This window comes from Brevibacillus brevis NBRC 100599 (genome assembly GCF_000010165.1).
In the GTDB taxonomy this organism is placed as follows: domain Bacteria; phylum Bacillota; class Bacilli; order Brevibacillales; family Brevibacillaceae; genus Brevibacillus; species Brevibacillus brevis_D.
In genome coordinates, this window is record NC_012491.1 from 2,869,108 (window position 1) to 2,984,450 (window position 115,343).

Sequence of the window (115,343 nt, forward strand, 5' to 3'; positions counted from 1 at the left end):
TTGCCCAATTGCTAGCCTTGGTCGAATAGCTTCATTGACAATATTTAGAAGACCATTATTTTTCATATAGTGATTTCTAGTACGAGAGCAAGATGCTTCTGTTTATTGGACAGGAGCATCTTTTTTTGTTGTCAAAAAAGGGTTGATACAGATGAACAAAGAGTAAATGACGAGAAACGTAAAAACGAAATGGGGAATCCACATGGTTGAACTGCACAATATCACGATTACCACCAAAAAAGACGACAGGACTCTCATTCAAAACTTGCATTTGACCCTGCAAACCGGTGACAAGATTGCCATCATCGGGGAAGAGGGAAATGGAAAAAGCAGCTTATTAAAATTGATATACGCGGAACAAATGATCGCATGACGTTTGGAATAAGGTAGAGCATCAACATCGGAACGTTTCCCGGTCAGATCCGCGTCTGCAAAAGAAAATCAAGTCTCTGAAAAATCAAAGAGAGCGCATGGAGAAAGCATCGGAAACGTTTGTAGAGGCTCCAAGTGTGGAAGAAGCAAGCGAATTCCGATTTGATTCTGCGGTACATGTGCCAGGCAGTAAACAAATCATCGACTTTTCATTGGGAGGATTGCAAATAGCGAACAAACAGCTATCAAAACAGATTCATTTATCGATCAAGGGGCGAGAAAAAGTTGCGATTATTGGAGAAAATGGGGTCGGAAAAACCACGTTGTTGAAAAAAATCATGGATGAGCTCGTCCAGCACTCGTCATTCAAGATCGGTTATATTGAATTCTTGGATAGAACGGGGAATAAAGCTGCGATTACAAAAGCGTATACACATTTAGGGAATATGAAATTTACAAAAGATGAGATGCATCAACCTATTCAGAACTTGTCTGGGGGACAGAAAGCGAAATTGCTCTTGTTAAAAATGATTTTGGATCAGTGCGGGTCTCACGAAAATAAAATAAGGGATCGTAGCGGAATCCTTGCTACATGGTTGACATTGCTATTTGAATTCAATATACTGACTTTAATTTCATATGAAACATACATTGAAAGAGCCCAGTAGCAGCTTATTCCCTGTCCTAGAAAGCCGGGGGTTGATGGAACCCGGTACACAATAAGCGAGCGAAATACACTCTGGAGTATCTCGGGTAATGCCGAGCGGAATCGCGAACGATAACTCGCTACGAGTGGCATGAATGGCCTGCGCAAGCGCTTGGGTCCATTGGTGCAAGATGGGTGGTAACACGGTTATTCAATCGTCCCTATGTCTACAATAGACAAGGGGCGATTTTTTGTTTTTTACCATAGGAGATTGAAGGAGTGTATGGCAGTGAATATTATCGACGAACTCGAATGGCGCGAAGCCGTCAATCAGCAAACAGATGCAGAAGGGCTGCGAGAATTAACGAATGAAAAAGCAGTCTCGTTATATTGTGGTGTCGATCCAACAGGTGACAGCATGCATATCGGTCACTTGATTCCGTTCATGGTACTGAAACGCTTCCAGCTTGCTGGTCATCGCCCGGTTATTTTGATCGGTGGTGCAACAGGTACGATTGGCGATCCGAGCGGCCGTCAATCCGAGCGTTCTTTGCAAACACTGGAACAAATTCAGGAGAACGTCGACAAACTTACCGCACAGATGAAAAAGCTGTTCATTACAGAAGGCGACAACCAAATTCGTTTGGTGAACAACTACGACTGGACGCACAAAATCAATGTTATTGAATTTTTGCGGGATTACGGGAAAAACTTCAGCATCAATACGATGCTTGCCAAGGATGTTGTGTCGAGCAGACTGGAAAGCGGTATTTCGTTTACGGAGTTTTCCTATCAAATTCTGCAATCGCTGGATTACCTGCATCTGTACAAACATGAAGATGTTCAGCTGCAAATCGGCGGTTCCGACCAATGGGGCAACATCACGAGCGGTCTCGATCTGATCCGCAAAAAAGAAGGATCAGAAGCAAAAGCATTCGGTCTCACAATTCCTCTGATGCTGAAGGCAGATGGTACGAAATTCGGGAAGACAGCAGGAGGAGCCATCTGGCTCGATCCAAACAAAACAACACCATTCGAATTCTACCAATTCTGGGCGAATACCGATGACCGCGATGTTGTGAAATACTTGAAATACTTTACGTTCCTCTCCAAAGAGCAAATTGAAGAGCTGGCGGAAAAAGTACAGTCTGAGCCACATAAACGCGAGGCGCAAAAAGCGCTGGCTGAGGAAATGACGAGATTTGTCCACGGCGAGGAATTGCTGGAGCAGGCGAAGCGCATTACAGCAGCTTTGTTTACTGGAGATATTAAATCGCTGTCGGCAGATGAAATCGAGCAAGGCTTCAAAGAAATGCCGACATTCGAATCTACCCTCGAAACGAAGAACATTGTCGACTGGCTCGTTGAGATCGGCATTGAGCCATCCAAACGTCAAGCACGTGAGGATATTACAAAAGGCGCTATCTCCATGAATGGCGAGCGCGTAACCGATTTGGAACTGGAAGTAACACCAAGTCTTGCTATCGGCGGCCGCTTCATCATTATCCGCAAAGGCAAGAAAAACTACAGCTTGGTAAAATTGTCTCAATAGATAAAGGAATAAGAAGCTTCCCTGGAAAAATGAAGGGAAGCTTCTTTTTGTATTTGTTTTCCTTTTATTTCGGGAATGCAATGCTATCCAATTTGTTTGCAGCAATGATAGCAACTGCATTCGGCTCCAGATCGAACCAAAAGATAAGATCGCCATCCGCTTTCTTTTGTGACGGCTTCATCCCGTTCACATAGACTTCCGAAGCTTTTGTCGCCATGGAAAGACTAGAAATCTTGTGCTCGCCACGATTGTGCAGAATGATAGAGCCGTTTGGTGCATATTCCATTCTGACTTGAGAGAGGGCGAGCCAATAATCCATGATTTCACGTACGGTTGTCAAATGCAATTGGCCCTGATCGCGCAGCGTTTCCATTCGCTTCAGCAAGCGGTCAAAATCGGGATGGATGATCCAGTTTCCTTGGGCATCTCGAATGATAAATTTCCCGCCTTGCTTTTTGGATGGAAATCTCGCCAAGTAGGTATGGTTGATAAAAACCCCACGATTTTGAATGAGCTGCTGGAGATTTTGCTCCCGATACAGGTTTACTGAATACTCTGGAATAATGGCTGCCGACCATGAATAAAACGGGCCAGTCACTGTCGGATGCGACCAATAGAGAGGAGTGCGCAGGGAGTCGCCTTTTTGGGATTGGTACAGATCAAGACCATTATTGGGATTGGCGATATCTTCTGAGCTGTAGTGCCAAAAATAGGATGTGCCGTATTTTTTCCACTGATGCGCCAAGTAATTCGCAGTTTGGATGTCAAGTGCGTTAAAGGCAAAGCTAGACTTCAAATACCCATGGTCAATCCATGTGCGGCTTTGGAAGTGATCTTTCATTACTTGCAAAGCATCTTCCGTAGTCTTTTGATAGTGCCTGATTTCGTAAGGATAGAGGGTATGTAGACCAATATCATCGCCGTTCCGATTCAGATCATCCAGAAACTGCAAAAATTCTGGACTTTGCGCAATGGCGACATTGATAGGCGATTTCGCTTGAAAATAAGGATTCGAGTAAAACACGCTTTTCGTAACCGGAATTCGGTGTTTGACAAAACCGCCTGTCGCTTGTGCCGACGATGAAATCTTCTCGGAACCGAAATAAACAGCCCGATTTGTTTGCAGCGTCTGCTCATCAGCATGCTCTGTCCATACATGTGTCGCCAAAAAACCTGAAGGCTGACTCATAAATCGTGGCATGAGCTTCGGTTGATACCCAACTACTAGCGAGAAGGAATTCGTCCGTACATCGTTTGCGCGATATTCGGAAGCGTGGCGGACTTTTCCGACCTGATTCGTGGAGGTTTGCTGTACGTATCTGTGATCGTTCATGTGATCCAGATTCACGATAAGCTGTTTTTGCGTTGTATTCAATTCAAGTGAAGACACGTTGGGGGCATGGTACAAAAAAGCTGCTTGCTTCCCTTGACCAAATTTCGCACCTTGGTGATCCAGCCAGTAAGAAGCTTGGAATTTTTTTGTGTCCACTTTCCGATTCTTGCGATATACCTCTGTTACATTTTGCTTGAATTGCAGGGCGAACGTTTCACGAAAAACCTTTGCCGCTCGCTTGTAGGTGGTTTTTACAGTGATATCGATGGCTGGGCTATTTTTTTGCAATGCATATTGGGTTGAAACCACTGCAATCGGGGTATGACCAGTGACGATGACTGTGTTACCAGTGGCAGTCTCCCGGTGTTCCACCTTTACATCATCCCACTTACGAACCCAGTGGCTGCCCCGTTTGATAAAAATGTTCCGGTCGATTACTTTCGTCGTTGGTGGAGAGAAATACAAATCATTTCCACGGACGGAAGTCACTTTCGCCTGATGAACAAGCGGAGCATTCATTCTGCCGCCAAATGATTCGGATCGAATTTCGATGGCTGCGCCTGGTTGAAATGGTGGGCTTTGATCCAACGTTATTTGTTTGGATCCTTTCGGAAGAGAAGGAGTCATCGAATTATAAATGGTACCATATTCGGCTTGGTATTGAATGGAAGAAAGGATTTCGTTTTTTGCCAAATCGGTAATGCGGACATTGCCATTCTCATCCCAGCTAAAAACGTAATATGGATTTTGAATGGTGGATTCCTTCGCGAGCGTAGGTATTGGAAAAGAAAGTACGAAGAAAAGCAATAATAGAAAGTGAATGACGAAAAACCTTTTTTCCAGCATGATTTTCTCCTTTTGTATGATGATATAGGTTAGACGAATGTTCGTGGAAAAAGCCACACGGAAACCAATTTTGAATTTTGACCTTCTCAAACAGCAAGGAAAGAGATATATCGGTCACACAATGGGCGTTGATCCGTTATCTCAAAGATAACGGTCCTGCTACCTTTAGCGATGTCGCCGATTATTGGCAAGTAGAGAAGCCGGCTATTACACCCATTGCGCAAAAATTAGCTGCGCGTGAAATGATTTCGATTTTATCAGGTGCAGACAAACGGCAAAAAATTATGTGCCTGTCAGAGAAAGGGGAAGCGCTCCATAAAACGATTATGGAAGCGACTGATCCATTCTTGGAAGAATTAATGGAAGGTATCTCACAAGAAGAAAGAGACGTAGCAGCCACAGTACTGGAAAAACTAATCATGAATCTAAAGAGAAGAGGGTAAGCAGTGAATCAGGATAGGCTTTGGACAAAAGAGTTCGTCATTGTTTCTTTCATCAATTTTCTTTTGACACTGATGTATTTCTTACTAATGGTTACGATTGCTTCGTACGCCAAAACAGAATTTCTCGCTTCAACCAGTTTAGCTGGATTGGTTTCCAGTATCTTTATCATTGGTGCTTTGATTGGCCGATTACTTACGGGAAGAGCCATTAGTTATATTGGTACGAAAAAAACGCTATGGATTGGGTTGGGATTTTTTGCTGTCACCTCGTTGCTTTACTTTTTTGCTGTCCATATCAGCTTTTTACTGGTAAATCGTTTGCTGCAAGGGATTGCCGTTGGTATTGCCAGTACTGCAACAGGTACCATTATTGCTCAAATCTTGCCAGCGTCTCGCAAGGGTGAGGGGATAGGCTATTATAGTTTAAGTGCGATTTTAGCCACTGCCATTGGTCCTTTTCTCGGCATGATCTTGTTGCGGCTTGAAAATGGTTTCACCTGGATCTTTACGATGAATGTCGTGTTTTCCCTGATTTGCTTGCTGTTTTATGCCATGGCAAAAATCAATGTTCCGCTTTCTTCCGCGAATGTGAAAGAAGAAGAAACAGGTTCACTGCTTTCGAAATTCATCGAGCCGAAAGCCTTGCCGATTTCATTTATTGCCTTATTAATCGGCTTCAGCTATTCGGGTGTCTTGTCATTTCTATCGTTTTATGCGGAAGAAATTAATCTATCCTCAACTGCGAGTTATTTCTTTTTGGTGTATGCCATTGTCATTATCCTCTCGCGACCATTTTCAGGAAAGCTCATGGACGCAAGAGGGGCGAACATTGTGACATACCCCAGCCTGGTGATCTTTGCTGTCGGGATGCTTCTATTCAGTCAAGCCTCGACTTCTTTGATGCTGCTACTATCTGCTGCGTTGATTGGAGTAGGCTTCGGAAACTTTAACTCCATTGCCCAAACGGTAGCTGTGAAGGTGACAGCTCCGCATCGCTTTGGACTAGCAACCTCTACTTACTACATTATGTATGATCTAGGATTAGGAATCGGGCCCTATTTACTCGGATTTATCGTACCGCATACAGGATATCGTACGATTTTCGGTGGGATGGTTGCCTTTATTCTTTTCAGTATCCCGCTTTATTACTGGTTACACGGGAAACGAGATCGGGAATTGATGCGTGCTACCTAACTCTAAAGGCTCACACTTTCGAATGAAACCAGAAAGTGTGAGCTTTTTTTGGAGGAAATGAAGATTGGGTTAGGTAAAAAGTTGCTAATTTTACAAAAAATGCCTATTTTTTAACTGATTTCTAAAACGCTCTCTGTTATAATGAATAACAGTTTCTCAAACAGGTGCATATGAATGCGCTATTCTGCTGGATTCTAAGGAGGTGTGAAGGCCAGAACATTTGTTTTTGGATAAAAATTGGAAAGTGACTTTTGTCCTGAAAACTGCTTTGAGGAAACAGGGAATTTTTCCCATTGTGAACCGATGTAAAATGGTGGAAAATTTGTAGATGAAAATTGGTTCATGACGATAGTAATATGAATGTGGGTAATATTTACAAAATAGACACAAAAACCCAGACACTTTATTACATTCGGCCATTATATTAAATGGTGTTGATGATGGAGTTTCCAGTGTGAGCCATTGGTCACTGAGACTTCATCTTCAGATTTCGCAGACCATTTCCTTTCAGTTGCGTTCACTTGTTTGGCCATCGCATTGTATTGGCACACGATGGACTAAAGTTTGCCAATTATCGGAGGGGACATATGTTAGCAAATCAGGCCAATCTCATTGACTTGGAGTGGGAAAAAGAACAGGTAGCCGTGTTTAATGATACAAAGGCCGAGTATCCACTGGATAAGTCAATCCATCAGTTGTTTGAGGAACAGGTAGAAGCTGTGCCACACCGAGTTGCCATCGTTTATGAAAATGAGCGCTTAACTTACCAGGAGCTTAACAGGAAGGCCAACCAATTAGCGAGAGCACTGATCGAAAAAGGGATTACAACAGACAGCATTGTCGGTGTGATGATGGAGAAATCCATTGAAAATGTGACAGCTATTCTGGCCATTCTCAAGGCAGGCGGAGCGTACGTTCCCATCGATATCGAATATCCCCAAGATCGGATTCAATATATCCTGCAAGACAGTCAAACCAAGATCGTCATCACCCAGAAAAACGTCAGGCAACTTGTTTATGACGTCGGATACCGTGGTTCTGTAGTCGTGCTCGAGGAAGAACAACTGGATACTCACTCAGATTCCAATCTTCACTTGCCAAGCAAACCTACTGACATAGCGTATGTCATCTATACGTCAGGCACAACCGGCAATCCAAAAGGAACCATGCTGGAGCATAAAGGGATCGCGAATTTGCAATCATTTTTTCAAAATACGTTTGGTGTAACACCTGCAGACAGGGTTGGACAGTTTGCCAGCATGTCATTTGACGCATCGGTATGGGAAATGTTCATGGCTTTATTAACCGGTGCCAGCCTCTATATCCTTTCTAAACAGACGATTCATGATTTCATCCGTTTTGAAAACTATGTGAATGAAAATGAATTGACCATCATCACGTTGCCACCCACTTATTTGACTCACCTCAACCCAGATCATATTACTCCCCTTCGCATCATGATTACGGCAGGTTCAGCTGCCAACTTCCCTTTAGTGAATAAATGGAAAAACAAAGTCAGGTACGTGAATGCTTACGGACCTACGGAAACAAGCATTTGCGCGACGATTTGGGAGGCACCTTCCAATGTGCTCGTCAACCAAACGATCCCAATCGGCAAACCGATTCAAAATACATCCGCTTATATTGTCAATGAAGAGCTACAATTGCAGCCAATTGGCAGTGAAGGCGAATTATGCATAGGTGGAGTAGGCTTAGCCAGAGGATACTGGAATCGCCCAGACTTGACCGCCGAAAAATTTGTGGATAATCCGTTCGTACCAGGAGAGAAGATGTACAGGACAGGAGACCTGGCCAAATGGCTGCCGAATGGAGAAATTGAGTTTCTCGGCAGAATCGATCATCAGGTGAAAATCAGAGGTCATCGGATCGAGTTGGGTGAAATCGAGTCCGTTTTGCTGAAACATGAACAAATAAAAGAGGCAGTGGTAATCGCAAGAGAAGACCAACACGCTCAACCTTATTTGTGCGCTTATTTTATTTCGCAACTGGAAGTAACTCCTTCGCAGATGAGAGAATATGCCGCTCAAAAGCTTCCTGCATACATGCTTCCTTCTTATTTCGTGAAGCTGGATAAAATGCCGCTCACGCCGAATGACAAAATTGATCGAAAAGTATTGCCAGAACCTGATGTTGCTGCTGAGACAAATCTTGTGTACGAACCTCCTAGAAATCAGACAGAATCGATTCTCGCAACCGTATGGCAAGAGGTATTGGGAATCGAGAAAATTGGAATTCGCGATAATTTTTACTCACTCGGTGGGGATTCCATTCAAGCGATCCAGGTCGCTGCTCGTTTGCATGCCTATCAACGAAAACTAGACACGAAAGATTTGCTGAATTACCCGACAATTTCGCAGGTTGCTCTCTATGTCAAAAGTACGACGAGGAGAAGCGAGCAGGGAATTATCGAAGGCCCTGTTACCTTAACACCCATTCAACAGTGGTTCTTTGAAAAAAACTTTACGAATATGTTCCATTGGAACCAATCGTATGTGTTATATCGTGAGCAGGGATTTGATCCTGAAGCGATCCGAAAGGCCTTGGATAAAATCCTTTCGCATCATGACGCGCTACGCATGGTCTATCGGAACGAGAATGGGAGAATCGTTCAACAGAATCGTGGATTGGGTGGCGAATTGTACCAGTTCCTTCCATATGATTTGACCTTGCATTCGGATGTCCAGCAAGCAATCGAAGAAGAGACGAAACGCTTGCATGGCAACATGAATTTACAAGAGGGACAGTTGGTAAAGGCAGCCTTGTTCCATACGCTCCAAGGCGATCATTTGTTTTTGGCTATCCATCATTTAGTCATGGATGGAATTTCCTGGCGCATTCTTTTTGAGGATCTAGCAACTGCATACAGTCAGGTACTAGCAGGCAAAGATATCGTTCTCCCAGAAAAAACGGATTCTTTTAAAAATTGGGCAGTATGGCTTAACGAATATGCAAATAGTGATGCATTAACGAGAGAAATCCCGTATTGGGAGAATGTTGAATCTACAGCTAAGAATGCTTCCCTTCCTAAAGACTATGAAACGGTGGGCAGCAAACAGAAGAGTATCCGCAACATACAGGTCGGATTGCTTGCAGAGGAAACCGAACAATTGTTGAAGCAGGCAAATTCTGCTTATCAAACAGAGATCAATGATTTGTTACTGGCAGCGTTGGGGCTGGCCGTTGCAGAGTGGAGCAGGCTTGATCAAATCGTAATTAATCTCGAAGGGCACGGACGCGAGGATGTGATCGAACACGCTAACGTGACAAGAACGATCGGATGGTTTACGTCCCAATATCCAGTTTTACTAGATTTGAGTCAAATCAATCACTTACCTGACCATATCAAATGCACGAAAGAAAACCTAAGGAAGATCCCCAATAAAGGCATTGGCTATGAAATTTTAAAATATATGACAGAACCGGAAAAACGACGTGCCTTGTCCTTTTCCTTGCAACCCGAAGTAACGTTTAACTACTTGGGTCAGTTTGACTCAGGCCTTACCAGTGAAATGTTCATCCGTTCTCCTTATAGTGCTGGCAACTCACTCGGTGCGGATGGGAAGAACAATCTGAGTCCGGATTCGGAGATTTACACTGCCTTGAATATTACAGGAAGAATGGAAGGTGGGGAGCTTCTCATCACGTTTACTTACAGCGAGGAGCAGTTTAGAGAAGAGTCCATCCATCAATTGAGTAAGAGCTATCAAAAACATCTCCGGTCGATCATTACGCATTGCTCGCAGAAAAAAGAAGTCGAACGGACTCCCAGTGACTTTAGTCTAAAAGGACTTCAAATGGAAGAAATGGACGACATCTTCGAAGTACTTGCCAATACGCTTAACTAGAGAAGCACTTGCTAAAATTTCATGGGGTAAAATACGCCTTTTATTTACATTTTATTACAAATATGACAAATAATGTCGATATCGAGGTGCCGGAATGAGTGTTTTTAGCAAAGAACAAGTACAAGATATGTATTTATTGACGCCCATGCAAGAGGGAATGTTATTTCACGCCTTGCTAGACGAAGAACATAACTCTCATCTTGTGCAAATGTCCGTTTCGATCGAGGGCAATCTTGATGTTGGTTTGTATACCAATAGCTTGCATGTGCTGGTAGAGAGATTTGATGTGTTTCGCACGCTGTTTCTCTATGAAAAATTAAAGCAGCCTTTGCAGGTTGTCATGAAGGAACGGCCCATTCCCATCTTATTTTGCGATCTAACTGCATACGACGAGCAAGAAAAACAGCAGCGCTACACGCAGTACAAAAGGAATGACCAAGAGAAAACCTTTCATCTGGCGAAAGATTCGTTGATGAGAGTAGCTATTTTCCAAATGACGGAGAGCAAATATGAAATCATCTGGAGTTTTCATCACATACTCATGGACGGTTGGTGCTTTAGCATTATTTTTGATGACTTACTTTCCGTCTATTTATCCTTAAAGAACGGGGCTCCGATTTCCCTTGATCCAGTTCAGCCTTACAGCCAATTTATTCGCTGGCTGGGAAAGCAAGATAAAGAGGCTGCTCTCGCATATTGGAGAGACTATCTGGAACAGTTTGAACAGCAAACCTCTTTGCCGAGATTTGGGAAGTCTTCTAGCAATGCCTTTCTACCAGCGCAATATCGTTTTGTGCTGGACCGCATGGTGACGCAGCAGCTTTCAGCGATCGCAAGTCAAAATCAAGTGACTTTGCCAACCGTGATTCAAACCTTATGGGGGATTCTGCTCCAATCCTATAACACTACGAATGATGTGCTCTTCGGATCTGTTGTATCCGGGCGACCAACTGAAATCGTTGGAATCGACAAAATGGTTGGGTTGTTTATCAATACCATTCCATTCCGCGTTCAAGCGAAGAACGATCAAACCTTTGTCGACTTGATACAGGATGTGCACCAAAGAACACGGCAATCCCAGCCATATGAGCATGTGCCTTTGTACGATATTCAAAACGATTCCGTATTAAAGCAAGACTTGATCGACCACCTGATGGTCATCGAAAACTATCCATTAGTTGAGGCCTTGCAGAAAAAGGCGGAGACACGACAAGTCTGCTTTGCCATTGTCAATGTCGAGATGTTTGAGCCTACCAATTATGACATGACCGTTATGGTAATGCCCAAAGAAGAGATTGCGATGCGGTTTGATTATAATGCTGCTGTTTTTGACGATGCCTTTATCCAAAAAATGGCTGGGCACCTCAAGCAGATTGCTACTTGGGTGGCAAACAATCCGAGGGTCAACCTTCAACAGGTTACCTTGCTGACAGAAACTGAAAAACAACAGCTAATGGCTAGAAACCTTGATACTTCCGCAGCTTATCCAACGAAAACCATGCACGAGCTCTTTATGGAACAGGTGGAAAGGACACCTGATCACGTAGCTGTCGTATTCGGAGAACAGCATCTGACGTATCGGGAGCTAGATGAAAAGTCCAATCAGCTCGCCAGGTTTTTGAGAGGAAAAGGGATTGCAGCAGACAGTCTGGTTGGTACGATGATGGACCGATCCATCGAGATGATTGTCGGAATTCTTGGGGTTTTGAAAGCCGGTGGTGCATTTGTACCAATTGATCCAGAGCTGCCAGAAGAACGAATTGCCTACATGCTCGAGCATAGTGGGATTCAATGGGTAGTGACCCAGCAGCATCTACTAGAGAAGCTCTCGGCCTCTACTGAAACAATAGATATCAGCGCTCCAGCCATCTGGGAAGAGAGCAGTGCGTCTGTCGAAATGATCAATCAACCAGAGGACTTATTTTATATCATCTATACTTCAGGAACAACAGGGAAACCAAAAGGCGTCATGCTAGAGCATCAAAACATGGCAAATCTGATGCACTTTACGTTTGCGAAGACCAACATCGATTTTCATGAAAAAGTATTGCAGTATACCACATGCAGCTTTGATGTTTGCTACCAGGAGATTTTCTCCACGCTGCTTTCCGGGGGACAGCTCTATCTCATCACGAATGAGATGAGACGTAATGTAGAAAAACTGTTTGCGTTTATCCAGGAAAACCAGATCAGCATTTTGTCCCTCCCAGTATCCTTCTTGAAATTTATCTTTAACGAAAAAGATTATGCACAAAGCTTCCCGCGTTGCGTCAAGCACATTATCACAGCTGGAGAACAGCTCGTCGTCACTCATGAGCTACAAAAATATCTGCGGAACCATCACGTATTTTTACACAATCATTACGGGCCGTCGGAGACACATGTGGTAACCACCTACACGATGGATCCAAGCATGGATATACCAGAGCTGCCTCCAATCGGAAAACCGATCAGCAACACAGGCATTTACATCCTGGATGAAAAGCTGCAGTTGAAACCAGAGGGCATTGTAGGGGAGTTGTATATCTCTGGTGCGAACGTGGGAAGAGGGTATTTGCATAATCCGGAGCTGACTGCGGAGAAGTTTCTCGAGAATCCGTATCAATCCGGAGAAAGAATGTATCGGACGGGAGACCTCGCTCGTTGGATGCCTGATGGCAATATCGAGTTTTTAGGGCGAATCGATCATCAGGTAAAAATCAGGGGTCATCGCATCGAGCTGGGAGAGATCGAATCGCACCTACTCAACCACGCCTTGATTAAGGAAGCCGTAGTCATCGATAGAACGGATGAGACAGGCGGAAAGTATTTGTGCGCCTATGTCGTTTTGGCAGAGGAAGTCAGCAACGAGGAGCTGCGTGCGTACTTATCACGAACGCTTCCGGAGTATATGATCCCTTCCTTCTTTATGAAGCTGGAGCGGATTCCGGTTACACCTAACGGAAAAACAGACAGAAGAGCCTTGCCCATCCCTGAGGGGAATGCATTTACAGGAGCGGATTACCTCGCTCCGACAACCGAGCTGGAACAGAAAATGGCGGCGATTTGGGAAAGCGTACTCGGCGTTTCCCCGATTGGTATTCAGGATAATTTTTTCACGCTGGGCGGACATTCGCTCAAGGCGATTCATCTCATTTCCCGGATGCAAAAAGACTGCCAGACAGATGTTCCGCTTCGCGTCTTGTTTGATAGACCAACTATTCAAGAAATAGCCAAGTATGTAGAAGGTGAAGAGGCAGGAACGTATCTTGCTATTCCACAGGTCACCATGCAAGAGCATTATCCCGTATCCTCTGCGCAAAAACGCATGCTGATTTTAAACCAGCTTGATCCGGCTAGTACGGTGTACAATCTGCCCGTTGTGACGGTACTCGATGGGGAATTGAATGTGCCGCAGATGGAGAATGCCATTTCCGGTCTTGTGAGTCGTCATGAATCGCTCCGAACCTCCTTTCATACCATCAATGGCGAGCTGGTTCAACGTATCCATCCGGAATGCAAACTGCCAATCGCCTACATGGAAGCGACAGAGAATCGTTTGAATCAAGTCATCACGGATTTCATGCGTCCGTTTGATTTGGAAAAGGCGCCATTAAGTCGGGTTGGCCTGGTCAAACTGGGAGAGCGGCGCCATGTCATGATCATCGATATGCACCATATCATCTCGGACGGCGTGTCATCGCAAATCATCCTGAATGATCTTGCACAGCTCTATCAAGACAAATCCTTGCCAGAGCAGCGCATTCAATATAAAGACTTCGCAGTTTGGGAAAAAGGTTTGGCACAGACAGACGAGTACAGAAAGCAGGAAGCGTATTGGACCCAGCGATTCGCTGATGAAATTCCTGTCTTGAACCTGCCTTTGGACTACTCTCGACCGTCTGTTCAAAGCTCTGAGGGCGAACGTTATCTATTCCGTTCAGAAAAACAACTGTCGGATGGTTTGCAACGAGTGGCGGCGGAAACTGGAACTACGCTCTACATGGTGCTCATGGCAGCTTACCATGTTTTGCTCGCGAAATATTCCGGGCAGGAAGACATGGTAGTCGGAACCGTGACAGCTGGAAGAACGCACCCTGACACGGAAAGCATCACGGGTATGTTCGTCAACACGCTGGCAATGAGAAATCAGCCGGTTGCGACCAAAAGCTTTAAACAATTTTTGCAAGAAGTGAAGGACAATACACTGGCTGCTTTTGAGCATGGGGAGTACCCGTTTGAGGAACTCGTCGAAAAGCTGGCCGTTAATCGAAATCGAAGCCGCAATCCATTGTTTGACACCTTGTTCATTTTGCAAAATATGGATGCCGATCCGATCAACATCGAGGGCATGACAGTGACGCCTTACGTGCCAGAGGGCAAGATGGCGAAATTCGATTTGTCGCTCGAAGCAACGCAAAACCATGCAGGTCTCCTGTTCTGCTTCGAATTTTGCACCAAGCTGTTCAAGCAGGAGACCATCGAACGCATGTCCCGTCATTACATCCAAATCTTGCAAGAGATCACTCAGAACACGAACTTGGCTTTGTATGAGATAGAGATGCTCACCGAGCAAGAAAAGCAGGAACTACTTGTCCATTTCAATGACACATCTAAGCCTGTTCAGCTGGAAAGCACACTTACCCAGCTATTTGAAGAACAAGTAGGGAAAACCCCTGATCAAATCGCACTGGTTTGCGGAGACAAAAAGTTGACCTATCAGGAGCTCAATAAGAAAGCCAATCAGCTTGCTCGTACATTACGGAAAAAGGGAGTGAAGGCTGACCAACGAGTAGGGATTATGGCCAATCGTTCCTTGGAAATGGTCATTGGTATCCTTGCCATTCTCAAGTCTGGCGGAGCATACGTGCCGATCGATCCGGAATATCCAAATGATCGCATTGCTTATATGCTGGAAGATTGCGAGGCTCGTCTGGTGCTTACCCAAGAGCATCTCGGTGCAAAGGTTGCTGCTGGAGTGGAATGCCTGTATCTAGAGGATAAGAGTAACTATTCTCGTATCACCACAAACCTTGACCCGATTCATACGGCTACCCATCTGGCTTATATCATTTACACATCGGGTACGACAGGCAAGCCTAAAGGGGTCATGGGGGAGCATCGAGGTATTGTCAATAGTGTGACGTGGAACAAACAAGAGTTGGCCTTATCCGTTCATGACAGAGGTTTGTTGCCCCTATCCTTTGCCTTCGATGCTTTTGCCCTTACCTTCTTTGCGTTAATTATATCCGGTTCAACGGTTGTCTTAACGAAGGATGAAGAAGCCAAAGATCCAATCGCGCTCAAAAACCTGATCTCATCATGGAGTTGCAGCTACACGGTGTGCGTGCCAAGTATGTTCCAAGCGATTTTGGAATGCAGCACCACCGAAGAGATCAGCCCACTGAAAATGGTCATGCTCGGGGGAGAAAAGCTATCGCCAAAGCTGGTTGAGATGTGCAAAGAGATGAATCCGCAGATGATTACGGTCAATGCGTATGGCCCGACAGAAAGTAGCGTTATCGCCACCTATCTGTGCGATGCGCTCCCGGATGCTCCGATCACCATTGGAAGGCCAATTGCAAATACAAGCATATACATCGTGGATCATTCGCACCAGCTGCTACCAATCGGTGTAGTGGGAGAAATATGCATTGGCGGACTCGGTTTGGCACGCGGATATTGGAACAAACCAGAGCTTACCGAGGAGAAGTTTGTTTCCAATCCATTTGTGCCAGGTGAACGCATGTACAAGACGGGTGACCTTGGCAGATGGCTCCCGGACGGTACGATTGAATTCGCTGGACGTCTGGATGAACAAGTAAAAGTGAGAGGATACCGGATTGAGATCGGGGAGATAGAATCGGTTCTTTTCAGCTATGAAATGACAAATGAAGCGATTGTCGTTGCTTATCAGGATGGAAGCGGGGACGCGTATCTGGCCGCCTATTTCACTGGTAAAGAAAACATCTCGGAAGTTGCGCTGCGAACACATCTATCTCAAGAACTGCCAGCGTATATGGTTCCAACCTATCTGGTTCAACTGGACACTTTCCCGCTCACGCCAAATGGCAAGATCGATCGCAAAGCGCTGCCGAAGCCAGAAGGAAAGCCTACAACAGGTGTGGAATATGCCGCGCCTGCCAATGAAGTAGAGGCAACACTGGCAAAGATTTGGGAAAACGTCCTTGGCATCTCCGGCATCGGTGTGATGGATAACTTTTTTGAGTTGGGTGGACATTCTTTGAAAGCAATGACGGTAGTGGCGCATGTGCATCGGGAGTTTCAAATCGATCTCACTTTGAAGCATTTCTTTGAGCAGCCTACCGTTCGGGCCTTGTCCAGGCTGATAGCAAACAGTGAGAATACGTCAGATGCATTGATTCAACCAGCAGAACGACAAGAATACTACCCGGTATCCTCTGCCCAGCAGCGGATGTACGTACTTCATCAGTTGGAAGGAGCGGGCATCAGCTACAATACGCCTGGGATGATCATGCTAGAGGGTCAACTGGATCGCGATCAAATGGTGCATGCGCTGCAAGCATTGGTAGATCGTCACGAAATCTGGAGAACCTCCTTTGAAATGCTGGGAGATCAGCTGGTCCAAAAAATTCATGACCGCGTGGAAGTGGAAATGGCGTATAGGAGTGCAGAGGAACATCAAATCGATGAGATTTTCCAAGCGTTTGTCCATCCATTTGATCTGGCTGTTCCGCCACTGTTGCGCATGGGTCTCGTGCAAATCTCGGATGAACGTCATGTTCTCTTGTATGACATGCATCATATTGCTTCGGATGCCTCGTCCGTCCCGCTTATTTTCAATGAACTGGCGGAATTGTACCAAGGCAGACAATTACCGGAGCTTCGTATCCAATACAAAGATTTTTCTGTCTGGCAAAAACGCTTTACCGAGTCAGATGACTTCAAGAAGCAGGAAGAGTATTGGCGCCATGCGTTTGAGGGGCATAACAGCGTCTTGGAGATCCCAACAGATTTTCCGCGACCACCTGTGAAAAGCTTTGAGGGTGATCAAATCGTACTTGCTACCGATAGACCTCTGCTGGAAGCTTTACACGCGTTGGCTGCAGAAACGAAAACGACGTTGTTTATGGTGTTGCTAGCCGCCTACAATGTGCTGCTTTCGAAGTATACAGGGCAGGATGATATTGTTGTCGGAACGCCAATCTCCGGCAAGACGCGTGCTGAGCTCGAACCGATTGTCGGCATGTTCGTCAATACGCTAGCAATCAGAAACAAGCCGACAGCGGAGAAGACCTTCAAGGAGTTTCTGATGGAAGTCAAGCAGAATGCTCTGGATGCCTATGATCATCAGGATTATCCATTGGAAAGTCTGGTTGAAAAGCTTGGGATTCAGCGTGATCCGGGACGCAATCCACTTTTTGATACCATGTTCATTCTGCAAACTGACGAACTGTACCAAAAAACACTGGGTCAACTAACCTATCATCCTTATGAACCGACGAGCGCGCTTGCCATTTCAAAGTTCGACCTGTCTTTTCACCTGACTGAACGGGAAACAGACCTGTTGCTGCGACTGGAGTACAGCACCAAGCTGTTCAGAAGAGACACCGTAGATAGAATGTCGCGTCATTTCATGCAAATTCTACGCAATGTTGCAGCAGAACCTGATAGGCAGCTTCAAGCGATTGAGATGCTGACGGCAGAAGAAAAGCAGTTGTTGCTGGTGGAGTTCAATCATACAGACAGAGAGTATACGGAAGACCAGACCATACAACAGCTCTTTGAGGAACTGGTAGCAAATACGCCTGATCAAACGGCCATTGTATTTGAAGAGAAGCAGATGACGTATGAAGAGCTCAATGAAAGAGCGAACCAGTTAGCCACGGTTTTGCGGGAAAAAGGGCTAGGCCCTTCCCAAATCGTTGTCATGATGGTGGAGCGTTCCTTGGAAATGGTCATTGCCACGCTCGCCATTTTAAAAGCTGGCGGAGCCTTTTTGCCGGTCGATCCCGACTATCCCGAAGAAAGAATTCGCTACATGATTGAGGACAGTCAGGCGAAGCTCGTACTTACGCATTCTCACTTGATTCACAAGGTGTCCAGTCAGGCAGAGATTATCGATTTGGGCGATGCGGAAAGCTATTCGGCACAAACAGACAATCTACTTTGCATCAACAAGCCGTCTGATCTTGCCTATATCATTTACACGTCCGGTACCACTGGCAATCCAAAGGGCGTCATGCTGGAGCACAAAGGGGCAGCGAATCTGCAAGCCATGTTCAAGAATCATTTCGGCGTAACCCCACAAGATCGGCCAGGACATTTTGCGAGTATTTCTTTTGATGCATCGGTGTGGGATATGTTTATGGCTCTATTGACAGGAGCGACCTTGTATATCATCTCGCGTGATACGATCAACGATTTCCGCAAATTTGAGGAATACGTCCACAAAAACGGAATTACCATTCTCACGTTGCCGCCGACGTATGCCATTTATCTGGAGCCTGATCGTATGCCGTCATTGCGTATCCTGATTACTGCTGGATCGGCAGCATCTACCGCGTTGGTAGAGCAATGGAAAGAGAAAGTGACCTATATCAATGCCTACGGCCCCACAGAGAGTACGATTTGCGCGACGACTTGGAAGGCTTTGCCACATGAACCAGTTGGTCAGACCATTACGATTGGCAAACCGATTCAGAATACGAAGCTGTTCATCGTGGATGAACAAATGCAATTGAAGACAGTCGGTCAAATAGGTGAATTGTGCATCAGCGGGGTGGCGCTAGCCAGAGGATATTGGAATCGACCAGAACTGACGGCAGAAAAATTCGTCGACAATCCGTTTGTGCCAGGAGAGAAGATGTATCGCACCGGAGATCTGGCTAAATGGCTTCCGGACGGAAATATCGAGTATCTCGGCAGAATTGACCATCAAGTGAAGGTCCGCGGTCATCGGGTAGAGCTGGGCGAAGTCGAGAGTGTTCTGTTGCGGTATGAGACGATTGTGGAGGCAGTAGCCATTACACATTTGGATGACCTAGGGCAACCTTACCTGTGCGCATACTATGTAGCTGATGGGGCTGCAAGTCCGGCTCAATTGCGAGAATTTATGGGAAAAGAATTGCCAAATTATATGGTTCCCTCTTTCTTTGTTCAGATGGATAAGATGCCGTTGACACCGAATGACAAAATTGACCGCAAAGCATTGCCGAAGCCAAGCCACGAAGAAAAACCGGGCAGAGAATATGAAGCACCACAAAACGAGCTGGAACACTTACTTGCAACGACTTGGGCTGAGGTATTGGGAATTGGGCAAGTGGGAATGAAAGACAACTTCTTTGAATTGGGCGGAGATTCCATCAAAGCCATTCAGGTATCTACGCGTTTGCACGCAGCAGGCTGGACGCTGGCGATGAAGGAACTGTTCCAATATCCGACCATCGAACAAGTTGCTGCCCATGTCATACCGAACAACAGAGAGAGCGATCAGGGAGTAGTAGAAGGCGAGATTGACTTGACGCCCATCCAGAAGTGGTTCTTCGAGCGCAATTTCACTGACCGCCACCACTGGAATCAGGCTGTCATGCTGTTCCGAGAGGATGGCTTTGACCCGGGACTTGTTCAACAGGCGTTTTATAAAATCGTCGAGCACCACGATGCGTTGCGCATGATCTACAAACAGGAGAATGAAACAATCACGCAAATCAATCGAGCGTTGACAGGTGAGCGATTCCGCTTCCATTCATATGACTTGAAAGACCATGCAAATAGTGCAGCTCATATTTGGGAGTTGTCTAATCACATCCAAAGCAGTATCGATTTGGAACAGGGACCACTCGTCCACTTGGCACTCTTCTCCACAACAGAAGGGGACCATTTATTGATTGCCATTCATCATCTGGTCGTGGATGGCGTCTCATGGCGCATCTTGTTTGAAGATTTTTCCTCTGCCTATTCGCAGGCTCTCCACAATCAGGAGATCGTCTTGCCGAAAAAGACAGATTCATTCAAGGATTGGTCGGCTCAACTGCAAAACTATGCGGAGAGTGACGAGCTTTTACGAGAAGCGGCGTACTGGCACAACCTCGAGAGCACGGCCACAGCAGAAAAGTTACCAACCGATTTTGTTACAGCAGATCGTAAACAAAAGTACACCCGTACAGCGAAGGTCGAGCTGACAGCTCAAGAGACAGAAAACCTGTTACGTCACGTCCATCATGCTTATCACACCGAAATGAATGACCTATTGCTGACTGCGTTGGGATTAACCGTGAAAGAGTGGGCGAATACCAACTATGCTGTCATCAATCTGGAAGGTCACGGTCGTGAAGATATTCAGAATGAAATGAACGTGACCAGAACGATTGGGTGGTTCACATCCCAGTTCCCTGTCGTGCTAGATATGGAAAAATCAAAGGACTTGTCCTACCAAATCAAGCAAATCAAAGAGAGCTTGCGTCGCATTCCCAAAAAAGGAATTGGCTACGAGATTTTACGCACGTTGACGGCGGATAAACGGCGTCCATCCCTGCAATTTAGCCTGCAACCGGAAATCAGCTTTAACTACCTCGGGCAATTTGATTCGGATGTGAAATCTGGTGGATTTGCTTTCTCGCCACTCGGGACGGGTCAGCTTTTCAGTCCAGAATCGGAGAGGGTATTCTTGTTGGATATTTCCAGCATGATCGAGGATGGAAAGCTCCAGATCAGTTTTGGTTACAGCAGTCTCCAGTATCAGGAAGAAACCATTGCGAAATTGGCTGAAAGCTATCGGAATCACTTGCTCAGCATTATTGAGCATTGCCTATCAAAAGAAAAAGGAGAATTGACCCCGAGTGATCTGGGTGATGATGACCTTTCCATGGAAGAACTGGAGAACATCCTGGAATTAATCTAATCGGGCGACATGAGAAATGCGATTTCCTCCAATAAAAGCTGGGACATCTCGCTTTTATTGGAGGAACCCTCTTTAAATCGATAAATTACTGAGCTGAGGTGCAGAATGAATAAACAGGAAAATATTGCCAAAATTTACCCGTTAACCCCATTGCAAGAGGGTATGTTGTTTCATGCTGTCAAAGATACAGGCAGCAGCGCCTACTGCCTCCAGATGTCCGCAAAGCTCCAAGGTGATTTTCAGCTGTCCATTTTTGAAAAGAGCATGAACAAGCTCATAGAGAACTATGAAGTTTTGCGCACTGTATTTGTTTATCAAAACCTGCAACGGCCTCGACAGGTTGTTTTTAAAGAGAGAAAAGTTACCGTTCATTTCGAAAACATTGCTCATTTGCCAATAGATGATCAGAACGATTACATAAAAGCGTATACCAACCAGCAGCATACGTTTGAGCTGACGAAAGACGTCTTGATGAAAGCAGCCATTTTCCAAACGGAGGCGAACCAGTATCAGTTCGTTTGGGCGTTCCACCATATCATCGTCGACGGTTGGTCTTTGGGTGTATTGCTTCATAAGCTGCTTGGGTATTATGCCGCCATACGTAAGGGTGAGGCTGTTCCGCGGGAAGCAACCAAACCATACAGCGAATATATCAAATGGCTGGATAAGCAAAATAAAGAAGAAGCACTTACTTACTGGCAGAAATACCTGGAAGGCTATGACCATCAGGCTGATTTCCCTAAAAAGAAGAATGTAGCGGAAGATGGCAATTATGTACATGTGGAGAATCTTTTCACCATCGCACCTGAAAAGACTCAGCAGCTGATGCAGATTGCCAATCGGAATCAAGCTACGATGAGCAGCGTGTTTCAATCTCTTTGGGGTATTTTGGCGAGTAAGTACAAAAATTCGGACGATGTGGTATTCGGTTCTGTTGTATCAGGTCGTCCGCCAGGGATTCAGGGCATTGAGAGCATGGTTGGATTGTTCATTAACACGATCCCAACCCGCGTGCAAACAAACAGAAAACAAACCTTCAGTGGGTTGGTAAAAACAGTTCAGAAGCAAGCCTTGGCTTCTGCTGCTTATGATTTCGCTCCATTGTACGAAATTCAGAGCAAGACGGTACTGAAACAAGAGTTAATTGATCATCTGGTGACGTATGAAAACTACCCGGATGATGCTTCGAATGATCGAGAGGATTCCTTAGGCTTTCAGTTCAACGTGGAAAATGGGGAAGAACAGACTTCCTATGATTTTAACGTTGTAGTAGCGGTCGCACCTTCGAATGAGATGTATGTGAAACTGAGCTATAATGCAGCAGTTTATGAAGAGTCATTCATGAACCGAGTAGAAGGTCACTTGAAAACGATCATCGAGCAGGTTATTCACAATCCGAATGTACTGCTTAATGACATCGGAATCATCACGGATGAGGAAAAACAGCAATTGCTGGTAGCTTATAACGACACAACCGCTGATTATCCACGCGATAAAACGATTTTCGAGCTGATCGCGGAGCAGGCAAGACAGACGCCATCGAAAGCTGCGGTTATTTGCGGGGAGGATCGCCTTACTTACCAGGAGCTTCAGGAGCGTTCCAACCAGTTGGCCAGAGCTCTGCGTGGGAAAGGAATTACCCAAGGCAGTATCGTCTCCATTATGGCGGAGCATTCACTCGAGCTGATCGTGGCTATTATGGCCGTTCTAAAATCAGGCGGCGCCTATTTGCCGATTGATCCCGAGTATCCGATAGAGAGAATTCAGTATTTATTAGATGACAGTCAAACGAAGATTCTTTTGACACAGTCTCATCTTCAAGAAAAAGTCGAGTTTGAGGGCGATATCCTCTACCTAGACAATCCTTCCTTGTTTGAAGGCGACAGTACGGATCTTGACAATTCATGCAAACCGGACGATTTGGCATATATGATCTATACTTCCGGGTCCACGGGGAATCCAAAAGGAGCGATGATTACCCACCAAGGTCTAGTCAATTACATCTGGTGGGCCAACAAGGAGTACGTCCAGGGTGAAGCTGTAGACTTTCCGCTATACTCTTCCATTTCGTTTGATTTGACTATCACCTCGATCTTCACGCCGCTTCTGTCGGGCAATACGATCTATGTCTACAGAGGAGCAGATAAGGTACAGGTCATTTTAGACATCATCCAAGATAATCAAGTGGGAATCATCAAGCTGACGCCAACACATTTGAAGCTGATAGAAGAAATAGATGGAACAAACAGCAGCATCCGACGGTTTATTGTTGGTGGTGAGAACTTGCCAACCAAGTTGGCGAAGAGAATCTATGAGAACTTTGGACAGAATGTCAAGATTTTCAATGAGTATGGACCTACCGAAACGGTTGTCGGCTGCATGATTTATTTGTACGACCCGAAGAAACCGATCCAAGAATCGGTACCAATAGGCGTACCGGCAGACAATGTTCAGCTCTATCTGCTTGATTCCTCCATGCAGCCGATACCCGTTGGTTCCGCCGGTGAAATGTACATCGCCGGAGATGGCGTCGCTAAAGGGTATTTCAACAGACCGGAGCTGACTGAGGAAAAGTTCATCGATAATCCGTTCCGCCCGGGGACCAAAATGTATCGAACTGGCGATCTGGCGAAATGGCTGCCCGACGGCAATATGGAATACGTGGGAAGAATCGACCATCAAGTCAAAATTCGTGGGCATCGGATTGAGATGGGCGAAATTGAGACGCGTTTGGCGCAGCATGAGTGGATCAAGGAAGCTGTCGTCATCGCTGAAAAGGATGACAGTGGTCAAAATGTGCTCTATGCCTACATGGTTTCCGAGCAGGAGTTGACCGTATCTGAACTACGAGAGCATCTGGGAAGTACGCTTCCTTCCTACATGATCCCGTCCTTCTTTGTCCGTTTGGAGGAAATTCCGCTGACGGCCAATGGAAAGGTAGAGCGGAAGAAATTGCCGAAGCCTGATGGTGCAGTTGTTACGGGAACAGCGTACGTCGCTCCTCAGAATGAAACGGAAACAAAATTGGCTGAGATTTGGCAGCAGGTCCTCGGGGTTAGCCGTGTAGGCGTTCATGATCATTTCTTTGATTTGGGCGGACATTCACTGAAGGCTATGACTGTTATCTTTCAAGTCTCCAAAGCGTTGGAAGTGGATTTGCCTGTAAAGGCACTGTTCGAAAATCCAACCGTATCCGAGCTCGCTGCTTTTCTCTCGAAATCGGGGAAAAGTAAGTACACAGCCATTCAACCGGTTGAGGTCAAAGAATTTTATCCCGTATCTTCCGCTCAAAAAAGAATGTACATCCTTCAGCAATTTGAAGGAAGTGGCATCAGCTATAACATTTCAGGTGCAATGCTTCTGGAAGGAAAGCTGGATTACGATCGTTTTGCGAACACGGTCAAACGACTGGCGGAGCGCCACGAAGCCTTGCGCACTTCCTTCCACCGTATCGATGGTGAACCTGTACAGAAAGTGCATGAGGAGGTAGAAGTACCAATCCTGATGCTGACGTCTACGGAAGATAAGGCGGAGCAGATCATGCGCGATTTCGTCCGTCCTTTTGACCTCGGAATCGCTCCGTTGATTCGAACAGGCTTGGTCCAGTTGGGCGAAGACCGTCATTTGTTTATGCTCGACATGCACCATATCATCTCGGACGGTGTTTCATCCCAAATTTTGCTGAGTGAATTTGCTAAGTTGTACCAAGGGGAAGCCTTGCAGCCTCTTTCTCTCCAATACAAGGATTTCGCAGCCTGGCAAAATGAGCTGTTTCAGACGGATGTGTACAAGAAGCAGGAGCTCCATTGGTTGAATACGTTTGCTGATGAAATTCCTTTACTCAATTTGCCAACGGATTATCCGCGCCCAACCATTCAAAGCTTTGCAGGGGATCTAGTCCTTTTTGACACAGGAAAAGAATTGACCGAGCGTTTGCGCAAGGTAGCAGGAGATACGAGTACCACCCTGTATATGGTTTTGCTCGCCGCTTACCATGTTCTCCTGTCCAAGTATTCCGGTCAAGAGGACATCATTGTAGGTACGCCTGTCGCTGGTCGTTCCCATGCCGACGTGGAAAGCATCATGGGGATCTTTGTGAATACGTTGGCGATGAGAAATCAGCCTGTGAGCGACAAAACCTTTACCCAATTCTTGCAAGAAGTGAAACAAAATGCGCTAGCGGCCTATGACAATCAGGATTATCCATTTGAAGAGCTGGTGGAAAAGCTGGCGATTCAACGTGACATTAGCCGAAACCCTTTGTTTGACACCATGTTCTCTCTGGAAAATGCGAATCAGCAGTCTCTGAAAATCGAGCAGCTTACAGCAGCTCCATATGAGTTATTTAACAAAATTTCAAAATTCGATCTTGCTTTGAATGCGAGTGAATCGCAATCCGACATTCACTTCCAATTCGCATTTGGAACGAAGCTGTTTGCAAAAGAAACCATCCAAAAAATGGCCCATCATTATCTGGAAATCTTGCGTACTATTTGTGCACAGCCGAATGCCAAGCTAGCAGAAATAGACATGATGACAGAAGCAGAAAAACGTGCTCTCCTCCTGAATGTTAACGATACTTTTGTCGAGCGTTCCGCCGATCAGGTTTTGCACCAATTGTTTGAAGAGCAAGTAGTGCTTACGCCAGATCAAGTAGCCGTAGCCTATGACGGATACACCTTGACCTATCGCCAGTTGAACGCCCGGGCCAATCAAGTCGCTCGTATGCTACGGAGCAAAGGAACGCAACCAGATACGTTGATCGGCATTATGGTAGACCGTTCCATCGAGATGGTTGTGAGCATGTTGGCCGTGTTAAAAGCGGGTGGTGCGTATACGCCAATGGATCCTACTTACCCGCCAGAAAGAATCCAATACATGCTCAGCGACAGCAAAGCTCCCATTCTACTGACACAGCGCCATTTGAAAGAGACCGTGGAGTATACAGGAGAAATCATCGATGTAGACGATGAAGCCATTTATGCAGGGGACGACACCAATCTGGACAATGTGGCTGGCAGGGATGACTTGGCCTATGTCATCTATACATCTGGATCGACCGGAAATCCCAAAGGGGTAATGATCTCGCACCAGGCGATTTGCAATCACATGCTTTGGATGAAGAATGCCTTTCCACTTCTTACAGAGGATGCTGTCTTGCAAAAAACGCCGTTTTCCTTCGATGCTTCCGTATGGGAATTTTATTTGCCACTGATCACGGGCGCGCGCCTGGTATTGGCAAAGCCAGACGGACATCGCGACATCGCATACATGACTCGAATGATCAGAGAAGAGAAGATCACAACGTTACAGATGGTACCTTCCTTGCTGGATCTGATCATGACCGAACCGGGATGGAGCTCTTGCACGAGTTTGCAACGCGTGTTCTGCGGTGGAGAAGCATTGACAGCTGCCCTTGTTTCGCGCTTTTACCAGACGCAAACGGCACAGTTGATTAATCTCTATGGCCCTACTGAATCTACGATTGATGCGACATACTGGATTTGCCCTCGTTTGCCGGAGCATAGCGTGATTCCCATTGGCAAACCGATTGATAACGTCCGCTTGTATGTCGTAAATGCGAGCAACCAGCTCCAGCCTGTGGGGGTTGCAGGAGAACTGTGCATTGCTGGCGATGGTTTGGCCCGCGGCTACTGGAATCGTGAAGAACTGACAGAAGCCAGCTTCATTGACAATCCGTTTGAACCGGGGAGCAGGATGTACCGTACGGGAGACATGGTAAGGTACCTAGCCTGCGGCAACGTGGAATATCTCGGACGCATCGACCATCAGGTAAAAATCCGAGGCCACCGGATTGAGCTGGGTGAGATCGAAGCAAGGCTTTTGCAGCATGAATGGATCAAAACGGCCATCGTCCTTGCCCGTCCAGATGAAAAAGGGCAAAACAACTTGTACGCCTATATCGTTTCTGATCAGGAAATGAAGACAGCTGATCTGAGAGCTTACTTGGCTTCCCATTTGCCATCTTATATGGTTCCTTCTTATTTTGTTTATTTGGAGAAGCTGCCTCTCACGGCAAATGGCAAGGTAGATCGCAAAGCATTGCCTCAACCTGAGGGAGCATCCACATCTGAAATTGTGTATGTAGCGCCGCGCAATGAAGTGGAAGCCACGCTTGTAGACATTTGGCAAAGTGTCCTTGGCCAAAATCCAATCTGGGTACACGATCATTTCTTTGAGTTGGGCGGACACTCCCTGAAAGCGATGAACGTCATCTCTTTGATCCATCGTACCCTTCAGGTAGATGTGCCGTTGAAAACACTGTTTGAATCACCAACGATCGCTGACCTGTCGGCATACATCGCTACTGCTGGCAAAGGCAAGTATACGACGATTGAGCCCGTCCAAAAGCAGGAGTATTACTCCGTGTCTTCTGCACAAAAGAGAATGTTTATTCTCCGACAAATGGAAGGCGCAGGCATCAGCTACAACATGCCGGGAATCCTGTACATCGATGGCAAATTGGATACAGAGCGTTTGCAGCAAGCGCTCAAGAGTGTGGTGAGACGCCATGAATCTCTGCGTACCTCATTCCACTCCATGAAAGGAGAGACAGTTCAGCGCGTACATGAAGATGTCGAGCTGGATATCTCGTTGATGGAGTCAACAGAGGGAGAGCTCAAACAAATCGTTGAACAATTTATTCAACCGTTTGATTTGGAAAAAGCTCCACTGATGCGCGCTGGACTGGTCAAACTGGCTCCGGAACGCCATCTTTTCATGCTGGATTTGCACCATATTGTGGTGGATGGTGTATCGATTGGCATTCTTGTTCAAGAGCTTGCGCAGCTTTATCACGGCGAAGAGCTGCCAGAACTGAGCATTCAGTACAAGGACTTTGCCCATTGGCAGAATCAATGGTACGAGACGGATGAGTTTACTGCTCAGGAAGCCTATTGGATCGATACCTTTACGGGAGAAATTCCTGTATTAAATCTTGCAACGGATTATCCGAGACCTTCTGTAAAAAGCTTTGAGGGTGAGCGATTGGTTTTCGGCTCCGGTGCCCTTTTGAAAAAGGAATTGAATCGACTTGCCCATAGTACAGGAGCTACGCTCTACATGGTTCTGCTGGCAGCCTACCATGTACTTCTCTCCAAATACTCTGGACAAGAGGACATTGTTGTTGGCGCGCCTACTGCCGGCAGGTCCCATGCTGAAACGGATTCGATCATCGGTATGTTTGTCAACACACTAGCATTGCGAAACGAGCCTGTGGGGACGAAAACCTTCCTTAGCTTTTTGGCAGAAGTGAAAAACAATACGCTGAAAGCCTTTGAGAATCAGGATTATCCATTAGATGAGCTGATCGATAAGTTGAACATTCAACGGGATCTGAGTCGGAATCCTTTGTTTGACACCGTTTTTATCTTGCAAAATATGGATCAGAAGCCGTTCGAAATGGAGCAACTGACGTTTACACCGTATATGGCAGAAGTGAATCAGGCCAAGTTTGATCTGTCATTAGAGGCGTACGAAGAAGACGAGGAGATCGTCTTTAGCCTTGATTATTGCACCAAATTGTTTACACGAAAAACGATTGAAAACATCGCGGCACATTTTATCCGAATCCTTCATGCCGTTATTGAGCAACAAGCCATTCCGTTGTCCGAAATCACGATGCTTTCGGCTGAAGAAAAGCATCGCTTGTTAGTAGAATTCAACCAAATGCATAAGGAATATCCGCAAAACAAGACACTACATGAGCTGTTTGAGGAGCAAGTGGAGAAAACTCCACTGGTTGCTGCCATTGAAATTGGCGGTAAGCAGATGTCCTATCGCGAATTAAATGAGCGCGCAAACCAGCTTGCCGTTACCTTGCGTGAACGGGGAGTAAAGGCTAACCAATTCGTAGGAATCATGGCAAACCGTTCTATGGAAATGGTTGTGGGAATCATGGCCATTTTGAAAGCAGGTGGAGCCTATGTGCCGATTGATCCCGAATATCCAGAAGATCGTGTGGCCTACATGCTTGAGGATTGCGAAGCCCGTCTGGTGCTTACCCATAAACATCTTGGAGCTAAGCTCGCTTCTAGTGTGAGAGTGGAATGCTTGTATCTGGAGGAAGAGCACAACTATTCTCCTAACCGTTCGAATCTCGAGCCGATTCAAACCGCTTCTGATTTGGCTTATCTCATTTATACGTCGGGGACAACAGGCAAGCCAAAAGGAGTAATGATCGAGCATCGGGGCATTGTCAACAGCGTGTTGTGGAAAAAAGAGGAGTATCAGTTTAGCGTCCAGGATAGAAATCTGGTGCCTTTATCCTTTGCGTTTGATGGTTTTGTTCTTTCCTTTTTTACACCGATCCTTTCCGGTTCAACCGCCGTCTTGGTGAAGGATGAAGAAGCCAAAGACCCTTTATCTCTCAGAAGACTCATTGCAGCTGCGCGATGCACGCAAATGACATGCGTGCCAAGTTTATTCCAAGCGATATTGGAATGCGGTTCTGCTGCGGATATCAGCTCCCTGCAAACCGTCACACTAGGGGGCGAAAAAGTATCGGCTCAGCTCGTTGAGAAGAGCAACAAACAGAATCCGCAACTGGTCATCGCCAATGAATACGGTCCGACAGAAAGCAGTGTCGTCGCCACGTGGCAGCGAATTTCGCAACTGGATTCTACGATAACGATCGGACGTCCCATTGCCAACACCAGCATCTATATCGTGGACAAATTTCATCAGCTACAGCCAATCGGCGTCGTCGGGGAAATTTGCATCGGTGGCCATGGTTTGGCACGTGGATATTGGAACAAGCCGGAACTCACAGCAGAGAAGTTTGTTTCCCATCCTTATTTGGAAGGCGAGCGCATGTACAAGACGGGTGATCTAGGAAAGTGGCTCCCCGACGGTACGATTGAATTTATCGGTCGCTTGGATGAACAGGTAAAAGTAAGGGGATATCGGATTGAAATAGGCGAGATAGAGTCGGTGATGCTCTCCTATGAAAAGCTGATTTCGGCTGTGGTGATTGTCCACGAGGATCAGCAGGGCCAATCGTCCCTTGCTGCTTATTACACGGCGGAAGAAAAGCTTGAAGTCTCGAAACTGTGGTCGTATCTGTCGAAAAGCTTGCCGTCTTACATGATTCCTGCGCACTTGGTCCAGCTCGATTTTCTCCCACTTACGCCGAATGGAAAGCTCGATAGGAAAGCTTTGCCGAAACCAGAAGGCAGACCTGTAACGGGAGCAGAATATGTGGCGCCAGCAAGTCCTCTGGAAAGCAGGCTGGTAGAGATTTGGGAACATGTGCTTGGGGTAACCGACATCGGCGTTCTCGACAACTTCTTCCAGCTAGGTGGGCATTCCTTGAAAGCCATGTCGCTCGCCGCACAGATTCATCGAGAGTATCAAGTCGAGCTTCCACTCAGTGTGCTCTTTGCGACACCTACCATTCAGGCATTGGCATCGTATATCGAAACAAGTGGAAAAGACACGCATGTACCGATTCATCCTGCACCGTGGCAAGAATATTATCCCGTTTCTTCTGCACAAAAAAGGATGTTTGTCCTGCGCCAGTTTGAAGGCACAAGTACAGTCTATAACATGCCGAGTGTGATGTTTATTGAAGGCGACTTGGATCACGCACGCTTTGAAACCGCGATACAGGAGCTGATCAAGCGACACGAATCGTTGCGGACATCCTTCCACACAGTGAACGGTGAGCCTGTTCAGCGTGTACATGAGGCAGTCGAACTGAATGTGCGCTATGAGGATTTGACCGAAGACCAAGTCGAGCAAACCATCGAAACATTTGTGCAAGCATTTGATCTGGAGAAGGCTCCGTTATTGAGGGTCGGACTCTTCAGATTAGCAGAGAATCGACATCTTTTCCTGATGGATATGCATCACATCATTTCGGATGGCGTCTCTGTTGGAATCATCATGGAGGAATTCTCGAAGTTTTATCGAAACCAATTATTACCAGAGTTGTCTATTCAATACAAAGATTTTGCTGTCTGGCAGACTGATCTGTTCCAAACCGACATCTATACAAAGCATGAGAACTATTGGTTGAAGTCCTTTGCGGGTGACATTCCGGTACTGAATCTGCCCGCCGACTATTCTCGCCCGCTGGTTCAAAGCTTTGAGGGAGATTGCATTTCGTTCCACACAGATAAAACGTTGATGGACGATTTATACAAGCTCGCCCATGAGAACCAAACCACGCTGTTTATGGTCTTGCTGGCGGCTTACAATGTACTCCTTTCTAAATACAGCGGTCAAGAAGACATCGTAGTGGGTACGCCGATTGCTGGTAGATCTCATGCGGATGTAGAAAAAGTCTTGGGGATGTTTGTCAACACGTTGGCCTTGCGAAACTACCCTGACGGAACGAAATCGTTCCAGGCATTTTTGGAAGATGTCAAACAGAATACGCTGCAAGCATACGCTCACCAGGACTATCCATTTGAAGCGCTGGTCGAAAAATTGGAAATCCAGCGGGATCTCAGCAGAAACCCACTGTTTGACACCATGTTTATTTTGCAAAATCTGGACAAAAAAGCTTATGAGCTGGATGGGCTGAAATTTGAGGCCTACTCCGGAGATGGGCAGCAAGGCAACGCCAAATTCGATCTCACACTGGAAGCGCATGAAGATGAGACAGGAATTCATTTTAGTCTCGTGTACTCCACAAAATTGTTCCATAGAGACACGATGGAAAGAATGGCAGGTCATTTTCTTCAGGTGCTACGAGGAGTCATTGCAGACCAAACTGCGGCGTTGCATGAAATCGACTTGCTCGGTGAGGAAGAAAAACATCTCGTAACGGTTGCATTCAACAACACGTTTGCCGCGTATCCACGCGAAAGCACGATACAGGAGCTGTTCGAGGAGCAAGTGAAAAGAACGCCTGAACATGCTGCAGTTGTGATGAACGAGCAGATGCTGACGTATTGGGAGCTGAACCAAAAAGCGAACCAGATCGCAAGTGTTCTTCGCCGATTGGAAGTAGGAAGAGACAGCGTTGTAGGGATGCTGGCAGATCGCTCTCTCGAGATGATCACAGGCATTATGGGGATCATCAAAGCGGGAGGCGCCTACCTAGGGATTGATCCAGAGCATCCAGCTGAGCGCATTTCTTACATGCTCGAAGATGGCGGCGTGAAGGTTGTTCTTGTTCAACGACATCTGTTGCATCTCGTTGAAGAAGGTCTCATTCCAATCATTTTGGAAGACGAGAGCCTGGAGCAAGCAGATGCCAGCAATCTGACCAACCTCAATGACGCCAAGGACTTGGCCTATGTGATGTACACGTCGGGTTCAACGGGTAAACCAAAAGGAGTCATGGTCGAGCATCGCAATGTCACCCGATTGGTGAAACATACCAATTACGTTCAGGTACGCGAAGAAGATCGCATGATTCAAACGGGCGCTATTGGCTTCGACGCCATGACGTTTGAGATTTTCGGAGCTCTGCTGCATGGTGCTAGCTTGTTCCTGGTTAGCAAGGATGTTCTATTGGATGCGGAGAAGCTGGGTAGCTTCCTGCGAGAGAATCGGATTACCACAATGTGGTTAACCTCACCACTGTTTAACCAACTCTCGCAAAATAACCCGGCGATGTTTGAAGGCTTGCGTGCGTTAATTGTCGGTGGAGAAGCGTTGTCTCCGAGACACATCAACAAAGTGAACAGCGCCCATCCAGCTCTGGAAATTTGGAACGGGTACGGCCCGACCGAAAACACAACCTTCTCGACATGCTATTTGATTGAGAAGGAATTCGAAGACAATATTCCGATTGGGAAGCCGATCACGAACTCCACAGCTTATATCGTGGATCGCTACAATCAGCCGCAGCCAATTGGGGTGCCGGGTGAATTGTGCGTAGGTGGAGACGGGGTAGCCAGAGGCTATTTAAACAAGCCGGAATTGACTGCCGAGAAGTTTGTCCCGAATCCGTTCGTTTTAGGTGAAAACATGTACCGCACAGGGGATTTGGCGAGATGGAAGGCGGACGGAACGATCGAGTATTTGGGTCGTATCGACCAACAGGTAAAGATCAGAGGCTATCGGATCGAGCTTGGGGAAATCGAGACCGTTCTGACCAATCTCGAAAAAGTAAAAGAAGCTGTCGTTACGGTACTGGATGATACAAACGGCCAAAAAGCTCTCTGCGCTTATTTTGTTTCAGAAGAGGAACTCGACGTAGTAGAGCTGAGAGAGGCTATATCCAAAGAATTGCCTAGCTACATGGTGCCAGCCTTCTATGTCCAAATGGAAAAACTGCCTTTGACTGCAAACGGGAAGGTCAATCGTAGAGCTTTGCCTGAACCATCTGGAGATCGGGTACAAGGCTCCACATATGTCGCCCCACAAAATGCAACCGAACAGAAGCTGGCTGAGATTTGGCAAGAGGTTCTGGGTATTCATCCGATAGGCATTCACGATAACTTCTTTGAACTGGGTGGACATTCTCTCAAGGCAATGAATGTAATCACGCAGGTGCACAAAGCATTTCAGGTAGAACTTCCGTTAAAAGCCCTGTTTGAAACTCCTACGATCCATGAGCTAGCTGCTTATATCACTGCGAGTGAAATGGAACAGTTCGAGACCATTCAACCGGTAGAGCACGCTGACTTTTATCCAGTCTCGTTCGCACAAAAAAGAATGTATATCCTGCATGAGTTTGAAGGAAGCGGGATCAGCTACAACGTGCCAAATGTAATGATAATAGATGGCCATCTGGACTACGAACGCTTTGAATATGCGATCCGAACACTGGTAAAACGACATGAATCCTTGCGAACATCCTTCCATTCGAAAAATGGGGAACCCGTGCAACGAGTCCATGAGGATGTCACGCTGCTCATCGGTATTTCTGAGGCGACAGATGACCAAGTAGAGCAACGGATTCAGGAGTTGGTCCAGCCGTTTGATCTGGAAGTGGCTCCGCTGTTCCGGGTTGACTTGATCAAACTGGGAGCAGAACGACACTTGTTCTTCATGGATATGCACCACATTATCTCCGATGGTGTATCGCTTGCAGTCATCGCCAAGGAGTTCGCGAGCTTGTACGAGAAAAATCAGCTCCCAGACATGCGCATCCAGTACAAAGATTTTGCTGCTTGGCAGACGAAGCTGGCCCAGTCTGAGCGTTTCCAAAAACAGGAGGATTATTGGACGAATGTCTTTGCAGGGGAGCTCCCATTACTCAACCTGCCAAATGATTTCCCAAGACCTACTGTTCAAAGCTTCGAAGGCGACACGGTAGCGATCGGTACAGGAAATCACTTGCTTGCGGAGTTGCGACAACTCGCTGCAAATACGGGCTCCACACTGTTTATGGTGCTTTTGGCTGCCTACAATGTGCTGCTGTCCAAATACACAGGACAGGAAGAAATCGTTGTCGGTACACCGATTGCAGGTCGATCCCACGCAGATGTAGAACGAATCGTCGGCATGTTCGTCAACACGCTTGCCCTGAAAAATGTGGCAGGAGGCGACCTGACCTTCCGCGAGTTTTTGGGTGATGTGAAACAAAATGCGCTGCATGCGTTTGAACATCAGGATTATCCGTTTGAACATCTCGTAGATAAGCTGCAAGTACGGCGCGATTTAAGCCGAAATCCGCTGTTCGATACGATGTTCAGCCTGGGGCTTGCGGACTCGTCTGCATTAGAAATTGCAGGACTCAACATGTCCGCTTACCCGGTAGATGGCAAGATCGCAAAATTCGATATCGCGCTGGATGCGATGGAACAACAAGATGAGCTTCTCGTGCAGTTCAGCTATTGCACGAAGCTGTTTGCAAAAGAATCGATTGATCGCATGGCGACTCATTACATCCATCTTTTACAGACGATCATTGCCAATCCAGATCGCAAGCTGGCAGAGATCAGTGTCTTGTCAAAAGATGAGATGGAGCAAATGCTGCATGATTTCAATGCAACAAATGTAGCTTATCCAACGAACAAAACGTTCCAGGAGCTATTCGAAGAGCAGGTCGAAAAAACACCGAATCAGGTAGCTGTCATCTGCGAGGATGAACAGCTAACGTATCGGGAATTGAATGAAAAAGCGAACCAGCTCGCGCGTGTCTTGCGCCAAATGGGAGTCAAGCCAGAGAGCACGGTCGGCATCATGGTAGATCGCTCCTTGCACATGGTAGTAGGGACACTCGGTATTTTGAAAGCCGGTGGCGCCTACGTCCCGATTGATCCAGATTATCCATTGGAGCGTCAAGCATTCATTTTGGAAGATAGCGATGCGAAGCTATTCCTTACCTTGCAAAAGATGAATACACAGCTTGTATTCCCTTACGAAACTCTCTATCTGGATGCAGAGGGCCTGTATCAGGGAGAAGCGAGCAATCTGGAGCCTGTAGCACTGCCGGAACACGCGGCTTACATCATTTATACTTCCGGTACGACTGGCAAGCCAAAAGGAGTCGTGATCGAGCACCGGAGCTATGCGAATGTCGCGTTTGCATGGCAGGATGAGTATCACCTGGATACCTTCCCGGTTCGCTTGCTGCAAATGGCGAGCTTCGCCTTCGACGTCTCGACTGGCGACTTTGCCAGAGCATTGCTCACAGGAGGGCAGCTGGTCATTTGCCCGAATGAGGTCAAAATGGACCCGGCTTCCTTGTACGAAATTATCAAGCGGTATGAAATCACGATTTTCGAAGCGACACCAGCTCTGATCATGCCATTGATGCATTACATTTACGAAAACAAGCTCGACATCAGTCAGATGAAGCTCTTGATCCTCGGAGCAGACAGTTGTTCAGCGGAAGACTTCAAGACCTTGCTGACCCGATTCAGTCATACGTTGCGCATTGTTAACAGTTATGGGGTAACAGAGGCGTGCATCGATTCCAGCTATTACGAAGAAACAGATGTCTCATCCATTCGCTCGGGAACGGTACCGATCGGCAAACCACTTCCGAATATGCAAATGTATGTGATGGATCAACAATTGAATCTTCAACCTGTTGGAGTCGTGGGTGAGTTGTGCATAGGTGGAGCAGGGGTCGCTCGCGGTTATTTGAACAGACCTGAACTGACAGTGGAGAAGTTCGTACCGAATCCTTTCGCACCAGGTGAGCTGTTGTATCGTACGGGTGATCTGGCGAAGTGGCGTGCGGACGGAAATATGGAGTTCCTGGGTCGCAACGATCATCAAGTGAAAATCAGGGGTGTCCGTATCGAGCTGGGCGAAATCGAGACACAGCTACGCAAGCTAGACGGAATCCTGGAAGCAGTCGTGGTCGCAAGAGAGGATCACAGACAAGAAAAGTATTTATGCGCGTACATGGTGGCAGACCATGAGATCGACACAGCACAAGTACGTAAGCAATTGCTAAAAGAATTACCTCAAGCGATGATTCCATCGTATTTCGTCACGCTTGAAGCGCTGCCGCTTACCGCAAATGGGAAGATCGATAGACGTTCCTTGCCGGTACCAGATGTATCTTTACTCAGAACGACAGAGTACGTAGCACCTCGTACGGAGTTGGAAGCGCAATTGGCCCGCGTCTGGGAACAAGTACTGAATGTGGAGCAAGTAGGGGTTCTGGATGATTTCTTTGCAATTGGCGGTCACTCCTTGCGTGCAATGAGTGTGATTTCGAGCATGCATAACGAATATCAAGTAGATATTCCGCTCCGTGTTTTGTTCGAAAAACCGACGATTCAGCAATTGGCTGCATACATCGAAGAGACAGCAAAAGAATATGTCATTTCGATCAAACCAGCACCTGCGCAAGGGTATTACCCTGTTTCATCGGCTCAAAAGCGCATGTATATCCTCCATCAGTTCGAGGGAGTCGGCATCAGCTACAATATGCCTTCGACCATGCTGATCGAAGGGAAGCTGGAACCGGAAAGATTAGAGACAGCGTTTAAGCAGCTGATTGCGCGACATGAAAGTCTTCGTACGTCTTTTGCCGTTGTAAATGGAGAACCTGTTCAGAAGATTCACGAGGAAGTTTCTTTTGAACTTTCGTATACAACGATCACAGAAGACCAGGCACAAGAGGTCCTTTCCTCTCTCGTTCAGCCATTCGATCTGGGTGTAGCGCCGTTGCTTCGCGTACGTCTTTTGCAAATCGGAGAAGATCGTCATGTGCTCTTTACCGACACGCATCACAGCATTTCCGACGGTGTATCCTCCGGCATTCTCCTGTCTGACTTAGTGCAGCTATACCAAGGAGATGTTTTGCCAGAGCTCCGAATTCAGTACAGGGACTTCTCCGTATGGCAACAGGAGCTTTTCCGATCCGATGCCTTCAACAAGCAAGAACATTACTGGGCTCAAGTGTTTGCAGACGAAATTCCAGTGCTAAACCTGCAAACGGATTTCACCCGACCAAGCATTCAAAATTTCGCAGGCGATCAGTATTCCATCGGAACCGGTAAACAGCTCATGGAAGGCTTGAACCAGCTGGCTCGAGAAACGGGAACGACACTGTACATGGTGCTCCTCGCGACGTACAATGTACTGCTTTCCAAGTATTCCGGGCAAGAGGACATCATTGTCGGCACACCGATTACAGGCAGATCCCATGCTGATCTGGAACCAATCGTCGGTATGTTTGTCAATACATTGGCGATGAGAAACAAGCCGCATGCTGGGAAAACCTTCACTGAGCTGTTGCTGGAAGTCAAGCAAAATGCACTAGATGCGTACGCTCATCAGGATTATCCGTTCGAAGAGCTGGTGGAAAAACTCGACATTCCGCGGGACTTAAGCAGAAACCCGCTCTTTGACACCATGTTTACTGTGCAAAACAACTCGGATAATGCTATCGACCTGCACGGCTTGACACTTGCGCCTTTCATGACTGATCAGGCTGGCAACCATTCCAAATTTGATTTGACGTTAATTGCCACAGAAGAGCGTGAAGAGATTCGCATTGGCGTGGAATACAGCACAAGCTTGTTTACGAGAGAAACGATTGAACGGTTAAGCAACCATTTCATGGCTATTGCCCAAATCGTTGTGCAAAATCCGCATATCCGCTTGAGCGAAATTGACATGCTCAAGGCAGAGGAGAAAAAGCAAATTTTCGAGAGTTTCAATGATACAGCTGTCAACTATGTACAAGACAAAACGCTACATCAATTATTCGAAGAGCAAGTAGCGAAGACGCCAAATCAGGAAGCGATTCTCTTTAACGGTCAGTCACTTACGTACAGCAAGCTCAATGAGCAAGCCAACAGACTGGCAAGAGTTCTGCGCACCAAGGGAGTCGGACCTGATCGTCTTGTAGCAGTCATGGCGGAGCGTTCACCGGAGATGATCATTGGCATCCTCGGTATTTTAAAGGCAGGCGGTGCTTATGTTCCAATCGATCCGGCGTATCCGCAAGAACGCATTCAGTACCTGCTTGCGGACAGCAACGCAGCATTGCTTCTCTGCCAGTCCCATTTGTCGGAACTATTGTCTCGCGTGTCGAGCGGTCTGGACTGGCTTGAACTGAGCGCAAAGCATGACGTCGAGATAGATGGCTCCAATCTCTCATCACTCAATCAACCGACAGATCTCGCCTATGTCATCTATACATCGGGAACGACCGGTAAGCCGAAGGGCGTCATGATTCCACATCGGGGAATCGTCAATTGCTTGCAGTGGAGAAGAGATGAATATGGTTTCGGGCCGGGAGACAAGGCGTTGCAGGTATTCTCCTTTGCCTTCGATGGTTTTGTAGCCAGCTTGTTCGCTCCACTTCTCGGAGGTGCTACTTGCGTCTTGCCGAGAGAGGAAGAAGCCAAAGATCCGGTAGCGCTGAAAAAGCTGATTGCCTCAGCGGGAGTCACACATTATTACGGTGTACCGAGTCTGTTCCAGGCGATTCTGGATTGCTCGACTGCTGCCGACTTCTCTCCTCTTCGCTGCGTAACATTGGGAGGCGAGAAATTACCTGCGCAGCTTGTACAAAAAACGAAAGAAAAGCATCCAGCAATCGAGATCAACAATGAATACGGTCCGACCGAAAACAGCGTCGTCACCACCATCTCTCGTTCGATTGAAGCAGGGCAAGATATCACGATTGGACGTCCGCTAGCCAATGTCCAAGTGTACATCGTTGATACACAACATCACTTGCAACCGATTGGCGTAGTGGGAGAGCTATGCATCGGAGGACCCGGACTTGCAAAAGGTTATTTGAATAAACCAGAGCTCACACAAGAAAAGTTCGTCCCGAATCCGTTTGTGCCAGGAGAGCTCATGTATAAAACGGGTGACTTGGTGAAATGGCGGGCAGATGGCACGATCGATTACATCGGTCGAGCAGACGAACAGGTGAAGGTGAGAGGGTACCGCATCGAGATCGGGGAAATTGAGAGCACCATACTTGCTTACGATGGCATCGATCAAGCAGTGGTCGTTGTGCAAGAGGATGAGTTAACTGCTGGACAGTATCTTTGCGCTTATCTCGTCCCAGCAGCAGAGGTATCCGTTTCTGAGCTGAGAAGGCATCTAACGAAGGAACTGCCTGCATACATGGTTCCCAGCTATTTTGTCCAGTTAGATCAACTGCCGCTTTCAGCCAATGGAAAAGTGGATCGCAAAGCGTTACCGAAGCCAAAGCCTTCGGATGCGACCACACGTGAGTTCGTGGCCCCAAGAACTGCGATCGAGTATCAATTGGCTGCCATTTGGCAGGAAGTTTTGGGGATAGACCCAATCGGCATCACTGACCATTTCTTTGAACTGGGTGGACATTCATTGAAAGCAACGTTGCTGGTTGCAAAGGTGTATGAGTACATGCAGATTGAACTACCGTTGAACCTCATTTTCCAGCATCCAACGATTGAGAAGGTAGCGGATTTCATTACGCACAAGAACTTCGAGGGCAACTCCGGTGGTGCCATTCTCTTAAATGAAGAGACGGCGAGAAAAGTTTTCTGCTTTACGCCGATTGGCGCTCAAAGTGTTTATTATCAGAAGCTTGCTGATGAAATCAAGGGCGTTTCCTTGTATAGCTTTGATTTCATCCAAGAAGACAATCGACTGGAGCAGTACATCGAAGCCATCGTGGCGATTGATCCAAAAGGACCCTTTACGCTCATGGGATATTCCTCGGGAGGTAATTTGGCTTTTGAAGTCGCAAAAGAACTGGAGAATCAAGGATATGTCGTGACCGACCTCATCTTGTTCGATTCGTACTGGAAAGACAAGGTGATGGAGCGGAGTCTGGCGGAAACAGAGAGTGATATTGCGCAGTTATTTGCCGAAATTGGAGAGAACACCGAGATGTTCAACATGACACAAGAAGACTTCCATTTGTACGCTGCCAATGAATTCGTCAAGCAAAGCTTCATTCGAAAAACGGTCAGCTACGTGATGTACCACAATCAACTGATCAATACGGGTGCAACGAACGCAACGATCCATCTCATACAATCAGAGCTGGAATCGGGTGAGGATGATCTGGTCGCAGTCAAATGGAATGAAGCCGCTTGGACACAGGCTACGAAACGACTGATGACGTACGAAGGGTACGGAATCCACTCCAGAATGTTGGGAGGAACCTACGTGTCGATGAATGCCTCCATCCTCAGAGACATTCTACAGGAGCTGTTCATTCTGAAATAAGATCACGGCTTTGTGATGATTCCCCTTGGGAACATGGTTTTCAAGGGGAGTTCATCCATTACATCATTGGAGAGGAGCCGCACATGATTTTTACCAAGCAAGCTCAGCACAGAAAGAAAGAGCCCATGTTTGGCTGGGTACTCTCATATGTAAAGCCTTATCGAGGTTGGGTCATGATCTGTATCATTGCCGCGCTTCTTGTGGCGGTCGCAGACATTTGGATGGGAATCCTGATCAAAACCATGGTCGAACATACGAACAACTTCGACAAGCTAGTCAGTATTGCTCTCATCATTTTTTGTCTGACCATCGTCGGTTTTCTCTCAAAATATTTCATCACATATTCGGCAGCTAGATTCAGTTCAAGAGCCATGAGAGATTTGAAAAACAGCATGGCTGCTCATCTTGAAAAAGTCCCCATGTCCACCATGGATAAATATCATTCCGGCGATCTCGTTTCACGCTTAACAACAGATGCCCAAATCTTGCAAAGCTTTTTGCAAAAGCATTTTTTTCAGCTTTTTTATTTGCCAGTTGTTTTTGTCGGAGCTCTTGGACTGTTGTTGACAATCAATTGGAAGTTAATCATCTTCAGCATCGCAATCTTACCTGTCGCCATCGCGATCACAGGGTGGATGAGCAAACCGCTTCAAAAATACTCGGAGCAAATGCAAGATCATCTGGGTCAAACGAACGCAATCGCTCAGGATACGCTTTCCGGCATTCACATGGTCAAAGCTTTTCAATTGGAAGACGTTTTGTATCGTAAATACCATGCGGGTATGAAGCAGGTTTTGACAAATGCGTTCCAGGCAGAGAAGAAACGTGCGTGGATGACAGCACCAGGGATTTTATTGTTTTCTTCCCCCATTCTGTTTTTTGTTGCTTATGGTGGGTACTTGATACAGGCAGGAGAATTGGATCTGGGCAGCTTGGTCATTTTCAGTTATTTGCTTCACTTTATTATCGAACCACTTTCACTCGCGCCCGTGTTGTTTGCCCAAGTACAAGAGACATCAGGTGCGGCAAAGCGGCTGCAAGAAATTTTTTCACAGCCAGTCGAACAAAACGATCAACCTGCGATTCCCGTTGATCCAAAGGCGATTCCTGTACAGTTTGAGAATGTTACGTTTGCCTACGAGCAGGCAAAGATTCTTGATCATGTCAGTTTTACATTACATCCGAACAAGACCATTGCGTTAGTAGGGGCCAGCGGAAGTGGGAAGAGCACCATCATGAAGTTGCTGTGCGGGTTTTATCAAATGGAACCGGGCAACGGAAGATTGAATGTTTTCGGACATTCCATGGCGGATTGGAATATGACGGACATGCGGAGCTACCTTTCCATGGTTTCTCAGGATACGACGCTATTCCCCGTGTCTATTGCGGAAAATATCTCGTATGGACGCATTCACGCGACACAAGACGAGATCATCGCAGCGGCAAAAGCGGCAAATGCCCATGACTTCATCATGGAGCTACCGGAGGGTTATCAAACAAAAGTGGGAGAACGAGGCTCTCGTTTATCCGGAGGACAGAAACAGCGCATCGCGATTGCCCGAGCGATTTTGAAGGACGCCCCGATTCTACTGCTGGATGAACCAACGTCTGCCCTAGATACAGAATCGGAAGCTTTGGTACAGGAAGCGCTGGAAAATGTGATGAAAAATCGGACTGTTCTCGTCATTGCCCATCGACTGTCTACGATAAAAGACGCGGATGAAGTGCTTGTTTTGGAGCAAGGACAAATTGTTGAACGTGGTACACACTATGATTTGCTTGCCCAAGGCGGCGTTTACACCAGATTGTATCAAAAACAGTTTGCCACAGAGATGCATAGCTCGCTGGCTGCAGGAGGGGTATAGGCATGTTCATCCAGAATTTGATGCGGGAACTACGTCAACTCCTGACGTTTATGAAATCGAAAAAGCGAGCGTATATGTTGGGCCTTGTGGGTGACGGAATCGGTCAAGCTGCTGTATTGGTATCCTTGCCTTTCGTGTTCAAGGATCTGACGGATTTTGCGAACACAAAAGACCCTGCGTTATTAACCAGAGCGATTGTCACCATGGCTGTGATGTTCCTTTTGCTGAGTATCCTGTCTCCATTTTTTAGCTACATATATCGTCGATGCGTTCGCGAGCTCATTGCCAACATTCGGCTTCAAGTCTATCAACGTTTGAGCAAGCTGCCGTTCGATTATTATGAGCAGCACCATTCGGGAGATACGATGTCGAGACTGGGCAACGATGTTGTCCTCATGGAAAATGCGTACGCAGAGCAATTGAAAACATTAAGCATCATCCTGCTGTCGCTGATCGGCTCGATCCTAGGAATGTTTGTGATGGATTGGAAAATTGCCGTCGTCCTCTTGCTCGTAAGCGCAGTGACTCTTTATGTAAATACGCTGTTTGCCAAGTCAGTACGGCGCATTGGAGATCGAATGCAGCAGCAGATGGGGATGGGGACAGAAAGATTAAACGATTTTTTGTCTGGGTTGCCCATCATCAAAATGTTTCATTTACATAACGTTGTGACCGCCCGTTACACGGAAGCAAACGAAGAAGTAGCTATGTCTGCCATCAAGCAAGGGCATAAACACGGATTACTGGAAGGGACCAATTTTTTTATCCAATTTGTAAGCTTCGGGGGAATGCTTGTTTTTGGAATCATGATGGTTTCCAAACAAATAATCGGGTTGGGTGTGCTGGTCGCCCTCGTTCAACAACAGATGCTTGTAACACTGGCCTTTCTCCAGCTTGGCCAAGTCATCACAGCGTTGCAGAGCTCGTTAGCAGGCGCTTCTCGGGTCGTCGATTTTCTGAATGAACCTCCCGAACCAGAGGAGTATCACAATAGCACCGACAAACACAAGCATTGTGAAAGCATGCTGAAGCTGGATCAGGTCGTTTTCGGATACAACGATGCTACAAACGTGCTGGATGGTGTTACGTTGCGAGTCGACAAAGGCCAAATGGCTGGGCTAGTCGGAACGAGCGGAAGTGGAAAAAGCACCGTCATGAAGCTTCTGTTAGGGTATTACCCACCTGCTAGCGGAACTCTTTATTTACTGGGCAAGCCCATGGGAGCTTATTCTCTTGCAGAAATTAGAAGCTTGATCTCATACGTGCCTCAGGATGCCTTTTTGTTCGAAGGAACCATCGAAGACAATATCCGCTACGGATGCCTGGATGCTTCGGATGAGGATGTCATCAAAGCAAGTAAAGCAGCGTATGCGCATGATTTTATTATGGAACTGTCAGACGGCTACCAGACCAAAACAGGAGAACGTGGTGCCAAGCTATCAGGCGGACAGCGTCAACGAATTGCCATTGCCAGAGCCATCCTGAAAAATGCACCGATTCTTCTACTGGATGAAGCGACTTCCGCTTTGGATGCAGAATCGGAATATTGGGTGCAGCAAGCATTAACCGCACTTATGAAGGATAAAACAGTCCTCGTTATCGCTCATCGCCTGTCGACTGTAGAGGATGCCGATGTGATTTACGTAATGGATCATGGAAAAGTCATCGAGCAAGGGAGCCATGTTGAGTTAATGCAGCACAACGGCACGTATGCCAACTTGTACGAAGTGCAGCAGCGAAAGGATCGAGCAGAACAAATCAGTAGTCTTGATCTGACAGAAAGGAGAGTGAGTGCTACATGATTGCCATTTATGCTTTGAAATGTCCTGCAGTCATGGAGAAAGACTCGTTCAACCGATTTTTGCAAGCACTACCCGAAGAAAAACGGGAACGGGTCAACCGTTTCAGAAATCCGGCTGATTCCTATCGGGCGTTGCTCGCGGACGTGCTCGTACGCTCTCTGATTTGTGAAGCCTACGAGATTTCCAATGACGAAATCGAGTATGACTACAATGCATACGGAAAACCTTTTTTGAAATCATTTCCCAATTTCTGCTTTAACGTCTCTCATTCTGGGGAATGGGTCGTTTGCGCCACACATGACTCGCAGGTGGGGATTGATGTGGAGCAAATATGCCCAATTGAATTGGATATTGCCACTCATTATTTTGCACCAGCCGAAGTAGAAGATCTTTTGGCAAAACATCCGAATGAACGGGTTTCGTATTTCTATGACCTTTGGACGTTAAAGGAGAGTTATATAAAAGCGAGAGGCATGGGGCTGTCCATCCCGTTGCAATCATTCGCCATAAGAAAAAACCTAGACCAATCGATTACGATATCGCAAAGTGATTCGCGTGAGGCTTGGGCATTTCAGCAGTATGAGATCGATCCAGGCTATAAATTGTCAGTATGCGCGACTACCAATCAGTTTGCTGTTCAAGTAGTCATGAAGGATTTACAAGATTTGCATCAAGCGATTTTTCATTGAAAGATGTCGAGGTAATTTCGTAATGAGGAGAGGGAGGGAAAAGAGATGAAATTGTTTTGCTTTCCATATGCAGGTGGACTTCCTAGCATTTATTACGGGTGGAAACGGGCAGTGTCGCCAGCGTTATTGGAAATGGTTCCATTCGAGGTACGGCCTTCACTTCATAGCGATAGCGTGGTTCTTGCCACCTCGTTTTATGAGGTCTTGGAGGATGTATACAGACGGATTATACCAGAGCTGGGGGAAGAACCTTTTGCTTTTTATGGCCACAGCATGGGTGGATTAATCGCGTATGAACTGACGAGAAAGCTGTTGCAGAATGGAAAGCCACTGCCCCAGCACTTGTTCTTGTCTGCATCCCGTGTGCCACATGCGTACCACAAACTGGTAAAAACATACAACCTGCCGCATGACGAGTTCATCGAATCGCTACGTACACTCGGGGGCACACCCGATGAGGTTTTGGATAATCACGAGATCTTGGAGGTATTTTTGCCTATGATTCGCGCTGATTTCCAGGCCGTGCAAACGTATGAAATGAATCACGAGCTTCCTCAGCAAATCCCGGTCAACATGACGGTTTTGTTCGGGAAAGAAGATTCGATAGAAATCCAAGATATTGTGGCATGGCGAGACTATTGCGGGCGGGAATGCAAATTTTACCCTATGTCTGGTGGGCATTTCTTTATTCATCAGCAAATGAATACGATCCTCGTGATCATTCAAGACACATTGAAGGTAGAACAGGCGGTTGCAATCCGTGCACAATTCTAAACGATTGTGCACGGCAACAATAAATCCTAAGATGAAGGTTGGTGTTTTTTTCATGAATCAGAAAGTACTATCTCGTTTGCTAGCGGCCGTTACATTATCAACGGCGCTGGTCTACCCCCAAGCAGCAAGCGCGGCGGCTCCAGCTCCGGTTTTGCATGATGACAATCCAAGTGGTCATTTTGGTGACTGGTACACAGGTGCGGTTCCTCCCAATGCATCCAAAGACAAGCCCGTGATCCTGTTTGTCCAGGGTCTGCACTCCACCTACAATACTTGGTATACAACAGACGGGTATTATGATGCAGCCTATAACGCCGGGTATCGTACCGCATTTGTGCAACTGAAGGACGCGGATGGTACTGGTGGCAACATGTGGACAAACGGAGCCAAGCTCGCTGAAGTCATTAAAAAGGTTGCAGATTATTATGGTGTTTCCAAAATCAATATCATTGCACATTCCAAAGGTGGCATCGATACACAGGCAGCACTCGTCCACTATGGCGCGCACCCGTATGTCAACGTTGTTCACCAGCTTTCCACGCCAAACAAAGGTTCAGAATTGGCTGATATGGCGTACAGCAATTGGGCAGGATGGCTCGCCGACATTCTTGGCAAAAAAGACGATGCGGTGTATTCCCTGCAAACGTCATATATGGCCAACTTCCGTGCACAGACTGATAGCCGTAGCGAAGTTGGTTCAACTAAGACATACATGGCAGCGGGAACAGGGGATGATGGCTGGTTTAGTGCGACCTGGTTTGGTCATGCGGTTCTTCCTGGTGAAGACGATGGAGCCGTTTCCGTTGAGTCTGCCTTCGGTTTGCCATATGGAATCAAGAGCTTTACAAAGGACGTTTCCCACGGTCAAATAGCGAAAGCCTCACAAACATGGGATCTGGTCAAGCCGAAATTACAAAATGCATCTATGAAAGTACGTGCAAATAAAGTAAGCGAAGACAAATCAAAAGAAGCCACTGTGGAAGAGAGCTCCGTCATTCTCCGCGGCGGCGAAGTGGAAGACACCGCCTCTGAAACATTTTTCCTGGAGAGCGGAATCGATAAGCTGAATCTTGATACGATGACCTCGTCAGAAGATACCATTGTGACCTTGATCAGTCCGTCGGGCAAAAAGTACGAGGCGGATCTTAGTAAAAAAAGCGAGTCGGAGGATGAACCAGGAATATTCCAAGATGCTGTTCATCACTTCATTGAAGTAGAGGAGCCTGAAGCAGGCGAATGGACACTGGAAGTGGAGGGTTCTGACGACGCCTTTTTCATGGTTGGTTCCGTGGATGGTGGAGAAGAAGCGAAAGTAAAAGCGAGCAAAAAAGTATTCAAGAAAGGCGACAAAGCGAAGATTTCGGTCGACCTGGGCAAAAACGAAATTGATCAATCATCATTGGAAAAAGCAAACCTGACTCGTTCCATGAACGGCGAAAAAGCAAGCGTCTTGGATGAAGTGAAGTTTGCCGTAAAAGAAGATGAGCTTACGGGCAATTTTACTGTGCCGACGAAGCCAGGCGTATATAATCTCTCCTTTGACATAACCGGCGTCAATGAGGATGGCGAACCATTTACACGCTCTATTAATTACAATTTTGCGGTAACAAATAGCGATGGAGAATTAGAAAAATAAGAGCAAACCATTTCACGGCCCTGAAAAAGGGTCGTTTTTTTCTGCATACAAAAGCATCTCAAAGACAAAGATCACCATACACCTGGCCAGACTGGCCTAGGTTGTGTGGAGATCTTTATTTATTCTTCACCAGACTAGTTTTCCATCGTTTCATGTAACTTTCTAACTATTTCACAAATACAATCAAACCGTTTGCAGCCTGCCGTCGTTTCCTTTGATAGAACCGTTAAAAAACAAGTGTGAAATGGAGGAAGAATCATGAGGAAGACTGTGTTCCTAGCAACTCTACTGCTCTTTTTCTTTACGACTACCGGAATGTCAGCCTATGCAAAAATGGACGGTAAGCCGGCGTCCCAGGCGAATTCTAGCAAAAGTGACCAAGTCATCCGGGTGTACGGACCAGGTGGACCACTTGGACCGATCAAGGAAGCTGCTGAACATTTTTCAGCTGAGACGGGTATGAAGGTGGAAGTAACAGCCGGACCAGAGAGCAAGTGGATCGGTCAAGCAAAGCAAGATGCAGATATTATTTTCGGTGGCTCCGAGTATATGCTGCAGGACTTTATCTTTCACTACCCCGAAATGATCGACACGAAATCACGTACGGAGCTTTACACGCGCGCTGCAGGAATATTGGTGAGGAAAGGAAATCCTAAGAAGATTGAAAAGCTGGAGGATTTAACGAAAAAGGGAGTAAAAATAATCGATGTGAATGGGGCTGGCCAGCTTGGCCTGTGGGAAGACCTGGCGGGCAGAAAAGGGCTGATCGGAGGCATTACTCAAAATATTAACGTTTCTGTAAAGTCGAGTGCCGAAGCCATTGAACGATGGAAATCGAATTCCAGCCTGGACGCATGGATTACCTATGAATCGTGGCATTACCGGCTACAGGATGTGACAGACCTGGTCGAACTGCCCGAAGAAGAAAAGCTCTATCGTGGAACGCCGATCGCCCTGACAAAAATCACTGATCAGAAAAAAGAGGCACAGCAATTTATTGATTATTTAAAAACGGAAAAATCTCACCAAATCTTTCAAAAATGGGGCTGGAAGTAAGGAGGAACATACATGAAAAAAGTAGTTTTTACACTTGCGATGATTTTGATTATTTTTGCTTTGGCTGCTTGCGGAAAAAGCACGGAGGTAAAAACAGAGGCGGTTCAACCCGATCAAGCCCTCCAGCTTTTGAAGAATGAAAAAGCAGGAGAGTACCTGGCCGATCCTCAGGGAAGGGCACTGTATTACTTTAAAAAAGACCAAGCAGGAAAAAGCAATTGCAGCGGGGACTGCCTGGCAAACTGGCCGGCATTTACCCAGGAGGATTTCGCCGTCCCAGAAGGTTTTGACAAAAAGGATTTCGATACGATCACAAGAGAAGACAATGGGAAGAAGCAGGTTACGTACAAAGGCTTTCCTCTCTATTATTTTGCAAAAGACCAGCAAGTAGGGGATGTAAACGGACAAGGAGTAAAAGAAGTATGGTTTGTCATAAACAGCGAAACAGCATTTGAATAAGCTTGCCCAGGGAACGATCAGTCGCGGTCGTTCCCATCTTTCCTTTTATAAAAGTGTTATGGCAGTATATTTTTATCCAAAAGCAGGGAGTGCCACATGAAAGAAAATTACGATGCGGAATTAATGCGATTGGTTAACGAAAAAAATGGTCACGCATTAGAGGAGCTCTATGATCGATATATCAAGCTTGTTTACGGCTTTGTTATGAAGTTTTGCAATGGGAATGAGGATAAGACGAAAGAAATTATTCAGCTGGTTTTTTTGAGGCTATGGACAACAAACAGCCATTACGATTCTGCTCAAGGCAGCTTTGTAAATTGGCTCCTCACGATTACCCGCAATATATGCATTGACTACCTTCGCAAAGAGAAGAGGCATACGCAACACCATCAAGAGGAACATGAAGAGATCGCCGACCCTGCAAATGCGGTCGAGCAACGAGTAAATACGAATGATATTGCGATGGCGAAAAACAAATTGCCGACGGCCCAAAGAAAATTAATCGATCTGCTTTATTGGAAAGGGTATTCTCTTTCAGAGATCGCCAAGCTGGAACAAGAGCCGCTCGGCACGATTAAAAGCAGGCTTCACCAGGCTCTTAAAGGATTGAGGAAGCATCTGGAACTGGAGGATATAAAATGACAAGGGTTTGTGATCATTTAATATCATATATAGCAAATGAGCTCAAGGAGAGCGACCACATGGCCTTTGCTGAACATGTAAAGAATTGTAAGGAGTGTAAGAAAGAATATCAGGAATTATCCCAGGCCTGGCATGCTTTGCCGTTCGATTATACCGAAATCGAGGTGCCTGAATCGCTAAAAGGCGAGGTGCTGGGGTTTGTTTTTGAGCACAAGAAGAAAAGCGGTACAGAAACATTCATGGCTAAGATGAGCAAGCTCCCCATGATGCTCAAAAGCCAGTTCACTCCAGTTTCAACCAGTATTGTGACCGTCTTGTTGCTCGCGTTTATTGGTCTTGGAATAACGAATGTACAGGTAAAAAATCACCATGCGGAAAATGTTCCCATTGAAATTGTAACGGCGATTCCCTTAAAAACAGCCAATCAAAGCCACCCGGGAACAAACGGCATCGCCTATATTGTCCAGCAGGGATCAGAGAAAAATTTGGTGGTGCAGGTTCACGAATTGCCCGGCGTCGAAGGTTCACAGGTTTACCAGGTTTGGCTGCTGAAAAACAGCACGAGGGAAAATGGTGGCATATTCAAGCCGGACGAAAATGGATCCGGAATACTGACCTACCAGCTCGCCGAAGGGCAGACTTTTGATCAAATCGGCATTACTGTCGAACCAGACGCCAACAGCAGACAACCAAGAGGAAAAAAAATAGCCGGTTCATAGATCGTAACAGAAAAGGACAGATACATTTTAAAGATCTGGTTAACCGTATAGTACGAACGAGTGCTTTCACATGGAACCCGCATATGTCCATACGGCTCGGCCAGTTCCGCCTTATGGATTTGATCGTGGAACAAACACAAGTAAGTAGAGGCTGCTGATGTTAAAACCGGCAGCCTTTGCTCAACTAACTGGCAGGAAAAACTTAGGTGAAGTACGATTGATACTACTTGACGCTTGCAAAGCAAAAGTAGAGAAAACCCGTGATGATTGGCGAGGCTCCACAGTCCTGCTAACTGGACCAAATCGGTACAGCAACGCTCATTACTAAAACAACGAATGATCGAATTTGACCAGCGACATTTTAGGGCCTGGCGTCAACAAGACGAGGGGTTATTTGATTACTTTTGTTGTGAAAATTAGTTATTTTCAGAATTATATATTGTCGTTTTTTCATCTGCGGCTTATAATTCTACTAGTGCATGAACTTCATATCCTTACTTTTTTGAAGTGTATACTTCAGATTAAGCCTGAAATTGCTTTCCTGTTTGTAAGAAATGAACCTAAGGAGGCGTGACATGAAGATGAAGGAGTGGGAAGCGTCGTTCGAAGCTTACGTCCAAAGGCTGATGGATGATTTTCAGGTTCCCGGTGCGATCATTGCTGTAGCCAAAGACGGAGAACTCACTTATGAAAAAGCGTTTGGTTTTCGGGACCGTGAACAACAAGCTCCCATCGATCTGGATACGGTATTTGGGATCGGATCGATTACGAAGTCGTTTACATGCATGGCGATCATGCAGCTTCAGGAAGAAGGAAAGCTTTCCGTACATGATCCGGTAATCACCTATTTGCCTGCGTTTCGCACGCCGGATGAAGCCCAAACGAAAAGCATTACCATTCATCATTTCATGACACACACTCTCGGATTTCCACCACTTCCATCTCTCATACCCGCTATGCTACCGAGCTTACAAGCCGATCCGACAGCAGACGAATTACTTCACCATTTTGAAGACCAATGTAAACACCCAATCGATACCTTCGAAGACCTCATGGCATATATAGAGAAGCTGCCCTTTGAATTGTTGGGACCTGCAGGGACAGAATTCAGCTATTCCAACGAAGCTTTTGGCTTGCTTGGGGCGATTATTGAGCGTGCCAGCGGTAAACCTTACGAAGCCTATGTCCAAGAGCATATTTTACAGCCAATTGGCATGGAACGAACGGTTTTTCATGTAGAGGAATTAGGCGAGGACAACAATACTACCATGCTGTACACACGTCGCATGAAAGATGGTGTTCGTGAAGTAGTACGTGCCCCAGGTTGGTGGGATGCTCCCTCCATGCGTGCAGCAGGCTTCCTCAAATCGACCGCACGTGACATGCTTCGGTATGCGGATGTTTATCGGACAGGCGGGCTTTCAAATGGAGCGAGAATCATCTCGGGAGATAGCGCCTCACAAATGATTGCCCCTCATGTCCGTGTTGATTTGAGCCGCAGCTATGGTTACGGACTCGGCGTGTTTCCATTTTCCGAAGATTACACCTTACTTACCCATACCGGCGGCTTGAAAGGGATGACCGCGCAAATGTTCATCGTCCCAGAGGCGGGAGTAACTGGCATTCTTTTGACCAACATGGATGATGCCCCTATTTCCAATCTGACCTTGGGACTGTTGAATAGTATGTTCGGTCGCCCGCTCGAGACGCAGTTCGCCACATTTCCCGAATATGAAGTGCCGCTTGCTTACTTGCAACAATGTCCTGGTACATATAAATCAGGAGAAGGAGACGCAGTAGAGATCAGATTTGATGAAGCACAGAGCCAGCTTGTACTCGTTCTAGGCAGTGATGTGTTCCCACTGCGTTCCGTTGGCGAAGATACGTTTCTGTTCACGCGCCACAACATCGATTCACTCATCCGCTTTGTTCGCCATCCAGAGGGTGAGATCAAGCGCTTGGCGTTTGGTTCGCGCCAAATGCCGAAAGCAATCTAATCAAAGATAGGGGGCAGTTTCGCATGAAGGTGTTTATATCGTTGGACATGGAAGGGATCTCTGGATTAAGTGAATGGGAGGATGTGATCCCCGGTCGCAGACATTACGAAGCGGGGAGAAGACTGTTAACCCAAGATGTGAATGCGGCGATTGAGGGAGCACTGGAAGCAGGAGCCACCCAAATTATTGTCAATGAGTCTCATGGGCCGATGAACAATATCATCCTGGAAGAATTGCATCCACAGGCAGATGTCATCCGTGGTTTCTTCAAGCCTCTCTGTATGATGCAAGGGATCGACAGTAGCTGCGATGCCGCATTTTTCATCGGCTATCATGGAAAAGCAGGGACAGGAGATGCGGTACTCAATCATACATTGTCTGGCCTCGCTATCCATCGGCTGATCTTAAATGGTAAAGAAGTGGGCGAAGCAGGGTTAAATGCAGCAATTGCGGGAGCCTTTGGTGTCCCTGTCGTACTCGTTACCGGCGATTCCCAAACGGCGAAAGAGGTAGAAGAAGATATCCCTGGAGTCTTTACGGTCGCTGTAAAAACAGGAATTACAGGACTCTCGTCGCAAGCGATGCATCCCGTTCGTGCGAGAGAGCTGATCCGTCAGCAAGCAAAAGAAGCATTGCTCCATCGCCGTACAGTTAAACCACTTGCACAAAAAGTAGAGAATACGATAGAAGTCGAGTTTACGAAATCGCAATTTGCCACAGCAGTCAGCTGGATGCCAGGAATCGAGCTAATCGAAGGACGCACGGTACGCTTCCATTCGCCTGATCTTGTTAGTATGATGCCCGTATTGCAAGCGATGCTGTTGATAACCGGACAAGTGAATCAGATGATTACTGGTTAAGGAAACAAAAAATGCAGCCCCTCTCACGAGGATCGCTGCATTTTTTTTGTTTTAGTTCAGAGGCTTATGACTTTTCAAATACGCAAGGGCATTATAAATCATTTCGGCTGCCTCTTCGCGTGTGACGGGCTTTTGCGGATGGAGCTTGTTTTCCTTATCCAATTCGATAATATCTCTTGCCAAAGCTCGTTGAATGGAGCCTTGGTAATCCACGGTGAGGTCATGATCATCTTTGATTTCTACCGGCACTAATTTGATCATGGGCAGATTACCTTTGGTCTCCATGACTTTCATCAGCTGGTGAATGAACTGCTCTCTGGTCCATTCCGCATTCGGATCGAGATCATTCGGTAACTCCAATCCGTTCACTGCCGCTATGATCAGACTTTCAGCATACCAAGCATCGTTATCTGCTTTGGAAAAATAGTCAGTCGCTTGTGGCGCCTTTACGAAAGTGACCGCTGCCAGACTCAAATCAAAGGCATTTACCATCAGTTGAATACCTTGAGCAGCCGTAATCGTTTCGTTCGGTGCAAATTTGCTATCATCTACGCCTTTTATCACGCCTTGTTGCTGTAAGGAAAGAATTTTATCCTTCGCTCCCGATTGGCCTATATCCGTAAAAGGAGTCGTTGCAGCAAAGCTTGGTTGGGAGAATGACACAGTGAACAATGCAAGCAAGGAAAGAGAGATCATATTTTTTCTGATATTCATGGTAGCCACCTCGTCAATTTTTGAAGTTTCACTCCATTTGACGAGGAACAGCTGATAACGTTTCAGCTTTCTTTCGCAAAACTATCGGGTTAGATAGGGGTACTGCGGGAAATTTCTGTTTGTTTACAACAAAATGATTCAAGGAAAACTTTATCTATTGAGTACGATTTCATTTAACATTGCCTAGTACCATCGTAGTAAAAAAGAATAACGTGTGTTTGAACAATGGAGGAAGTGGAAATGAAAAAGAGATTTTTCTTACTAGGTATTCTTTTATTGTTGTTCGGTTATCCATTTTTGTGGCCACTCATCGATGCTTTATGGGAACCAAAAGAGCCGGATGCTGCTGCTTTCCCGAAATACAAAGCGATTCGAGTTGAAAAAGACCAGATTTATCAGGGCGATCTGTTATTGGTCAACAAGAAGGAACCGATCCATACAGAGGCGGTGCCATCCGATATGATCCTTTTGTCTTCGCACAACTATTTAGTGGAGGGCTATTGCTTGCAAGACAATTCCATTGAATTGTCTGAGAACGCAGCGAAGGCGTTCAACGAGATGGTCCATGCAGCAAGCAGGGACAATGTAAAGGATTTTATGATCAAAAGCGGCTATCGAAGCTTGGAAAAACCGGGAAAACTGGCTGAAGAGAAGGGACATGACGACGATGTATTGCCAGGTTGTTTTAACGAACATCATCTGGGTACAGCCTTGGACGTTACATCCACACAAATGAAAATCGACCAATCCCCTGAAGGAAAGTGGCTACAAGAAAACGCCTGGAAATACGGGTTCATTTTGCGTTATCCGAAGGAAAAGGTCACAATCACGGGCGTTCCTTACAATCCTATGCATTACCGATTTGTAGGTTTGCCGCACAGCGCCATTATGCAAGAGCGCCAGTTAACCTTGGAGGAGTACGTGAAATACTTGCGGGAGGCAAAGGAAGTGTCAGGGACGATAAATGGTGGAGACTACAAAATTTATTATGATCCAGTGGCGACTAGCATCATGATTCAAGTGCCGACCAATGGGAAATATGTGCTTTCTGGCGATAAACAGGGAGGTGTTATTGTGACAGAGTTTTTGTAGCTTGCAGAGAGCGAATCAGGCCACTAGTTTTGAAGAGATATGAAAAAGGCTGCTGTAGCTCTCAGCAGCCTTTTTGTGTTGCGCCCCAGAAAATGATCAAATTACACGTCTTCCGACCTCAAAACGTTTTTCCCAGGAAGTCCCCTTGAAATTGGTTGTTGTAACTCCAGGTTTACCGTACGTATGCAGCAGCTTATTGTCCCCAGCGTAGATGGCAACATGGGTAATGCGAGAAGAAGAGCTGCCGTAGCTGTGGAAGAAAACAAGATCTCCTTTTTGCAGTTGATCCTTCGAGACTTTTTGACCGACTTTAGACTGTTGACGTGAGTCTCGTGGCAGACTTACTCCGACCTCTTTAAACACTCGCTGTGTAAAGGAAGAGCAATCAAATGTACGCGTTGTTTTTTTACTGGATCCAAATTTATAAGGGACGCCTTTATACTTCATTCCTTCTGAAATGACCTGATCAGCAATGTCGGAAGAGGGAGCCGTTTTACTAACTATCTGTTTATTCTGGCTACCATCAGTGGTGCTTTCCTCAGTGGCAGTCAGGTCGTTATTTGTACCGTCTTGTACCATCTGACCATATTGCTCATTATCAATTTGTTCCATATTCTGGTCATACTTATGTTTTTTCTGCTGTTTATCCGGAGTATGTGCAGCTGTGGAGATAAGACTTGTCTCAGAAGCCGCGTAGGCTTGTCCGCTCATGAGAAGAGAAGTTCCCATTAGAATAGCTACGACCGTAGTAGTGGTGCCTTTCCAGTTTCGCTTTATCATGATGTTCCTCCTTCTGAATGGTTGATCATGTTGTGTGTTTCTCATCCACGCTCTTATCGTACACAACAAAACTAAGATTCCCGGTAGAATTTCATGAGAGTTTCCTGAGAAAACTGTTGGTAAGATATTCAAACGGAGATGATATGCATGCCTACGCCAGATGGAAAAGGTTATTTGCTGCTTGTTGAAGATGAACATAACTTGGCAAGATACTTACAATTGGAGTTGGAGAATGAAGGATTTTCGACGGATATTGAATACGACGGGCTTTCCGGATTAGAAAAGGCACTGACGATCGAGTACGACCTCATCCTGCTGGATGTCATGCTGCCCGAATTATCGGGGATAGAATTATGCCGGCGCATTCGGGAAACCAAAGATGTCCCCATTATCATGATCACGGCTCGCGGAGAGGTTCCGGATATCGTGACGGGATTAGACAGTGGAGCAAATGACTACTTGGCAAAGCCGTTTGCCATCGAGGAGTTGTTTGCCCGGATTCGAGTCTTATTGCGTCAGCGGGAATCAAAAGCAAACCAGGAGATAGTGGTTGGCCGATTGCGTATCCAGCCCAACGCGCGGCGAGTGTTCCTCGATGAAGAGGAAATCATGTTGACCCCACGCGAGTTTGATTTGCTTTATTATATGGTTCAAAACAAGGAGCAAGCGGTTTCGCGAGAGCAAATTCTCACAGCCGTTTGGGGTTTTGACTTTATGGGGAATACCAACATCGTGGATGTGTATATCCGGTATTTGCGGAACAAAATTGAAAGTGATCCATCCGTCAAGCTGATACATACCGTCCGAGGAATCGGCTATACACTACGAGATTAAAAGGAGAACGCAGTGCTTACACCTCGCAGATACTCACTCAAATGGAGACTGACACTGTTTTTTAGCTCTGGCATGCTGGTTTTGCTTCTCTTTTTGTCTATTTTTATTTTTTTCAGCACCTCTAATCTCGTCCATCAACATGAGCAAAAATTACTCAATCAGAAAGCGACGGCCATCGCAGCCGATTTGAAAACAGAAATCACCGAAGAAGCATCGTTGAAGATTCCCTACCTGACGCGTCTGTTAACCAATTACGCTGACGTCAATCAATCCATTACCATCAGCGATCAAAACGGCAAGGAAATCGCTTCGATACAGGGAGCCAATTGGAGAAAAGACCCGGAAGACTATTATGAAAGGACCTTGGTCGCGAAAGAGCCTGTACAGCTGCCGTTTACATCCGAGCTTTTGTTTGTGCAAATTTCTACTACGACAGAGGCGCTTGAATGGTATTTTTCTATCTTGCTCACGATTCTTTTTCTCTCGTCCTTTTTTACGTTGCTTCTTTCGGCGATTGGAGGCTACTGGTTGAGTAACTGGGGATTGAAGCCTCTCGATCATCTTATCCAGCAAATCCATTCCATTTTCCCTCAACGTCTCTCCCAGCGAATTCACCATCATCACGTAGAGACTGAAATCTACGAGCTAATCCATGCCTTTAATCTGTTGTTAGATCGTATGGAAGAAGCAATGGTCTATCAGCAGCGATTCGTCACAGATGCCTCTCACGAATTGCGAACACCGCTCTCGATTATTGAAGGGTATGTAAGTCTTCTGCAAAGATGGGGGCAGCACAAACCAGAAGTAAGGGACGAAGCACTCGCTGCTGTGGAGCAGGAGTGTAAACGACTTTTCAAACTCATCGATGACCTGTTGTCGCTAGCCAAACTGCAGCATGCCTCACAAGTAAGCTCAACGAAGGTCGTGCAGCCATTAACTCCTCTGTTACTGGAAGTAAAGCAAGCATGGGTACCCATTTTCCCTCCACAAATTAAGCTGCTGTTTGAATGGGAAGAAGCTCTTGTCCTTTTCATGGATCGAGAGCGGATTCGACAGTTATTGGACATCCTTTTGGACAATGCACGGAAATACACAGATGAAGGACAAGTGAGGGTACGAGCATATGGGGATGAAGAGGCCGTGCACATTGTGGTAGAGGATACGGGTATCGGTATTCAGGCAAAGGAGATTCCCCATCTATTTAAGCGATTTTATCGCGTAGACAAATCCCGTACGCGAAAAAGGGGAGGAAGCGGGATCGGTCTGGCCATCGCCCAAGCAATTGTCGCAGATCACGAGGGAAGCATCTCCATTGCTCCTTCCGCGGAAAGAGGCGTGATTGTTCATGTTTTGTTGAAAAAAGAGGGAATGGTTGGATGACACGAATGATGAACGATGGGGCTCTGTGGGCGTGCATTCCAGAGCCTTCGTTTCTCATAGTGTTCTGGTTTATGAACCTGTAAAATGAAAGGGAGTCAATACAAAGAGTCATTCTTGACGGAGGTGCTCAAAGTGGGAAAGTCCCATAAATACATACATAGCAAAATCGGAATACGCCAAGATCAGATGAAGGGTTTTCAGCATCCCCAATATGTCATTACAATCAATGACATCACTTTGAATGACTATTTGAATCAAAATACGCAGAGTCGTTCTTTTGATTTATTGGTTCCACCTATCGGGCTTTTTAATAATCGGGATCAGCAAAAAGTCCTTGAATTGCTTTCTTTTATAAATGTAGCTCTTCCTATTTTAGTTTGTTCGGATGACATGGATTTCTCTTGTACAGTTGTCGCCACGAATGTAGAGGAGGGGGAGAATTACATCATTTGGAAAACCTTCGGATATGGGGTGGACATGTCAAAACCGATCCATGTTCCGCCATTAACCTTTGAAAAAGACGTGTATACAGAATTTGTTGAAGCGTTCAAAAGTTTTATTCAAAAGTAATTGATGACTAAATAATGATAGGCATTCCCTATCGTAATGATAACAACGATACTATTGAACAATGATTCGCCACGTCATAAACTGATCTTGACTCCCGCATCAGCGAACATCATCGCGTTTTACCGTGGCAATTAACTGCTCCATAAAAACTCGGCTTGCCGCACATAAATACTTGTTTTTCCGGTAAACGATACCGATTTGCGCCGTAATATTTGGCTGTTGGATTGGAATCGTGCGAATCCGTTTATCATCGATATAGTCGAGGTAGCCTTTCGAAAGAACCGTGACACCGACACCTTGCCCGACCATATTCGTAATCGATTCCATTGTGGTCATCTCCAAAACAGGCTGTGGCGAGAAGCCCAGCTCCTTACATCTTTCGTCAATCAACTGACGCAAAAAGTACGTGTTGGGCAATAAAATGGAGGGGGTTTCTTTCAAAATCGCAAGGGAAACAAACGGTTCCTTCGCGAGCGGATGACCCACAGGTACGCCAATAGCCAGATTTTCTGTATAGAGCGGAATGGTTTCCAGATCGTCATGCTCCATCGGTAAAAAAACAACCCCCAGATCGAGTTCGTTTCTCAAAAGTCCTTCATAAATATCACCAGTTCTCAACCCGAAAACAGACAATTCTACCTTCGGATAACGCTGGTGAAACTCGATAACAGTAGGCGGGAGCAAGTAATTGACAACCGTCAGCAGTACGCCAATCTTTAATGCGCCTCTGCTTAAGCCTTGCAGCTCGCTAATCGCTGCCCGTGCCTGTGACAGCTCATGAAACACCTGATAGCTATGGTGAAGCAATGTTTTGCCTGCTTCCGTCATAACCGTTCGTTTGCCGATGCGATCAAACAAAGGCATGCCGATTTCATGCTCAAGCAGACGGATTTGCTGACTGAGTGTAGGCTGCGCAATGCCCAATTTCTCAGCTGCACGAGTAAAATTTAACTCCTGGCACAGTGCCATAAAGTATTCTAATTGCTTGAGCTCCAAAAAGACCATCCCCCCGGCGATTTATGAACGAACAATAGGATTTTCCTATTATTATAAGATAAACCATTATGAAATGATATGAATGTCGTGTGCCATGCGCACTTCCAAGAAAGCATGAGGTGATCGCTTGTGAATATCGAAATCCTATCGATAAATGTAGGGAAACCCAAACAGGTACAGTACCAAAACAAAGAGGTCTCTACCGGCATTTACAAAACCCCGACCACAAAAGCTCTTTATTTATCCTTTTTGAACTTGGAGGGAGATGGGCAAGCAGATCTTGTCCACCATGGAGGGAAGGAAAAGGCTGTATGCGTCTATCCCTATGAGCATTACCCATTTTGGGAAGCCCAATTGCAGAGGGAGCTTCCAATCGGTGCATTCGGAGAAAATCTGACGATCCGGGGATTAGTAGAAACGGATGTTTGTATCGGTGATACCTTTCAGCTAGGGGAAGCGGTCGTGCAGATTAGTCAACCGAGACAGCCCTGTTACAAATTGTCTGTCCGTTACGGTGTACCTGAAATGTTGGTTAAGGTACAAGAGACCGGCTATACTGGTTATTATTTTCGCGTGCTAAAAGAAGGGCTTGTATCTCATACGGATGGATTAATAAGACTTTCTTGTCATCCAAAAGCGATAACGGTCTCGTATGCAAACCGAATCATGCATCAAGAAAAAGACAATATCGATGGTATGAAAAAGCTATTGGAAGTAGAGGAGCTGTCCTCAAATTGGCGTGCGACTTTTACCAAACGATTATCCGGCGTGGAAATTGATACTCGTGAAAGGCTGACAGGCAACCAAGCATAACGACAGTATTGGCAAGGAAGAATGTGATCGTTGTGAAGAACCAGCTGAAATTGCTCTTCAGAATAGTTACCTGTCATCAGGTAGCCACATAGGCTAAAGGGTAAATCCTTTACACTGGAGAGGAGATCGAGATGTACAACAACTATTACCATCACTATCAATGGTATTATCCCGTGCTTGCCGGCTGGAATAACAGCCATTTTCACTATGGATGGAGTCCTGATTATTACAGCTGGAGCCATGCGAATGGGAATCGATACTGGAATCGTTATCAGAATACCATCGAATTGAGAGATTATGGACCAAAGCCTTTTGTCGTGAATATTGAGCAAGCCACAAAGCAAAACAACACATTCCGTACGGCATTATGGACAGGGAAGCACTTGCAGGTAACACTAATGAGCATAAACGTTGGAGACGACATTGGTTTAGAAAATCATCCGAATACAGATCAATTCATCCGAGTGGAAGAAGGTCAAGGGCTTGTTCGGATGGGCGATCGCCAAGATCATTTAGATTTTGAACGAAGAGTCAATGATAACGATGCCATCATGGTCCCTGCGGGCACATGGCACAATGTTATCAATACGGGGAATACACCCCTTAAAGTATATTCCATCTATGCGCCACCTCAGCATCCATTTGGGACCGTTCATGAAACGAAAGCCAGTGCCATGGCTTCTGAGCAAAGCCCTCAATAAGAATCGAGCTAATAGAAATGGTGCTAGACATCACAGAAACCACCTCCAGAAATGGTCAGGTGGTTTTTCTGTTTGGAGTTAAGCTTGTCTTACATAATCCGACCTGTATTCACTTTGAGGCAGCGACTCAAAAAAATTGGGGAAGGTATGGAGAGCACGCTTCTCATTCCCTGGTCTGGAACTGGCATGTATACAGCAATTTTTTACCGTTGGCTACGGTTTTTTTACCCTTGCTGGTGACTTTTCGCTCCATTACGCTAAGAATGTACAAATCATACCATTTCATGAATCCAAATATCTTGCATTGCAAATCCGTTAGGGGGGTAGTCATGCCAAAAATCACTTTTTTAGGAGCGGGAAGTACTGTTTTTGCCAAGAATGTATTAGGAGACTGCATGCATGTTTCTGCGTTAGAAGGCTCTGAGTTTGCCCTATACGATATTGATCCCCAAAGGCTAAAAGACTCTGAGAGTATGTTGAACAATTTAAAGGAAAGTACAGGTAGAGAGGTGACGGTCAAAGCCTATACCGACCGAAAGGAAGCATTGCGCGGAGCGAAATACGTGATAAACGCCGTACAGATCGGTGGTTATGACCCTTGTACCATTACCGACTTCGAAATCCCCAAACGTTATGGTCTACAACAAACGATTGCAGACACCGTGGGTATTGGTGGTATTTTCAGAAATTTGAGAACAATACCAGTATTACTTGATTTTGCACGTGATATGGAGGAAGTTTGCCCGAATGCCTGGTTTCTCAACTATACGAATCCCATGGCTGCATTGACGGGTACATTGCTTCGTTTTGGCGGGATTAAAGCAGTGGGGCTTTGCCATAGTGTCCAAGTATGCGCACCTTATTTACTAAAGTCACTAGGAATGGAAACAGACAATCTTCAGTATAAAATTGCGGGGATCAACCATATGGCATGGTTGCTAGAGATCACGAGAGATGGGGTAGACCTGTATCCGGAGATAAAACGGCGTGCAGCGGAAAAACAGAAGGCCAGACACGATGACATGGTTCGCTTTGAGCTCATGCTTCGCTTTGGTTACTATGTGACAGAATCCTCCGAACATAATGCGGAGTACCACCCATACTTTATAAAAGGCAGATATCCAGAGCTGATCGAACGCTTTCATATTCCGTTGGACGAATATCCGAGACGCTGTGTAGAACAAATAAACAAATGGACAGCCATGCGAGAAGACTTGGTGAACAACAAGCAAATCAGTCACGCTCGCACCCTAGAATATGCATCATACATCATCGAAGCAATGGAAACGAACAAGCCATTTACGATTGGTGGTAATGTTTTGAATACTGGAAGACTCATCAGCAATCTACCGGAAAAGGCTTGTGTAGAAGTACCTTGCCTGGTAGATGGAAACGGTGTTACCCCTACGTATGTTGGGGAACTTCCTGAGCAGTTGGCCGCTCTCAATCGCACGAACATCAATACGCAGCTTTTGACAATTGAAGCAGCTATTACAAGGAAAAAGGAGCACATTTATCATGCAGCACTGCTCGATCCTCATACCGCTTCAGAATTATCCATCGATGACATTGTGTCTTTATGCGATGATTTAATTGAAGCCCACGGGGAGTGGCTCCCGCAATTTTCATAACAAGGCAAATAACAACCCGACAGCTTTTTTGTCGGGTTTCTTCCTGTTCACTTACTCGATCAGAATATGGGTGGTCGGCAAGCTGTTTTTGCATTCTCGAAATTGACCGGGGGATGTCCCAATGAGCTTTTTGAACACTTTGTTGAAATAGTTGGCATTTGCGTATCCGATCGCCAGTGCAATGTCATTGACGGAGAGGTTCGTTTGGGTAAGCAAATCCATTGCTTTTTCAATCCGAAGCTTGGTGATGTATTGAAGGGGAGTCGTATTCAAATATTCGCGAAATAGATTGATGAGGTAGTATCTAGATAATCCTGCCGCGTTTGCGATGTCTCCCAGCGATATGGTTTCCTTGTAATGAGCTTGGATAAAACAAACGGCTTCCGAAATCCGATCCGGTACCTGCTTGCTAGGATTATCTATATTTTTCATAAATCGATAACACTCCATGACGAACTCATATGCTTTTGCTGAAGAACAGTAAAGATCAGTCACGCGTTTTTCACAAACTTCCTGGTAAATCTTGAGCAAAAGCTGGACGAGCTTCGCTTCTGGTGGAATCGATAAGACAGGCCCCCCGTTCGCTTGTATGTACTCCCAGCATTCAGTAGCTTGGCTGCCAACAAGCGTGATGTAAACAAATTCCCAGTGATCACTTTCTCCGGAAAAATAATATCGATGACAGCTAGGTACTTCCACCAGAAAGGTTTTTCCTGCCCGTAATGGGTATGACTTTTCCCCGATATCCAGTCGTCCGCTCCCGGAGATGGTGTATTGGAAGACATATGTCCCGACATCGCTTCGATTTAAGCCATCCCAATCGTAATTGGCGGAAGTTTGCCTTTGCCATCCAATGGACCAAATATTGGCTGTTTCATTTCGAGAATCATCCTGAAAACGAAAGCCGTAGCTTCCATAGTTGTTTTTCTTACTGATCAAATACAGCAATATATTACCCTCCGATCACACTTTATTACGATTGATAGCCGTTTAAGCGGGATTTAAGATTAAAGTAACATATTTTATCAGAAAATTCACTACATATTAAACGCAACAATTTTTTATCCCGAGGAGGAGACTACATGAAGAAATTCGTATCGACCATCGTTTGCGTTCTATTACTTTCCTCAATTTTTGTATCCGCTTGCAGCAATGAAATGGCTTCACCCTCGTCGAATCAGGTTACGCTTCGATTCGCTACCTGGGACACTGGGGAGAGCTTGAAGTATGAACAAGAAATTGCGAAGCTGTTTGAACAGAAAAACCCCCATGTCAAAGTCCAAGTGGAATCCTATGCGGAAGGATATGACGATAAAATTGCCGCCTCCTTTGGTACGAAAAACCCGCCGGATGTGATGTATATGTGGAATTATCCTACCTATTATCAGTCTCTTTTGCCCATGGATGATTTACTCGCAAAGGATACGGCTGCCAAGTCCATCACGGAGGACTTCTATGAAAACATCTTTAACTACCACAAGTTTGAAGGGAGCTCGTACGGATTACCCGTTGGCTTTGTAACCCGTGTCATTTACTACAATAAAAAACTTTTCGATGAAGCAGGCCTTCCTTATCCAACAGAAGGGTGGACATGGGATGATTTTCGTTCGGCAGCTAAACAGCTGTCCAATCCAGCTAAAAAGCAATACGGGTTTGTCTTGAAGCAAAAAGACAATTCTTATGCCTTCCAAGAGTTCGTCTGGAGCAATGGTGGAAATTTCATCAGTCCGGATGGGAAGAAACTGGAAGGGTTCATGAACAGCCAAGAAACAAAAGAAGCGATCTCTCTATTTAGCGATCTGATTAAAGACGGAAGTGCCATCGTAGTGGAGAGCGATAGATACACAGAGAGCTTTAAGTCAGGCAAAATCGCTATGATCGAAAACGGCATTTGGCCATTGGAGGGATTTAAGGAAGCGGGACTCGATTTTGGTACGGTGGAATTACCCGCCTTTCCTGGAAAGCCGGTAAAAGGCGTGATTCATTCGGCGGGAGTATCCATAGCAAAGGATACCAAGCAACTTGAGCTCGCGTGGGAGTTCGTCAAATTTTTTGTCTCTACAGAGGGAGCCAAAATACGGAAGGGCGACATGCCAGCGCTAAAAAGTGTCGCCAAGGAAACAAAAGTCGCAGAAGACCCATTGCGCAAACCCTTTTATTCCATGTTAGAGAAAGGCGATGAGGTACCGGCTTTCCTTCTCCATGCAAAATGGAACGAAATCGATAAAAATCTGGATTATGCCATTTCATCTGTTTTACTCGGAAAAGACCAGGCAGACCACGCCTTGGATAAAGCGGTGAAAATTTCGAATCAGTTCGTTGAAACGAAGTAACAAAGGGGCGATCCTGCAAGATGATTTCGACCAATATTCAGACGAGAGAGAAGAGGGAACGAATCGAGAAAATGGCTGTTTCACAAAAAAAAAGGCGTGGGAATCTCACACCCTACCTGTTTATCTCCCCATGGATCATTGGATTTGTAGCCTTTACACTGGGACCTCTTTTGTTTTCGTTCGCCATCAGTTTCTTTGACTATCCAATAGTCGGTACTCCCCAGTTTATTGGTTTTGACAATTACGTGCAGATGTTTACGAATGATCCGATTTTTTGGGAGTCCTTAGGGGTTACCTTCAAGTTTGCTGCGATTCTGGTTCCGTTAAATATTTTGATATCGTTGCTGTTGGCCCTTCTATTACATCAGAATGTCGGAGGATCCTCCTGGTATCGAACGATCTTTTATCTTCCGACAGTTATTGCAGGAGTTTCGCTGTCGCTTATCTGGGCCTGGGTCTATGACGGAGAATACGGCCTTCTGAATTATATTCTGTCATGGCTCGGCATTGAAGGTCCGCGTTGGTTAAGCGATCCGGAGTGGTCACTCTTTGCCATTGTTTTTGCGGGATTATGGGGGCAAGGTGTCATGATGCTGGTTTTTCTATCTGGACTGAAAAACATCCCCAAAGAATTGTATGAAGCAGCAGAGATAGACGGTGCTGGCGTCTTTTCCAAATTCTTCTCCATCACTCTGCCCATGCTCAGCCCAACTATGTTGTTTAATCTAATCACAGCGGTCATCAGTGCATTTCAGCAACTTACGTTTGCTTTGGTCATCACCAAAGGCGGGCCGTTGCGGTCGACTTATTTTTACGCCATGTACGTCTATGAGAACGCATTCCGTTATTTTAAGATGGGGTACTCAGCGGCAAATGCCTGGTTTATGTTCCTGATCATTTTGTCACTGACTTTTGTATTGTTCAAAACATCGAAAACCTGGGTGTATAACGAAAATGAAAGGAAAGGGAAGAAATAAACCGAACGTAGGGGGAGGTACGATGATTCAACCCAATCGTATTTATAAATGGATGATTCACTCCGTACTATTTTTTTTCAGCTTTTTATTTCTTACTCCATTTATCTGGATGTTTTTGACGGCTGTCAAGTCACCTCAAGAAGCGTTTGTTTATCCACCCGTATGGTTCCCTTCCGAATTTCATTTCAGCAATTTTCTGGAGGCGTGGAACAAGCTGCCGTTTACGACTTTTTTGCTCAATTCCGTGATCGTGACAGGGCTAGGCGTGATCGGACAATTACTCGCTTCATCACTTGTTGCTTATGGGTTTGCCAGATTTGACTTCAAGGGGAGAGATACGTTATTCATGATTCTTTTGGCATCTATGATGATCCCCTGGGATGTGACAGCCATTCCTCAGTACATTGAATTTAATGCGCTCGGTTGGATTGATACATTGCTGCCTTTGATTGTCCCGACGTGGTTTGGAAGTCCTTTTTTTATCTTTTTATTCAGGCAATACCTGTTGACAATCCCAAAAGAACTGGAAGATGCCGCACGAATAGATGGCGCCAACTCCCTGCAAATCTACTTGAAGATCATACTTCCGTTGATGTCTCCAGTGCTTGTAGTGGGAGGCGTGTATCAGATGATCAATTCCTGGAATGATTACCTCGGCCCATTGATCTTCTTGAACGATCAAAGCAAATATACGTTGACGCTCGGCCTGATGCAGTTTAAAGGGATGTTCGATGTGGATGTCATATCCGTCATGGCAACGACTCTCTTGATCTGCGTTCCTCCCATCTTTGTGTTTTTCCTAGCTCAACGATACATCATGGACGGAGCATCTACTACCGGATTCAAGTAAATCAATCATAAAAAGGAGGAGGAAGATGGTTCATCATATAGAGGCATATCATGACTCTGTGCTTCGGGTCAAATTGCAAAACGAATGTACTGACGGTGACATCTCCTATGTACATGTCGTAATCGAATCAGATGAGGAAATTTCGTTTCCGCAGGTTCAACTCGCATGGCATTACCCCGCGGTCAATATACAAGCATACTGGCATCCTGGCAGTTTTCGCAACAAAAGTCTCGGAGTCGATTGGAGTAAAGGCTTTTCCTCCAAAGGTACGGTTGTTGCGCCTGTTGGTTGCTTTCTCAGTTCAGATGGACGTAATCGCCTCGCTATTGCTTATTCCAATGCAATCGAGACTGTCAACTTTCACATGGGCATCCGTGAAGAGGACGGAACGATTCGCTGTCAAATCACGCTTTTTTCAGAGCCTTCCAAACCGATGAAAAGGTATGAGGGAACCATTCGTATTGATCAAAGAGACATTCCTTTTGAACAAGCGATTCAGGCCATATCCTATTGGTACGAGAGCATGGATGCCTATCGGCCATGTATGATACCCAAAGCGGCAACATTCCCGATGTATTCTACATGGTATTCTTTTCATCAAGAGCTCGTAGATAAAGAGATCGAACAACAGTGCAGAATGGCAAAAGAGATCGGATGCGACACCGTAATCGTGGATGACGGATGGCAAACAACCGATAACCAAAGAGGATATGCCTATTGCGGGGATTGGGAGGTCGCACATCAAAAGATCGGCAACATGAAAGCACATGTGCAAAAAGTTCAGGCTATGGGAATGAAATACATCTTGTGGTATAGCATGCCTTTTATCGGTTTGCATTCGAAAGCGTGGGATACCTATAAAGATAAGCTGCTGGGTTATCGAGAGCATCTGCAAGCAGGTGTTTTGGACCCAAGATATCCGGAAGTCCGGGAATACTTGATTTCCACTTATGAAACTGCTCTGAATGAATGGGGCGTCGATGGCTTCAAGCTGGATTTTATAGATGAGTTTGATTTGAACAAAGCGAATGACAAAGCCCTCGAAAAAGATGGGAGAAGAGATTTTGACTCCGTTCAGGAAGCGGTTGAATGCTTGCTTGAAGGAATCTTCGCGCGGTTACACGCCAGGAAAGCTGATGTCATGATTGAATTTCGTCAAAAGTATATCGGTCCCTTTATGAGAAGGTTTGGAAACATATTTCGGGTTGCCGATTGTCCGAATGATGCCGTTACCAATCGGGTGGGGACGATCGATTTGCGGTTGTTCTCCGGTAACACAGCTGTTCACTCAGATATGTTGATGTGGAGCCCGGAAGATACGGTTGAAAATGCGGCCCTACAGCTCATTAATGTTTTGTTTGCGGTTCCACAGTTATCGATGCGCTTCGAGAAATTACCGCCGGAGCATATCGAAATGACAAAGTTCTGGTTGAAGTTTTGGAGAGAAAACAGAGACGTGCTTTTATTTGGAGAGTTACGTGCAGAAGCTCCCGAGTTACTTTATCCGAATGTTCAAGCGCGAAATTCATCGAAAGTAGTCATGGCAGTCTTTGGTAGCCCATACGTGAAAGTGGTTGAGCCAGGCAATAAAAAGCTATTCATTATGAACGGGACACTACACCAAGAGCTGGTTTTGGATGTAGACAGAGAGTTACCTAACAGAGTAGTAGAGATTTATGATTGTTGCGGAAACCTGGTGTCTATGGCTCCGTTGGCAGTTCAGAAGGTGCCACATCGTCTGAAGGTAAAACCGTCGGGATTAGCGATTCTTACATGTTTGAAATGATCGATGCCGCGCCTATTCAAGGGGCGGTATTTTTTTAGTGGGATAGATATTTTCTCAAGGATATTTTCAACGGGTATAGAATAATAACATTATTCACAATCTTCGTTTAAGGAAGGTATAAACCTATGGATAAAGAAGCTCAGCGAGTCGACCTTAGACAAGAACAGTTCAACATGAAAGAGCTGCTTCAGTCACTGGTTGAAACGACTACGGATGCGATTTCAATTAGGGACATGCAGGGTCATATACTTTTTGTGAATAGTGCCTTTGAAAAAATCTACGGTTGGACATATCAAGACCTCCTGAATGACCCGTACTGCCTCGTGCCTGAAGAACTCATTGACGAGACAAAGGAAATTTTCCACGAGGTTAAATTTGAAGGAAAAAATATTACGGGCTATGAGACCGTGCGTCAACGAAAAAATGGTGAGATCGTTCACGTTGGTCTAACCGCTTCCCCTATAAGAGATACAGAAGGTACGATCGTAGGCACTTCCGTTATCGCCAGAGATATTACGGACCGCAAAATGGCGGAAGAAGCACTCGTGAATAGCGAGGCAAAGTACCGCATCCTTGTAGAAAATACGAGTGATGTTATTTGCCAACATGATGTACACATGAATAATCTTTTTGTATCTCCTTCTATCAAACACCACTTGGGATACACTCAGGATGAATATCTTCAAACGAATAGTTTTGATCTCATTCACCCTGATGATGTAAAAACCGTGAAAGATCTGCGTTCCTTAATCTCTATGCATCCCCAAAATGTTCAAATGGAGATTCGATTACGTCATAAAAATGGATCGTGGGTGTATTGGGAGTCACGCTGTGTTCCGATTATGTCTGAGAACAAAGAGATTGATAGCTTTCTATTCGTTTCACGCAATATCACCGAGCGAAAACACTCCGAAGAAGCCTTGCGCAAGAGCGAGGAACAGTATCGATTCATTGCCGAACACACGGCAGACTTCATTTCCGTCATGGATAAATACGGTCACGTATTGTATAGTTCACCTTCCCATCTGAAGAAATTAGGTACGAGCCAAATTATTTTTGAAAACATACATCCAGAAGATGCAGCACTCGTCTGTGAGCGATTTTCCACGATGATTGAGTTCGATATTCCGGTGACATGTGAGTATCGATACAAACTGGAAAACGAGAAATGGATCTACCTTGAATCAAGAGGGATGCCGTTTTTTAGCTCAGATGGTGGAAATCAATATTTCATCAACATTACACGTGACCTAACAGAGAGAAAGCAAAACGAAGAACTTCTCCGCAGAACAGAGAAGTTGTCCGTAATCGGTGAATTGGCCGCAAGTATTGCGCACGAAATAAGAAATCCGCTTACGGCATTGAAAGGCTTTATCCAATATTTGCGGCCAACACTATCGGGGGGAGCCACTTATACAGACATTATGTTGTCCGAGTTAGATCGAATCAACTTTATCGTGAGTGAGCTACTTGTGTTGGCCAAGCCGCAAACGCTGAATGTGAAGCGGATTCTTTTACACCCTCTTATTGAAAGCGTGGTAAAGTTTCTGGAATCAGAAGCAAATCGAAACAACACTTCGATCAACACAATATTCAGCGATATTCCCATAGCGATTAAAGGAGAAGAAAATCAAGTAAAACAAGTCTTTATCAATCTATTGAAGAATTCCCTGGATGCGATCACGTCAAATGGCACAATTAGCATAGAAACCACATGTCTACCGAATAACCAAGTGCGGATTCGCTTTACCGACAATGGATGTGGCATTTCCCAAGAGCTGCTGCCCAGACTCGGTGAACCTTTTTATACTACGAAAGAGAAAGGAACAGGCTTAGGTTTACTTGTCAGCAATAAAATAATGAAAGATCATCAAGGAACCATCAACATCTCAAGTGAGGTCAACAAGGGTACCACCGTGGAAATCATGTTTCCCATTTCGAAATAGGAAGGTGATCCAAATGAATTCGCAAATCGCTATCAAAAAGGTAGCTTACTCCAAATCCCCACCTACGTGTGCTGAGAAAGCTAGAATCATTAGAGGGGGAGAAAATCATGTGGAGGAAGTTTCTGCTTCATCCGCTTGCAGTTCGATACAGTGTGTTTATGATCGGACTGGCGGTTATGGCGTTTGGTATTGGCATGATGATTGAGGCGCATTTAGGTGTTGCGCCGTGGGATACACTGCATATCGGATTACAGAAGACATTTGGATTGACCATCGGCATATGGTCGCAGATTGTGGGAGCCATGATCATTCTCGCTTCCTACATCATTGGCAAGATCCGGCCGAACGTGGGTATGTTTTTAAACATGTTTTTCTTCGGGCTGTTTATTGACGTATTCATGTGGCTGAACTGGATTCCTACAGGTGAGACCGTTCTCGAACGAGTTATTTTGTTTGCTGTCGGTCTGCTCATTTATACGATCGGAACAGGTATGTATATTTCACCGCGATTGGGAGCCGGTCCACGTGACAGTTTTATGTTAGCTTTACATGAGCGAATGGGATGGGGAATCGGTAAAGTCAGGATCGGTATAGAGTGCACAGTCATGGTGTTGGGCTTGCTGCTTGGCGGGCCTGTTTCGGTAGGAACTTTTGTGACGGCCCTTGCCATTGGACCGCTTATCAAGCAATTTATTCCGATGTGGGAGCGAATTTTGGCAAAATCGTACGGAGCGGCTTAGACCAGAGAAAAAGAAAAAGGGTGCTCATATTGAGTACCCTTTTCAACTTTGTTGCAGCTTGCGTTCAGCCATATAGGATGCGATTCCCAAAATCAGACCCAGTGCTACGAGCACGGCACCCACCCATGGCAGGGAGGTTATATCTAGATGTGTAATAACCCATCCGCCAATGAAGGCACCCGCAGCATTTCCTAGATTTCCGGCAGAATGACTGGAAGTAGAAGCAAGCGCTGGTGCATTCTGAGCGAGGTTCATCACGCGTACTTGCAGCCCTGGAAATACAGCGAAAGAAGCAGCCCCCCAAAGAAATATGGTCAATACGGCAGCGATTGGACTGTACATAGTAAACGTAAACAGCGTCAAAATGATGCATATCGTGAAGTAAAGTCCGAGAATGGAAGGCATCAGCTTCCAATCCGCAAGCTTTCCGCCCACAATATTACCGATGGTCACACCACAGCCGAAGAGGACAAGAATCCACGTTACATGATACTCAGCAAAACCGGTAATTTGCGTCAGCAGTGGCGTAATATACGTAAATACGGTGAATAGACCAGCGTTGCCTAGCGCTCCGATCAACAGGTATAGAAGAAGCTTGGGCTTGAGTAGAGCAGTAATTTGCCCAGTGATACTCCCGGTGTTTTCTTGCCGCATGTTTGGGACGAAAACGAGTATTCCGACAAGTGCTATCATTCCCATGATCGCAATCGTACCAAATGAAGCTCGCCATCCCATGTGTTGACCGATGAAAGTCCCCAGAGGCACACCAATAATATTAGCAATCGTCAGACCTGCCATCATAATGGAAACGGCAGCAGCACGTTTGTCAGGACTTACAAGACTGGAGGCTACAACAGCTCCCACCCCAAAGAATGTCCCGTGCGTCAAAGCGGTAATCAAGCGTGCTCCCATCAATATATCGTAGTTGGGAGCAAAAACAGAGATTCCGTTCCCGAGAATAAATAGAATCATAAGGAGACAGAGTAGCTTCTTTTGGGGAATCCGGTGGGTGAGGACTGTCAGTATCGGTGCACCGACAGCTACTCCTAGCGCATACATGGTAATGAGTTGTCCCGCAGATGAGATACTAACATGCAAATCCTCTGCAACATTCGGTAGTAGACCCATGATGACGAATTCCGTCATCCCAATGGCAAAGGAACCCACGGTAAGAGAGAGCAAAGAGATCGAAGACTTTTCCTTGTTGACCTGTTTCTTGGTAGTAGTTTGAGATAACGCCATGAAGTCAATACAACCTTTCTGTACGATAAAATCCGTTTGTGGTGCGGGTAAAGATTACCTGTTCCACTTTGTTAAGTCAAGGTATTCTTCTTGTATAGATGTAAAAATCCTACCGTTGACAGACACCCAAATTGTGGTTATGATTTACTCGATAATAATCGTAATCATTACGGTTTATTTTTTAAGCCTTAAATCGTAATGATTACGTTTAATCTAGGGTCATTCGCTTTTCATTAAAAATATGGTAAGAGGGTAGGTTGAGATGAAACGGGAAATCGATTTTATAAAGTTTAATCCCACACAAAATATGACCATTCTTGTGAAAAACAATCATCCAGCTGAAGAGTATACGCACATCGCCTCAAAAATGATGTCCTATGCTAGTGTCCATGCTGAACAAGTGGGTTTTATCGAAAAACCGAATAATTATGGAGCAGCAGCACATCTGCAAATGGCTGGGGGTGAGTTTTGCGGCAACGCATGTATGGCATTAGCGTTGCTTATCGCGCATGAAAATGGTCTACAGCATAATGATTTCACCGAAATTGTTTTGGAAGCTTCGGGAACAGATCATTTTGTTGTTTGTCAAGTGAAAAGAATTAAAGACGAATATTACTGCCAAGTTTCGATGCCTCTTCCCAAAAAGATCGAGCAGCAGTCAATCAACTATGATGGCGACGAAATAAACCTGGTGATTGTGAGGTATCAAGATTTCTTTCACATCGTGATTGAAGTAGAACAGTTCAGTGAGGCGGTAAGAAAACGTGCGCAATCTTTAGCCAAGCTGCTTGGAGTAACTGTAGGGGTGAGTTTAATCGGGGTGCTATTGTATCAGCCAGCTTCGAATGAATTGGCTCCCCTTATCTTTGTTCCGTCTTTAGATAGCATGATCTGGGAAAGCGGCTGTGGGTCAGGTACTGCTTCACTTGGGGCCTATCTGGCTTGGAAAAAGCAAAGCGATATCTCTGCTCACATCAGGCAACCGGGAGGCACGATTCATGTAACGGCCGATTGGCAAAAAGAAGAAGTAACAAGTCTCAAAATTGAGGGGGCAGTCGGAATCGTGGCACAAGGCAAAGCATTCATCGAGATTCAAGATAGCAAGGGGAGAACGGAATGAATAGACACGAACAATTGCATCAACAGTTGACTGCATTTCTAGAAAGGTTCACCCATTTAGCAGGTCGATATGACGGTACCATCCATCACAGCTCGGAGTTAGAGAAGATCATCGATGAGTATTCTACTTTCATAACGGATGAAAGAAACAAGGAAGCCTGGGAGCAGATAGAACAGCCAATCGGAAACCAATTGAACCAGCTTGTGGAGAATGTAAGGAAATCGTCGGCGATTTGCGTTGCGATTATGGAGAAATATCGTGCGTTGAAGCTGCTAAAAGGGATTGACGATAAGACCGACTACTTTCAAAACATAGAATCTTGTATTGAAGAAGAATTTGGGAGTTTTCAAGTTACTGTTGATTCAAAGGTGTTGATGGTAGGCTCAGGTTCCTTTCCCATGACCCCATTATTGATTGCGAAGCGGACGGGAGCAGAAGTAGTTGGTATCGACATTGATGAGGAGGCCATCGAACTAGGTCGGAGTGTTGTAGAAAGGCTGGGAAGTGGATTGTCTATCCGCTTGGAGAAAGAGTTTGTGGATCGACTTGATGTGACGAAGGATGCAACCCATATCATCTTTAGTTCAACGGTTGCAAATAAGTATGATCTGCTGGAACAATTACATCCATTGACAAATGACCAAGTGATCGTGGCGATGCGATACGGCAATCAAATGAAATCCCTTTTTAACTACCCCATGAGAGAGGTAGATGAGCGGAAATGGAGACTGATTGAAAGCATCTTGCGTCCCGACCATGTATTTGATATCGCGCTGTACAAAAAAGCATCGGCTGCATGCTGATCTTAAAAGGAGGTTTCTATGGGTGATATGAATCGAATTTTGCTATTGGGAACAGGTCCTGCTTCCATTCAAATGGCTGTCATGTTTAAAAAACATTGGAAGTGTTGCGTCGGGGTCGTTGGGCGTGAGTCTGTTCGTTCCACATCATTCTTTACTGCACTTCAGCAAAGCAGTCAGCAAATTCGCGCAGATATTCAAAATGAAAAGCATCAAAAGATGGAAGGCGAATGCCAAATCGATCATGTATTCCATGGATACGGGAGCGTTACAGGGGAATGGGATACCGTCATATTATCTGTCACAACAGATGCATATACAGAGGTTTTACAACAAATAAATGATCAGGTTTTACAACAAATAAAGTGCATGATTTTGGTTTCCCCGACCCTTGGTTCCAACAGTTTACTACGCCATTATTTAAACAGGATTGGTTCGAATGCGGAGATTATCAGTTTTTCTACATACCTTGGCGATACACGCTGGTTCCATGATCAGCCATCAAATCGAGTGATTACGACAGGGGTTAAGAAAAAGCTTTACATCGGCTCGACGCGCGCACCCTCCCCGAGTATAAAAAGACTTTGTGAGTTATTTAAGCAAGTAGGTATTCATTTGGAAGTCATGGATTCTCCGATCGAAGCGGAAACGCGAAACATATCACTATACGTGCATCCGCCACTGTTTATGAATGCTTTCTCCCTTCGTGTGATATTTGGAGAGGAACCAATCAAAAAGTACGTATACAAAATGTTTCCGGAGGGCCCCATCACGCAATATCTCATACGCGATATGCTGGCTCAATGGAAAGAGATTACCAAAGTGGTGGAAAAGCTCAATATAAAAGGGCTCAATTTACTAAAGTTCATGACGGATGACAATTATCCGGTGAGGCTGGAAAGTCTATCACGTGATGATATCGAAAACTTCGTTCATTATGAAACGATTCATCAAGAGTATTTATTGTTCATTCGATATACCTCACTGTTGATTGATCCTTTTTCGGAGCCAGATTCAGATGGAAGATACTTCGATTTTTCTGCTGTCCCCATCCGGAAAATATTTATCAATAGAGAAGGGTATTGGGATATCCCGCGCATGCCAAAGGAAGATTACTATCGGATAAAAATAATTCAGGGCATTGCAAGATACATAGATAGCAGTTGCCCGACGATCGATACATTCATTGAAACGTACGAGAGTAAAATTTCGGAAGCTGCGCAAACACGTAAGGGTGAACAGTTATCGGATGCGTTCGTTGTGCAAAGCTTTGCGGAAGATTTGAAAATGATATGTAGTGAGATTGAAAAGGGTATCGGATCAAAGAAGTCACACTAACACGTATTTTTTGGAGGAAATGGTATGACAAGAAGAATGGGATCTTTATTAAGGACGTTCATGGTCTCCGTCGTTCTGCTGGTTGGCTGCAGTCACGGTGATACGGAAAAAACGGAGTTAACCAATAAAGGGAAAGAAATTGTGTATGCCACTTCGAAAGATATTAACGATATGAACCCGCATTTTTATTCCGGCTCCATGCCAGCTCAAGGGATGGTGTACGAATCGTTGGTGGAAAATACAGAAGATGGGATCAAACCTTTGTTGGCTGAATCTTGGGAAGTTTCCGAAGACGGAAAGGTGTACACGTTTCATTTGAGAAAAAACGTGACGTTTCATGATGGAGAGCTGTTTAATGCGGAAGCAGTGAAAAGGAATATCGAAGCGGTGCAAAGCAATGCAAGCAAGCATTCCTGGATCAAGTTATCAACAAAGATCGTGGCCTGCAATGTACTCGATGAGTATACGGTTGAACTGGTCTTATCCGAACCGTACTACCCGACGCTGGTCGAATTGTCGATGACAAGACCTTATGTATTCATCTCGCCAAAAAATTTTGTGAACGGGGGAACCAAAGAAGGTGTTAGTGGTTATAACGGAACTGGTCCCTATAAGCTCACTGAGCATAAAGTCGATCAGTATGCCGTATTTGAAGCGAATGAAAATTATTGGGGTGGCGCGCCTAAAGTGAAGAAAATCACGGCCAAAGTACTTCCCGCAGGAGAAACTACTTTCTTGGCATTGCAAAAGGGAGAAGTCAACTTTGTATTTACGGATGATCGAGGGGCTAATAGTCTCGATGTGGCAGCCATGAATCAATTTGTTGAATCAGGTGAACACCAAACCATTCGCAGTCAACCAATGAACACAGGCATAATTGTCGCCAATAGCAGCAAAACAGAGAGCCCTGTATATGAAAAGGCTGTACGCGAAGCGTTTTGGCATGCGATTGACAGAGAGACCATCAGCAAACAAATATTTGAAGGCACTGAACAACCAGCTGATACCCTTTTCTCTTCGAATGTTCATTACGCTAACGTGAAATTAGAGAAGCGGGGATACGATTTGGAAAAAGCGAAGAAGATTTTGGAGGAGGCGGGCTGGGGTATCGGGAATACGGGCGAATTCAGATCGAAAAACGGAAAGCCATTAGCCATGAAGCTTTATTATGATGTAAATTCGTCCACGCAAAAAATGCAGGCTGAATTGATTCAATATACGGTAAAAAGGATTGGGGTCCAACTGGAGATGATTGGCGAGGAGTCTTCTTCGATTGCGAACAGAAGATCTACAGGTGACTATGACCTGCTTTTTAATCAAACGTGGGGACTCGCATATGATCCGCAGAGCACAATCGCTGCTTTTACTTCCAAGTCTTCCTATTACCATACGACAAGAGGCCTCGCGCAAGCTGATGAGCTCTATAAAAAAATAGAAGAAGTCATGGTGTCGACGAATGAGGAACATAGAAAATCGCTATATGCTGATATTTTGACCATTGTCCATGAGGAAGCCGTATTTATTCCGATTACGAATGGAAGAGTCACGATCCTGGCTCCCAAAAACCTGCAGGGTATCTCGTTTAAGCAAACGCAATTCGAGCTTCCATTTGAGCGGATGTACTTTGAATAAATACGGAAAAAGGAGCGTGCTATGGGTAGCTATATCATCAAAAGGTTCATGCTATCGATTCCTTTGGTCCTGATCGTATCGTTTGTAACGTTTTCTTTCATTCATCTATCTCCTATGGATCCTGCCGAAGTGGTGCTGCATTCGCAAGACATTCCCACAATAACGGATGAGTTACTTGTTCAAACCAGAGCGAACCTTGGGATGGACCAACCCTTTTTGACCCGGTACCTAAACTGGGTCGCTTCATGCTTGCAGCTTGATCTTGGAGATTCATACATAACGGGAAAACCCGTGTGGTCTATGCTAGGACCAGCCTTTTTCCATACAGTAAAGCTGACGTTGGTTTCGACATTTGCCATAGTTTCGCTGTCCATCGTTTTGGGAGTGGCATGCGCATTGAACGCAGGCAAATGGGTGGACAGATCAGTCAGAGGCGTTTCATTTTTCCTGACATCGATGCCGTCCTATTGGCTCGCCGCTCTGCTGATCTGGTATTTTTCCGTCAAGTTGGATTTGCTTCCGACAAGCGGAATGGAGTCGTACAAAAGCTATGTATTGCCCGTTGTTGTGATTACAATCAGCTATGCTGGCATCTATTTTCGAATCATCAGAAGTTCCATGTTAAGCAACATGAATGAAGACTATGTTCTCTATGCAAGGGCATGCGGCTTACCGGAGAAAAAGATCACGATGCACATTCTCAGAAATTCATTGCAGGTGGCCATTTCCGTATTTTGCATGGCAATTCCCATTATTTTGGGAAGCACAGTCGTCGTGGAAAACATCTTTGCTTGGCCGGGACTCGGTACGCTAAGCGTCAAATCCATTTTAAGCAGGGATTTTCCGATCATTCAAGCCTATGTCCTAGTGTTGGCAGTCGCTTTTATTCTGTTCAACACCGTTTCCGACATCATCAATGCGGCATTGAAACCCAAAATAAGGGATGGTCTCTAGATGAATCGATTCCAACATGTGTGGAAAGACAAGGTTGCTGTCCTATCCTTATCCATTATCTCGCTTACAACTATGGCTGGAATATTTGCACCTTTCGTTGCACCGCATGATCCCGCAGAAGTACATATGGAGCTTCGATTTGCATCCGCATCATGGGAGTATCTCTTGGGCAACGACCACTTAGGGCGATGCGTTTTATCCAGACTCATTTACGCTATTCGTCCCAGCATGCTATGGGTCTTCGCTGCGCTGCTCCTTTCTGTATTGACTGGGTCAATTGTAGGGGTTCTTGCGGGTTACTTTCGTGGAAAAACCGATGCCTTCTTAATGCGTGTTTGCGATGTGATCCTTTCTTTTCCGGGATATGTCATGACCCTGGCGATTATCGGCATTTTGGGAGTAGGTTTTGAAAATGTAATCATCGCCTTTGTATTGATGAAATGGGCGTGGTTTGCTCGAATCATCAGAGCGTCAGTCATGCAATATGCGGAATCCGACTATGTAAAATTCTCAAAGGCAATCGGCGCAAGCAATTTGGGAATCATGATCAGGCACATTATTCCGGTTGCATTGCCCGACATTGCTGTCATTTCAAGCAGCTCCTTCGGTTCGATGATTTTGCAAATATCAGGATTCTCTTTCCTAGGTTTAGGCATTCAAGCACCGGAAGCAGAGTGGGGCATGATGTTGAATGAAGCGAGAGAGGTCATGTTTTCCCGCCCGGAATTCATGCTAGCTCCCGGTTTGACCATCGTGATCGTCGTATCGGCCATTAACTATTTGTCTGATACGCTTCAAGTGGCTTTAGATCCCAAATTGATGACTTCTACATATAAGCAGCAAGGGTTAGTAAGAGCCTCTGCCGTGAAGCTCGAAGGAAAAGGGGTGGCATAACCGGAAGATGAACATTTTGGAGGTAAATAACCTGAAAATCTGGGACAGCCGCAATGATCGAGTGATCGTTCCAAACAGTTCATTTCATGTGAAGCAGGGAAGCTGTCTGGCCATTGTTGGAGAAAGCGGAAGCGGGAAGTCGGTTACGTGCAAGGCCATCATGAGATTGAATAAAGCCGGGATTCACCAATCGGGAGACATTCTATTACGAGGAGAAAACCTCATGGAGCTCTCCGAACAGGAGATGAGGAAAAAGAGGGGAAAGCAGCTTTGCATGATTTTACAGAATGGCATGCGTGCCTTTGATCCCTCTTGCGTGGTGGGCGTTCATTTAAAGGAGACGCTAGTGGAGCATTTTGGATGGAGTCGTGACGAAATCACAACCAAAATGAAAAATGCCATGGAAAGCGTCATGCTGAAAGACCCGAAAGAGGTAATGAATAAGTATCCCCACCAGCTGTCGGGTGGAACGCTGCAGCGGGTCATGATTGCGCTGGCTATCGTATTAGAGCCTGACATTCTGATTGCTGATGAACCCACGACAGCACTCGATACAATCTCGCAGTTCGAAGTGGTTGAACAGTTCCTGCAATTGCGTGATCGAATGGGCTGTTCCATGATCTTCATCTCTCACGATTTAGGAATTGTCAAATTAATGGCAGATGAGGTTCTCGTCATGAAAGAAGGAGAAATTGTTGAAAACGGGACGACCGAAGCCATCTTCTCTGAACCGCAGCATACCTATACCCGTTACTTACTCTCCACGAAGCTGCCGATGAATCAACATTTTAAGAGGGTCATGGGAGGAGTTAGTATTGCTGAGCGTTGAGTGTGTAGAGAAATCATACAGAAAAGGCGGATTGTTCTCAAGGGAAAGAGAGCAAGTGTTGAGTAACATTAGCTTCGAATGCAAGTCTGGGGAGTGTTTCGGCATCATCGGAGAAAGCGGAAGTGGTAAATCGACATTAGGAAGATTGCTCCTGGGGATAGAAAAGCCTGATCGAGGTACCGTCTTGTTTGAGGGCAAAAAAGTAGAGGATCGAAAAGTAAGAACAGGGAATATCAGCGCTGTATTTCAAGATTACACTTCTTCGATCAATCCATTATATACAGTTGAGGACGCCATTCGGGAGCCTTTGCAAATAAAAAGACGGGGACGAAAAGATGTTCGAAGCGAGATTGACCATTTATTAAGTCAAGTAGGGTTGGATCCTTCCTATCGAAAGAAATATCCTCATGAGCTATCAGGGGGGGAGGCTCAGAGGGTATGCATAGCGAGAGCCATTTCAACGGAACCGAGATGCATTCTATTCGATGAAGCAATCAGTTCATTGGATGGGTCTGTGCAAATGCAAGTGCTTGATTTACTAAAAGACTTGAGAAAACGTTACAAGATTAGCTATATCTTCATCACCCATGATATACAGGCTGCCGCCTATATTTGCGACAGAGTCATGGTCATACGAAATGGTGAGATCGAAGAGATTGTGAGGGTTGAAGAATTAAAAGATGTTCAATCCGCCTATACGAAGAAACTGCTGCAAATGACTATTGCTTAAAGGAATTGGCAATGAGAGTGAGCAGAGGATCAGAGGAAGGAGCAAGAGCTATGAGAGGGGCTCTGTCTTGGCCATTTTTACGATTATACATATTGACTCTTTTGTATTTTAGTGCGAACTCAATTCTGAATGTCATTATTCCGTTAAAGGGTGCAGAGTTGGGTGCAACCAATACAACAATTGGAGTCGTTATGGGAGCGTATCTGTTTACAACCATGTTTTTTCGGCCGTGGGCAGGCCATATCATCCAAAAACATGGCCCAATCAAGGTGCTCCGCACGATTCTTATTTTCAATGGAGCGGCTCTCATTTTATATACGTTTACTGAATTAGAGGGTTTTATTGTTGCCCGTATTCTGCAAGGGATGTGTACCGCTTTTTTCTCCATGGCCTTACAGCTAGGGATTATTGATGCGTTGCCGGACAAGGATCGTTCACAAGGGATCTCCCTGTATTCCTTATGTGCTTATTTGCCTGGTATTTTTGGCCCTCTACTCGCTTTAGGCATCTGGCAAGCGGGGGATAGCTCTTATTTTACAGTTGCCATGGTCACCATTGCGATCCTTACAGGAGTGGTGGGTTATAGCGCCAGCATCGACAAAAAAGTAGCAGAGCCTGCTCCGGGTCAGACTGAACAGGGAGCAACCATGCTTGGTTCTGTGAGCCAATTAGTCAAAAACCCGTATTTATGTAAATGCAGCGTCCTGATGCTGGCGGCATCCATTATATTTGGAGCTGTGACAACCTTTATACCGCTGTACGCTGTACAAATTAACTACGGGAATGCGGGAATTTTCCTGATGCTTCAAGCGGGTACCGTCGTATTATCGCGGTTTGTGTTGAGAACGAAAATTCCGTCAGATGGTAAGTGGCGTTCCTCTTTTATGATGGGAATTATGCTCATTCTTGCAGTAGCGGCGTTAAGTGTAAGCTTTTCTAGCGTGGGTGGAGCAGCCTTTCTCTACGTAGGGGCCATATTAATGGGAATTGCTCAAGCCCTTCTCTATCCTACGTTAACGACGTATTTGACATTTGTTCTGCCAAAGACGGATCGCAATGTGTTAATCGGGTTATTCATAGCTATGGCCGATTTGGGTGTTTCTCTGGGAGGAGTCATCATGGGGCCAGTCGCTGATCATTTCTCTTATTCCTTTATGTATATGATTTGTGCAATCTTAGGCGTAACGATGATCATTTTTGCCTATGAACGAAGCAAAAAAAGTTCTGCAGGATTACGATAAGACCGATGATGTTCATTGCTATAGCTCAATCGTGAAAGGAAGAAAACGGTTATCCGTAGATCGTCGTTGGACACGGAGGAAAATATTCAGGTGGCAAGCCGAGTGCATGTTAGGAGATGATACCTAGCGTTTACTCGGCTTTTTCATACGCAGATGCGAATCAAAACACAGTATCTATTTGACCATCATTTAGCGTCACAAAAGATAGGGGAAGGTACCTATTTGAAAGGTGCTCCCCGTCTTTTACGATGGGGTCATAGGGGAAATGATCTCAATATCTTTCAGTATGGAGGACCGAAAATGGAACGCTATGGTGAAGAAGGAAAAGCGATGGATAACGGGTATCTGAAGCAAATCTTCGATCACTTGCAGGACGGGATTATTCTCATGGATCAAGAACGAAAAATTATGGTGATGAACCCATCCGCAGAGAAAATGACGGGTTGGATACGAGGAGAAAAGGTCCCGTTCTGCTCCTACTGCCAAAACAGAGAGTTGGAACCGGGAGAAGAACGATGTTATTTGCTCGCCAAACGGGAGGTTCCCTATTTTCTCTCTGCGATGCCTACCTATGAAGGACGGTACGTAGACATGGAGATGAGCACGGCTGTCATCTATGAAAATGGTGAACAAAACATGCAGGATGTCCTATTAGTTTTAAAAGATATGACGGTCAAGAAAAAAGAAGAGGAGGTCAGAATCTCCAAGCAGGTGCTGCAAAAAACACTAGAAGCTCAAGAAAATGAACACAAGCGCCTGGCCCGGGAACTGCACGACGGCGTAGGTCAATCCTTGTATTCTGTTTCAGTAGGTATTCAGGCAATTCAAGCACGCCTCAATGAGAGGGGACAATTCCGGGAATTCATGCAAGAGATTGTGAATGAGCTGGAAAAAGCGATACAAGATGTCAAGCTGTATTCTCTACAGCTGCGTCCGCATAGTCTCGATCAGCTGGGGCTGATTCCTACCGTACAGCATCTTGTTTCTAGCTTGAACAAAGCACATCAGGATGTTTCCATTACCTTTTCTTACAGCAATGTTAGTGATCATTTTCAGCCAAACTTGGAAATCAATCTGTACCGTGTCATCCAAGAATCCTTACATAACGCACTGAAATACGCGAAGGCCACACTCATTGAAGTCATCTTGTACAAGGAAGACGACCTACTGACTCTGCTCATTCAGGACAACGGAATCGGATTTGTGCGCGATCAGGTTCAGGTTGGTCTGGGCCTCAAACATATGGAAGAACGAGTGGATCAGATGGAGGGGACTCTTCAGATTCAATCCGTCCTCCTCGAAGGTACATCGATCAAGGTAACGGTAGCAGGACAAGGAGGGAGAGTAGAGTGATACGAGTGCTTTTGGTTGATGATCACACGATGATTCGGAAGGGATTGCGTGTGCTTCTCGAAAGTTACTCTCAAATTAAAATTGTCGGAGAGAGTCATACAGGCAATGATGCCATCTTGAAAGCCAATCAGCTGAAACCCGATGTAGTGCTGATGGATTTGTCATTGCCGAACGGGTTGGATGGGTTTACCGCGAGCAAAGAGATTCGCAAGTCGAATCCTTTGGTGAAAATCGTCATATTGACCATGCATGACGAGGAGATTTTCGTCCAGGAGGCCATCACGGTCGGAGCCCATGGCTACATTTTAAAAAACAGCCATGGAGAACTGCTGTTTCAAGCCATTGTGGAGGTTTACAGAGGCAAGTGCTTTTACAAGACTTCAGTATCGCAAGAAATCATCAATCTATGGCTGAGATCGGATGCCAAGACGTTGCCTTCTGTTTTAACGCTGCGTGAAAAGGAGCTTGTCAGACTCATTGTGCTTGGCTATTCCAATAAAGAAATGGCGGATAAGCTGTTGATCAGCGTAAAAACCGTGGAGAACCACAAAACGAATATCATGCAGAAACTAGGATTGGATTCCAAGCATCAATTGATCCAATACGCCATAAAAAATAGATATCTCGATCTGGCGTTTTAATGGTATGAATCCAAAAGTAGGGGACTTCCCCTATATGGAAAAAATGTCAGCGGAATAAACTGAATAGAGAGACTGCATCTTATGAACGGTCATCGTATGATTGGAAACCAAATGGTCATCGAAGGAGGAGCTATGGCAAAACAAGCTCATTATACGGTTGTGATCGTGGGAGCAGGCTCAGCAGGTATCTCTGTTGCTGCCCGTCTCGTCCGTGCTTCCAAAAGGCTCATAGGACAAGTCGCCATCATCGATCCCGCATCCAAACATTATTATCAGCCTTTGTGGACATTAGTCGGAGGTGGTGCCGCGAAAAAGGAGGAATCCGAGCGTGATCTCTCCTCTCTGATTCCCACAGGCGTTGACTGGATCTGCGATGCGGTCACCATGTTTCAACCGGAACAAAACACGCTTAGTACGAAGCAGGGGGCTGTCTTTTCCTATGATTACCTCGTTGTTGCTGCCGGACTGCAACTTGATTGGGAGGGGGTAAAGGGTTTGAAGGATGCCGTCGGAAAGAATGGCGTTTGCAGCAATTACGCATACCAAACGGTAGAAAGTACATGGGAAGCCATCCGGGGTTTTAAAGGCGGCACTGCCATTTTTACCCATCCGAATTCACCTGTAAAATGCGGCGGAGCCCCTCAGAAAATCATGTATCTGGCCGATGATTACTTTCGCAAGTTACATGTTCGCAACGAGTCAGCGATCATTTTTGCATCAGCGAAGGGAAGTATTTTTGACGTTCCCACGTATGCCACTACCCTCAATAAGGTCATTCGTCGCAAGAACATCGAAACGAGATACAAGCATAACCTACTGGAGGTACGGGCGGATACCAAAGAAGCCGTCTTCGAGAATCTGGACACCAAAGAGCAGGTAGTATGGAAGTATGACATGCTTCATGTGACCCCTCCCATGAAAGCGCCCGATTTCATTGCAAACAGCGCATTGGCAGACACAGGAGGCTGGGTCGATGTCGATCCATTTACGCTTTTGCACAAGAGATTTCCCACTATTTTCGGCATTGGCGATTGCACGAATCTTCCCACATCCAAAACCGGAGCTGCTATTCGCAAACAGGCGCCTGTGGTTGAGAAAAACCTGCTCGCGCTGATCAATGGTAATCCATTGACTGCCAAGTATGACGGTTATACATCCTGCCCACTCGTAACGGGGTACAACAAGCTGGTACTCGCCGAATTTGATTACAACCTGAAGCCGTGCGAAACCTTTCCTTTTGACCAATCCAAAGAAAGATTCAGTATGTACCTGATGAAAAAAGAACTGCTTCCCATCCTTTATTGGAATGGCATGCTAAAAGGATTGATGTGAGGCAGTTTTCGAAAGAAGGGGGGACATCCATTTTGCCGATCTGGAATCACTCCGGTCTGCATGAGTTACTCGCGGAAAAAGCAAACAAATAATTGACAGGTTAAGGGAGGAATACACGATGTTATTGCGTTACTTTTATGATGAGAAGCTGGCCCATGCATCTTATCTGGTCGGCTGCCAAAAAACCGGGGAGGCGATTGTGATCGATCCCGCACGCAATTTGGCTCCTTATTTTCAGGTCGCCAAAGCAGAGGGAGTAACCATTGTAGCCGCCGCCGAAACCCACATTCACGCTGATTTTGTATCTGGTGCCAGGGAACTGGGCGCACTTCATCAAGCGAAGCTGTTTTTATCCAATGAGGGCGATGAAGATTGGAAATATCAATACGTGAAAGGCTTGAACCATCAGCTTGTGCACGATGGGGATCGCTTTTTTATCGGAAACTTGCTATTTGAAGTCATGCATACCCCTGGCCATACGCCTGAGAGTATCTCCTTCCTTTTGACAGACCTTGGAGGGAATGCAGATCGCCCTATTGGGATCTTCACAGGAGATTTCGTCTTTGTCGGCGATATCGGCAGACCGGACTTGCTCGAAAAAGCAGCGGGAATGAAGGGGACGTCCGAGTTAGGTGCAAGAGCCATGTTCCAGTCCCTCCAAAAATTCAAGCAACTGCCGGATTATATGCAGGTATGGCCAGCCCATGGCGCAGGAAGTGCTTGCGGGAAAGCACTGGGGGCCGTGCCGTCTTCTACCGTCGGCTATGAAAAGCTCTTTAACTGGGCGATGTCACACACGAGTGAAGAGGAATTCGTTCAGGCGCTCCTGGATGGACAACCAGAGCCGCCAACGTATTTTGCCGTGATGAAACGCGTGAATAAGGAAGGCCCTGCCTTGCTAAAGGAGCTTCCTGTTGTTCAAGAGTTCAACTCGCTAGAAGCGGTAAATAAATCACTGGAAAACGGACAGATAATTGATACGCGACCTTTCCACAAATTTGCGAAGGGTTATCTGGCGGGAACACTTCATATTCCCTTTAACAAGTCATTTGCCAACTGGGCAGGCTGGATTGTCGATTACGATCGCCCCGTTCACATCCTGACCACCCCATATGAGCTGGACGAGATTTTGCAAGCCTTGCATGCTGTAGGGATTGATCATGTCACAGGCTTTATCGACAGCACCAAGCTAATGGAAAGTGAAGTGTCTTCGCTCGAGACAATTGAAGAGGTAACACCGCTAGAGATTGCAGAGCGCGTGGAAAAGGGAGAGGTTCATGTAGTAGATGTACGTAATCTGGCTGAGTGGAAGGAAGGACATATTCCAGATGCACAGCACATCATGCTCGGTTCACTCGCCATGCGGCTAGATGAGATTCCTCACGATAAACCGCTTCTCGTACAATGCCGTTCCGGTGCCCGATCTGCCATTGGCGCAAGCATTCTTAAAGCAAACGGATTCAAGGATGTAATGAATTTGAGCGGCGGTATCTTACAATGGCAAATAAACGGCTTGGCAGTAGTACAACGAGGATAAAACGAAATCAAAGCGAGTCGCTGCAAAGGGTGAGCCTATGACTATCGACCTAGTGATCACACTGTTTGTTATCGGTTTCGTGGGATCGTTCATTTCTGGTCTCGTTGGAATCGGGGGCTCCATCATCAAGTATCCGATGCTTCTGTACATTCCGCCCGCCCTTGGATTCGTTGCTTACACAGCTCACGAAGTATCCGGAATAAGTGCCGTCCAAGTATTTTTTGCCACCCTAGCCGCTGTTTGGACTCTGCGCAAAGATAAGCTTATTCATTACCAGCTCGTTGTGTACATGGGAAGTGCCATTATTGTCGGGAGCTTGCTTGGAGGATATGGAGGGAAATTTCTTTCGGCAAATGCCGTCAATATCGTTTACGCCATCCTGGCCACGATCGCTGTAATCTTGATGTTCCTGCCAAAAAAGCGAGTGGACGAACGTGAACAGACGACCGAGGTTATCTTTCATAAACCAACAGCTGTCTTATCTGCTTTGACGGTCGGAGGTGCCTCCGGAATTGTCGGGGCAGCGGGCGCTTTTATTTTGGTTCCCATCATGTTGATCATCCTCAAGATACCGACAAGAGTTGCGATTGCGTCCTCTCTTGCCATCACTTTTCTATCTTCCATTGGATCGACGATAGGGAAATGGATGGCAGGGGACATATTGCTGTGGCCATCTGTGATCATGGTAATCGCCAGCATCATGGCAGCGCCGCTCGGTACGAAGGTCAGCAAACGTTTGGGCACGGAGATTCTCCAATCCATTCTTGCCTTGTTGATCCTAGCCACCACGATTAAGATTTGGGCTGACATCCTCCTATTCATACGTGTATGAAGATTTACTTTTTTCACAAATAAAATAAAGAAAAATCAATTGTCATGGAACAGTATTGACATATCCGAGTAAAATGATAAGATAAAAAAGAATTTTACAATGAAATTAAATTTCATAGAACATTCTTATCGAGAGTGGTGGAGGGACTGGCCCGATGAAACCCGGCAACCTTGGTCTGATTGACCTTACGGTGCTAATTCCTGCGGAGTTAATCTGCGAGATGAGAAGGTGGGAAACGTGCAATCGCCCCTCTTCTTTTCGGAGAGGGGTTTTCTATATTTATAATCCGTAGTATTCATATCGTTTTACTTTTTATTATTTAAAGGAGGAAACAACGTGCTTTATTATGCAGTCAAGCGTGGCTTTCTCATGATCGTTACGCTGTGGATGATTGTCACGGTAACGTTCGTGACGATGCACCTGATTCCAGGTGATCCATTCGCATCAGATGCCAAAATGCTTCCAGAAGAAGTGGTGAAGAACATGCGAGCGGAGTACAACCTGGATCAGCCAATCACGGTACAGTACCTGCTCTATCTAAAAGGATTGCTGCAATTTGACTTAGGGCCCTCTATCCAGTCCAAGACGAGGGATGTGAACACACTGATTGCAGAGGGATTTCCCGCATCGGCTGTTCTGGGACTCCAGTCGTTTATGGTCGCGCTGGCAGGTGGAATCACACTGGGAATCGTAGCGGCACTCTATCACAATCGGACCTTGGATTTCTTGTCTATGTTTGCTGCCATCATCGGGATATCCGTCCCCAGTTTTATTCTCGCGCCACTGTTGATCAAGTACTTAGCGGTCAAATGGGAGCTTTTACCCGTCGCTGCATGGGGGAGCTGGGAGCACTCGATTCTTCCAACACTTGCGCTCTCTATCGGTCCGCTCGCCATCATCGCCCGCTTTGTACGAGCCAGCATGCTTGAGGTTTGGCAACAGGAATACATAAGCACGGCAGAGGCCAAAGGGCTTGGCACCTTTTCCATTGTCGTTAGACACGGGATGCGCAATGCCATCCTGCCTGTTCTTACCTTTATCGGTCCGCTGTTTGCCAACCTGATGACCGGAACCTTTGTGGTGGAAAAGATTTTCGCCATTCCCGGGCTCGGCAAATATTTCGTGGAAAGCATTTTTAACCGCGATTATCCCGTTATTTTGGGAACGACTGTGTTTTACAGCTTTGTGCTCATTTTTACTTTGTACATCATCGACCTGCTGTATCGGGTGATTGACCCGCGCATCAGATTAACGAGTGGAGGGAAGTAGTCTTATGGCCAATCAGGCAACACAACTGGATTCCCTGTTTCGTCCAGTCGACCGAAACCGGCTTTCTGAGGAAATTCGGGAGCGCCCGAGTCTTGGGTATTGGCAGGAGGTATTGCAGCGGGTTTCCAGTAACAAGCTGGCAATGCTGGGGTTCTTCCTGCTCGCAGCAGTGGTGACCCTCTCAATCATTGGTCCGTTGCTCGTTCCCCACAGCCCACATGAACAGTCTTTGACGAAAGGAAATCTGCCACTGTCGGGCGAGCACTGGTTTGGAACCGATGACTTGGGGCGGGACATGTGGGCACGTACCTGGGCAGGCGGACAAATCTCTTTGTTTATTGGTGTGGCGGCAGCAGCCACCGACCTCGTGATTGGTGTATGCATCGGCGGGATATCCGGTTACATGGCAGGGAGGAACAAGCTGGGCGACCGTGTAGACAACATCCTGATGCGGTTGGCCGAAATTCTGTACAGCATTCCGTATCTGCTGGTGGTAATCCTGCTGATGGTGGTACTGGAGCCTGGACTCGCAACAATCATTATTGCCCTTTCGCTAACTGGCTGGGTGGGGATGGCCCGCCTGGTCAGAGGACAAATCATGCAGATCAAGCGGCAGGAGTTTGTTCTGGCCGCAGAAAAGCTGGGCACCTCTCATACCAAAATCATCATCAAACATCTGCTGCCGAATACGATCGGCGTCATCATCGTCAACCTGACCTTTACGATTCCGCACGCGATTTTCGCCGAATCATTTCTCAGCTTTCTTGGACTGGGTGTGCAAGCGCCAATAGCCAGCTGGGGAACCATGGCCAACGACGCGCTGGCGGTTATGCTGAGCGGACAGTGGTGGCGACTGTTTTTTCCGGGATTCATGATTTCGCTTACGATGTTCGCTTGCAATGCACTCGGGGACGGTTTGCAGGATGCACTGGACCCACGGATCAGGAAATGAGGGGGAGTACATCATGAAGCCTTTATTGGAAGTAGATCAGCTACGCGTCTCCTTTCGCACGTACGGTGGAGAGGTGCAGGCAGTAAGAGGGGTTTCCTTTTCTGTGAAGGAGGGAGCGACGCTGGCGATTGTGGGGGAAAGTGGCTGCGGAAAAAGTGTGACGGCTCGGGCATTGATGGGGATGATTCCACCACGAACAGGTCAGGTAAAAGGCGGCAGCATTCGGTTTCGCGGGCGTGAACTCACTGGGCTGACGAAGCTGGAATGGCAGCAGGTTCGCGGCTCGCAGATCGGTATGATCTTTCAGGACCCGATGACCTCGCTGAACCCCACGATGAAAATCGGTCAGCAGATTGCGGAAGGGCTGATCAAACATCGAAAGCATACGAAGACGGAAGCAAAGGAAGAGACGCTGAAACTGCTAGAGAGGGTAGGTATTCCAGAGGCGGCGAGGCGATTTGAACAATATCCGCACGAGCTAAGTGGAGGAATGCGGCAGCGTGTCGGAATCGCTATGGCGCTAGCCTGCCAACCGCAGTTGGTTATCGCAGATGAACCGACGACGGCGCTCGACGTGACCATTCAGGCGCAGATCCTTCGTCTGATGAAGGAATTGCAGGAGCAGTTGCACACCTCGATCATTTTGATCACCCACGATCTGGGCGTTGTCGCAGAGGTGGCCGATCATGTAGCGGTCATGTACGCAGGTGTAGTGGTGGAGAGCGGCCCGGTGGGAGAGATTTTTGACAATCCGCGCCATCCGTACACACAAGGGCTGTTGCAGTCTGTGCCACGTCTTGATGCAGGTAAAAAAGAACGACTGATTCCCATCGAGGGGACACCGCCGGATCTATTTCGTCCACCTGCCGGCTGCCCTTTCGCCGCCCGTTGCCGGTTTGCCATGGAAATTTGCCTGGAGCATATGCCTCAATCAAATTCGTTTTTCAATCAGCATGAGGCGAGCTGCTGGCTGAACGACCCGCGTGCCCGGGGAGTAGAAGCGTGGATGGTAGCAAGGAGGGAGACACATGGGTGACAACTTAGTAGAAGTGGAGAATCTCGCTAAATCGTTTGAGATTGGCAAAGGCCAACGGGTTAGAGCTGTTGACCGCGTCTCTTTTGAAATCAGGCGAGGGGAGACGCTCGGAATCGTTGGGGAAAGCGGCTGCGGCAAGTCTACGCTGGGCAGGACGATCGTAGGCCTGTACCCGGCTACTACAGGGCGCATCCTGTTTCAAGGCAAAGACATCGCCAGGATGGATCGACGTGAGCAACGGGAAGCGAACCGCCACATGCAGCTGATCTTCCAGGATCCGCAGGCCTCACTCAATCCGCGGTTGCGGGTAGGCGACATCATCGCCGAAGGAATCGACTCCTATGGATTGGCAAAAGGAAAAGAGCGAGAAGAGCGCATCTATCGGCTGCTGGAGCTAGTAGGATTGCACCCAAGCCACGCCAAACGTTTTCCGCATGAATTTAGCGGCGGACAGCGACAGCGTATCGGAATCGCTCGTGCGCTTGCGGTGGAGCCCAGCTTTATCGTGGCAGACGAGTCCATCTCCGCACTGGATGTGTCCATTCAGGCGCAAATCGTCAATCTTTTAGCTGATCTTCAGGCAGAGCGGTCTATCACCTATCTGTTTATCGCCCATGACCTGTCGATAGTGAAGCATATCAGCGACCGGATTGGCGTGATGTACCTGGGGCAGATGATGGAGCTTGCACCGAGCGAGGAGTTGTTTGCCACGCCGCTGCATCCCTACACGCAAGCCTTGATCTCGGCAATGCCCGTCTCCCATCCAGCACAGCGCGAAGAACGGGAGCAGATTGTACTGACTGGAGAACCACCCAGCCCGATTCATCCGCCAAGCGGTTGTCCGTTTCGCACCAGATGTCCGGTTGCCCAAGGCGTTTGCTCCGAAATAGCACCGGATTGGAAGGAGGTGAGGCACGGACACTGGATCGCTTGCCATCTTGTACAGTAGACAGAGGAGAACAAGGAGGAAATCATCATGAAAAAGGGATTGCTTACTTTTGTTGCATTGTTAGCTCTCGCTGTGCCTGCGCTTTCTGCGTGCGGCAGCGATAAATCAGCTGCATCTTCCGATCAACAGACGGGGACAGCCATCAAACAAGTCATGACCGCTAACCTGCGGGGCGAACCGTACACATTAGACCCGGCATTCGCTTCCGATACCACATCGTACTGGGTAATTGATCATCTGTATGAAGGATTGTACCGATACAGCCAAAATGGAGACATCAGCGAAGGAGCAGCCGAAAAGGTGGAAGTCTCCCCGGACGGCAAAACCTACACGTTTACTCTGCGCCCCGAGATGAAATGGTCGAACGGCGATCCGGTGACGGCGCATGACTACGAATACTCTTGGAAGCGTGTGTTGAATCCACAGACTGCCGCCTATGAACCATCCGCACTCTACTACATACAAGGCGCTGAGGCATACAACACGGGCAAAGGTAGCGTGGATGACGTTCAGATCAAGGCAAAGGATGACCGAACACTCATCGTTGGACTGAAAGATCCGATCACCTATTTCCCGAAAATCATGATGAGTCGCGCCTATCTGCCAGTGAACAAAAAAGTTGTGGATGCAGACAAAAACTGGGCGGCCGAAGCGAAAGGCATCGTGACCAATGGCCCGTACACCGTGGAGAGCTGGGACCACAATAGCCAACTGACGATCGCCAAAAGCCAGAGGTATTGGGAGAAAGAAAAAGTAACGATGGACACCGTCCACTTCAAGATGGTAAACGAAGCGACCACCTACTACCAGATGTTCAAAACAGGAGCGCTTGATCTGATTGATTCCCTGCCGATCGACGTGATTGAACAGGAAAAAGAAAAAGAAGAGTACAAATCATTCCCGGACTACAGCATTTATACGTACACGTTTAACGTAGAGGAAAAGCCGTTTACGAATGCGAAAATTCGTCAGGCCTTTTCCTACGCGATCGACCGGGACATCCTGACGAAAAACGTGACCAAGGGAGGCCAGCTTCCAGCGTACGGCTATACGCCATTTGGGGTGAAAACTCCTTCGGGTAAGGACTTCCGAGAAGAAGTAGCGCCTTACTATCAGTTTGATCCCGTCAAGGCGAAGCAGCTCCTGGCAGAAGGCTTAAAGGAAGAAGGGTGGACAGAGCTGCCGCCGATTACACTGAAATACAGCACCGCGGAAAACCACAAGAAGATCGCCGAAGCACTGCAAGAAATGTTCAAGCAAAATTTGGGTGTTCCAGTGAAGCTGGAGAATCAGGAGTGGAAAACATACATCGATACGTTCAAGCAGAAAAACTTCCAGATTGCCCGCATGGGTTGGGGCGGCGATTACCTTGATCCGCTCGCGATGCTGGAGCTGTATACAGGGAAAAGCTCCCGCAATTTCACCAACTGGGCCAATCCGAAGTTTGACGAGCTGATCGAAAAAGCAAAGGTCGAGCAAAACGAGGAAGCACGGATGAAGCTTTTGCACGACGCTGAAACCATTTTGATGCAGGATATGCCAGTCATCCCGGTTTATTTCAATAACGAAAACTACCTAAACAGCAAAAAAATCGAAGGCATCCGCTTCAGTGTAACCGGCACACCGGACCTGCGTTGGGCGAAAAGAGTGGCAGAGTAACGTTTCATAAAATGCGGTCGTAGTCTACGATAACAAGGAGCAGTTTGCCTAGAGCAACTGCTCTTTATTGAAACTCGTTTCCCAAATGATGAAAGTATCCTACAATAAGAAGAAACTCACGAACGAGGGGGTATAAAACCAATGACAGGAACCTTACATTCAATAGAGTTCATCAATCGCCGTCAAAAACTCGCGGAAAAAATGCCTGACCACAGCGCAATTGTCCTATTTTCGGGGGTTGTCAAGACACGCAGCAATGACGATAAATACCTGTTTTCACCGAACCGCAACTTCTATTATTTAACCGGCATTGCGCGCAGCAACCTCATTCTCATGATCACGAAACGCGCTGGTATCGTGAACGAAACGCTATTTCTTCAGCGCCCAAATGAACTGGAAGCGAAATGGACAGGGGCCGTCTTATCGGATCAAGAGGCGAAAGAGCAGTCTGGTATCGAACACTTCGACTATCTCGACGAGTGGCTGGAGTCATTTGGAACCTTTATGAGACGCTGCGAAGGCAAGTGCTCGCTCTATCTCGACTTGTATCGCTATCAGTGGAGCGACGAGCTGACCCCTGCTGAGACTTTTGCCGAAGACGCGCAGAAGAAATATCGGACCCTGCAGATTCACGATGCGGGCCCATGGCTGAAAGAACTGCGTATGTTGAAAAGTCCAGCAGAGATCGGAGAGATCAGACGTGCGATTGCGATCACGGATGAAGCAATCCGTCGCATGTGGTCGCATGCACGTCCTGGAATCATGGAATATGAGCTAGAGGCGTATTATGATTTCACGTTGAAGTCGCATGGTGTTCGCGAGCTTCCTTATTTACCTATCATTGGTAGCGGTATCAATGCTACGATCTTGCACTATGAAGCGAATAATCAGCGTGCAGAAGATGGTGACTTGGTCCTCCTCGACCTCGGTGCAGTATCGAATTACTATGCAGCTGATATTTCACGAACGTTTCCCGTGAACGGTCGCTTTACAGAACGTCAGAAAGCGATCTATCAGCTCGTGCTCGAAGCAGAAATCAAGACCATAGAAGCAGTCAAGCCTGGTGTCACACTTACACAACTCAATGATGTGACGAAACAAGTCCTGACAGATGGCCTGCTACGTCTCGGTCTCATCCAAGACAGCAGTGAGCTGTCCAAATACTACTATCATTCCGTGTCCCATCACCTTGGACTGGATACGCATGATGTCTCGGATTACAGTGCTCCTTTGCAACCCGGTATGGTGATCACGATTGAACCAGGTCTGTACATAGAGGAAGAAGCGATTGGCATTCGGATTGAAGATAATGTGTTGGTAACAGTAGACGGCTACGAGGTGCTCTCATCGCAGATCCCGAAGGAAATCGAGGAAGTGGAATTGTTGATTGGGAAAAAGGAATAGCGAACGTTTAAAAGAAGCGGTACGATGAACGTTATAAAGCTCCGGGGTTCCCCTCGGAGCTTTATAGCGTTGATTCTGGTATTTTCAGCTCCAATTGCTTGTTGTATTATTCATGTAGAATTGGAACGTAATGTTATAACGGTCTTTCACCATTCCGAAGCAGGGACTAAATTCAGTTTTTTGCAACGGGAACAACACTTGCCCTTTTTCGCTCAATTTATTAAACATTTCTTCAATCTCGCTTTGTTGCGTCGATGTTATACAAATATTCACCTGATTTCCGATTACACAAGGTTGCCCTGGAAAAAGATCAGCAACCATCATATCATTTTCTCCAGTTTGCAACACGGCATGGGCAATACGGTTTTTTCCTTCTTCAGGCAAACTTTCGGCATTCTTGGCTTCCCCGTACGTAGTTTTGAACAGTAATTTCGAGTTCAACGCTTCTTGGTAAAACTCAATCGCTTCCGTAGCTTTTCCATCCAGCATAATGAACGACGTTTGCGCATTGACATGTAATCAATCTCCTTTTAAATGAAATGGTCCAATTTTTGCTGTTTTGGACTTCATTAGCATCGTAACGTAGAATAGTGACAATATTTGTCGTAATAAAAAAAGGAGTTTCTCATGGCAAAATCTAAAAGACTGATCGAGATTATGATGGCCGTCAACAAAAAGAAATCTTTCAACGCCAAACAGCTTGCCAGTGAATTTGGAGTTTCCACGCGGACGATTATGCGGGATATGCAGGAGTTGAGCGCATTAGGGGTTCCTTTTTATTCGGAAGTCGGTCCGAATGGGGGATATAAGATGCTTAACGAGAGAATGCTGCCCCCGGTTGCTTTTACGGAAGGCGAAGCGCTTGCTGTCTTTTTTGCCAGCCATGCATTGAGGCACTACGCGAATCTTCCGTTTGAGGCGGAAACAGATTCAGTGTTGCGCAAATTTTACTCTTATATGTCAGAAGATATTCGGGACCGTATCGACCGGATGCGGGAACGATTTGATCTAGTTACGCCGATGAGACATACAAGCACGCCATATTTGAGCTTGTTGCTGGATGCTGCGATCGATCAAAAAGTGGTGCGCATAGAGTACGAATCGAAACAGGATAAGCGGTTAAGAGATGTTCAGCCGATCGGAATATATGCCAGCAACGGGTTTTGGTATTGTCCGGCCTATTGCTTTCACCGCCGCGATTTTCGCTTGTTTCGCTGTGACCGGGTTAGATCTGTTGAACTGATCGAACGAAAAGCGGTCGATTTGACGCAAGTGCATACAGGAAACTGGGACTCTTACATTGAAGAGGAGAGTCCGGCTATGGAACTTTATGTTGAGCTTACTGCAACAGGGGTGCAGAGATGTGAATCCGAACTGTGGCCGGCGCACAAAATGCAAATTCATGTTCGAGAAGACGGCACGGGATGGCTGGGCCATCGAATCCCCACGAGCAGCCTTCCATTTTTCGGCCATTTTTTTATTGGATTGGGTACGGATGCAAAGGTAAAAGCGCCAGACGAGTTGATTCATGTTATGAGAGAAATGCTAGACAAACTAATGGCGCAATATCAGTAAAGACTGTCCAACACGAAGGCTGCTTGATTGGTCACGTTTTTGGGGTGACACGGCCCGAAAGTTCCCGTTAGCGCGACAGCAAAAGCCCGGCTTGCACGAATGCTGGGCTTTTGCTGTCAGATCAGTAAAGATTGATAATTGAGTCTAAAACTAACTACTTTTTTTATCTTCGAACAGTAAAATGATAAAGTTATGTCTTAAGTATCTTCCAAAAATAACCATTTGGTTGTAAAATAAAGCAAAACTAAAAGGGTGATCCATTATGGGGGGACTGCAAGGGACATTGCACCAGTCGCTGCGGTCAGAAATCGAACAACATCGGAGAGCACGCGGTTATACATTGAGCAAACTAGGGGATTTAACTGGTATTAATCCGGGGACATTGAGCGAGATTCTAAACGGGAAGCCGCCTCGGGCTATTACGATAAGTCAATTAGACGCGCTCGCTGAGGTGTTTGGCTACGAGCCAGGCTGGATGTATGAACTTTATCCCGATGAATGTTTATATGAAGGGAAAATTTCGCGCCCCCGATTGATACCTTACTTGATTCGAAGCGCTGAGAATGGGCGAAAGGATTGCATCGAAGCTGTTGCCTCCCAATTATTGGAGAATCCCAAAAATATCTCCATCCTTTTTACTGTGGCAGAGCAATTATATGAGGATGGAAAACTGGGAAAGGCGGTGCCATTCTATGAGTACGTAATTGAGAACGAGAAAGATAGCTACTCTACCCAGTTTGTGATGAGTCACTACCGATTATTTCAGGCAATTCTCGGGACAAATGCGGATGAAAATGAGAAGGCTGTTATTCGCTTTTCGCCATATCGAAAGCGATTACCCGAAACGGATCAATTAGATGCTTTGTTAAATTTGTCGAAGGTTTGTTTCACTTTGCAAAAATGGAGTGAAGCAGAAACCTACGCAGATGAGCTACGAGGGCTTTCCAACATTTTTTATCAAGATAAGCTGCAAAAATGCAGAAAAAATCGAACGACAGAGTTGATAAAAACAGAACGTCCGCTTGTCTACTACTACGGAATGGGTTATTTGTATAAAGGATTAGTCCTACAGATGCAAGGCGCTTATTCCCAATCCAAAGAATATGTACAAGCATACGCCGATTTACATTGGTTTGAACTTCTGGACGATGAAGGGATTAGAATCGTTGAGCGGTTTACTGTCTTTGCGAGAGCGAATTTTTACACACTGGAAGTATTAATGGGGAATGAAAAAATTATTAAGGAATATACCGATTATCTGGCGGAGCAGCCTGTTGAAATACTTCCGGGCCTCGTTACGATTATGGAAGCAGCAAATAAATATCATTTTTGTGTGGATGAGGTTTTATTACGCCTCTCTGGCGATATTGCTAGATTCCATGAACGAACAATGTTGGTGAATATGGTTCAGCACCTCCAATATCGATATCAGAAAGCAAAATATGATTTTACAAAGGGACGCATTGAAAGTGGAATCAATGAAACCTTGCACTGTTTCGTTCTATCGGATTTGATGAATCGACATTATGATGCTCTGCAATGTGTACAGTTGTTTGAAAAATATCGCCATCTTGCCTCGCCATCACAAATCCTCCAATATCAAGCCATTGTAATTGGAGAGAAGAAGGCTGAAGCTACATGTATAGACGAGTACGAGTTGTAGGACGATGTATCAACAATCACGAAAAAGATGATAAGTAGAGAGGATGAAAAAGAATGAAACATGTATTCCTAGCACTTCTTCTAACGTTTGGGTTTAGCAGCGGCATCGTGTACGAACCACAAAAGTCTGACACAGCACACGTCATTAATTATCAGCATGGTGCAGATTTTTAGAAAATAGTTGATAAGATACACACAAAAAAACATCCTTTCGATAGGATGTTTTTTTCTATTCCATTTTTCCTTAGTTGGTGATTTCTTGCATATTCATTTATAGTTATTAATGTCATATTTTGTAAATCATAGGAGGTGCTTAACATAAAAGCTCTTGTAAGTTCATTAGAAAGGGACGTCTCTGTGCACCGAGGAACATCCCCGAAAAGCAAGTGCACGATCTGGGGCGCGGGAATAGAAGCAAGTCGCCACCACTTGGAACTAGAAACAAGCATCGAACAACTTCGACAGCAAATGATTGAATTGGCCGGAAAACATGGTCTTACAAGTGACGTAGTTTTGGGGGTAAGCCAGCAATTGGACAAATATATTGTAATGGCGCAAAACAACCATAAAACGGATAGCATCTGGTAAAAGGATACACTAGCGGCCTACTAAAAAATGATTACGAAAGAGGAACCACCGAAGGATGAAAAATCCAGTACGGTGGTTCTTTTTTTATCTCGTCTCCCATGCCATCATTATAGACGGGGGCGATGAAGGATGTTCCAGGATTTCAGACTTGTTGGTGACCGTCCAGTCGCGATACAAGTGAAAGAATACGTCAAACGCTTAATAATCAAGGGTGCGCTTCAAGCAGATCAAAAGCTGCCCTCCACAAGAGAAATGAGCAGTCTGCTAAAGGTGAGCCGCAATACAGTCATTGCTGCCTACGAAGGCCTAGAGGATGACGGATTTACGTATGCGATTCCAGGAAAAGGCAGCTATGTAAGCACTATGGTGTGCCATTTGGCTGCAAATAACGGTGATACGGAAGGCTCTGCCGCATGGCAAATCGACTGGAAGGCACGAATGAACGAATATGCTGTATCCGCTGTAGAACTGGACATGATGAAACAGGGCATACGCGGCAAAAAAGCAACCATTTCATTCACAAGCATCGCGCCGGATGAGCAGATTTTTGATTTGGGGGATGTAAGGCGAGCCTTTATGGATCGGATGGCAATCGAAGGGCAGGTTCTGCTCAACTACGGCTATGCCAAGGGCTACAAGCCACTGATCGATTACTTGATGCGCTATATGGAGAATAAAGGCGTCGATGTAAGCGGTAAGGATATGCTGATTACAAGCGGGTTTACAGAAGGTTTCGATATCGTGTTGTCGGCAATTCGTCCTTCTTCGCGCCGTGGAGCAGCCATTTGTGAAAATCCGACTCATCATACAGCGATCAAGAATTTGCAGCTGCAAGGATTTGAGATAACCGGCATTCCGATGGAGAGTGATGGTATTGATGTGGAGCAGCTTGAGGCGGTATTGCAGAAGCAGACAAACAGCTTCGATTTGGCCTATTTGACTCCTTCCTATCACAATCCGACAGGCATAGTCATGTCGCCGGCGAAGCGCAGTGCTGTTATGAAATTACTGATGCACTATCAGATTCCGGTGATCGAGGATGGATTCAATGAGGAGCTGCGCTACTCGGGAGCGCATGTTGCGCCATTAATCGCAACAGCAGGGCAAGGGAACGGAGTCATCTATATTGGTAGCTTCTCCAAGGTATTGTTCCCTGGATTGCGAGTGGGCTGGGTGCTTGGTGACAAGGCATTGCTAGACCATCTGGAAAGCATGAAGCGGGCACGCACCATTCATACCTCAACCATCGATCAATCGATACTCTATCAATATTTGCTGAATGGAAATTTCGATAAATATATCAAAAAAGCACGCATGGAATACAAGCGCAAATATGAACTGACAAAAGCCTGCTGTGAAGCACATCTCCCTGAGGCGCAGCTATCTGGCGACGGGGGCTTGCATTTGTTTCTTACCTTTCCGTCAGTCGTAAATACACGCCAGCTTCTAGAAGCTTGCACAGAACAGGGTGTCATTTTTACACCGGGGGACAAATTTTTTATTCAAGAAGGAACAGGGACGAATACGTTGCGACTCGGTTTTTCACGAGTAACGGATGAAAATATCGAGCGGGGTATTCGGATAATCGGCAAACAGGCGCGTCTCTTACTTGAGACGTAACGATTACAGACCGCACAACCATTTGGAAGAAAAATGAGGTGTCATCATGAAGATAGGCGTTATTATGGGTGGTATTTCTTCGGAGCGTGAGGTTTCTCTGAAGACTGGTCAAGAGATGATCAATCATTTGGATCGCAGTCGCTATGAGGCCGTTCCTATTGTCATTACGCAGCGAGCAGATTTAATCACGCAGGTTCAGCAGGCAGGCATCGATTTCGCACTGTTGGCGCTGCATGGCCAATATGGTGAGGATGGCACAGTGCAGGGAGCGCTGGAGACACTCGGTATCCCCTATACAGGAAGCGGTGTACTGGCAAGCAGCCTATGTATGAATAAGCAACTGTCCAAGATGCTGCTGAAGACGGCAGGTATTCAAACGCCTGCTGGTCTTTACTGGAAGGACGTTTATGATCCACAGGCGGTGGAGCAATTGGGCTACCCGGTGATTGTGAAGCCAAATTTGGGGGGATCCAGCATTGGTGTCCAGCTAGTGCAAAATGAGAAGGAGCTGCTGTCAGCTGTTCAGGAAGCCAGTTATTTGGATCAGGGGATCTTGATTGAGCCCTATTTGAAAGGGACGGAGCTAACCTGCGCGATACTGGATGGCGAGGTACTACCGATTATCGGCATTCGTTCGGCGCATTCAGAGTGGTTCGACTACCGAGCGAAATATGAGGATGGCGGCGCGGAGGAGAAGGTGATCGAGCTTCCTCCCGATATCCAGCAGCGAGTGCGAGAGGCGGCCCTCGCCAGCTACCAACTGCTGCAGTGCAAAGTCTATGCAAGGGTCGATATGATTTTGTGTCAGGATATGCCTTTGTGTCAGGATATGCCTTACGTACTAGAAGTGAACACCTTACCGGGGATGACCGCTAACAGTCTGTTTCCAAAGAGTGCAGCAGCAGCAGGTATGACCTTTACACAGGTACTGGACCGTATTATTGCGAGCTCGCTACATGAGCGGAAACGGGAATGGGGGAACTCTGCAAACGGATAGCATCTATCTAGTGATCTAACACTAACGGAAGAGAAACCCTACATGTAGTGGGGTTTCTCTTTGCTTTCATTGACTGGAGTAGTGAATGATTACCGAACACTTTACGATACGATCTCCGTTGTTTTGATAAATGTGTGGCCTGTCCGCTTTAAAAATGAGAGTATCTTCTGGCTCAACGACATAAATTTGTTCATTAACAACAACCTCTAGCGTGCCTTCGTTTACGAGAATAAATTCTTCAACCCCAGTTGTATGCGGTTCTGCGATATGCTCGCATCCTGGTTCAAGGGTTACTGAAAAAATCTCAAACTGTTGTTCAGGATTATAGGGGACAAGTGGATACACACGATATTGACCGTCATTTTCAATAATGGGGTTTACTTCCTTCTTTTTTACAATCGTAACATTCGGCTTGTATTGACTAATGAGTGAAGAGAAGGATAAGCGCAACCCACTAGCTATTTTCCAAAGGGTTGTGATGGTTGGAGCAGATTTACCTCTCTCAATTTGTCCTAACATCGTTTTGCTAACCCCTGTTATTTCAGAAGTTTTATCCAAGCTCAAGTTTCTTTCCTTCCGGATACGCTTTATGTTCTCTCCAATATTTGTGTGAAACTCTTCCATAAATGCCCTCCATTGAATTCGGACGTTATCTTACACGTATGCACGTTTGATTTCTAGAAATAAACTGTATATAGTTCGGAACAGACACTATATAGTCCAAAATATACGAAAAGAGATGCTATGTCTACGGAAAACACGATTTTATCAGGTGTTGATCAAGCGTGGTAATACTCCCATGGAGTCAACAACTACCTGGCTTTTTTATATTGTCACTTGAATCTCAAGCTACATGAGGTTTTATAATTGGCTAAAGGGGTGTTGTAACGTGCATGCAAAGGCGAGGAACAGATTAGACACCACACAAAATCAACAGAACGATCTAACAACAATGGAAGCGAAGTTCTCCATAGGACAAGTGGCGAAAATGACAGGATCTTCTGTACCCACTGTTCGATATTATGACGAGATTGGCCTTCTTTCACCTGCTGAGATAACTCCTGGAGGTCATCGTGTGTATACGGCAGAGGAAATATGGCGGTTAAAACTGATTCTAACCCTTCGCTATTTAAACTTTGGAATTGATGAGATTAAAAGAATGTTAGCTGGGGATATCCCTGTTGATAGGGCGATAGAATGGCAAATCGAAGCTTTGGACATCCAAATGCGTACGCTTGCCAGCATGAAGTCTATTTTGGAACATACAAAGCAGAGTGAGGATGGCAATGATTCTCTGAGCTATATGCACGAGCTAATTGAATCCATTTCTGCAGATGCTTTAGAACGGGAAAAGTTTATCTTGGAAAAAATGTTTTCGTCTGTTTTTCCTGAACAATTTCCGGTTGAATGGCGAAAAATTTTTTTACTAGGGGTTAACGTATCTTCATTGCTGGAAGGTAAGCCTTCGGCAGCACAAACGGCTGCATTAGGTGAGTTGGAGGAAATGTTTAATGATCCACAAATTGTCCGGGAGATGAAGGATGACGTTATCTCCTTCCTGGAGGTAGTTCATCTACCTAAAATCAGTGTGGAGATGTGGAGCGCAAGAATGCTTAAAAACCATAAACAGTTGTTGAAAGCAGCGGAGCAACATGCAACACCAGACAGTCCGGTCGTGCAGGCGAATATTCAAGAATATGTCTTTATGTTTGCCGATGTTGACGAACTCCCTGTCTCGCAGTCATTTTTTCGCCGATTTGCTGAAAGGATGCTCTCAGGCCAATCTGAAAATCTCGAACGCTTCAGAAGAATTTGGATAATTCTGTACCCTGGTCTGCAATCGTATATGAAAACAAATGAATTGTTCTACCAAGCATTACAGTGGAAGCTACAACAAATGGATAAAGAGTAATTATACGCTTTGTGACAGCTTGCGAAGGAGGTGAAATCGACTGTCCTCATAGGAAGTTATTTCCAAAAGGAAAGGAGAGGAGTTGGCATGCTGACATAGGAAGAAAAATGAGCGAAAAACGTACGCTATGTATGTTCCTGGTGGTTAGTTGCAGTACGCAAAAAAATTATCGGAATAATTCGAAAAGAGAAAACAAGGAGTAAAGTGGGACATCTGTCATGTCGACATATAATCACCGCTGGATCGAGAACGGATAACAGGTCAACAAAGGAGAGAAGCGCATGCAAAATAACGAATGGGTTGATTCTTTTGAAAAATATGCTCAAAAATGGATAACAAAAGGTCAGGTTCCTGGTGTTTGTATGGGATTAGCAAAAGATGGTCAAATCTTCTATAGTAACGGATTTGGCTTCCGTGATGTGGAACGGCAGTTAGGCGTTACAATCGATACGGTTTTTGGTATAGGATCGATAACAAAATCTTTTACCTGTGTGGCAGTCATGCAATTACAAGAAGCAGGTAAGTTATCTGTACATGACCCTGTTGTCAAATACTTGCCGGAATTCCGTCTGAAAAATCTTGATGTGGGGCAAATCACGATTCATCATTTTATGACGAATACGAGTGGAATTCCCCCCTTGCCAACATTTTTGGCAAGTGTGATGCCAAGCTTGGAAGAGAACGAGGTAAACCATCCATTTTTCCAAAACCAGACAGTTCTTACGGAACCAATCGATACGTACGAAGACCTGATGAGTGTAATCTCTACATTAGATTTAGAGCTTTTAGGGCCACCAGGTACAGAGTTCAGTTATTCCAATGATGGTTTTGCCTTGCTGGGAGCGATCATTGAACGCGTCAGCGGGAAGTCATATGAGGCTTATGTCAAGGAGCATATCATCGATCCAATCGGGATGGAGCACACAAGCTTTTTTCTGGAAGAGCTGAATGGCTACGAGAATATTACAAAGCTGTATATCATGCGGGACATCGGCGATCACAAGGAGGTGGTCTCATCTCCGAATTGGTGGGACACTCCCGTTTTTCGGGCGGCAGGATTTATAAAATCAACGGTGCGGGATATGTTGCGATATACGGACATGTTCTGTAAAGGTGGGCTTACAGCAGGGGGAAATCGTATCCTGACAACAGAAAGTGTACAACGAATGATAACCCCTTACTTTCCGACCAACTTGGTACCTGGTCAATCTTACGGTTATGGCTTGTTCATAACGACTGACTACTATGGAAAAACGTTAGTGGAACATAGTGGTGGTATTAAAGGGGTTACGGCTCAAATGTGCTTTTTTCCTGAAACAGGATTGGCCGGAGTGGCACTGTCGAATTTAGAATTGTCGCCGGTTCTGGCGGTTCTGTTGGGTGCGCTAAATAGTCTGGAAAACCGCCCTCCTGAATCCTCTCATCTGGTTAGCAAGACTGATTTCCTAACTGAGGAAGCTATGAATCAATTCGTAGGGGATTATCATTCTAGTGACTTTGGGACATTGCCGATCCGCTTGGAAAATGGTCAACTGATGCTCTCCTTTTTGGGAGAAAACTACGTTATGAGGCCATTTGCTGAAGATCTCTTTGTAGTCCGGGCTTTTGGGACAGATTTCTCGGCACAGTTTACCAGAGTAGGAAAGAATGAGATTGTTCGAATAGCTTTTGCGGGGAGACGATTTACAAAAACGGTGGGGGAAACGAAAAATGACCCAACGAGCCAACGTAAATGATGCAAGATGCCGCCAGCTTGATGAGCTTTTTTCTACGATTGCTGAAAAAAACAATTGGAGCGGCAACATCTTGATTTTGGAAGAAGGGAAACCTTTTTATCAAAATTCCTTAGGAATCGCCAATCTGGAAACGGCTGAGAGATTGTCACCGCATTCAGTATTTGAACTCGCATCAGTTTCCAAAGCATTTACAGCAATGGGCATCATGATCTTGCAAGAGCAAGGGAAGCTCGACTATACAGATAAAGTGGATAGCTTCTTTCCAGGGTTCCCGTATGCCGATATTACTGTTGAGAACCTACTTGTGCACACATCCGGTTTGCCAGATTACATGGAATTGTTTTCGAAATCTTGGGACAAAAAACAAATTGCTACAAATCAAGACATACTCGAACAGCTGATCAAGCATCGACCCGACGTGTTGTTTCAACCCAATGAAAGGTATGAGTACAGTAATACTGGCTACGCTTTATTGGCGTCTATTGTAGAACACGTAGCTGAAATACGATTTGCCGATTTCTTGCAGCAACACATTTTTCAACCACTAGGTATGCAGCACACGAAGGTGTACAACCGAAGATATTCTCCTGAGTTAACTCAGCAATACGCCTATGGATACGTGTATTCTCCTCAATCTGAAGCAATCGTGTTACCGGATGAATCAAGTGAGCACGATTTTGTCATTTATCTGGATGGCATTCAGGGAGACGGTGCGGTCAGTTCAACACTGGATGACTTGCGTAAGTGGGACAGAGCTCTCTACACAGAAAAGCTGGTCAAAAAAGCGACACTAGAGAGAGCGTTTTCCCCAGTGCAGCTTAACGACAATCGTCTATCAAATTATGGATATGGCTGGCGGCTGTGTGAAGATCAGGTGACAGGAAAAGTTGTGCATCACGGCGGAAGCTGGCCGGGGTATCGAAGCTGGCTAAGACGATACATCCAAAAAGATAAAACAATGATTTATCTCACGAACGTGGATCAGGAACGTGAGTGGACAGAAAAAGTAATAGAGGCAGTCGAGAATATTGTTTTCGAACAACCGTATGTCTTGCCGTAACCATTTAAAAAGAGGAGCCGCCATCTGCGGTTCCTCTTACGATTATTTTTATGTGAGCATGCGGCGCTGAACGATGCCAGCTTTTTCATGTGAACCAAAAAAGTCGGATTTCCATATAAATCAAGTGATTGAAGCTTGCTGTAGCAGATGATCATTGATGGTCCTGATTACACTCATAAGTACGTTGGGACGGATCACGAGTATCATTGCATGGTGGGCAGTTTGGTGAAAGTGACGGCTGTAAATTGGGAATAATAGGTAGGGAAGATCTCCTTCTGAATGGTACAATGAAAATATAAGTAGAAATGAATCTATCGGAAGGATGATAGGCATGGGCGAATCTAATCAGGAGTATATCGTAATCGCCGGTGCGAGGGAAAACAATCTCAAAAACGTATCCTTGCGTATTCCCAAGCGAAAGATTACGATCTTCACCGGTGTATCTGGATCGGGTAAGTCGTCAATCGTCTTCGATACGATCGCCGCAGAATCCACACGCTTGCTGAATGAGAACTTCAGCATGTTCGTGCGCAATTTCCTGCCCCGCTATCCGCAGCCGGATACAGACGCGATTGAGAATCTGAGCATGGCGGTTATCGTGGATCAGAAGCGACTGGGCGGTGGTTCTCATTCCACGATGGGCACGATTACTGATATTTCTCCCATTCTCCGCTTGCTCTTCTCCCGAGTAGGTCAGCCCAATGTTGGACAAGCGAACATGTTCTCTTTTAACGATCCACAAGGTATGTGTCCAGAATGCAACGGGATCGGTCGCAAATTAGGTGTCGACCTCAGCAAGGCAGTGGACATGTCCAAGTCGTTGAAGGAAGGGGCAATCTTGCTGCCGGACTATAAGGTGGACGGCATGGAATGGAATATGCTCGTGCAGACGGGCTTCGATCCTGACAAGAAGCTGAGCGATTATTCGGATGAGGAGCTTGAGCAGCTATTGTATGCCAAGGCGAGGAAAGTAGAGATGCAATTCGCCGGGAAAGCCGTGAATATTACTGTGGAGGGCGTCCTTGAGAAGTTCACCAACAAATACATCAAGCAGGATGTAAAAACGAAGTCGGAGCGTACACAAAAAGCTGTTGCGCCATTCATCTCCGAAGGTCCTTGTTCCAGCTGTCATGGTGCGAGACTCAATCAAGCTGCACTCAACTGCAAAATCAATGGCCTCAACATTGCGGAGATGTCCTCCATGGAGGTCGGTCGGCTCATACGCATCATTGCTGAGATTGACGATTCGGTTGCCGCACCGATGGTCAAGTCGCTGACGGAACGGTTGCAGCATCTAGTCGACATCGGACTGGACTACTTGACGCTGGATCGTGAAACGGATACCTTGTCCGGCGGCGAATCACAGCGCGTCAAGATGGTGAAGCACCTGAGCGGCAGTCTGGTGGATGTCACTTACATTTTCGATGAGCCCAGCGTTGGCTTGCACCCCCGTGATGTACACCGATTAAATAAATTGCTTCAGAAGCTGCGCGATAAGGGCAATACCGTCATTGTCGTCGAGCATGATCCCGATGTGATCAAAGTGGCAGATCATATTGTCGATGTCGGGCCTCACGCGGGTAGCCACGGTGGGACTATCGTGTATGAAGGCAGCTTTGAAGGACTGCTGGAATCAGGGACACTGACAGGCACCCATATGAAGCGGCCGCTCCAACTGAAGCAAGATTCCAGAAAGGCGTCCGGCAAGCTGACCATCGAGGATGCCACACTGCACAACCTGCGGAACGTGAGTGTAGATATACCAACTGGAGTGCTGACAGTCGTTACGGGTGTTGCAGGCTCGGGTAAGAGTACACTGATTAACGAAATATTCCTCAGCAAGCATCCGGATGCGATCGTCATCGACCAATCGGCGGTAGGTGTGTCAACACGCTCGAATCCTGCGACCTACACAGGGATTATGGATGATGTGCGCAAGGCGTTTGCTTCCGCGAACAAGGTCAACCAAGGCTTGTTCAGCTTCAACTCCAAGGGGGCTTGCGAGAACTGCCAAGGTCTTGGTGTTGTGTATACAGACCTTGCATTCCTTGAAAGTGTAAAGCTACCGTGCGAAGTATGTGGAGGGAGACGGTTCAAGGAAGAGGTGCTCGCATACAAGCTGAACGGCAAGTCCATTGCCGAAGTGCTGGAGATGACTGTGGAGCAGGCATTGGAATTTTTTGAGCAAAAAGAAGTTGTGCGCAAGCTTCAGGCGATGAGTGATGTGGGGCTGAACTATATTACACTCGGCCAACCTCTCAGCACGCTCTCGGGCGGGGAATGTCAGCGTATCAAGCTGGCCAGCGAGTTACACAAGAAAGGTAGTATTTACGTGATGGACGAGCCGACGACTGGCTTACATATGTCAGATATCGGTCACCTTCTGGAAATCATGAACCGCCTCGTGGATACCGGCAATACGGTAATCGTCATCGAGCACAACCTCGATGTAATCAGCCAAGCAGATTGGATTATCGATATGGGACCAGATGGGGGCAGCAACGGCGGTCAAGTAATCTTCGAGGGCACACCTCCGCAGATCATTCATGCAGAGCAGTCGATCACGGGAAGATACTTGAAGCAATAAGCTCCTATGTCTTAACGGATACATCTCCTCATGGGAAACCGGAGGAGATTTTTGTTATGCCGAAATAAATGTCAGAAAATAAAAAATAATCTTGACATTAAATCGGGCGATTAGTAAAGTGGTGATTACAGGCAGCCTATCGATCGATCGATCGACAAAACCCAAAAAAGCAGATGATGTAACCGCGACAAGTAACTGAACATGAGAGGCTCTCGTTTCCAGCAATCATCAGTAGAAAGGAGCGCGCTTTTTTGACGAAAGAAAAAATATTTCAAGCTGCATTACGGCTATTCGCAAGAAAAGGTTTTGAAGCAACCAGCATACGCGATATCGCCCTAGAAGCAGAGGTAACTTCCTCCACCCTCTATCATTACATGAAAACAAAAGAGGATCTGCTCGTTGCCATCATGCAAGAAGGGTTACAGACCCTTCTCGGAAATGCAAAGGAAGTGCTCGCTGAGCTTGAAGCACCCGAACAACAATTGGCAGCGTTTGTCCAGCTTCATGTTACCAGCCATGCCATTGACAAACTAACAGCGCTAGTAGTAGATACCGAGTTCCGTGCGCTGACAGGAAATACCCGCGAAGAAATAGTCAGGCTGCGTAGTGAATATGAGCTGCTCTGGCTGCGTATTTTAACGAGCGGATTGGAGAGGGGCGTATTTACGATAGAAAATACCAAGCTTGCCGTCCTGGCTTTGCTTCAAATGTGCACGGGTGTCGCTCATTGGTACTCGCCCGATGGCCCAAATTCATTGGAAGAAATCAGCTTGAATTTTTCCGATATGGCGCTTGCACTCGTTCAGGCAAAACGAAACGGTCAGCAACTGACTGTCTCCGATTTGGATCTACCTACACCCGCTCGTTTTTTTATGAAACCATGGCTAGGGGCTGCTGCATATGAACATTCTTGATGCCCGTGTCCGCTTGCCACAGCAGTTCCGTGAGGCACGCATAGGTGAAATGCGAAATGAGTACGTCGCTCAATATGATGCGGTGTTACAAGTAAGATCGACTATGGCAAAAACGCTCGACGATTTGATGCAAGAAATGAAAGAATCAGGAGTCGACCACGCCATTATGCATGCAGAATACGAGTTCGGCGAGGATGGGGATGCGCTGAATGAAGCATTGGCAAAAGTCATATCCGCTCACACCGAGCTCTTCTCAGGATTCGGTACGATTTCAATGGAGCATTTCAGACCGATGCGCGCTATCCAACAAGTGAGTCGCATCAGAGAGCTGGGCTTTCTGGGAGTAAACATCCAGCCTGCATTTTTTGAGATGCCAATCGATGATCGCAAGTTATATCCCGTATATGCAAAGGCTGCCGAGTTAGGCTTGGCAGTTGCCATTCATACGGGAATTAATTATTCAAGGATTCATCCCATCCGGAATGAACACCCGCTGCTGCTGGATCAAGTCGCCTGTGATTTTCCGGAATTAACATTGATCGCGTGTCATGGAGGGTGGCCCTGGGTGCCTGAAATGGTTGCCGTAGCGCGCAAGCACCCCAATATTCTGATGGATTTGGGCGGGCTTTCTCCAAGATATTTGGGGGTGCAAGGAGCAGGGTGGGAGATGATGTATAGGTTGGCAAACAACCTCTTGCAAGATCAAATCCTCTTTGCAACAGACTGGCCTGTATTTCCTCTGAAACGCGCCATTGCAGAATGGAAGGAATTAAGCATAAAGCCCGAGGTGCTTGAGAAGGTGCTCGGTTCGAATGCGAGAGCATTGTTTTCCAAAATAAAGGCGGAGGTAAAAAAGAATGATAACACGTAAGGCGGTGATAGAGTGTGAGATCCATCAAGAGATAGGCTGGATTCACCTGAATCGTCCGGAACGGTTAAATGCGGTGATTCCTCAATTGGTAGAGGAGCTGTATGGATCGCTCGATAAATTGGAACGGGAAGGAGTAAGGGCAGCAATACTGGCTGGCCGCGGGAATGCTTTTTGTGCAGGACATGATTTGCGTCATGAAGAAAAGCCTGAAAATGAGGCTGAGCTTCGTCTTAATTTACAGAAGATTCAGGATGTAACACGAAAGATCCAGCGTGTTCCTTTTCCTGTGATCGCTGCGGTCCACGGGTATGCATTAGGAGCAGGGTGTGAGTTTGCGCTCGGATGCGATTTGATCATCGCCGCTCAAGATGCCGAATTCGGCTTTCCGGAAGTGAGTGTGGGACTTAGTGTTACCGGAGGGATCTCGCATATCCTTCCCATCACGATCGGACTGGTCCGGGCGAAAGAATTGCTGTTTTCGGGCGAAAGGTTCGGGGCATCGCAAGCACTGCATCTAGGACTCATCAACAAGGTAGTGGATCATACAGTGTTAGCTGAAGAAGCTGACAAGTGGGCGAAACGGTTAGCTGAGCTCCCGCAAGTAGCACTGGCAAAAGCCAAATTTGCGCTAAATCGCGGGGCACAATGCGATCTGGAGGCAGCTTTTGAATTGGAGATCGAGCATGCGCTGGCAACCGTGCAAACGATCGAATCCAAGCAGGCGGCAGAAGAGTTCCGAAAAAAAGGATCAGTATAGAGAAGGAGGGCTGAAACCTTTTGGACATGCAAGAAATCAAGTCTTTGACGGCACGGGCAGCCAAACGATGGGGAGAAAAAATCGGGCTTGTCTTTGATGAATGGAATGAACAACTGTCCTTTCAGGAGATAGAAGACCGTTCCAACCAGATCGCCAACATGCTCCAAGTGCTGGGCGTAGGCTATGGGGATCGGGTAGCCGTCATGCTGAGGAACCAGCCGGAATTCCCCCTTACCTGGCTGGCGTTGGCAAAACTGGGCGCGACGATCGTGCCGATCAATGTAAATTACAAAGAGTACGATGCACAGTATATCCTCCACCACTCCGAAGCAATCGTTATCGTAACTTCACAAGAGTTTTTATCCCTGCTACAGGAGATCAGACCTTCTTTACAAACCCTCAAAACAATCCTCTCAATAGACCAATCAGACGATCCCAACGTTGTCGATTTCAGAGCGATGTGTGAAACAGCGCCTACGACTCCAACAACGCTTCCCGTTTTTCCTGAAACTTTAGTCAACATCCAATATACTTCCGGCACGACAGGCTTACCCAAGGGGTGTATGCTTTCACATGAATATTGGCTCACCATAGCAAAAAAGGTGATGGAGCAGCATCCCCATTTGACCCATTCAGATGTACTGTTAACGGCGCAGCCCTTTTATTATATGGACCCCCAATGGAATTTGCTGGGTGCGATCGCTGTGGGGGCAAAGCTTGTGGTTCTCGATCGATTTCATCCCTCTACCTTTTGGGAGAAAGTACGGCAATATGGCGTTACCTTTTTCTACTGCTTGGGGATCATGCCCACGCTAATGGTCAAAGCACCACGCTCGCCATTAGACAGGGAAAATAACGTTCGTACCATCCTTTGTTCGGCCATTCCCCCGCATCTGCACCGCGAATTGGAAGAGCGATGGGGCGCGCCATGGTATGAGGTTTTTGGCATGACAGAGACAGGTGGAGATATTTCGGTAAAACCGCACGATCATGACCGATTGCTCGGAACAGGCTGCATCGGAAAACCGGATAAAGACCGGACCGTCCGTGTTGTTGATATTCACAACCGCCCCGTTTCGAGGGGCGAGGTTGGCGAGCTCCTCCTGCGGGGCTTGGGGATGATGGATGGCTATTTTAAAGATCCTGATGCGACTTGCGCTGCTTTTCAGGGCGGCTGGTTCCACACCGGAGATTTGGTGCGAATGGACGAAGACGGATACATCTATTATGTCGGCAGAAAAAAGGAGATGATTCGTCGGAGTGGGGAAAATATTTCGGCTGCTGAGGTGGAGGAAGTCATGAAAATGCATCCGGCCGTGCAATATACTGCCTGCCTTCCAGTGAAAGACGAATTACGCGGGGAAGAAATCAAGGCATACGTGGTAGTAAAAGAGGGCCAAGAGGTGTCTCCTCATGAGTTGATCGCTTATTGCACCGAGCATCTTGCTTACTACAAGGTTCCACGATATTGGGAATACCGCAGTGAGTTGCCTCGTACCCCATCTGAGCGTATAGCCAAGCATGTACTGGCGAACGAAAAAGCAGATCTTCGCATCGGTTCCTATGATCGCATTGATGATAGCTGGAGATAACATGCAAATGGAGAGGAAGATATGGATGAATAGTTGGGTAAAGGTACTGAAAGAGCTGACAGAGGCTTCCGGAGTTCCCGGACAAGAACAGGAAGTGCGAGAATTAATGCACACCTATTTGGAACCGCTTACAGAAGAAGTGTTCACAGATAATCTGGGAAGCATAATCGGTCGGAAAACAGGCCTGGCCAATGGACCGAAAATCATGATGATGGGCCATATGGATGAAGTGGGGTTCATGGTAACGCGTGTCATGAAGGATGGATTCATCGCCTTCCAGCCGCTTGGTGGCTGGTGGTCGCAGGTGATGCTGGCACAGCGCGTGAACATTAAAACAGGCAAAGGGGATATTGTTGGCGTAATCGGGTCAAAACCGCCACATCTGCTGTCTTCGGAAGAACGAAAGAAAGTGGTTGAAATCGAACGGATGTACATCGATATCGGAGCATCCGATGCAGAACAGGCAAAGGAGCTGGGTATTCGCCCAGGTGATCCGATTGTGCCGATCTGCCCTTTCACGGTGATGGCGAATGACAAGATGTATATGGCAAAAGCGCTCGATAATCGCGGCGGTTGCCTGACAGCCATTGAAGTAATGAAACAGTTGCAAGAAACGGATCACCCCAACATCGTATATAGCGGCGCTACTGCACAAGAAGAAGTGGGATGTCGCGGCGCATTCACGAGCACGTATATGGTGCAGCCAGATTTATTTATTGCATTGGAGACGGGGATAACGTTTGACACGCCGGGAAGCGCCGACTCTCCTAATTTGCCTGATATCAAGCTTGGTGGTGGGCCTACGATTGGTCTATTCGACGGCTCGCTCGTGCCTAATCGGAAATTGCGTGATCTGTTATTTGATACGGCTGAAGAGGAAGGCATCCCGTATCAATATGCTGCTCTTGCAGGTGCGGGTACGGACGCAGGAGCTGCTCATATGGTTGGCAAAGGGGCTCCATCCATTGTCATTGCAATCCCTGCGCGTTACATTCACAGTCACGCTTCGATTCTCCATCATGATGATGTGGAAAATACGGTGAAATTGCTGACGGCTCTCGTCAAAAAGCTGGATCAAAAAACGGTTGATTGGCTCAAATCGTAGGAGGCGAGGATATTTCCCAAACAAGGGAGTGGTGTCATTGATGGGGATAAGAAAGCGGGAAATCGCCACGATTGTGAGCATTGTACTTTCCTGTTTCGTACTGCTGGCTATCGTGTCCGGCTGCGATGTACCTGCAACGAAATCAGGTACGGATGAAGGAAATAAAGATGCCAATATATCCGAGAAAAAGGGCGGAACGATCACCGTTGCGATCAGCAGTGAACCAGATACACTAGATGCCCACAAATCGACAGCGTTAAGCACGGAGGGGGTCGCGCTCAATCTAGGGGGGGCTCTCCTTTACAGAGATCCCCAAACAAATGAGGTCAAGCCCTATCTGGCGGAATCCTACTCCATTTCGGAAGATGGGAAGACATGGACATTTCGCATTCGCCAAGGCGTTACCTTTCATGATGGGACACCGCTCACTGCACAGGCGTACAAGCGAACATTTGAGCGGGCCATGTCTCCGGAAATCGCTCCGAAAGGCGTAGGCATGGTTCTTGGTATCATCCAATCAATCAAAACACCAGATGATCAGACCCTGATTTTGGAGTTAAATGAACCGTCTGCCACGCTCCTCACCTATTTCACTTCCGCTAGCTGGATGCAGCCGCTCTCGGTGGACGCGGTGCAAAAGTTTGGGGACCAATACGGAAGGAATCCGGTCGGTGTCGGTCCATGGAAGATGGAGAGCTGGAAATCAGGAGATTCGATCACGTTGATACAAAATGATGCCTATCGCTGGGCACCGCCCTCCTTTCAAAATCAAGGGCCAGTGAGGCCGGACAAATTAGTTCTGAAATTGATTCGAAATCCGCAAACGGCTGTCGCTGCTTTGGAAAGTGGAACCGTCGACATCGCTGATCTGCCTGCAAAAGACGCAAAGAAATTCAAGAACAACAATCGTTTTACCGTACTTGAGCAGACAAAGCGCGGCTTGGGGCTGTTTGTCGAGCTGAACTTGAATAACGAGATTTTACAAGGTAAAAACGTACGCAAAGCGTTGCAAATGGCAGTTAAGAAAGAGGCTATCGTGCAGTCGCATCTGCAAGGCGAAGGAATTGTTGCAGATGGTCCGCTGCCTGCCAATTTGTTCGGATACGATCCATCCATTGCCCACTATGCATACAAATACAACCCCGAGGAAGCGGTGAAGCTCCTGGAAGAGGCCGGATGGAAACTGAATGCACAAGGGATAAGGGAGAAAGCAGGAAAACCGCTTCATCTCGAATTGTTGAGTATGGAAGTGTGGTCTCAACCTGCCCAGTTGATGCAAGGAATGTTTAAAGCGAT

Annotated in this window: 76 protein-coding genes and 1 riboswitch (2 of these 77 only partly in view); of the genes, 68 read left to right on the forward strand and 8 right to left on the reverse strand. The window is 46.2% G+C overall.

Annotated features, from left to right (window positions below; translation table 11 throughout):
- The 4 genes from BBR47_RS14115 to tyrS form a co-directional block, all read left to right on the forward strand.
- Positions 1-29, forward strand: the 3' end of a protein-coding gene (locus tag BBR47_RS14115) for a DUF6138 family protein (protein ID WP_015891076.1). 1,636 nt of this gene lie to the left of the window's left edge; 29 of the gene's 1,665 nt are visible here — the last part of the coding sequence; its start codon lies beyond the left edge, outside the window; the stop codon is at positions 27-29.
- Positions 30-202: 173 nt separating this feature from the next.
- Positions 203-373, forward strand: a complete 171-nt coding sequence (locus BBR47_RS31580; protein WP_231850596.1) for an ATP-binding cassette domain-containing protein — start codon at positions 203-205, stop codon at positions 371-373.
- A gap of 97 nt (positions 374-470) precedes the next feature.
- Positions 471-1,040 (forward strand): ATP-binding cassette domain-containing protein, encoded by a 570-nt coding sequence (locus BBR47_RS30350; protein WP_015891078.1) that lies wholly within the window; start codon positions 471-473, stop codon positions 1,038-1,040.
- 267 nt (positions 1,041-1,307) lie between these two features.
- Positions 1,308-2,570 carry a tyrosine--tRNA ligase gene (gene tyrS / locus BBR47_RS14130; RefSeq protein WP_041749844.1) on the forward strand — a complete coding sequence of 421 codons (1,263 nt, stop codon included), beginning with the start codon at positions 1,308-1,310 and terminating at the stop codon, positions 2,568-2,570.
- Between the two features lie 64 nt (positions 2,571-2,634).
- Here the strand turns inward: tyrS and BBR47_RS14135 are convergent, their stop codons facing one another.
- Entirely contained in the window at positions 2,635-4,749 is a 2,115-nt protein-coding gene (locus BBR47_RS14135) for a hypothetical protein (RefSeq protein ID WP_015891080.1), read from the reverse strand.
- 77 nt (positions 4,750-4,826) lie between these two features.
- On the opposite strand from BBR47_RS14135, the gene BBR47_RS14140 reads away from it, so the two are divergent.
- The 16 genes from BBR47_RS14140 (at position 4,827) to BBR47_RS14220 (ending at position 53,184) form a co-directional block, all read left to right on the forward strand.
- Positions 4,827-5,192: a MarR family winged helix-turn-helix transcriptional regulator gene (locus BBR47_RS14140; protein WP_015891081.1), complete on the forward strand. Its 366-nt coding sequence runs from the start codon at positions 4,827-4,829 to the stop codon at positions 5,190-5,192.
- A gap of 3 nt (positions 5,193-5,195) precedes the next feature.
- A complete protein-coding gene (locus BBR47_RS14145) occupies positions 5,196-6,386 on the forward strand; it encodes an MFS transporter (RefSeq protein ID WP_015891082.1) in 1,191 nt (396 codons plus the stop codon).
- Positions 6,387-6,973: 587 nt separating this feature from the next.
- Positions 6,974-10,252, forward strand: coding sequence for a tyrocidine non-ribosomal peptide synthetase TycA (gene tycA, locus BBR47_RS14150; protein ID WP_015891084.1), 3,279 nt, complete (start codon positions 6,974-6,976; stop codon positions 10,250-10,252).
- Positions 10,253-10,346: 94 nt separating this feature from the next.
- Complete coding sequence (gene tycB / locus BBR47_RS14155) at positions 10,347-21,116, forward strand: tyrocidine non-ribosomal peptide synthetase TycB (RefSeq protein ID WP_015891085.1); 10,770 nt, start codon at positions 10,347-10,349, stop codon at positions 21,114-21,116.
- A 105-nt stretch (positions 21,117-21,221) separates the two neighbouring features.
- Positions 21,222-40,685, forward strand: coding sequence for a tyrocidine non-ribosomal peptide synthetase TycC (gene tycC / locus BBR47_RS14160; protein ID WP_015891086.1), 19,464 nt, complete (start codon positions 21,222-21,224; stop codon positions 40,683-40,685).
- 83 nt (positions 40,686-40,768) lie between these two features.
- Positions 40,769-42,550, forward strand: a complete 1,782-nt coding sequence (locus BBR47_RS14165; RefSeq protein ID WP_015891087.1) for an ABC transporter ATP-binding protein — start codon at positions 40,769-40,771, stop codon at positions 42,548-42,550.
- A gap of 2 nt (positions 42,551-42,552) precedes the next feature.
- Positions 42,553-44,352, forward strand: coding sequence for an ABC transporter ATP-binding protein (locus BBR47_RS14170; RefSeq protein ID WP_041749419.1), 1,800 nt, complete (start codon positions 42,553-42,555; stop codon positions 44,350-44,352).
- Entirely contained in the window at positions 44,349-45,041 is a 693-nt protein-coding gene (locus tag BBR47_RS14175) for a 4'-phosphopantetheinyl transferase family protein (protein ID WP_015891089.1), read from the forward strand. The genes BBR47_RS14170 and BBR47_RS14175 overlap by 4 nt, the downstream gene beginning before the upstream one ends.
- 45 nt (positions 45,042-45,086) lie before the next feature.
- A complete protein-coding gene (locus BBR47_RS14180; protein WP_015891090.1) occupies positions 45,087-45,815 on the forward strand; it encodes a thioesterase II family protein in 729 nt (242 codons plus the stop codon).
- A gap of 52 nt (positions 45,816-45,867) precedes the next feature.
- Entirely contained in the window at positions 45,868-47,451 is a 1,584-nt protein-coding gene (locus BBR47_RS14185; protein WP_015891091.1) for an alpha/beta hydrolase, read from the forward strand.
- 258 nt (positions 47,452-47,709) lie between these two features.
- Positions 47,710-48,507: a substrate-binding domain-containing protein gene (locus BBR47_RS14190; RefSeq protein WP_015891092.1), complete on the forward strand. Its 798-nt coding sequence runs from the start codon at positions 47,710-47,712 to the stop codon at positions 48,505-48,507.
- 12 nt (positions 48,508-48,519) lie between these two features.
- Complete coding sequence (locus tag BBR47_RS14195; protein ID WP_015891093.1) at positions 48,520-48,966, forward strand: hypothetical protein; 447 nt, start codon at positions 48,520-48,522, stop codon at positions 48,964-48,966.
- Between the two features lie 96 nt (positions 48,967-49,062).
- Complete coding sequence (locus BBR47_RS14200; RefSeq protein ID WP_015891095.1) at positions 49,063-49,608, forward strand: RNA polymerase sigma factor; 546 nt, start codon at positions 49,063-49,065, stop codon at positions 49,606-49,608.
- A gap of 59 nt (positions 49,609-49,667) precedes the next feature.
- Positions 49,668-50,327 (forward strand): anti-sigma factor, encoded by a 660-nt coding sequence (locus BBR47_RS14205; RefSeq protein WP_231850597.1) that lies wholly within the window; start codon positions 49,668-49,670, stop codon positions 50,325-50,327.
- Positions 50,328-50,902: 575 nt separating this feature from the next.
- On the forward strand, positions 50,903-52,324 hold the full coding sequence (locus BBR47_RS14215; protein ID WP_015891097.1) for a serine hydrolase domain-containing protein: 1,422 nt from the start codon (positions 50,903-50,905) through the stop codon (positions 52,322-52,324).
- A 23-nt stretch (positions 52,325-52,347) separates the two neighbouring features.
- Positions 52,348-53,184 carry a M55 family metallopeptidase gene (locus BBR47_RS14220; protein WP_015891098.1) on the forward strand — a complete coding sequence of 279 codons (837 nt, stop codon included), beginning with the start codon at positions 52,348-52,350 and terminating at the stop codon, positions 53,182-53,184.
- Between the two features lie 51 nt (positions 53,185-53,235).
- On the opposite strand, the gene BBR47_RS14225 is transcribed toward BBR47_RS14220, so the two are convergent.
- On the reverse strand, positions 53,236-53,898 hold the full coding sequence (locus BBR47_RS14225; RefSeq protein ID WP_015891099.1) for an S-layer homology domain-containing protein: 663 nt from the start codon (positions 53,896-53,898) through the stop codon (positions 53,236-53,238).
- Positions 53,899-54,138: 240 nt separating this feature from the next.
- Here BBR47_RS14225 and BBR47_RS14230 point away from each other — a divergent pair, with 240 nt between their 5' ends.
- Positions 54,139-54,990: a D-Ala-D-Ala carboxypeptidase VanY gene (locus tag BBR47_RS14230; protein WP_015891100.1), complete on the forward strand. Its 852-nt coding sequence runs from the start codon at positions 54,139-54,141 to the stop codon at positions 54,988-54,990.
- Positions 54,991-55,086: 96 nt separating this feature from the next.
- Here BBR47_RS14230 and BBR47_RS14235 read toward each other — a convergent pair whose 3' ends face one another.
- On the reverse strand, positions 55,087-55,770 hold the full coding sequence (locus BBR47_RS14235) for a C40 family peptidase (protein WP_015891101.1): 684 nt from the start codon (positions 55,768-55,770) through the stop codon (positions 55,087-55,089).
- A gap of 147 nt (positions 55,771-55,917) precedes the next feature.
- On the opposite strand from BBR47_RS14235, the gene BBR47_RS14240 reads away from it, so the two are divergent.
- From BBR47_RS14240 to BBR47_RS14250, 3 genes are all read left to right on the forward strand, one after another.
- Positions 55,918-56,604 carry a response regulator transcription factor gene (locus BBR47_RS14240; RefSeq protein WP_041749421.1) on the forward strand — a complete coding sequence of 229 codons (687 nt, stop codon included), beginning with the start codon at positions 55,918-55,920 and terminating at the stop codon, positions 56,602-56,604.
- Between the two features lie 12 nt (positions 56,605-56,616).
- The gene (locus tag BBR47_RS14245) at positions 56,617-57,984 is read left to right on the forward strand and encodes a sensor histidine kinase (protein WP_015891103.1); all 1,368 of its coding nucleotides are present in this window, start codon (positions 56,617-56,619) and stop codon (positions 57,982-57,984) included.
- A 132-nt stretch (positions 57,985-58,116) separates the two neighbouring features.
- Positions 58,117-58,554 (forward strand): hypothetical protein, encoded by a 438-nt coding sequence (locus BBR47_RS14250; RefSeq protein ID WP_015891104.1) that lies wholly within the window; start codon positions 58,117-58,119, stop codon positions 58,552-58,554.
- A gap of 99 nt (positions 58,555-58,653) precedes the next feature.
- On the opposite strand, the gene BBR47_RS14255 is transcribed toward BBR47_RS14250, so the two are convergent.
- A complete protein-coding gene (locus BBR47_RS14255; RefSeq protein WP_041749422.1) occupies positions 58,654-59,550 on the reverse strand; it encodes a LysR family transcriptional regulator in 897 nt (298 codons plus the stop codon).
- A 129-nt stretch (positions 59,551-59,679) separates the two neighbouring features.
- Here BBR47_RS14255 and BBR47_RS14260 point away from each other — a divergent pair, with 129 nt between their 5' ends.
- The 3 genes from BBR47_RS14260 (at position 59,680) to BBR47_RS14270 (ending at position 62,695) form a co-directional block, all read left to right on the forward strand.
- Entirely contained in the window at positions 59,680-60,363 is a 684-nt protein-coding gene (locus BBR47_RS14260) for an MOSC domain-containing protein (protein WP_015891106.1), read from the forward strand.
- Between the two features lie 131 nt (positions 60,364-60,494).
- The gene (locus BBR47_RS14265; protein WP_015891107.1) at positions 60,495-61,064 is read left to right on the forward strand and encodes a cupin domain-containing protein; all 570 of its coding nucleotides are present in this window, start codon (positions 60,495-60,497) and stop codon (positions 61,062-61,064) included.
- Between the two features lie 329 nt (positions 61,065-61,393).
- Complete coding sequence (locus tag BBR47_RS14270; RefSeq protein WP_015891108.1) at positions 61,394-62,695, forward strand: alpha-glucosidase/alpha-galactosidase; 1,302 nt, start codon at positions 61,394-61,396, stop codon at positions 62,693-62,695.
- A gap of 51 nt (positions 62,696-62,746) precedes the next feature.
- On the opposite strand, the gene BBR47_RS14275 is transcribed toward BBR47_RS14270, so the two are convergent.
- The gene (locus BBR47_RS14275; RefSeq protein WP_015891109.1) at positions 62,747-63,643 is read right to left on the reverse strand and encodes an AraC family transcriptional regulator; all 897 of its coding nucleotides are present in this window, start codon (positions 63,641-63,643) and stop codon (positions 62,747-62,749) included.
- A 134-nt stretch (positions 63,644-63,777) separates the two neighbouring features.
- Between BBR47_RS14275 and BBR47_RS14280 the strand changes: the two genes are divergently transcribed.
- From BBR47_RS14280 to BBR47_RS14305, 6 genes are all read left to right on the forward strand, one after another.
- Positions 63,778-65,028 carry an ABC transporter substrate-binding protein gene (locus tag BBR47_RS14280; protein ID WP_015891110.1) on the forward strand — a complete coding sequence of 417 codons (1,251 nt, stop codon included), beginning with the start codon at positions 63,778-63,780 and terminating at the stop codon, positions 65,026-65,028.
- A 20-nt stretch (positions 65,029-65,048) separates the two neighbouring features.
- Complete coding sequence (locus tag BBR47_RS14285; protein WP_015891111.1) at positions 65,049-66,005, forward strand: carbohydrate ABC transporter permease; 957 nt, start codon at positions 65,049-65,051, stop codon at positions 66,003-66,005.
- 22 nt (positions 66,006-66,027) lie between these two features.
- Positions 66,028-66,855 carry a carbohydrate ABC transporter permease gene (locus BBR47_RS14290; protein ID WP_015891112.1) on the forward strand — a complete coding sequence of 276 codons (828 nt, stop codon included), beginning with the start codon at positions 66,028-66,030 and terminating at the stop codon, positions 66,853-66,855.
- A 25-nt stretch (positions 66,856-66,880) separates the two neighbouring features.
- Complete coding sequence (locus tag BBR47_RS14295; protein ID WP_015891113.1) at positions 66,881-68,641, forward strand: glycoside hydrolase family 36 protein; 1,761 nt, start codon at positions 66,881-66,883, stop codon at positions 68,639-68,641.
- Positions 68,642-68,766: 125 nt separating this feature from the next.
- Complete coding sequence (locus BBR47_RS14300) at positions 68,767-70,587, forward strand: PAS domain S-box protein (protein WP_015891114.1); 1,821 nt, start codon at positions 68,767-68,769, stop codon at positions 70,585-70,587.
- Positions 70,588-70,694: 107 nt separating this feature from the next.
- The gene (locus BBR47_RS14305) at positions 70,695-71,327 is read left to right on the forward strand and encodes a YczE/YyaS/YitT family protein (RefSeq protein WP_041749423.1); all 633 of its coding nucleotides are present in this window, start codon (positions 70,695-70,697) and stop codon (positions 71,325-71,327) included.
- 42 nt (positions 71,328-71,369) lie between these two features.
- On the opposite strand, the gene BBR47_RS14310 is transcribed toward BBR47_RS14305, so the two are convergent.
- On the reverse strand, positions 71,370-72,569 hold the full coding sequence (locus tag BBR47_RS14310; RefSeq protein WP_015891116.1) for an MFS transporter: 1,200 nt from the start codon (positions 72,567-72,569) through the stop codon (positions 71,370-71,372).
- Between the two features lie 262 nt (positions 72,570-72,831).
- On the opposite strand from BBR47_RS14310, the gene BBR47_RS14315 reads away from it, so the two are divergent.
- The 20 genes from BBR47_RS14315 to BBR47_RS14410 all read left to right on the forward strand — a co-directional run bounded on the left by BBR47_RS14315 (position 72,832) and on the right by BBR47_RS14410 (position 95,071).
- Positions 72,832-73,689, forward strand: a complete 858-nt coding sequence (locus tag BBR47_RS14315) for a hypothetical protein (RefSeq protein ID WP_015891117.1) — start codon at positions 72,832-72,834, stop codon at positions 73,687-73,689.
- The gene (locus tag BBR47_RS14320; RefSeq protein ID WP_015891118.1) at positions 73,686-74,492 is read left to right on the forward strand and encodes a methyltransferase domain-containing protein; all 807 of its coding nucleotides are present in this window, start codon (positions 73,686-73,688) and stop codon (positions 74,490-74,492) included. The genes BBR47_RS14315 and BBR47_RS14320 overlap by 4 nt, the downstream gene beginning before the upstream one ends.
- 18 nt (positions 74,493-74,510) lie before the next feature.
- A complete protein-coding gene (locus BBR47_RS14325; RefSeq protein WP_015891119.1) occupies positions 74,511-75,827 on the forward strand; it encodes an opine metallophore biosynthesis dehydrogenase in 1,317 nt (438 codons plus the stop codon).
- A gap of 24 nt (positions 75,828-75,851) precedes the next feature.
- On the forward strand, positions 75,852-77,459 hold the full coding sequence (gene cntA / locus BBR47_RS14330; protein ID WP_015891120.1) for a staphylopine-dependent metal ABC transporter substrate-binding lipoprotein: 1,608 nt from the start codon (positions 75,852-75,854) through the stop codon (positions 77,457-77,459).
- Between the two features lie 21 nt (positions 77,460-77,480).
- Positions 77,481-78,413, forward strand: a complete 933-nt coding sequence (gene opp1B, locus BBR47_RS14335) for a nickel/cobalt ABC transporter permease (RefSeq protein WP_015891121.1) — start codon at positions 77,481-77,483, stop codon at positions 78,411-78,413.
- On the forward strand, positions 78,414-79,307 hold the full coding sequence (gene cntC / locus BBR47_RS14340; protein WP_015891122.1) for a staphylopine uptake ABC transporter permease subunit CntC: 894 nt from the start codon (positions 78,414-78,416) through the stop codon (positions 79,305-79,307).
- A 7-nt stretch (positions 79,308-79,314) separates the two neighbouring features.
- Positions 79,315-80,136 carry a staphylopine uptake ABC transporter ATP-binding protein CntD gene (gene cntD, locus BBR47_RS14345; protein WP_015891123.1) on the forward strand — a complete coding sequence of 274 codons (822 nt, stop codon included), beginning with the start codon at positions 79,315-79,317 and terminating at the stop codon, positions 80,134-80,136.
- On the forward strand, positions 80,123-80,866 hold the full coding sequence (locus BBR47_RS14350; protein ID WP_015891124.1) for an ABC transporter ATP-binding protein: 744 nt from the start codon (positions 80,123-80,125) through the stop codon (positions 80,864-80,866). The genes cntD and BBR47_RS14350 overlap by 14 nt, the downstream gene beginning before the upstream one ends.
- Before the next feature lie 50 nt (positions 80,867-80,916).
- Positions 80,917-82,107 carry a staphylopine family metallophore export MFS transporter CntE gene (gene cntE / locus BBR47_RS14355; protein WP_015891125.1) on the forward strand — a complete coding sequence of 397 codons (1,191 nt, stop codon included), beginning with the start codon at positions 80,917-80,919 and terminating at the stop codon, positions 82,105-82,107.
- Positions 82,108-82,407: 300 nt separating this feature from the next.
- On the forward strand, positions 82,408-83,460 hold the full coding sequence (locus tag BBR47_RS14360) for a PAS domain-containing sensor histidine kinase (RefSeq protein ID WP_041749424.1): 1,053 nt from the start codon (positions 82,408-82,410) through the stop codon (positions 83,458-83,460).
- The gene (locus tag BBR47_RS14365; protein ID WP_015891127.1) at positions 83,457-84,101 is read left to right on the forward strand and encodes a response regulator; all 645 of its coding nucleotides are present in this window, start codon (positions 83,457-83,459) and stop codon (positions 84,099-84,101) included. The genes BBR47_RS14360 and BBR47_RS14365 overlap by 4 nt, the downstream gene beginning before the upstream one ends.
- A 132-nt stretch (positions 84,102-84,233) precedes the next feature.
- Positions 84,234-85,433 (forward strand): FAD/NAD(P)-binding oxidoreductase, encoded by a 1,200-nt coding sequence (locus tag BBR47_RS14370; RefSeq protein WP_015891128.1) that lies wholly within the window; start codon positions 84,234-84,236, stop codon positions 85,431-85,433.
- Positions 85,434-85,551: 118 nt separating this feature from the next.
- Complete coding sequence (locus tag BBR47_RS14375) at positions 85,552-86,970, forward strand: MBL fold metallo-hydrolase (RefSeq protein WP_015891129.1); 1,419 nt, start codon at positions 85,552-85,554, stop codon at positions 86,968-86,970.
- Between the two features lie 37 nt (positions 86,971-87,007).
- Positions 87,008-87,802 (forward strand): sulfite exporter TauE/SafE family protein, encoded by a 795-nt coding sequence (locus BBR47_RS14380; protein ID WP_015891130.1) that lies wholly within the window; start codon positions 87,008-87,010, stop codon positions 87,800-87,802.
- A 122-nt stretch (positions 87,803-87,924) separates the two neighbouring features.
- A riboswitch (SAM riboswitch) is annotated at positions 87,925-88,029 on the forward strand.
- Positions 88,030-88,138: 109 nt separating this feature from the next.
- Positions 88,139-89,071, forward strand: a complete 933-nt coding sequence (locus tag BBR47_RS14385; protein WP_015891131.1) for an ABC transporter permease — start codon at positions 88,139-88,141, stop codon at positions 89,069-89,071.
- A 4-nt stretch (positions 89,072-89,075) separates the two neighbouring features.
- On the forward strand, positions 89,076-90,023 hold the full coding sequence (locus tag BBR47_RS14390) for an ABC transporter permease (RefSeq protein WP_015891132.1): 948 nt from the start codon (positions 89,076-89,078) through the stop codon (positions 90,021-90,023).
- Between the two features lie 13 nt (positions 90,024-90,036).
- Positions 90,037-91,059 carry an ABC transporter ATP-binding protein gene (locus tag BBR47_RS14395; RefSeq protein ID WP_015891133.1) on the forward strand — a complete coding sequence of 341 codons (1,023 nt, stop codon included), beginning with the start codon at positions 90,037-90,039 and terminating at the stop codon, positions 91,057-91,059.
- On the forward strand, positions 91,052-92,008 hold the full coding sequence (locus tag BBR47_RS14400; protein WP_015891134.1) for an ABC transporter ATP-binding protein: 957 nt from the start codon (positions 91,052-91,054) through the stop codon (positions 92,006-92,008). The genes BBR47_RS14395 and BBR47_RS14400 overlap by 8 nt, the downstream gene beginning before the upstream one ends.
- Before the next feature lie 27 nt (positions 92,009-92,035).
- Positions 92,036-93,667 (forward strand): peptide ABC transporter substrate-binding protein, encoded by a 1,632-nt coding sequence (locus tag BBR47_RS14405; RefSeq protein WP_015891135.1) that lies wholly within the window; start codon positions 92,036-92,038, stop codon positions 93,665-93,667.
- A 141-nt stretch (positions 93,668-93,808) separates the two neighbouring features.
- Positions 93,809-95,071: an aminopeptidase P family protein gene (locus tag BBR47_RS14410; RefSeq protein WP_015891136.1), complete on the forward strand. Its 1,263-nt coding sequence runs from the start codon at positions 93,809-93,811 to the stop codon at positions 95,069-95,071.
- A gap of 84 nt (positions 95,072-95,155) precedes the next feature.
- Here the strand turns inward: BBR47_RS14410 and BBR47_RS14415 are convergent, their stop codons facing one another.
- Entirely contained in the window at positions 95,156-95,560 is a 405-nt protein-coding gene (locus BBR47_RS14415; protein WP_015891137.1) for a VOC family protein, read from the reverse strand.
- A 138-nt stretch (positions 95,561-95,698) separates the two neighbouring features.
- On the opposite strand from BBR47_RS14415, the gene BBR47_RS14420 reads away from it, so the two are divergent.
- From BBR47_RS14420 to BBR47_RS14440, 5 genes are all read left to right on the forward strand, one after another.
- Positions 95,699-96,646 (forward strand): helix-turn-helix transcriptional regulator, encoded by a 948-nt coding sequence (locus tag BBR47_RS14420; protein WP_015891138.1) that lies wholly within the window; start codon positions 95,699-95,701, stop codon positions 96,644-96,646.
- Positions 96,647-96,908: 262 nt separating this feature from the next.
- Positions 96,909-98,309, forward strand: a complete 1,401-nt coding sequence (locus tag BBR47_RS14425; RefSeq protein WP_015891139.1) for a helix-turn-helix domain-containing protein — start codon at positions 96,909-96,911, stop codon at positions 98,307-98,309.
- A gap of 356 nt (positions 98,310-98,665) precedes the next feature.
- Positions 98,666-98,896 carry an aspartyl-phosphate phosphatase Spo0E family protein gene (locus BBR47_RS14430; protein WP_081437239.1) on the forward strand — a complete coding sequence of 77 codons (231 nt, stop codon included), beginning with the start codon at positions 98,666-98,668 and terminating at the stop codon, positions 98,894-98,896.
- Positions 98,897-99,025: 129 nt separating this feature from the next.
- On the forward strand, positions 99,026-100,516 hold the full coding sequence (locus BBR47_RS14435) for a PLP-dependent aminotransferase family protein (protein WP_015891141.1): 1,491 nt from the start codon (positions 99,026-99,028) through the stop codon (positions 100,514-100,516).
- A gap of 46 nt (positions 100,517-100,562) precedes the next feature.
- Entirely contained in the window at positions 100,563-101,513 is a 951-nt protein-coding gene (locus BBR47_RS14440) for a D-alanine--D-alanine ligase (protein WP_015891142.1), read from the forward strand.
- Positions 101,514-101,579: 66 nt separating this feature from the next.
- On the opposite strand, the gene BBR47_RS14445 is transcribed toward BBR47_RS14440, so the two are convergent.
- Positions 101,580-102,137, reverse strand: coding sequence for a helix-turn-helix domain-containing protein (locus tag BBR47_RS14445; RefSeq protein WP_015891143.1), 558 nt, complete (start codon positions 102,135-102,137; stop codon positions 101,580-101,582).
- Positions 102,138-102,402: 265 nt separating this feature from the next.
- On the opposite strand from BBR47_RS14445, the gene BBR47_RS14450 reads away from it, so the two are divergent.
- The 10 genes from BBR47_RS14450 to BBR47_RS14495 form a co-directional block, all read left to right on the forward strand.
- A complete protein-coding gene (locus BBR47_RS14450) occupies positions 102,403-103,425 on the forward strand; it encodes a MerR family transcriptional regulator (protein WP_041749426.1) in 1,023 nt (340 codons plus the stop codon).
- Between the two features lie 281 nt (positions 103,426-103,706).
- Entirely contained in the window at positions 103,707-105,161 is a 1,455-nt protein-coding gene (locus BBR47_RS14455; RefSeq protein ID WP_015891145.1) for a serine hydrolase domain-containing protein, read from the forward strand.
- Positions 105,136-106,221 (forward strand): serine hydrolase domain-containing protein, encoded by a 1,086-nt coding sequence (locus BBR47_RS14460; protein ID WP_015891146.1) that lies wholly within the window; start codon positions 105,136-105,138, stop codon positions 106,219-106,221. The genes BBR47_RS14455 and BBR47_RS14460 overlap by 26 nt, the downstream gene beginning before the upstream one ends.
- A 331-nt stretch (positions 106,222-106,552) precedes the next feature.
- Positions 106,553-108,808, forward strand: a complete 2,256-nt coding sequence (locus tag BBR47_RS14465) for an ATP-binding cassette domain-containing protein (RefSeq protein ID WP_015891148.1) — start codon at positions 106,553-106,555, stop codon at positions 108,806-108,808.
- A gap of 251 nt (positions 108,809-109,059) precedes the next feature.
- Complete coding sequence (locus tag BBR47_RS14470) at positions 109,060-109,722, forward strand: TetR/AcrR family transcriptional regulator (protein ID WP_015891149.1); 663 nt, start codon at positions 109,060-109,062, stop codon at positions 109,720-109,722.
- A complete protein-coding gene (locus tag BBR47_RS14475) occupies positions 109,709-110,593 on the forward strand; it encodes an amidohydrolase family protein (RefSeq protein WP_015891150.1) in 885 nt (294 codons plus the stop codon). The genes BBR47_RS14470 and BBR47_RS14475 overlap by 14 nt, the downstream gene beginning before the upstream one ends.
- On the forward strand, positions 110,580-111,350 hold the full coding sequence (locus BBR47_RS14480; protein WP_015891151.1) for an enoyl-CoA hydratase/isomerase family protein: 771 nt from the start codon (positions 110,580-110,582) through the stop codon (positions 111,348-111,350). Before BBR47_RS14475 ends, BBR47_RS14480 begins: the two co-directional genes overlap by 14 nt.
- A gap of 26 nt (positions 111,351-111,376) precedes the next feature.
- On the forward strand, positions 111,377-112,942 hold the full coding sequence (locus BBR47_RS14485) for an AMP-binding protein (protein ID WP_041749849.1): 1,566 nt from the start codon (positions 111,377-111,379) through the stop codon (positions 112,940-112,942).
- A gap of 25 nt (positions 112,943-112,967) precedes the next feature.
- Positions 112,968-114,047 (forward strand): M42 family metallopeptidase, encoded by a 1,080-nt coding sequence (locus BBR47_RS14490; RefSeq protein WP_015891153.1) that lies wholly within the window; start codon positions 112,968-112,970, stop codon positions 114,045-114,047.
- 40 nt (positions 114,048-114,087) lie between these two features.
- On the forward strand, positions 114,088-115,343 hold the 5' portion of the coding sequence (locus BBR47_RS14495; RefSeq protein ID WP_015891154.1) for an ABC transporter substrate-binding protein. The gene runs 388 nt beyond the window's last position; only the first 1,256 of its 1,644 coding nucleotides appear in the window; the start codon lies at positions 114,088-114,090; its stop codon lies beyond the right edge, outside the window.

What these genes read in the sequence shown, in the direction of transcription:
- BBR47_RS31580 (WP_231850596.1), top strand. Translation starts at nt 203, where the DNA reads ATGGTTGAACTGCACAATATCACGATTACCACCAAAAAAGACGACAGG.
- BBR47_RS30350 (WP_015891078.1), top strand. Translation starts at nt 471, where the DNA reads ATGGAGAAAGCATCGGAAACGTTTGTAGAGGCTCCAAGTGTGGAAGAA.
- BBR47_RS14135 (WP_015891080.1), bottom strand. Translation starts at nt 4,749, where the DNA reads ATGCTGGAAAAAAGGTTTTTCGTCATTCACTTTCTATTATTGCTTTTC.
- tycA (WP_015891084.1), top strand. Translation starts at nt 6,974, where the DNA reads ATGTTAGCAAATCAGGCCAATCTCATTGACTTGGAGTGGGAAAAAGAA.
- tycB (WP_015891085.1), top strand. Translation starts at nt 10,347, where the DNA reads ATGAGTGTTTTTAGCAAAGAACAAGTACAAGATATGTATTTATTGACG.
- tycC (WP_015891086.1), top strand. Translation starts at nt 21,222, where the DNA reads ATGAATAAACAGGAAAATATTGCCAAAATTTACCCGTTAACCCCATTG.
- BBR47_RS14165 (WP_015891087.1), top strand. Translation starts at nt 40,769, where the DNA reads ATGATTTTTACCAAGCAAGCTCAGCACAGAAAGAAAGAGCCCATGTTT.
- BBR47_RS14170 (WP_041749419.1), top strand. Translation starts at nt 42,553, where the DNA reads ATGTTCATCCAGAATTTGATGCGGGAACTACGTCAACTCCTGACGTTT.
- BBR47_RS14175 (WP_015891089.1), top strand. Translation starts at nt 44,349, where the DNA reads ATGATTGCCATTTATGCTTTGAAATGTCCTGCAGTCATGGAGAAAGAC.
- BBR47_RS14180 (WP_015891090.1), top strand. Translation starts at nt 45,087, where the DNA reads ATGAAATTGTTTTGCTTTCCATATGCAGGTGGACTTCCTAGCATTTAT.
- BBR47_RS14185 (WP_015891091.1), top strand. Translation starts at nt 45,868, where the DNA reads ATGAATCAGAAAGTACTATCTCGTTTGCTAGCGGCCGTTACATTATCA.
- BBR47_RS14190 (WP_015891092.1), top strand. Translation starts at nt 47,710, where the DNA reads ATGAGGAAGACTGTGTTCCTAGCAACTCTACTGCTCTTTTTCTTTACG.
- BBR47_RS14195 (WP_015891093.1), top strand. Translation starts at nt 48,520, where the DNA reads ATGAAAAAAGTAGTTTTTACACTTGCGATGATTTTGATTATTTTTGCT.
- BBR47_RS14200 (WP_015891095.1), top strand. Translation starts at nt 49,063, where the DNA reads ATGAAAGAAAATTACGATGCGGAATTAATGCGATTGGTTAACGAAAAA.
- BBR47_RS14205 (WP_231850597.1), top strand. Translation starts at nt 49,668, where the DNA reads ATGGCCTTTGCTGAACATGTAAAGAATTGTAAGGAGTGTAAGAAAGAA.
- BBR47_RS14215 (WP_015891097.1), top strand. Translation starts at nt 50,903, where the DNA reads ATGAAGATGAAGGAGTGGGAAGCGTCGTTCGAAGCTTACGTCCAAAGG.
- BBR47_RS14220 (WP_015891098.1), top strand. Translation starts at nt 52,348, where the DNA reads ATGAAGGTGTTTATATCGTTGGACATGGAAGGGATCTCTGGATTAAGT.
- BBR47_RS14225 (WP_015891099.1), bottom strand. Translation starts at nt 53,898, where the DNA reads ATGAATATCAGAAAAAATATGATCTCTCTTTCCTTGCTTGCATTGTTC.
- BBR47_RS14230 (WP_015891100.1), top strand. Translation starts at nt 54,139, where the DNA reads ATGAAAAAGAGATTTTTCTTACTAGGTATTCTTTTATTGTTGTTCGGT.
- BBR47_RS14235 (WP_015891101.1), bottom strand. Translation starts at nt 55,770, where the DNA reads ATGATAAAGCGAAACTGGAAAGGCACCACTACTACGGTCGTAGCTATT.
- BBR47_RS14240 (WP_041749421.1), top strand. Translation starts at nt 55,918, where the DNA reads ATGCCTACGCCAGATGGAAAAGGTTATTTGCTGCTTGTTGAAGATGAA.
- BBR47_RS14265 (WP_015891107.1), top strand. Translation starts at nt 60,495, where the DNA reads ATGTACAACAACTATTACCATCACTATCAATGGTATTATCCCGTGCTT.
- BBR47_RS14270 (WP_015891108.1), top strand. Translation starts at nt 61,394, where the DNA reads ATGCCAAAAATCACTTTTTTAGGAGCGGGAAGTACTGTTTTTGCCAAG.
- BBR47_RS14280 (WP_015891110.1), top strand. Translation starts at nt 63,778, where the DNA reads ATGAAGAAATTCGTATCGACCATCGTTTGCGTTCTATTACTTTCCTCA.
- BBR47_RS14285 (WP_015891111.1), top strand. Translation starts at nt 65,049, where the DNA reads ATGATTTCGACCAATATTCAGACGAGAGAGAAGAGGGAACGAATCGAG.
- BBR47_RS14290 (WP_015891112.1), top strand. Translation starts at nt 66,028, where the DNA reads ATGATTCAACCCAATCGTATTTATAAATGGATGATTCACTCCGTACTA.
- BBR47_RS14295 (WP_015891113.1), top strand. Translation starts at nt 66,881, where the DNA reads ATGGTTCATCATATAGAGGCATATCATGACTCTGTGCTTCGGGTCAAA.
- BBR47_RS14300 (WP_015891114.1), top strand. Translation starts at nt 68,767, where the DNA reads ATGGATAAAGAAGCTCAGCGAGTCGACCTTAGACAAGAACAGTTCAAC.
- BBR47_RS14305 (WP_041749423.1), top strand. Translation starts at nt 70,695, where the DNA reads ATGTGGAGGAAGTTTCTGCTTCATCCGCTTGCAGTTCGATACAGTGTG.
- BBR47_RS14310 (WP_015891116.1), bottom strand. Translation starts at nt 72,569, where the DNA reads ATGGCGTTATCTCAAACTACTACCAAGAAACAGGTCAACAAGGAAAAG.
- BBR47_RS14315 (WP_015891117.1), top strand. Translation starts at nt 72,832, where the DNA reads ATGAAACGGGAAATCGATTTTATAAAGTTTAATCCCACACAAAATATG.
- BBR47_RS14320 (WP_015891118.1), top strand. Translation starts at nt 73,686, where the DNA reads ATGAATAGACACGAACAATTGCATCAACAGTTGACTGCATTTCTAGAA.
- BBR47_RS14325 (WP_015891119.1), top strand. Translation starts at nt 74,511, where the DNA reads ATGGGTGATATGAATCGAATTTTGCTATTGGGAACAGGTCCTGCTTCC.
- cntA (WP_015891120.1), top strand. Translation starts at nt 75,852, where the DNA reads ATGACAAGAAGAATGGGATCTTTATTAAGGACGTTCATGGTCTCCGTC.
- opp1B (WP_015891121.1), top strand. Translation starts at nt 77,481, where the DNA reads ATGGGTAGCTATATCATCAAAAGGTTCATGCTATCGATTCCTTTGGTC.
- cntC (WP_015891122.1), top strand. Translation starts at nt 78,414, where the DNA reads ATGAATCGATTCCAACATGTGTGGAAAGACAAGGTTGCTGTCCTATCC.
- cntD (WP_015891123.1), top strand. Translation starts at nt 79,315, where the DNA reads ATGAACATTTTGGAGGTAAATAACCTGAAAATCTGGGACAGCCGCAAT.
- cntE (WP_015891125.1), top strand. Translation starts at nt 80,917, where the DNA reads ATGAGAGGGGCTCTGTCTTGGCCATTTTTACGATTATACATATTGACT.
- BBR47_RS14360 (WP_041749424.1), top strand. Translation starts at nt 82,408, where the DNA reads ATGGAACGCTATGGTGAAGAAGGAAAAGCGATGGATAACGGGTATCTG.
- BBR47_RS14370 (WP_015891128.1), top strand. Translation starts at nt 84,234, where the DNA reads ATGGCAAAACAAGCTCATTATACGGTTGTGATCGTGGGAGCAGGCTCA.
- BBR47_RS14375 (WP_015891129.1), top strand. Translation starts at nt 85,552, where the DNA reads ATGTTATTGCGTTACTTTTATGATGAGAAGCTGGCCCATGCATCTTAT.
- BBR47_RS14380 (WP_015891130.1), top strand. Translation starts at nt 87,008, where the DNA reads ATGACTATCGACCTAGTGATCACACTGTTTGTTATCGGTTTCGTGGGA.
- BBR47_RS14390 (WP_015891132.1), top strand. Translation starts at nt 89,076, where the DNA reads ATGGCCAATCAGGCAACACAACTGGATTCCCTGTTTCGTCCAGTCGAC.
- BBR47_RS14395 (WP_015891133.1), top strand. Translation starts at nt 90,037, where the DNA reads ATGAAGCCTTTATTGGAAGTAGATCAGCTACGCGTCTCCTTTCGCACG.
- BBR47_RS14400 (WP_015891134.1), top strand. Translation starts at nt 91,052, where the DNA reads ATGGGTGACAACTTAGTAGAAGTGGAGAATCTCGCTAAATCGTTTGAG.
- BBR47_RS14405 (WP_015891135.1), top strand. Translation starts at nt 92,036, where the DNA reads ATGAAAAAGGGATTGCTTACTTTTGTTGCATTGTTAGCTCTCGCTGTG.
- BBR47_RS14410 (WP_015891136.1), top strand. Translation starts at nt 93,809, where the DNA reads ATGACAGGAACCTTACATTCAATAGAGTTCATCAATCGCCGTCAAAAA.
- BBR47_RS14415 (WP_015891137.1), bottom strand. Translation starts at nt 95,560, where the DNA reads ATGCTGGATGGAAAAGCTACGGAAGCGATTGAGTTTTACCAAGAAGCG.
- BBR47_RS14420 (WP_015891138.1), top strand. Translation starts at nt 95,699, where the DNA reads ATGGCAAAATCTAAAAGACTGATCGAGATTATGATGGCCGTCAACAAA.
- BBR47_RS14425 (WP_015891139.1), top strand. Translation starts at nt 96,909, where the DNA reads ATGGGGGGACTGCAAGGGACATTGCACCAGTCGCTGCGGTCAGAAATC.
- BBR47_RS14435 (WP_015891141.1), top strand. Translation starts at nt 99,026, where the DNA reads ATGTTCCAGGATTTCAGACTTGTTGGTGACCGTCCAGTCGCGATACAA.
- BBR47_RS14440 (WP_015891142.1), top strand. Translation starts at nt 100,563, where the DNA reads ATGAAGATAGGCGTTATTATGGGTGGTATTTCTTCGGAGCGTGAGGTT.
- BBR47_RS14445 (WP_015891143.1), bottom strand. Translation starts at nt 102,137, where the DNA reads ATGGAAGAGTTTCACACAAATATTGGAGAGAACATAAAGCGTATCCGG.
- BBR47_RS14455 (WP_015891145.1), top strand. Translation starts at nt 103,707, where the DNA reads ATGCAAAATAACGAATGGGTTGATTCTTTTGAAAAATATGCTCAAAAA.
- BBR47_RS14460 (WP_015891146.1), top strand. Translation starts at nt 105,136, where the DNA reads ATGACCCAACGAGCCAACGTAAATGATGCAAGATGCCGCCAGCTTGAT.
- BBR47_RS14465 (WP_015891148.1), top strand. Translation starts at nt 106,553, where the DNA reads ATGGGCGAATCTAATCAGGAGTATATCGTAATCGCCGGTGCGAGGGAA.
- BBR47_RS14475 (WP_015891150.1), top strand. Translation starts at nt 109,709, where the DNA reads ATGAACATTCTTGATGCCCGTGTCCGCTTGCCACAGCAGTTCCGTGAG.
- BBR47_RS14480 (WP_015891151.1), top strand. Translation starts at nt 110,580, where the DNA reads ATGATAACACGTAAGGCGGTGATAGAGTGTGAGATCCATCAAGAGATA.
- BBR47_RS14485 (WP_041749849.1), top strand. Translation starts at nt 111,377, where the DNA reads ATGCAAGAAATCAAGTCTTTGACGGCACGGGCAGCCAAACGATGGGGA.
- BBR47_RS14490 (WP_015891153.1), top strand. Translation starts at nt 112,968, where the DNA reads ATGAATAGTTGGGTAAAGGTACTGAAAGAGCTGACAGAGGCTTCCGGA.